Raw genomic sequence first — 115343 nt, forward strand, 5'->3', positions numbered from 1 at the left:
GCCAGAGCCAGAGCCAGAGCCAGAGCCAGAGCCAGAGCCAGAGCCAGAGCCAGAGCCAGAGCCAGAGCCAGAACTGAAGAAAACCGAATGGCAACCTACGCTTATCCCTGAAGTAGCGGAAGAAGAGATTGATTTTGAAAAACCTATCACTGTCCTTATGACAGAGATAGGAGATGAAACTAATTTGGATCACAAAGATGAGCATCAGGAACCGGATGCTTTCCCAGAGCTAGATTTAGCAGGTGTTGAGGATACAACGCCAGTTGATAGCGACTCTGGCGCACAAGCAACGCTGACATTTGAATTTCCCGAAGAGGAACCTGAAGCGCCAACTGATCCGTTTGCGGGTTTAACCTTGGGTTCTGCTTTAGATGATGGTTTGACAAAGTCTCCAGTGACTGAGGATAAATCCTTTAAACGTACCTCTGTTAAAGGTGAGCAGCCGGCTTCTATTGCTGATGCACCTCAAGCGGAATCTAAACAGGATAAAGCTGTTCCTATTGAAAAGAGCAGTGCTGAAGCATCCCAACGCGATAAGGATCTTGTGTCAGTAGATCTGCATGAAAAAGACGAACCTTGGGAGTCGGCTCCAGTGGTTGATGAGCCAGTTAAAGAGGCGCCTTCTAGACGCAAAGTATTAGAAAAAGAGCCAGATCCCGAAAATGTATTAATCATATCGGTTATTGCTAAATCGACAGATCAGTTTGATGGCGTTGTATTACAAAAGATCATCGATGCTTGTGGTATGAGTTTCGGTGATATGTCTATCTACCATCGTTTTGAAGATGAGGAAGGACTTAGTGCGGTTCAGTTCAGTATGGCTAATGCTTTACCGCCAGGTACCTTTGATCCCGATGATGCGCAGAGTTTAAGTACGAAAGCAGTTATGTTCTTTATGTCTATGGAAGAGCCTCGCGATGTTATGGATGCTTTTGAGTGTATGTTGGCAACAGCAGAGACAGTCGCTAAGCATTTAGGTGGGGAGATGCTCGATGAAAATCGATCGGTCTTGCGGACCCAAACTATGGAACATTATCGCCAGCGTGTACGTGATTTTGAAATGAAAAATCTTAAAAAACGCGGCCGATAAGCCGCGTTTCTTCTTTCTTGAGTCGAGTTTTCATCGTGTCTATTGAACAGCAGCTAAAGCAGTTGCGCGAGCAGCTAAATCATCATAACTATCGTTATTATGTTCTGGATGATCCAGAGGTTCCTGATGCGGAATATGATCGTTTGTTTCAGCAGCTCAAATCATTAGAAGCTGAAAATCCTAGTTTAATTACCCCTGAATCACCTACTCAAAGAGTGGGCGGTGCGCCTTTAGCTGCATTTAATCAAGTTAAGCATGAGTTACCTATGCTGTCTTTAGATAATGCGTTTAATGCTGAAGATATGGAGGAATTTAACCGTCGAATTGTTGAGCGATTAAATTACCCTGCTGATACAGAGATTGGCTATGCCTGTGAGCCTAAACTAGATGGAATCGCAATTAGTTTACTCTATGAAGAGGGTTTGCTTATTAGAGGTCTAACCCGTGGAGATGGTTCAACGGGAGAGGATATCACTCTCAATGTGCGGACTATACCTACAATTCCTCTTAAACTCTCAGGATCTGATTACCCTCAGCGACTAGAAGTACGTGGAGAAATCTACATGCCAAAGGCGGGTTTTAACGCTTTAAATACCCGTGCAGAGCAGCGAGGTGACAAGCCCTTTGTAAACCCTCGAAATGCAGCCGCTGGTAGTTTGCGTCAGTTGGATCCGAGAATAACCGCATCACGTCCTTTGGAGATGTGTAGTTATAGCGTAGGGGTTGTTGAAGGGGGTGAGCTTGCAGATGGCCATGCAGCTATCCTACGTCAGCTAAAAACTTGGGGGTTTAAGTTAAATCCGCTGCTTGAAGAAGTTAAAGGCGTTCAAGGTTGTCTTGATTACTACACTCGAGTAGCGGCGTTGCGAGACTCGCTTCCTTATGAGATCGATGGCGTTGTTTTTAAAGTCAATGATTTGGCATTACAGAAAACCTTAGGTTTTGTTTCTCGCGCGCCTCGTTGGGCGATAGCGCATAAGTTTCCTGCCCAAGAAGAGTTGACGGTTGTTCGAGCAATTGAGTTTCAGGTCGGTCGTACAGGTGCTGTAACACCTGTTGCTCGCCTTCAGCCCGTTTTTGTGGGTGGTGTTACGGTTTCTAATGCTACCTTGCACAATATGGATGAAGTTGAGCGTTTAGATGTGCGTGTAGGCGATAGTGTTATTATTCGTCGCGCCGGTGATGTTATTCCTCAAGTGGTGCGTGTAATCGAGGAAAGACGGCCTGATGACACCGTGCCTGTTGCTGCTCCAGAGGCTTGTCCTGTTTGTGGCTCTGATGTTGAACGTCTTGAAGGCGAAGCCGTAGTGCGTTGTACTGGTGGCCTTTACTGTGCCGCTCAGCGGAAGGAAGCGTTAAAGCATTTTGCCTCCCGTAAAGCGATGGATATAGACGGCTTAGGTGATAAATTGATTGAGATGTTAGTCGATCTGGATCTGCTCCATAATCCCGCAGGACTATATCAACTGAAGGTGGAGCAGTTATCAACACTTGAGCGGATGGGACCAAAGTCAGCTGAGAATTTAGTAAAAGCGATAAGTGCGAGTAAAGAGACAGAGTTTTCCCGTTTCCTTTACTCGTTAGGTATTCGTGAAGTTGGCGAGGCTACCGCTAGAGCATTAGCAATGCATTTTGGTGATTTAGATCCTTTGATGGCAGCAACTGAAGAGGCGCTATTGGAGGTCTCTGATGTAGGTCCTATTGTTGCGAAACATATTATCGGCTTTTTTGCTGAACCTCATAATAGAGAAGTGATCGCGGATCTACTGGATAAAGAAAAAGCGGGGGTTCATTGGGATGCTATTGAGCCGGTGGAACTGGAAGCGCTACCTTTAGCGGGTAAAACATGGGTATTAACTGGTAAGCTTGAGCAGATGGGACGCAGTGATGCTAAAAAATATCTACTGGCATTAGGCGCAAAAGTGGCGGGCAGTGTTTCTGCTAAAACGGATTGTGTTGTTGCGGGTCCTGGGGCTGGTTCTAAATTAAAGAAAGCATCTGAATTGGGTATTGAAACAATGGATGAAGAGCAGTTTGTAGCCTTTCTCCAACAACATGGAGTGGTTGAAGTATGATGATCTCTAAGAAGGCATTATTGGTTCTGCCTATTTTAGTGTTTCTATTGAGTGGTTGCTTTGGAGCTTCGACTCAACCTGCGTTACTGATTTGTGATGAGCTGGATGATAATGATGAGTGGGTCGAGCCTGCTGTACTGGCCGAGCAGAAATATGGCACGCCTATATCTCTCTCCTTGGCGCTGCTCGAATTGCCTTTGTCTGATCTTGATAAAAAACATGTAAGGCCTCGCAGTGCTGATTGGGAAGAGTATCGTATACGGAGTGAACGCTGGGATGCTTCGCCACAGATCCCTGATGATGCAGTTGATTTTATCGGTTGGTTCACTCAGCAAAGTGTTAAACGAAATCATATTGGCTGGCAAGACGCTGGTGAACACTATCTTGCATTGAGGTTAGGGCATGGTGGTTACCATCGTTTTGAAGCCGATAAATACCCAGAACTGGCGCAGCAAGCTAAAGGTATCCAGCTAAGAGCGCAACGTTGGTCAAATGAGTTACATGCATGTAAAGGGCAGTGGCAAGGTGAAAGCTGGTTTAACAAGTTAAAACTTTGGTAACTGTGGATAAGTCTTAATGATCATTCCTTATGAGCAGCTTGAACCCGATACGCTCAATGCATTAATTGAAGAGTTTGTTAGCCGTGATGGCACTGATTATGGTGATAATGAGATCTCTCTGTCAGCTAAAGTGGAGCAAGTTAGAGGTAAGTTACGTTCAGGTGATGCCGTGATTTTGTTCAGCGAGAGTAAAGGCCTTTGTAATATAGTTCATAAAGATATGTTATGAACTGGGCCGGCCTGTAATAGTTTTTTCTGCTGAGCCTAATCAAAAAGAGGTCGTCAAATGGATCAGCTTGAGCAAACTATTAGCCTTATTGCGCTGACAATGGGTGTTGGTTGGGCCAGTGGGATTAATCTTTATGCAACCATATTTATGTTGGGCATGCTCAATAATATGGGGCATATCGCACTGCCTGAAGAGCTTCAAGTTGTTGCTGATCCGTTAGTCTTAATGGCTGCGGGCTTTATGTATTTTGTCGAGTTTTTTGCCGATAAGATTCCTGGTGTTGATACTGGCTGGGATGGGCTGCATACCTTTATCCGAATACCTGCGGGGGCTGTGCTAGCAGCGGGTGCTGTAGGTGATATGTCTGTACCTGTCGAATTAGCCGCAGCTCTTGTCGGTGGGACGTTAGCGGCGGGAAGTCATGCCGCTAAGGCGGGAAGTCGTGTTTTGATAAATACCTCTCCCGAACCGGTGACTAATTGGACTGCGTCTATAAGTGAAGATTTATTAGTGCTGGGTGGTTTATGGGCAGCACTTAACCATCCTGTTTGGTTCTTGGTAGGGTTGGTCGTATTTATCATCTTATTGATTTGGTTGTTGCCAAAACTTTGGCGAGGTATCAAAAAAGTCTTCCGCTTTATAGCAGGGTTATTTGGCAGTGGTAAAGATAAGGAGCAACCGCCTTTAACGTCTTTTCCGACTAAACCCAGCGCTCCAAATGAGCTCCGCTGACAAGGAGTCTTAATAAATCTGTGCGGCAAACAATGCCCACTATCTCATCGTTATTATTTACAACAGGTATAGAGTTTATTTCGTTGTCGATAAAGTTAATGGCAACACTTTGAACTAAGGTTTCAGGTGTTGCAGCGATCAGTTGTTTAGAATAAATGTCACTAATAAGAGTGAGTGAATCGGTTCCCGCCTCGATTAAATCTGTCTTCGATATTAAGCCTAGTGGCCGTTTATCCTCTTCGGCAATGACTAAGTGGCTAATCTCTAAGCTCAGCATCCTTTTCCAAGCGGTACTGACGGTAACATTGGGCGATATTGTATGTACTGGGGATACCATGATCGTTGATACAGTAAGCTGAGCGCTTTCGTTCTGGGGTTCAGCTTCTTCAGCATTAGCTGTATATGCAAGGGTGGCTGGATCTTTGTTTTGATTGGGTTTTCCGGGGCCGGGGATAATGAACTTTTCACCATCGGAGTGTAGTCGATCTTCCTTGTCTGCAGTTCGATGTATATGGCGGCTTTTCGATAGAGAGTCGACACCTTGTTTAGGAAAGAGGGCTTCCTTTGGTGTTTGTATGCGATAGCCGTGGTCGTATACATAAAGTGTCATAACCGCTCCATATCTGTGTTTGTTCAAATACTAACCGATCTGTGCTTTTTAGCTTAACATACATGCTCTTTACTTATATCGCCCGTCTTATCAAGTTCTTGATAATAAACCGCGCTGGGTTCACTGCATCTATTAGAGTCTTGGGGAGAGGTAAAGGTTCATTACAGATCATAGACGCTAATAGTTCAGCTGAGATCGGACAAGTAATTAGCCCTTTGGATCCATGGCCTGTATTTACATATAGATTGGGGTAATGGCTAGGACAGATGCCATCAAAACGCCAATTTTTATCTTTTCTCAGACGTCCGAAGGCTTCAATATAATCCGAAAATACAGGGGCTGGACCGACAACGGGCATATAATCGGGTGTACTACAGCGAAAAGCGGTTCTTCCTGTGAGCGGCTCTTTTTTACGGATAAGCGCGTTATGAAATTCTGGTAGAGCATCCTCCAGTTTTTCTAGATTCTTATTATGGTCGTATTGAGTAACGTCACGTTGTTTGCCCTTCAGATCGAATGTAGCGCCAAAGCAATATTTTCCTCCCTGTGCTGGAGAGATATAGCCTTCGCCACAAACAACCGTCCTTAGTTGCGGTAAATCTGCACTATCTTCAGTAATCGATACTTGTCCGCGAATAGCTTTTAACGGCAGATGTTCAGTTTGTTTAAATTGATTAGCTAATTCCGCATTGCAGATAATTAAGTGAGAGCAATGTAAGTGCTTACTGTTGCTGGTGGTTAAATTCCATAGGTGATCGATCTGTTCGATATTTGTTATATCGTGTTGCTCAATAGAGATATTAGGGTGGGCGGCTAATAGATGACAGAAGTCTACAGGTGACACCCAGCCTGCTGTAGGAAAAAATAAACCGCTACTGGATACGACAGAACCACTAATCTCCGATAATTCGATATCTGATTTATGTTGTACTAGGGAATCAGGATAATGGCTGTTATCAATTAATTCCTGTTGTCGTTTTTTTTCGTTTTCTTTAGTCGCTAGCTGCGCTACGCCACACTGAGACCAAAAGGATTGCTCGGGGTCTTTCCGTTTAAGTAGATTAACGGTATGTAAAAAACCGGTCAGATGCAGTTCGCCTTGTTTCGTAGGGCTGACAGGTAGCTTGGCATAAAGTGCCCCTTGCCGATTACCTGATCCTGCTGTTGCTAAATGCTGTTCTTTCTCAATGAGCCTTACCTTAATCCCTCTCTGTGCAAGAGAGTAGGCCGTGGAGCAGCCAGAAAGCCCCCCGCCAATAATAGTAACTTCAGTAGGCTGTTCCGATTTTGGGATTGAAAACCAAGGTTTTGTATCTAGAGTTGGCGCTTTATTTTCGATGAATGTGCCTAAAGACATTTCGCGTTTTTTTCCGAAGCCGGGTTGTTTTCTAACCTCAAAACCTACAGCTTGCAATCCTCTTCTGACTACGCTAGCTGATGTGAATGTTGAGAAGGTTGTGCCGGGTTTGCTTAATCGAGCAATTTCGCGAAAAAGTTCAGGGCTCCACATCTCTGGGTTTTTGGACGGTGAAAAGCCGTCTAAGTACCAGGCATCAATAGAGGCTTTGAGTTGTTTATAGCTATCTAAAGCATCTCCAAAAATCAGAGTTAATGTGATTCGTTCATCAGGAAAGGAAAGTCGATGGAAGCCTTGGCATGCTAAGGGGTATTGGTTTAATAGCTTTGATGATAAAGGTTCGAAGTCTTTCCATTGATGAAGGGCGCGTTTTAAATCGTTATGGCTTAGTGGTTGCTTTTCCACGGAGATAAAATGAAGTTGTTGTCCATTAGAGCTTTTATTCAACCATTGCTGCGCAGTAAGTAGAAAATTTAGCCCCGTTCCAAACCCTGTTTCAGCGATGGTCAATCGTTTTGGTACAGCGTTGAGTCGTGAAGGTAGGTTGTTAGCGTTTATATAAACATACAAGCTATCTTCAAAACTTTGTTCTGTATTGAAGTAGAAATCATCAAAACCTGTTGAATAAGGGGTGTCGTTTTTCCAAAAGATGTCAGCGCAAGTAATCACAATCGTAAGTTTAGGCTATAGGTAGTTATTAGGTTTGGATGGCAGAATATGCTGTATTTGTACTGTAAGTCTAGAGGTTAGTAAGGCTATAAGCTACAATTTGCGCCCGGATAGTTACAGCGTGCTTTCTATAGAATTAAAGTAACGATTGTTTTAGTTAATTATCTATATTTACTTACTACTAAATAGATTGTTATTGAATTCTTTCCGTTTAAGGTCGAATTGCGAAATTCAAAAAAATGATTTTTCTTACTAATAGGTCGATAATGAAAGAGCTTAAAGATATCAAATTGGCGGTTATTGGACTTGGCTATGTTGGATTGCCCTTAGCTGTAGAATTCGGTAAATATCGAGATGTCATCGGTTTTGATATTAATAAAGCAAGAGTGAATGAGCTGAAAAATGGTCATGATTCTACGCTAGAGGTAGAGGATGATATGCTTAAATCAGCAAGTCGACTTTCATATTCGTCCGATGTATCCATATTGAAAGGGTGCAACACTTATATAGTTACTGTACCAACACCTATTGATGATACCAATGCACCAGACTTGACGCCTTTAGAAAAAGCTTCTGAGATGTTAGGGGGGGTGATTAAACCAGGAGACATTGTTATCTTCGAATCCACTGTCTATCCCGGTGCAACTGAAGAAGTCTGTGTGCCGATCATAGAGAGGCTCTCTAGCTTAATATTTAATCAAGATTTTTTTGTGGGCTATAGCCCAGAGCGTATAAATCCGGGTGATAAGGTTAATACCTTAACCAAAATTTTAAAGATAACTTCTGGTTCTACACCTGCTGTTGCTGATTTAGTGGATGAGTTGTACGCAAGTATAATTACCGCAGGGACCCATAAGGCGAGTTCTATTAAAGTAGCTGAAGCGGCTAAAGTGATTGAGAATACACAGAGAGATTTAAATATCGCAATCATTAATGAGTTCGCTAAAATATTTAATCGGCTGGGCATTGATACCCAGGAAGTACTTGATGCTGCAGGTACTAAGTGGAATTTTTTACCATTTAAACCGGGACTTGTCGGTGGGCATTGCATAAGTGTCGATCCCTATTATTTAACTTATAAGGCTAAAGAAGTGGGTTACCAGCCAGAAGTTATTTTAGCTGGGCGAAGAATTAATGACGGTATGGGAGCTTATGTTGCGACTGAGTTAGTTAAGGCCGTTAGTAAGAAAAAGATTCATATCGATGAAGCCAAAGTATTGGTGTTGGGTTTTACATTTAAAGGGGACTGTCCTGATGTCCGTAATACCAAAATTATAGATATGATTGATGAATTGAAAAGCTTCAATATGCAAGTGGATGTCTATGATGATTGGGCTGATGCGGATGAGGTTAAACATGAATACGGTGTGGAACTAACAGCCACACTGGATAACGGTGTATACGATGCAATCGTTTTAGCTGTCGATCATCAGGAATTTAAGTTGTGGGGTGAGGAGAAAATTCGAGCACTCGGCAAGAAAAATCATGTTCTTTATGATGTAAAATATGTACTACCAACAGGTTGTTCTGATTTACGTCTGTAATGACTGTTTTAGAGGTAAAAATGAAAAGATTCGGATTGATTGGTGCTGCAGGTTATATAGCTCCTCGCCATCTCAAGGCTATTAAAGAAACAGGCAATGAGCTTGTTGTAGCAATGGATATAAATGATTCAGTGGGAATTATGGATAGTCACTTTCCTAATGCTGAATTTTTTACTGAGTTTGAAAAGTTTTCTGGTTTCGTTGAGGACTTAAAGCTAAAGGGCGAAAGCTTAGATTATATCGCCGTTTGTTCCCCTAACTACCTTCATTTACCTCATATGAAGTTTGCATTGCAAAATGGCATTGATGTTATTTGTGAAAAACCACTGGTTTTAAATGCTTCAGATTTAGATGTGTTACATCGGTATGAACAAGAATACGGTGCAAAAGTAAATTCTATTCTTCAGCTTAGGTTGCACCCTTCCATCATAGCGCTTAGGGATAAAGTAAATGCTGCACCTGTTGATAAAGTATTTGATGTCGACCTTACTTACCTTACCTCCCGCGGTAAGTGGTACTTAAAATCTTGGAAAGGATTTGATGAAAAGTCGGGCGGTGTTGCAACAAATATAGGTGTGCACTTTTACGATATGCTGCATTTTGTTTTTGGAGATATTTTAAAAAATGAAGTGCATTATCGTGATGAGAAGACCGCTTCAGGCTATTTAGAGTATGAGCGGGCACGGGTTCGTTGGTTTTTGTCTATTGATGCTAATCACTTGCCGGAGAACGCGATTCAAGGAGAAAAGCTAACTTTCCGAAGTATTAATATTGAAGGTGATGAGTTGGAGTTTTCTGGAGGGTTTACGGATCTGCATACGCAGAGCTATTTGCGTGTTCTGAGTGGCGATGGTTACGGTATAGAGGATAATCGAGCAGCGATTGTGACGGTAGAGCATCTGCGAAAAGCCAGTCTAAGCACTTCAAATCTTCATAAGCACCCCTTATGTAGTAAGATGTAAATTTTTTTATAGTTTAATCGAAGATCTTATTTATGATTGTTGTTTTTGCATACGCCTTTCCGCACAGAAAAACTCATGATTTTCTTGTTGAATTAGCTTTGGCCGGGCTGCGCGATGTTATTGTTATTGCAGCCCCTTTTCAAAAGTTGGGGGCTGTTGATAGAAATACATATTTTCGTAAGCCTCTTGTTACTGTGGAACCTTTTGATACGTCGGTGCTTTGTGAAAGGTTAGGTTTCAAATATGTCGAGAAAAAGCACTCTCAAGTTGACGAGGTGGTTGGAATTGTTCGGGAATGTGGGGCAAGCCTTGGCATAGTCGCTGGTGCTAGAATTCTTAAGCAACCGATTGTTGAATCTTTTGAGGATGGGATTGTTAATTTCCATCCTGGGAAAATACCTGAAACATCAGGGTTGGATGCGCTTTTCTACACAATCGAAAAGGATATAGATCCAGGCGTCACTACGCATTTTATAGATGCTAAAGTTGATGCTGGGCATTTCGTTTCATTTGATGTTGTTAAAGTGGCAGCGGATGACTCAATAGAGGATCTGCAGGAAAATATATACAGAACTCAGTTGATTGCTCTACGTCGTTTTGTCACTGATTGGGCGTCGAATAATGTCCAATCCTATCCGATTGATAGACCATATAAAAATGATCCAATGGACTGCGAACATAAATTTAAATTATTAAATCGCTTCCCAATTTGGAGAAGCACGCGTGTATTGCAGCAATGTAAACGTCAGTTGTTTGAAGCTTGTATAGAAGGGAATGAAAAAGAGCTCGTATCTTTATTAAAGGATTTTCCTAGCTTAATTGAGAGCCGAACGATTGAAGGTTGGAGCCCTTTAATAGTAGCTGCTTTTAATCAGCAAAGGGAGTTGGTTCGTATATTGTTAGAGTTAGGTGCTGATCCTAATGCTACTGCTAACAAGGGAACGAGTGTGTTGATGTATGCTAAAACTGCTTTAGTGAATAAAGTTGATGCCGATTATGCTGTTTTGAATCTGCTGCTAGACGCTGGTGCAAAAGTTTCTCATCAAGATGTTTTTGGGAAAAATATATTTGATTATGTGAATGAGTTTGGCGATGACGTACTTGCTGCGTATTTGGATGGGTATAATTAAATGAATTTTATTGATTTGAACGCGCAGCAGATGTTAATCAAAGGTCAGCTAAATGAACGTATTGCGAAAGTTTTAGCGCATGGTCAATACATAAATGGACCAGAAGTTAAGGAGCTAGAGCAAGCGTTATCTGACTTTTCGGAAGCAAAATATTGTATTTCATGTGCGAATGGCACAGATGCTTTGCAGATTGCCTTGATGGCGATTGGTGTTGGTGCTGGTGATGAAGTAATCATGCCCGCATTTACCTATATAGCTACAGCTGAAACGGTAGTTCTGCTTGGTGCGAAGCCTATTTATGTTGATATAGACTTAGATACTTGTTTACTTAATATAGAATCAGTAGAAAAAGCAGTTACAGGAAAAACAAAAGCAATTATACCTGTTTCATTATATGGCCAGTGCTCTGATTTTTTAGCGTTAAATCAGTTGTCTGAAAAGTACAATATACCAATTATAGAAGATGCAGCACAAAGTTTTGGTGCGAGACGTAATGGTTATCGTTCTTGTAGCCAGACTACGATTGCATGTACGAGCTTTTTTCCAAGTAAGCCTCTAGGTTGTTATGGAGATGGCGGGGCAATTTTTACTTCTGACCCTGAGCTCGCTAAGGTTTTGAGGCAGATTGCCAATCATGGTCAAAAAGAGAGATATAATCACGTCAGAATAGGTGTAAATAGTAGGCTGGATACACTGCAAGCCGCTATCTTGTTGGCTAAGCTCCCTTTGCTGGATGCCGAGATCTTAAAGCGGGAAGAGTTGGCGAATATCTATAATGAATCGTTTTTAGATTTAAGTTCAGTGAATTTACTCAAGATCGAAAGTCCCAATAAGTCTGCGTGGGCTCAATATACGATCAGAGTGGAAAACCGGAAGCAGTTTGAAGGTAAGCTTCGAGATGAGGGGATACCTTATGCTATACATTATCCAAAGGCAGTTCATCAGCAATTAGCTACTAAGGATATGACTTGTAATGCAAAAAATGCAGAGAAAGCTGCATCTGAAGTTATAAGTTTACCTTTTCATGCTTATTTAGATCGCGAATCTGTTGAACGGGTGATATCAGCCGTATCTTTTTTTGGATAATATCTCTTTGCGCCGAATCAGGTGTGATTTTGTGAAAAAATTTAAAGGAATTTAGTATGAAAATGCTTACTGTACTGGGAGCAAGACCGCAGTTTGTGAAAGGCGCTGTGCTTTCAAGAGAACTTGTATCCTGTGATCATGGTATATCTGAGACTATTGTTCATACTGGGCAGCATTATGATTCAAGGATGTCTGATATCTTTTTTAATGAGCTTGGCATCCCAAAACCTAAATATAACCTTGATATTAATGGCGGAAGTCATGGTGCAATGACTGGGCGGATGATGGAATCTCTTGAATCTGTTGTTCTGGAAGAAAAGCCGGATGTGTTATTGGTCTATGGAGATACAAATTCCACGCTAGCAGGGGCTTTAGTGGCCGCTAAGTGTCATATTCCTATTGCGCATGTTGAGGCGGGTTTGCGCTCTTTTAATATGAATATGCCTGAAGAAGTAAATAGGATTATTACGGATAGACTCTCTCGATTTTTATTCTGCCCGACTGAACAAGCGGTGCTTAACCTCGAAGCAGAAGCTGTCCGAGATGGAGTACATAATGTGGGTGATATTATGTACGATGCTGCGCTGTTGTTTGGGAATGAATTAACTACTGATGATAGGCTACTGTCTTCATTGGGTTTGGTAAGTAAAAACTATGTGTTAGTTACATGTCACCGACAAGAAAATACCGATGATTTTGAAAGCTTAAAAGGTATTTTTGATGCATTGAACCATATTGCTAAATCTTCTCTTGTTGTATTTCCTATCCATCCTAGAACAAACTTAATTGCTAAAAAAGCAGGTTTACTAACGAGCCTTTCGAGTAAAGTGAAGTTAATTGAGCCAGTTTCATATATGGATATGGTTAGTTTGTTAAAAAATGCAGAAGTTATGATTACCGATTCTGGTGGAGTCCAAAAAGAAGCTTTTTTCTATCGTGTTCCTTGTATCACTATGCGAGAAGAAACAGAATGGGTTGAAACTGTCGAAATTGGAGCAAATAGCTTAGTTGGAGCAAGCAAAGAGCGAATCATTGCTTCCTTTGACGAAATTTTGAAGGGGATTGAGTGTGATTTTGATCAAAAACCATATGGCGATGGACGGTCTGCTAAATATATAGCGGAATATGTAGGTGCTCTTTGAAAACTATGGGGCTATTGGCCTTTGCAAGGGCTTCCTATAAAGCATATCGATACGATTTTATGTTGTTTTCGATGTTAAGTATTTCTTCTGTTTTCTTACAATACGTTAGTTTGGCTTGTGTTTTATTGTATCTAAAGGTGTTGTCGGGGAGTATTTTTCCTTTACTTGAGCGTATTGGAGTATCACTCGATCCGGAACAAAACTTCTTGTCCATTTTGTTTGTTGTTGCATTTATATTCGCATTTAGCTTAGCTACGTTCGTAGAGAACTTTGTGCGTTTGCGCGTATCAAAAGTTGCATTCTCGAAACGCGGTGAGGCCGATAGAAAAAATTGTGAAAATGTTCATGCTGGTAAGGCGTTACGAAGTCTATTTCTTGCGATAAGACCGTTTTGGGTAGTTGTATTTGGTTTTGTTGGTATTCTTATTTTGAATCCTTTTATTGCTGTTGTTGGGGTGGTGTTAATATCCTTCGGTGTGATTGTGTTTCGAAAAAAGAAAGTTGAAAACATTGAAGTGAAGTTAAGCAAGTACGATGTTGAAAAGGCTAGATATAAGGCTTTGAATTATAATAGGGCGGCCGGTGCAATAGTATTAGGTGTAGTTCTTATCTGGATGGCTGAACAGGGTACGGGTTTGTACACAGCAATGGGTATTGTTGTAATTGGACGCATTGTTTTGACGAGTGCAGGGCAGTTGCTCACTCTTCTGCGTGATGCAGAGGTTGCTCTTTTAATAAATGGAATAAAGAATTAAGGGAAATGTTGTGAAACGAATATGTATGTTTGTGAGAAACCCCGTAGTTAAGGATGCAAGGGTCCTTAAAGAAGCGGAAACCCTCGTTAATCAGGGGTATGAGGTTTCTGTTGTTGGTGTGCAGTCTGGAGAGTTTTCAACAGAGTATGAAAAACTCCCTTCGGGAGTTGATGTTTATCGTGTAGATTCAAAAGTGTATGCATATGGGTTAGAGTTTTTTGTTAAAGTTTGTTTTTTTGTTTTACTAGCATTTGTCGTTTTATTTAACGCTCCTCTTGCTACCCTTTCGGGGTATTTTGAGCGTTTATTGGATTATACTATATCCGATTTTGGCTATGTGATGGCTTGTGCTTTTTATTTTTTCTTAATATTTTGGGGGCTTAAGAGTACTCTAAAAGCGGCTAAAAGGTATTTAAGGTATAGGCAAAGATATCTTAAACTTGATGAAGATAAAAATAACAGCTCAGGGCTTTTGGTCCGATTTATAACAGCCACTAGATATCTGTTTAAAATTGTTAGCTACATTCGTTTATTTAAGCTAAGTGCTGTGGCATTGTTTTTAAGAAAAAATGGCGCAATTTATGGTCATTATGCGGGGAGCAAGCCTCTTCTACCAGCTTTAAAGCCTGATGTAATACATGCTCATGATATATCTACTTTACCTTTAGGGGTCGCGTTCTCCAAAAAGTATGGTATTCCACTTATATACGACGCTCATGAATTATATGAGGATGCTGTTGGTGTGATGCCGGTTACCAAATTACTGTATAAGTGTATTCATTGGTTTTCACAGAAACATGTTGATGGTTTTATTACTATTAGTGAGAGTTTTTCTGAAATCTATAAAAAAAGATACCCTTTACTACCTAATGCACTAGTAGTGATGAATGCAACCCGTTATGTAGGTGAAACTCAATACGACGGTCGTTTACATAAAGCAACCGGGTTGTCCAGTGAAACTAAAATTATTTTATTTCAAGGTGGCTTTACGGATCATCGAGGTATAAATAACTTACTTTTAGCATCAAAGTACCTTAAAAATAACTGGTGTTTAGTTTTTATGGGGTGGGGTAAGCTTCAAGATAAAATCGAAGAGCAGGCAAGAAAAACCCCTAATAAAGTTAAATGCATAGACGCTGCACCACAGAGCGAATTGGCTTGTTGGACATCTGGTGCAACTGTCGGTGTTATTCCATATGAAGATCATGGATTAAATCACAAGTATTGTACACCGAATAAACTGTGGGAATATCCTAATGCAGCAGTTCCTATAATGGCCTCGCCGAGGGTTGAACTCAGTAGGATAGTTACTAGTAATGGTATAGGTGAAATTTTTGAAGAACCTGTAATCCCAAGTGAATTTGCAATCCATTTAATGCTAAGTGATGAAAAAATTCAGTTGTATAAAAATAATTGTCGAGTGTTTGCAAAAGAACAGTCTTGGGGAAAATATGAAAAGGGCTTGGTCTCGCTTTATGATGATATATTGCGGAATAAAGCTTGAGGCTTGCTATAACTTTTCACAGATGAGATGTATTTTAAGGTGAGAATTCTTGTCATTAGTTTGTATTTTCGACCAGACCTTTCCGCCGGGTCTTTTCGCATGACTGCTTTCGTGGATGCATTATCATCTATGTTGCCTCAAGATTGTGTGATTGATGTGGTTACAACTGCGCCTAACCGTTATTCAAGCTATAGTGCTGATTTTTTAACGGTTGAGAAAGTAGGTAACGTGAATATTCATCGTATTGAAATCCCTCAACACAAAAGCGGTATGGTAGATCAGTCATTTGCTTATCTACGTTTTATGTATGGTGTATTTAAATACATAAAAGGTAAAAAATATGATTTGGTATTTGGAAGCTCGTCAAGATTGATGACTGCATTTAGTTCCGCTTTGATAGCTACATTCAAAGGGAGCATGCTTTGTTTAGATATAAGAGACCCCTTTGTTGATACCATTGTTGATGTTTTACCTAAGCGGTTTAAGTGGGCACTTAAATACCCTTTAAGCTGTATTGAACGATGGGCATTTAGTAGGGCTGGCTGGGTTAACTTGGTTTCGCCTGGTTTTGTTCCTTATTATTTGGACCAGTACCCTAGTGTTTTATTCAAAACTTATACTAATGGTATTGATGCGGAATTTATGACGCAAGGCTACTCCTCTGAAAGGAGCAGAACATTTAATAAAGGAAATATTTTAACGATTCTTTATGCAGGTAATATTGGTTATGGGCAGGGGTTAGATCATATTATTCCAGAGATGGCGATTAGGCTGAGAGGGAAAGCAGTCATTAAAATCATTGGCGATGGTGGCCGGTCAAATTGTTTGTTGGATGCGTTGCAGAGAAAGCAATGTGATAATGTACTAATGATAAAACCATTAAGTAGAACAGAGTTGCTTAAAGAGTATCAAGATGCAGATGTATTGTTTTTGCATTTAAATAATTTGCCTGTCTTTCTGAAGGCTTTGCCTTCAAAAATATTCGAGTATGCTGCCTTAGGTAAACCCATTTTGGCTGGTGTGGAAGGTTACCCTGCGGAGTTTATTAACAATAATATAACCAATGCTCAAGTTTTTGAGCCATGTAATTCGCAGGCTGCTCTGGATGGATTGGATTGTTTAGAGATTGCCAATATTCGAAGAGATGAATTTATTAATCAGTTTTCCAGAGAAAAGATTATGACAGAAATGGCCAAAGACGTGATGCTATTAGTAAATTCTAGGTCATGAAAACTATTTTATTAACTGGTGCTAATGGGTTCGTTGGATCTGCCATTTATGATGCATTAGCCTCATCAACTTTATATAACGTTATTCCTGTTGTTAGGAAAGGCTCTATTATAGATATTGACGGAGTTAAGTTTGTAGATGATTTTGATGCCAATAGTGATTGGAGGGGGCTATTAGAAGGTATCGATATTGTTATTCATACTGCAGGAAAAGCAGGTGATGGGACAACTGGAAGTCTTGAAAGTTATAGAGCTGTAAATACAGCAGCCACCTTAAATCTTGCTCAACAGGCAGCGATGGCAGGTGTAGATAGATTTGTATTTATTAGTTCATTAAAGGTTAATGGCGAAACGACAGCTATGAATGATCCAATTACCGAGCATACACCGGCAGAACCTGTTGGTGCGTATGCGGTATCAAAACATGAAGCTGAGATAGGGTTAAATCATATAGCAGCTAATTCTAGCTTAGATGTAGTAACGATTCGCCCCCCTATGGTCTATGGTCAGAATGCGAAAGGCAACTTTTCTGCTCTTGTTGCGCTTATTAAGAGACGGTACCCACTCCCGTTTGGCATGATTCATAACCTCCGCTCATTTGTGTCGATAGACAACCTTACTGACTTTATTCTTACTGCTCTTGAGCATCCTTCTGCTCCGAAGGGGGTGTTGTTTGTTTCAGATGGTGAAGATGTGTCTACTACGGATCTTATGTGTCGCCTAGCTGATGCTATCAAGTCTCCATTATGCCTTTTTCCAGTCCCAGTCCCTGTCATGTTATTAATAGCTGCAGCTTTTGGGAAAAAAAATGTGATGAGAAGTTTAACTGGTTCTTTTCAGGTTGATATTACGGGTACATGTGAAAGGTTGAATTGGAAGCCTACCATAAGTATGGAAAAGGGATTAGCCTATTTGGCAAGTAAGGAGTTACATAAATGATTCGCTTTTTAGATGTAATGATTTCTTTGATAGGTGTTTTTTTTCTATTTCCTCTATTTATACTACTTTTTATTATGGGCCTTTTTGATACAGGGTCCCCTTTGTTCTTTCAAGAACGTGTAGGTAAAAATGAGAAAGCATTTATCCTTGTTAAGTTTAGAACCATGAAAAAAAATTCTACATCTGTCGCTACTCATTTGATGAATATAAATGCGGTAACTAGATTTGGACATTTCCTGCGGAAAAGTAAATTAGATGAATTGCCACAGTTATGGAATGTGCTGAGAGGTGATATGAGTTTGGTAGGGCCGCGTCCAGGGCTTTTTAATCAACCTGAGTTGATATCTGAACGACGGGCTTGTGGTGTATATAGTGTGAGGCCAGGGATTACGGGGCTATCCCAAATTTCAGGTATTGATATGTCTACCCCATGCCTGATTGCTAAAACAGACAAAAGAATGATAGATGAATTAACACTCGTTAGCTACGTTGGAATTCTTTTTAAAACGCTCATGGGGGCGGGTAGCGGAGATCGTATAAAAGCCGACTAAAAATTCGAGTTAGAATTTTTTCTAGTTTATTGCTTATAGTAATAAAGAAAGTATTTACTAAAAAGTATAAATAGTGCTTTTATACTATTTATTGAATGATAGTTTACTATTTGCCATGTTCAGGCTAGGTATTGGTTTTTTTATGCTGCAGGATTTTAGTTTAAAGAGGTTGATGAGCGAAGTTAAGAGGCTGGAATGCTCTCTTAATATTAGTCGTTTTAGATTAGATGGATTGAATTATTGGCCGCTTATTCGCTTCCAAATGAATTATTATAGGAAGTACTCACAGTGGAGCTATAAGAGCGTATATAAAGTCGGTGCTGTTTCAGTAATTATGTTGGCGTCAATTATTGTATTGAATTTTCTTCGCTTTTACCTTTTATCTCTAACTAGTAGAAAGCCAAGGTTTGTGAAACCAGTCGATGATTGTACAAATGACTATTCGTGTTTGGAACAACGAGATGTATTGATAGTTGCTTTAAATAAAGAGCATCACGCAATTGTAGGAGGTAAACGAGCAGCCCCGTTGATGGATGGTATAGCTTTGTCACTGCCTGACCAGAGTTACTATAAGCTTGTTTTGGGGGCTTCAGAAGAAGAATTGAATTCTTTATTGATAGGAGGTGGTAGCCTCAGTTACCAGCGAGCAGTAAAAAGAAGGTTTGAAAACTCTTACCGCCAACCAAAAAGTTTAAGTAAGCTGTACGATACGTTAAAAGTCCTGATTAGGTGTTGGTTGGTAGAACGCAAGTTAGGTCAAACTGGATTGAAAGTTAATCCAGAAGAGCTTTTATATCGTTTAGATATGATTCAAGCTCAGAAGCAAGAATTTATGTCTTTTCTTCGGTCTTTGTCACCTAAAGTGGTATACCTGACGAGTTATACGGGTCGTACTTTTATTGTTGCAGCAGCTAAGGAACTTGGAATACCTGTTGTCGATGTTCAACATGGGGGAATGCATCGTTTTAATGTGGCATGTACACATTGGAATTATGTACCGGAGGAAGGGTATGAGCTTTTACCTGATTTTTTTTGGTGTTGGGATGGCAGTGTTGCACAGATGGTTAATGATACAATTAGTCACCATCATCAAGCCATAAGCGGGGGGAATCCTGGATATCATTTCTGGTGTTTTGGGCATGATATTGTTAAAGAAAACATGTCGGATGAGATTGTGGCAGGGATAGAGAAAGTGCAACTGCTTTCAGAGGAAAAGCCCATTGTTCTTGTTGCGTTGCAGTATGGAAAGGATGAGCTTTTAGATTCGCATGTTATTGAAGTATTCCGAGAAACACGTAACGACTATCAATGGCTATTTCGTATGCACCCTATGGGGCTTGATAGAAAAGATGAGCTATTAGATATTTTGGAAGGATCCGTGGATGTGGGGTTAGTAGATTGGGCAAGTAGTATACCTTTACCATATTTATTGATGGGTACTAGCTTTCTTCTAACAAAGTCATCTACTATCTCTAGGGAGGCTATCCCTTTCGGCATTAAATCGGTGTTTTGGTCTAAAAAAGGGGCTGAGATACATCATGATATAGTTGAGGATGGTGGTGCTGCAGTTGCTTTGAACTCCGGCGAGTTAAAAGAAATTTTATGTTCAAATGACTATATTTTAGAAAAACAGTTCGAATTATCTAATGTTGGCAAGCAGGTGTCATCGACATTGGAATATTTGAACAACTTATTCATGAATAATCGGGGTACAAAGTGAGATTTAACGCATCCGGACAGACTCCAGATCTTAGCTTTTTAAAAAATAAAGCAGTTCTTATTACTGGTGGTACAGGTACTTTTGGTAAAGCATTAGTGAAAATGCTTGTTACACAAACTAAAGTTTCTAGAATTGTGATTTACTCACGGGATGAGTTTAAACAATATAAAATGGAGCAAGAGTTTCCTCATGACAAATACCCTATGCTGCGTTTTTTTATAGGTGATGTTCGTGATGAAAAACGGTTAACTATGGCACTAGCCGGTGTCAATTATGTTTTTCACGCTGCAGCGATTAAACATGTGCCCATTGCTGAATATAACCCTTTTGAGTGTATTAAAACAAATGTGATAGGCGCTGAAAATGTTGTTACGGCCAGTATCGCCGCTGGAGTGGAAAAAGTAGTTGCTCTTTCCACCGATAAAGCGGTATCCCCTATCAATTTATATGGAGCATCGAAGTTAGCTTCAGATAAGATTTTTGTTGCAGCTAACCATATGGGAAAACCTCAGGGTACAATATTTTCAGTTGTTAGATATGGAAACGTTGTCGGTTCTAGAGGAAGTGTCATTCCATTCTTTCATGATTTAATTGCTAAAGGGGAAACAGCTCTTCCTATAACTGATGATAGGATGACACGTTTTTTTATCACAGCAGAAGAAGGTGTCAATTTTTCTCTTTCTAGTCTTGATATGATGAGGGGAGGGGAGGGGAGGTGTTTGTTCCTAAGTTGCCAAGTGCGAAAGTGATCGATATTGCCCGCTTGATGCTGCCTGATGGTGATCATAAAATAGTTGGGATGCGTCCAGGTGAAAAGTTGCATGAAGCCATGATTAGTGAGGGTGATGCTATGACTTCTGTTGAACTTGATGATCGATATGTAATTGAGTCTAATATTAGAAGTTCAGGGCATTATTCTTATAGAGAGAATGGTGCAAAGCCAGTTGATGAGTTGTTCTGTTATTCTAGCGATAATAATGATGATTGGTTCAGCGATACTGACTTGCTAGATTTAATTCAAGTTGCCACGAAGGGATGTGAGTGAATAGTTACTTGAATGCATATGGTCGACAATATATAGATGACGATGATATAGCGGCGGTTGAAAAAGTATTACGTGGTGACTTTCTTACTGGTGGACCTACTGCACTAGAGCTTGAAAGAGAAATAGCTGAAGAGCTGGGTGTTACATTTGTTTCTCTATGTAATAGTGGCACATCTGCGCTACATCTTGCGTTATTATCACTAAGTGTTGATAGTGCATGGACTGTATTTGTACCCGCTATCTCATTTGTTGCTACAGCAAATGCGGCCAGAATGTGTGGTGCTAATGTTGAGTTTGTTGATGTGGACCCTGATACGGGGTTGATGACACCGGAGACGTTAAGGTGCTGTGTTACTAATTGGATAGAACATGGAGGTAGTGGGCCCGTTGCAGTAGTTCCGGTTCACTTGGCAGGTCAAACGGTTTTACTTGAAGAAATCTATGATGAAGCTAAGGTCTATGATGCAAAGGTTATTATAGATGCTTGTCATGCTTTTGGTACAACTCAAAAAACAGTAGATGGCAGCTATGCTGTAGGTGATTGCCGATTTGCTGATGCAGAAGTTTTCTCTTTTCATCCTGTGAAAAATATTGCCATGGGAGAAGGAGGGGCTGTTACGACTAACACTCAAGAAATTGCAGAAAAAGTTAAATTATTATGTTCCCATGGCATAACGAAAGATAGTGATAAGTTTGAAAGTGAGTTTGAACAGGAAGGCATACCGCCTTGGTATTACGAAATGCAGGAGCTTGGTTTTAACTATCGAATTACCGATATTCAGGCTGCTTTGGGGATTTCACAGTTAAAAAAGTTACCGTTATTCAAAAATAAAAGAGCCGAACTAGTCGAGCGTTATCGTGTTTTACTGGGTAATAGGGTTGGTTCAACCATCAAGACTATGCCACATGTTTACGGCTGTGAAGCTATGTGGCATTTGATGGTGGTTTTGATTGATTTTTCTACAACGGTGAGAACTAAAACTGAATTAATGAAGGCCTTGCAAAAACAAGGTATCGGGAGTCAAGTTCATTACATCCCTATTTATCAGCATCCTTACTATCGTAAATTAAAAGGTTTTATTCGTCTTCCAGGGGCTGAGTTATATTATTCTCGGACGCTAAGCCTTCCTTTACATCCTAATATGAAGGTTAGAGATGTGGATCTTGTTGTGAGTGCGTTACTAAAAGAGTTGGAGTTGTAAATGGTTAATATAGAAGGAAAAACAATAGGTAATGGTAACCCTATATATATCGTTTTTGAAGTAGGTCCTACTCATAATGGGTTAGATTCAGCAAAGCGTTTGGTTAAAGCTGCAGCCGATGCAGGTGCCGATGCCGTTAAGTTCCAAATCCTTGATGCTAAACGCTTGGTGCGTGACCCAAGCATGATGGTCGAATACGGTTATCTGGCGTCAAAAAAACCTGATATTGTTGAACGCTATTCTGAACCATTGCGTGATGTATTGGTTCGTAGAGGTATGGAAAGGCATGAATGGATAGCGTTGAAAGCATATGCTGATGAACTAGGTATTACTTTCTTTGCCACGGCAAGTTATGTGGAAGAGTTAAATCTACTTGATGAGCTTGGCTGTAAGTCTGTAAAAGTTGCATCTTTGGATATTAATCATCACCCGTTCTTACGGGAAATTGCCAAACGCGATTTCTGTATTCAGCTTGATACAGGTAATGCAACATTAGGTGAAATTGAAGCGGCGATTGATATTTTAATTGATGAAGGTGCCGATAATTTTATTATCCACCATTGTCCATCTGGCTATCCAGCTCGGTTGCAAAGTATAAATTTAAGAACAATTACTACATTAAAGCAGATGTTTAATTGTCCTATTGCGTTTTCTGATCATACTTCTGGTTGGGATATGGATATTGCGGCTGCGGCTTTGGGCGTAAATTTATTGGAAAAAACGATTACTGAGGATAGATGTTGCCGTAGTCCAGAGCATGTGATGTCGCTGGAACCTCATGAATGTGAAGCGTTTGTTAATGCAATTCGAGATTTGGAAATTGCAATGGGGGGGACACGTCGTCGCCTTTCTAAAGAAGAAAGTGATCGTAGAGCGGGTCGCCGCCGCTCCGCATATATTATTGGTGGAGGGAAGTCTGGTCAGAGGGTTAGGGACTTGGAAATTGATTATTCTCGTCCAGGTAAGGGGTTACAGCCTGATGTGATCGAACAGTATTTGGATGCTAAGCTAAATAAGGATCTAGAAGATGGTCATGTTTTAAATTTACATGATCTTGAATGGTAATAAATAATGAAGCCACTGGCTATTATTCCTGCTAGAGGAGGTTCGGTAAGAATACCTAGAAAAAATGTAATGCAGCTTAATGGTAAAGCTGCGTTGGCTTATCCAATATCAGCTTGTATTTCGAGTGGTATTTTTGAAACGACTATTGTTTCTACTGATGATAAAGAAATAGCTTCTGTTGCTAAACTTAATGGGGCAGAGGTTGATATTCGTGGTCAAGGGTTGTCAGATGGGACAGCGACAATTCATAATGTAGTTGAAGATCTGCTAAATCGTTACTTGTTATCGGGTAGTGTCCCTGAATATTTCTGCATAGTTTATGCAACAGCGGTTTTAGTGGAAGCAAAGCATTTAAAGGAGAGCTTTGAATTACTGAAGGCTTCAGAAACAGATGCGGTACTCGCAGTAAAAGAGTTTGATCTTCATCCATACAAGGCTTTGGAGCTTAAAAATAAGGTTTTAAGTCCAGCCTTCCCAGATAAATTTGTTTTGAAGTCGCAAGAGTATCCTAAATATGTCGCACCTGCTGGTGCTTTTCATTGGATGCGTACAGCCTCGTTTTTACATAATCTACGTAGTATTTGGTCAATAAATAGGCTTCCTTATGTTTTAAACTCACATGAGGCAGTTGACCTAGATGAACCTTCTGATATTGAATTAGTAAAACGTTTGCTTTTTGCAAAAGAGCATATGTTTTGAATGCATATTTATGATTGTTTTTCGTGTAGATGCTGGTGAAAAGGTCGGTTATGGGCATCTCAATCGTTGTGTAAATATAGCCAAAGAGCTTAGAGCTCAAAGTGTAGATGTTATTTTTGCATTTCCTAAAGTGGATCCAAAAATAACTTATATTCTTGATGGTTTTCAGTGGGTTAGCCTTCATGCTCAGTGCTCTGAATCTGTTTCTCCATTAGGTGAGTTGAAATTTTTATCTAGTGCTGTTGGTCGCTCTGCACTGTTAATAGATAGCTTTTGTCTCGATTATGAATATGAAACACTAGCTAAGAGTTTTTTTACAGCGGTTATTGCTATTGATGGGATGGCAAGGCCGCATGCATGTGATCTGCTTATAGCTCCTTCTGAAAAAAAAATACATCCTACTTGTTATAAATTTAATGGTTTTAGAGTAAAACAAGGGTTGGATTTTATTCTAATTGATCCGGTGTTTTCAGCTAGGCAATGGATGAGAAAAACTCCAGATAAAGGAAAAGGAAATTTATTAATAAACTTGGGAGGAGGGGATAATATAATCGAGATAGAATATATTCTTGATAGCCTTGAAAGTATTGCTTTTCTGGGAAATATTTTTGTTGTTGGATGTGAATTATCAAAAGAAAAATACAGCAAGTTAACTTTAACTTGTATTGAGTGGTGTCGTGATTTAATTGGTCTGTTAATGAATATTGATGCGGTAATAGGGGCAGCAGGAGTTTCTGCTTGGGAGAGAGCTGCATTAGGCATTCCATCTTGTACTTTTGTTTTGGCGGCTAACCAAAAGCATGTTGCTCAAACGTTGGAACGTGAAAATGCTAGCACTATTTTTTCGGGACGCCCGAGTCAATTTGGAACGAAAACGTTACAATCCGGCATTATGGCTGTGTTATATGATGACGGTGTAAGACGACTTTATTCCGAAAACTCTAAGCGTTGCGTAGATGGAAAAGGTGTTGAACGTGTAAGTGAACAAATCATTAATCAATTAAAAGGGTTTTAGTACATCTATGCCGGGAATCTTTCTATTATCTTCTGAAAGAAGTGGTACGAATCTTTTAAAAAAAAGGTTGTGTGACTCTAATGGTAGTATTTGTAATGTGCCGCCGGTGCATCTGTTAAGAACATTAGGTTATTGGGAGTCCCAGTTTGGAGACTTAGCCGAAGAGTCGGTGTGGGAGAGCTTAATTTCTTTTGCTTTACGTTGTTGTTATGAAAGAGCTGTTCCATGGAAATATGTTTTTACATATGAGAGTGTGAAAAAAAACTACCAAAGGAAATATAAAGATCAACGTTCTTTAGTACGTTTAACTGATGTCTTTTACTCTATGTATGCTTCTGAAGAGGGTAAGAACTGGTACTTCTGTAAAGATTTATGGCTATTCGATTTTTCTAATAGAATTGCAAATGAAATTCCTGATAGTTACTTTATCCAGTTAGTCCGAGACCCTAGAGATTATGTAGTTAGTCAGTTAAAAAGACCTTATTCGCATTGCTCTGTAATCAAACATGCTGAGTGCTGGAATAGTGAAACTATCCGGAGTTCAAATGCATTAGTGTCCCTTGCTATTAAAGATAAGAGCTTCTTTGTCACTTACGAGTCTTTTTTGGAGGATGAGTTGGCTTGTATCAATGCTATAAATCAGTGGTTGAATATTGCAGAGCAAGGGCTCTTTACTACTGATTCAGGTAGTTATGACTTCCATGAGTGGAAAAACATTCATCTTCCAACAATGCGAGATAATTTCGATAAATATAAAAAAAACCTTTCAAATGTACAGATTAATACAGTTGAGTCTATTTGCTGGGTTGCTATGCGTAATATGGGTTACAAGACTGAAGCTGAATTTAGACCATCTATCAGTAAAATATTTAAAGTATGGGACACCATCTGTTTTTTTGTGTTAAGTCCAATAAAGCACAAGATAAACAAATTCAAGTTTAGGAATGAAAGCATTAATCGGTGGGCAGCAAGAGGGTTAATTGATGATCTTGAGAAAAGGTATAGATAATGGAACCCTTATATGCAAATGATTTTCAGTTGCTGGCTTTAAATAATTCACTATCTGATTTTAATCAGCAGCTGTTAACTAAGCAGATGCCTGAGTCAAATGTTCTGTTTTTGATTGGTGTACCGAGATCAGGAACCACGTTTTTAACACAGCTGCTGATTGATAAGCTGGATATTGGCTATATCTCAAATACGATAGCGCGGTTTTGGAAAGTACCAGCCGTAGGCGCACTTCTACAGAATACGTTACTAGATGGAAAAAATTATCAGATTGATGGTAAATCAAAATTCGGTGCGACCTCTGGGCCTTTGGGGCCTCATGAGTTTGGTTTCTTTTGGCAGCGCTGGTTTCCTTATGGTAAAACTCATTTTGTCACTACAGGTCAGAATGGAAAGCAATTATGTAGAGAGGTTGCAGCCTTAGAAAGTACATTAGGCAAGCCTATGATGTTCAAAAATCTTGCTGCTTGTTCTCTTCATGCGTATTGGTTATCTGAAGTGTTTCCATCTGCTCGGTTTCTTCTTATTAGGCGAAATCCTATCGACGTCGCTCGTTCAATATATAAGGCTCGGATTGTAAGAGAGGGGGGGGTTGAACATTGGTTTTCTGTTAAACCTCCTAGTTATTTGGAACTGCGTGATTTGTCAGTAGAGGAGCAGATAGCTCGGCAGATTTTAGATATAGAACTTCATATTTCTCAGCAGTTGAGTCGAATTGACTCTTCTAGATGGCGAGTTGTTGATTATGATCGTATGATTACTAACCCTAATGAGGTAGCCCGTGTTGCTGGTTCTTTGATGAATATGGGGGCAGAAAACATGTCGCCGGTTAAAAACATTTTGGCCTTATCTTCTAGTGAGAAAGTTAGTGATATTTTGGATGATATGGTAACTAAAATAGTTCTGGATAACGAATACTGGAAGCAGCTATATAGTGAGGTTGATAATGTCTCAAGAGATTAAGGTTGCGGTGATGCAACCTACCTATTTTCCATGGTGTGGTTATTTTGAGCTTATAAATAAAGTCGATAAATTTGTCTTTCTTGATGATGTCCCTCTCGCTATGCAGAGGCCTAATTGGCAAAAAGAAAATAGGATTCTCGGTCCGCAAGGAGCACGCTGGATTAGAGTTCCGGCTATCCGAACTAGAGGGGATGTGAGTTTCATAAATGATGTTATAGTCGATGATAGTAAGCATTGGCGATCCAAACATTTATCCTTGATGCTCGAGTTATATCAAAAATCAGATTTTTTTGGGCTTATTTATCCCTCTATCGCTTCGTTGTTAAATGAGGGTAATACTAATAACTTAGCTGAGATTAATATTGGGCTCATTGTGTTGTTATCTGAGTATCTAGAATTGGATGTTGAATTTTATCGATCTAGTGAGTTAGTTGGAGTGTCGGGAGTTAAGCAGGATCGCATCTTAAGTATCTGTGGATCTGTTAATGGAACTTCATACTATTCTCCACAAGGTGCAATGGATTATATTTCCTCTAGTGTATTTGAAGAGAATAATATTAAGCTTACGTTTCAAGAGTACACCCATCCTGAATATAACCAGTTTAATAACATAGGCCCATTTGTGAGTCATTTATCAGTTATTGATGTGATTAGTAATTACGGTAAGGCCGCTCGTGATATTATTGTTTCAGGGGCATAGGGGAATAAGCTTTGAAAGAAATATGTATAGGTGCTAAAAAACTAGGTCGTGATGAGCCTCCTTTTATTGTAGCGGAGCTTTCAGCAAATCATGCTGGAAGTATGGACAAGGTTCGAAGTATGATTGCCGCTGCAGCTGCGAGTGGTGTTGATGCTATTAAGCTGCAAACCTACACTGCTGATACAATTACGTTGGATTCAGATAGGCCGGAGTTCCAAATAACAAAAGGCCCTCGAGCTGGAATGTCATTGTATGAGCTTTATCAGAAAGCATCGACTCCTTGGGAATGGCATCAAGAAATATTTTCGATTGCGAGAGAGAGCGGTTTGGAGGTTTTTAGTAGTCCTTTTGACCTTACTGCAGTTGATTTTTTGGAAAGTTTAGAGGTTCCTGCATATAAAATAGCATCCTTTGAGTTGGTTGATATACCCCTGATTCGAAGGGTCGCTCGTACTGGAAAACCAGTAATTATGTCTACAGGTATGGCAACTCTGGCTGATATCCAAGGCGCGATTAGTGCATGCTATGCTGAAGGTAATCATCAAGTTATTGTTCTTCATTGTGTTTCAGGTTATCCAACACCAGTCGAGGAAATGAACCTACAGAATATACCCTATATGGCAGAGCAGTTTGATTGTTTAGTTGGTTTATCTGATCATACTTTAAGTGTAGATGTGGCTATATCTTCAGTCGCCCTTGGTGCGTGCTTTATTGAAAAGCATTTTACGTTGAATCGGGCTGATAATGACCTTGATAGTGCTTTCTCTTTAGAGCCTTTAGAGTTTCAGCACTTAGTTACTTCCTCAAAGGCCGTATGGTCTGCTATGGGCAGGAAAGGGTTTATAGCTAAAGAAAGTGAATCATATACTAAGCGTTTAAGGCGTTCCCTATATGTGGTGAAAGATATTGATGAAGGTGACGTTTTTACAAGTGAAAATGTTCGTTCTGTTCGTCCTTGTAATGGGTTGCCTCCAAAGTTTTATGATCAAATTATAGGAGCTGAGTGTATGCGTAAGGTGCAAAAGAATACACCTTTGTCTTCAGACATGATTAAGGGCTTTGATTGCTAAGCAGCATATAAATCAAGTTTATTGCCTAGTAGCTATATTATACTAAATTGTGAGAGCTCAATTGTTATCTTATTTTACGCAGCTATCGAGAACTCAGAAGCGCTTGGTTTTTCTGGTTTCTGATTCTTGTTCTTTAGTATTATGTAGCTGGCTTAGCTTTGCTTTGAGGTACGGTGAGTTTACGGCTAATGGTTTTATTCATTGGCCTGCTTATTTGTTAGCACCTTCCGTTGCGATACCTGTTTTTATTCGGTTCGGTCTTTATCGTGCTGTAATAAGATATATAGGTAATAAAGCGCTGTGGACTGTTGTTAAAGCGGTCACGCTGTCAGTGCTTATATGGGCTACATTTGTTCATCTTCTAGGGCTTCCACAAGCAGTTCCCCGTTCGGTTATTTTTATTTATTGGTTTGTTGCAATTGTGGCGGTAGGGGGGAGTCGTATGTTTGCTAGGTGGCTTATTTTACATAAGTTTCCGGGTGGGCAGCAAAAGGCGAAGGCTGAGTCACAGCGAGTAATTATCTACGGGGCTGGAGCTTCGGGAAGACAATTAGCTGAAGCGCTATACCATTCTAAAGAATTTAGCACTGTTGCTTATATAGATGATAATTCTGTGTTACATGGACTGGAAGTTAATTCTATTCGGGTTTTTCCAGCAAATAAAGTGGCATTATTAATCGAGCAATATGACGTTGATTCAATATTATTAGCAATTCCTTCGGCTTCTATACAGCGTAGAAAAGAGATAATTGATGAGCTCTCTCAGTATAAGTTGAAAGTATTAACTCTACCCGGCTTGTCAGATATTGCTGGTGGTAAAGTGAGTATTAGTGACGTTCGTGAAGTGGATATTGCTGATTTACTGGGGCGTGATGAGGTTGCGCCTAATAGAGAACTCTTAGGTTCTTGTATCAGAGATCAGTCCGTAATAGTCACTGGCGCGGGAGGATCAATCGGTTCTGAGTTGTGTCGGCAGATTCTTAAGCAGCAACCTAATGTGTTGGTTCTTTTCGAGTTGTCAGAGTTTTCGCTTTATAGTATAGAAAAAGAGTTGTTAGCCTTGGGGTCTGGGCAGACAGTAATTATCCCAGTTTTAGGCAGTGTGACAGATAAGGTTCACCTAGAAAAAATCCTTCAATCTTACCGCGTTGATACTGTATATCATGCGGCGGCTTACAAGCATGTACCTATAGTTGAGTCCAATAATATAGCTGGCTTACAAAATAATATTTTGGGTACTTGGCGGTGTGCCGAAGCTGCTATTTCTGCGGGTGTGAGAAATTTTGTTTTAATCTCGACAGACAAAGCGGTGCGACCCACTAATGTGATGGGGGCGAGTAAGCGTTTTGCTGAATTAGTGCTTCAAGGGCTTAGCAAGAGGGAGGAACATTGTTCTGATATCCGTTTTGCAATTGTTCGCTTTGGTAATGTGTTGGGCTCCTCAGGATCGGTTATTCCTTTGTTTAAGGAACAAATTAGTCAGGGAGGACCTGTAACCGTTACCGATCCTGAGATTACGCGCTATTTTATGACGATTCCTGAGGCGGCCTCTTTGGTGATACAAGCAGGTTCTATGGGCGCTTCAGGGGATGTTTTTGTGCTAGATATGGGTGAGCCAGTCAAAATTTTCGATTTAGCAAAACAGATGATTAATCTTACAGGATTGTCTGTTAGAAATGCTCAAAACCCATCAGGTGATATTGAGATTGATTTCACTGGGTTGAGAAACGGTGAAAAACTATATGAAGAGTTGTTGATCGGTGATGATGTGTTGGAAACCACTCATCCTATGATTATGCGTGCTCAGGAAGTGATGCTTCCTTGGGATCAGCTAGAACTTGTATTAGATAGTTTGCAAGTTGCATTAGAGTCATTTGATTATGATGCCATACGTGAGATTTTATTGCAGAATGTGAATGGCTATAATCCGCAGCATGAAATTCGTGATCTGTTGTATGATTTTAAGCTCGGTAAGTGAGAAGTTTAGGGGGCAATTTTTGATGGGCTCCTCTGCTGTTATTTTTCTACGTTATAGACCTGCTGATAGGATCAAAATATTATATTGAAGCGTTGCTTGTACCATGTTGGGTTAAAGGAATTAAGCTAACCATTGGAGTCAACTGTCGTGTTATTTGGACTATTTAAATTATTTGGTAGAAATAAAAAGATCGCTGCTGACAAGAGTGTTAAGCCGGTAAGACCGTCTAATGAATTGACTGGCAAGCCTTTGAAACCTCTCGGACAGCTCGTAAATGAAGCTTATCATGGACATGATCTTGAGTTGACAAAGGTAGAGTCGCATCCATTTCTTACCGAGTTTGATCTGTTTACTCTCTCTGAGATCGATGAGGAGCAAGTCACGCGAGCACAGCAGTTGTGCGAAAAACTACCCGATCCGCACCCGGTGCAATCAAAGTTAGCCGGTGGTCTTGATACACCACAGGAGTTGATTGAAACACTCGCGACAGATCCAGGCCTCACCGCTGGTGTTCTACAGACGGTGAACTCAGCCGCTTTTGCATTAACCTCACCTATTTCAAGTGTCCAGCACGCGGTTAATTACCTTGGTGTTAGTTTTGTTAAAAGTTTAATCTCCCAAGCGGCGATAGCGGATCAAACCAAAAGTTGTTCAGATGTAGAAAAAACCGCATTGCAGCGAGTCTGGTTATCCACAGCGGTTGGGAGTGCATTTGCGACCTTATTGGGTCAACATTCGGGCGATCCTCGCCCCTCGGTTCTAGCTACTAAAGCCCTGTTTTTTAATCTAGGCGACCTAGCTTTTATTCTTGGTGAAAAAGGCGCACACGCTTGGTATGCAGAAGGCATGACGTTGCTAGATAGAGTTAAAGCGCAGCAACAAACGTGTGGTGTAAATTCGTCTATCGTTGGCTCTGCGTTAGCAAGAAAGTGGGGCTTACCAGCGGAGATTGAGCGTGCCATTGGTAATTCGATGCTTCCACTCGTTAAAACACCTACGGAATTAGCGTTAAAAGACGATGAGCTGAAAGATAGCATACTACTTTATTTGGCTGGCCGTGTCGGTGATAGTGTCGCTTATGAAGGCCTACGCGACTTGGCCGAATTTACTATAGAAACAATAGATGAACCTAGCACCTTTCTTATGAAAAGCCATCTAGAGGCTTCTGAGCAAAAGCTGGTTATTAATCTGCTTTCAGATATTGGGTTTCGTAAGAAATTCAATCGCCTTTTATCTACATTGGCTATTTGAGCCGAGGGATTATCTAAGGGTGTATTACCTCTGCTGAGTTCAATAGGTTATTGATATTTATCTGGCTCGATTAATAGGGGATCGCTCTATCATAATCGCTGTTATCCTGTTGTTATTAAAGGAGCCCTTTTGATAGAAAGCGCCTTTATAGGTGCGCTTTTATAAGTGCTACTCCTTGATCCGTGTTAACGTTTTTCTAAGCTTAGTCTTTAAAGCTAAATAGAGCAGGGGCTTTTCGAATAACTAATTCCAGCGTTCACTCATCGAACAGCGAAAAATCAACGCTGACTTCAAAGCCATCTTCTCGTCCCGTCGCGGGGGAGTTAAATGTCATCGTTGCGCCCACGCCCGTAACGATGGCATCGACAATGGCTAAGCCAAGCCCTAAACCTTGCGCCTTAGTCGCGGATCTAACGAACCGGTGCTGCAGTCGCGCAAGAGTTTCGGCAGGAATAACCCGAGCACTATTAACAATATTTAATATCCCGTTGGCAGAAAAGCTAACCTCGATCGGCTGGTCTGAGTCGCCATGTTTTATCGCATTGTCGATTAAATTGCGCACCAAAATAGCAAAGGCATCGGGATCTATAGTCGATTTAAATTCGCTGGGCGGTAACGTTAACCTAATAGTTGCTGCGGGAGCCGATCGCTGGCTGTCATCAACAATCAGCTGCAATAGATTTATGAGATCACTCTGCTGCGTTGATAACAGACCGCCCCCTTCCACCTTGGCTAACTGCATCAGCTTTTCTGACAAAGCGGATAAGCCTCGGATGGTCGTTTCAACTTTCTGCATCTTCTCTTTAAGTGGGCTATCTGAAACCCCGTGTTGCAGGCGCTGAATCTGAGCCAATGCCGTTGCAATAGGCGTGCGCAACTCATGGGCACTATTGGCGGTAAAGGATCGTTCCGATTCTAAGGCTCGGCGTAAGCGTTCCAATAAGTCATTTACCGAGGTAGCGATCGTGTGAAGCTCGGTTGGCAGGTCTTTGGTTTCAATCGGTGAAAGATCACCACTACCACGGGATTCAATCGCTTTTCTATAAACCAGCACGTGACGCAAACTGTATCGTACAAAGGCCCAGGTCCCGATAAAGCAGAGCGGGATCAACAAGAGGAGTGGCCAGAGTAAGCTAGCGGCCATTGCAAAGATGGCTTTTCGCCTTTGAGTTAGAGGCTCGGCAACCTCGATGTGTAATGTATTTTGTACTGCCCACGCCCCATAAAATCGGTAATTTTCCGATGAACTAAAACCTTTTAATAACGTTTTATTGAACATCAGCGGATCCGCATTATGGGATTGCAATAAAATCGTGCCTGACGCATCACGTACAAGGTATACCAGCGGTTCATCGTGGGCTTCGAATGACATGATTTGTTGTAATTGCCCTGGCTCCTCTCGGTTGGTTATCTCAACTACCGCAAGGGGCATGATACGTTGAGCGGTTTCGGCCAATGCGCTATCGAAGAGGGTATTCAGCTTATTCTGTGAAACATAGACGGTGCTCAATAGCGCCAATAACCAGAGTAAAGTCACACCCAAGGTTAAGCCAATACCTAAGGTTTTTTGGAGACTTTTTGGTGCCTTTATCTGCGTTGATCTCATGAGGACCTCATGCGATAGCCTAGTCCGCGCACTGTTTCTAACTGGCCTTTATCCAGTTTTTTCCGTAGCCGACTGACATAAACTTCAATGGTATTACTTTCGATCTCGGCGCCAAAAGCATAAAGGTGATCTTCCAACTGTGACTTCGAGAGGACGTTGCCTGGATGTTGAACAAAGGCTTCAAACAGCGCCCACTCTCGGGCCGTTAAATTGATGGCCACACCCTCACGAGAAATAAAGTGTTTGTTGAGATCGACGTCTAATGTGCCAACCTTAATGATAGGGTTTGGGTTGCCACTGTAACGTCTAGAAACAGCAGCGATGCGCGCGGAAAGCTCTGATAGATCAAAGGGTTTTACCAGATAATCATCCGCGCCGGCATTTAATCCTTCGATACGATCAGACAGTTGATCTCTGGCGGTTAAAATAATCACGGGCGTTGCTTCACCGGACCTGCGTATCTTTTTCAACAGATCAATTCCGTTGCCGTCCGGCAGCATGAGATCAAGCAGAATCAGATCATAATGGGTGATCTGTAGGCTGGCGTCCGCATGGGACAGATTTTTAACCCAATCGACCGCGTGCCCTTCATCGCTGATCTGATCTCGTATGACTTCCCCTAAACCCTCGGCATCCTCTACCAGTAATAATCGCATCTCTTATCCTTAGATCTTCGCAGTCAGGCTGATCATAACCACAATTCCTGACAATAAACTGAAAGCGCCGTGATTAATAATATCAACACATAAGCTCTCTTACAGTTTACGCCTCACTGATTGATTAGGCTCGACTAATCCAGCTAATGCCTTCAGCTGATTGTCAGGAATAGGCGATAACATACGTACTAAATGCAGTACGGGATGACTAAGATGAAACCGAAAAAACTCAACATTACCCTGGCACTGATCACCGCCGGCATTCTGATTATCTGGGGCTGGAGCTACCAGATGAGCACGACGGTAAAGGCTTCACTACCTTGGGAGATTTATGACAACGGCCTCTATCTGAGCGGCTTGTTATCCATCGCATTTATGTCTGTGACTATGATGCTGGCTACTCGTCCAGTTTGGTTAGAAACATCCTTTAATGGTCTCGATCAAATTTATCGCCTGCATAAATGGGCCGGTATTCTAGCGGTTGTTTTTGCCCTATCTCACTGGTTAATTGAGATGGGTGATGATCTAGTTAAAGCGCTCTTTGGCCGAGCGGGACGTTTGCCTGAGCAAGACTTTTCAGGTTTTACCCATATGATGAGGGAGGCGGCAGAAGGGATTGGCGAATGGGGTGTCTATCTGGTATTTGCCATGCTGATACTGACTCTCTGGAAACGCTTTCCTTACAACCTCTGGCACTCTGTGCACCGTGCTATGCCGTTTATTTATCTAGCACTCGCTTTCCACGCGGTCTGGCTAGCGCCTTTGGTTTGGTGGCAACAGCCCATTGGCTGGCTGATGGGATTATTACTCGCAGGCGGTAGTTTCGCTAGCCTCTTATCGATCAAAGGGCTAATAGGGAGATCACGGCAGGTGCAGGGCTCCATCACCTCGATCGCAACATCAGCCATGGGTATCACCGAAGTGAAGTGTCAGTTGGAGCGCCCATGGAAAGGTCACCGTGCCGGCCAGTTTGCGTTTGTGACCTTTGAGCCTAGCGAGGGTGCCCACCCTTTTACCATTGCCAGTGCGGATCATGGTAATGGTCAGATCACCTTTCACATTAAAGGGTTAGGCGACTATACGCGGCAGTTGGGCTATCGGTTAGCAATCGGCCACCCCATTACCGTTGAGGGACCTTATGGAGAGTTCAACTTCAAACAGCGAAAACAGAATGCGGCACAAATTTGGATCGCCGGCGGGATTGGTGTCACCCCTTTCTTAGCATGGCTTGAAGCACTGCAAAATCAGCGGGAAGACTCTCTCGAAGCTGAACTGCATTATTCCACCCATGATGGCATGACAGATCCTTTTGTTAAGCGATTACAGACAGCCTGTAACGGTTTAAGCGGCATCCAGTTGCAGATACATGACAGCAGTCAGGGCCACAAACTCACGGCTGAACAACTCCTCACACAACACCCTAAGGCAAAAGCGATGGAGGTTTGGTTTTGTGGTCCCTCAAGCTGGGCCAATACCTTAGAAAAAGAGCTACGTGAAAATTTACAAGGGTCTCTGTCGTTCCGACAGGAAGCATTTGAACTGCGCTAAACCTATAACACTGACCGCCTTCAGCTGAATGTCAGCAAAGAGGTTTAGGATAAACAATGAAGTCATTAGGAGGTACAACATGAAAAACACACTAATTACTGCCTTTTTAAGCACCTGCTTGATCAGTGGTGCCGCGCTAGCCAGCGATGATTGCACCGATCCAACCGTTGATTGGCAACCTAAAGAGCGTCTTCGTCAGATGATGCTAGACAATGGCTGGGAGGTAAAGCGCATCAAAGTGGACGATGGCTGTTATGAGCTCAAAGGACGAGATCGCAAAGGTCATCGAGTTGAAGCGAAATTCTCACCCGCTTCACTAAGGATTATCGAACTTGAAATAAAATTTGATGATTCAGATGACGCATCCGACTACCTGAACTTAGGTAATCAAGCCCAACCATCATCAACTAGCGACTTAAACTTCGGTAGTAACACGCCAACAAACAAACCAAAAGTCACAATCGAATAAGGGAGATAAAACCATGAAACGTTTCGCAATAATCCTGTGTTTGATGGCTGCAGCTTTACTGTCCTCGCAATCTTATGCACGTGATGTCACCTTGACCACTCAGCTAAAAAACTATGGCGGTGATGGTGCTTATCTAGCCATCTATTTAACCAATGCCGACGGTCAGTATCAAAAAACGTTATGGGTGGCAGGGAAAAAATCAAAATATTACAAACACTTGAGCGGCTGGGCACGGGGGAGTGGTCAACGTAAAAGTGAATACGATGGACTGTCCGGTGCCAGCGTTACAGAGGGCAAGACATTAACGGTCACCCTTGATCTAGCCGACACCTATATTGATGCAGGATTTCAGCTCCACATTGATACCGCTGTCGAAGATATGCGAGATAACCGTAATGATGTTGTCGTGCCATTAACCAGTGAAGGGGTCGATAAACCCAATAATGGCCGCGGTTATATCAAAACGTTCACCTACTCGTTTTAAATGACTGCCTAGGAACCCCGTCATGTTACGTCAGTTTCACTCCCTGTCCGGCTTAATAGCAACACTGTTCGTTGTGCTGCTCACCATCTCCGGTGCTGTGCTTTCGCTTGATCCGATTTTAGAGCGCTCACAGGCTAAAATAGCGGGCACATCATCAATCAGCGTGGCGGAGCTAGCGGGTAAGCTTATCACTCGCTACCCTGGCATCGAGCAAATACAACGACATCCGTCAGGCAGTATCATTGTTTACTTTACTGACGGCGACCAAACAGGAGCGGACCTAATCAACCCGCTAACGGGGGCAACGATTGGCGCCTATTCCAGCTCACCCATTATGGTATGGATAAAAAACCTGCACCGTTCTTATCTGTTAGGGACTCCTGGACGAGTGATGGCTGGGGCTGCCGCTTTCTTTATGCTGCTGTTAACCTTTTCCGGTGCCGTCATGTTGAGCAATCGCCTCGGCGGTTGGCGCCATATTTTTCGACCGATCCAAGGGCCCGTTAAGCAACGACTACATACAGAGGTCGGTCGAGTGGCGGTACTGGGCCTGATATTATCGGCTTCCACCGGCCTGTATATGTCAGCCATGACTTTTGAGTTGATACCCGACTACTCATCGGCTGAGCCCGATTTTCCAACCCATGTCGATGGCGGTGTGCCTGCACCCATTGATACTCTGTCGGCATTAAAAGCGATTCCGGTTACCGAGTTCAGAGAGCTGGTTTATCCCTATCCAAACGACCCAATGGGCGTTTACTCAATTACCACCGATCAAGGGAGCGGCTTTGTTGATCAAGTAACCGGTCAGCTGCTCTCTTATCAAGCTTACGGTAATCCACAAAAGCTCTATGAGTTTATCTACATGTTACACACCGGCAAAGGGCTATGGTGGCTTGGCCTATTGCTTGGCTTGAGTGCGCTCACTGTGCCATTGATGGCATGGACCGGCATCCAGATCTGGTGGAAGCGTAAGCAATCCGCCACAACCATTAACCATAATAGCGCTGCTCGCGTTGCCGATACCATCATTCTGGTTGGCAGTGAAAGTAACAGTACTTGGGGCTTTGCCAAAACCCTGCATGACGCCCTTTATCGCTTAGGATTTCAGGTTCACACCGCATCCATGAATCAGGTTGGCCATCATTATCCACAGGCAAAACGGATGTTTATGCTGACCGCCACCTATGGGGATGGTGACGCACCGGCATCGGCGAATCATTTTCTGACACGACTGGCGAAAATGTCGAAGACACCCGATGTTCCTGTTGCCGTATTAGGTTTTGGTGATCGACAGTTCCCTGAGTTCTGCCAGTTTGCTAAAGAGGTTGAGGCCGCGCTCATCACCAAGGGCTGGCCGCAGCTACTGCCACTCGAAACCATCCATCGACAATCGCCACAGGAGTTTGCCCGCTGGGGCCATGCTGTGGGTTGCGTCATCAATAGGGAATTAACACTCGAGCATATCCCGGTTCATCCCGCTAGCACGACGTTAACGCTTGTCGAACGCGTCGATTACGGTGCAGCGGTGCAAGCACCAACGGCGGTCTTACGCTTCAAGTCATCGGTAGAGCGTAGTAACGGTCTGTTAAATCGTTTACTGAGACGCACCGGTTTACCGCATTTTGATGCGGGTGATCTTGTGGGTATCTTAGCCCCAGGCAGCAGTGTGCCGCGGTTTTATTCGTTAGCATCCGCATCGAAGAATGGCATGCTCGAGATCTGCGTTCGTCATCATCCTGACGGTTTATGCTCAGGTTTTCTTCATGGATTATCCGTTGGTGACACCATTGAGGCTTTCATTAAGCTTAATCCGAGCTTTCGCCCAGCATCGGGCAAAGCACCGATAATACTGATCGGCGCGGGCACCGGCATTGGGCCGTTAGTCGGTTTTATCCGCAACAATAAAGCACATCACCCGATACACCTTTATTGGGGCGGTCGTAGTCCACAGTCTGATTTTCTCTATGAGACAGAGCTTAAGCGCTACCTAAAAGATCAGCGGTTAACTAAATTGAATCCGGTTTTCTCCCGCATCAACCAAGGCGCATATGTGCAGAATAAGATTACTGAAGATGACGTGGTGCTACGTCAATTGATCGAGGAGGGGGCGCAGCTTTTAATATGTGGCGGTCGTAACATGGCGAGTAGCGTTGCGGCGGCACTGGACAAGGTAATTGCCCCGCTGGGGATCGATGTGGCGACACTGAAAGCTCAGTGGCGCTACCGTGAAGATGTTTATTAACTGATCCATTGGATGGGTCGCTAAGCCAAGTTGTTTTCTGATGAGATCCTTTTTCGGCGATTAAGCGGATGGAAAAAGAACATTTTTTTATATCTAGGGGAGCTGTATTAACTGTTAGGTACTGGTTATGTATCTAAATGAAAAAGGGGAAGTTCTGAATAGATAAGTAGATTAATCAGAACTCAGTTGAGTTGTTTTTGATCGCTACTTAGGCTATAACTAATTGATTTAATTGAATAAAGTGGTGGGCCTAGCAGGACTCGAACCTGCGACCGATCGATTATGAGTCGAGCGCTCTAACCAACTGAGCTATAGGCCCTCAGATGCAAGAATTCTCTTGCGAAACCAATACGATATTTATCAAAACTGAGTTAATATCATTTGGTTTGAGGTTCTCCTAAAAGGAGAGGGCGCCAATAATACCTAGTCAGAATCATTGGCGCAATAGTTTGATTTAAAAGAATTTACTAGTCGTCTATAAAGCCGCGTAGATGTTCTGATCGGCTTGGGTGACGAAGCTTACGTAGTGCTTTTGCTTCGATCTGACGAATGCGTTCGCGGGTTACATCAAACTGTTTACCAACCTCTTCTAGGGTGTGATCGGTATTCATCTCAATGCCGAAACGCATACGCAGTACTTTAGATTCGCGCACTGTCAGCCCTGCTAGTACTTCACGTGTTGCTTCGCGTAGGCCTTCGCCAGTTGCGGAGTCTACAGGTGAAGAGATGGTGATATCTTCAATGAAATCGCCGAGGCTTGAATCTTCATCGTCACCGATTGGTGTTTCCATTGAGATCGGTTCTTTGGCGATTTTTAATACTTTGCGTACTTTATCTTCAGGCATTTCCATGCGTTCAGCTAGCTCTTCCGGTGTCGCTTCACGACCCATCTCTTGTAGCATCTGGCGGGATATGCGGTTCAGCTTGTTGATCGTTTCGATCATATGAACTGGAATACGAATAGTGCGCGCTTGGTCGGCAATTGATCGCGTAATCGCCTGACGAATCCACCAAGTAGCATAAGTCGAGAACTTATAACCGCGGCGATATTCAAATTTATCAACTGCTTTCATAAGGCCGATGTTACCTTCTTGAATGAGATCCAAGAACTGTAAGCCACGGTTGGTGTATTTTTTAGCGATAGAGATCACAAGACGAAGGTTAGCTTCAACCATCTCTTTTTTCGCGCGGCGTGCACGTGCTTCGCCAATTGACATTGCGCGGTTGATCTCTTTGATCTCAGTTAAGCTGATGCCTGTTTCGTTTTCAGTTTGAATCAGTTTGCGTTGCGCGCGTTTAAGTTCAATCAAGTTTGTTTTGATTGCGCGTGCATAGTCATTTGATGATTCAATAACAGAGGTGAACCATTCAGGATTCGTCTCGTTACCTGGGAATTCTTTAATAAAAGTTTTGCGCGGCATTTTTGCGCGCTGTGTACAGATGCGCATAATGATGCGTTCTTGTCGGCGTACATTTTCTATTGTGGAGCGTACTCTATCAACAAGGGCTTCATAGTATCGAGGTGATAACTTGATAGGTGAAAAGACTTCACCTAATGCGTCTTGTGCTTTGCGGTATTCTTTAGTGCCGCGGCCATGTTTTTCTACGACATCTTTTAAGGCGATAAGGTGTTCGCGAACCAAGCCAAAGCGACGTGCAGCTTCTTCTGGATCTGGGCCTTTTTCTTTCTCTTCCTCATCGTCGTCATCGTCTTCGCTGGATGCAACAGGGCCAGGAGGCGGAATAACATCGTCATCATCAGCGTCGATGTAACCACTGAATATATCGCTTAGACGACCTTCTTCGGCAATAGTTAAGTCATAGGCTTCGATAATTGCATCAACGGTGCCAGGGAAGCATGCTACAGCAGACATGACTTCGCGTAGGCCTTCCTCTATGCGTTTTGCAATGCTTATTTCACCTTCTCGGGTCAGTAGCTCAACGGTGCCCATTTCGCGCATATACATACGAACGGGGTCTGTCGTTCGGCCGGCGTCTGATTCAACGGCAGCTAATGCTGCTACTGCTTCTTCATCGGCTTCTACTTCGGCGGAATCGCCTTCGGTCATGAGAAGTGTTTCAGCATCCGGAGCTTCTTCTGACACGGAAATACCCATGTCATTAATCATGCGGATGATATCTTCTACTTGATCCGGATCGGCAATGTCCTGGGGTAGATGGTCATTGACTTCAGAGTAGGTAAGGTAGCCTTGTTCCTTACCACGCGCGATCAATTCCTTGAGGCGAGACTGCTGTTGCTGAGAAGTATCGGACATAGGACCCTGTGACTTGAAAAAAATGGATGAAAATTTGAGCAGGCCATTATAACGATGAAGTACCTAATTTGCTAGGAAAAAGGCCGTGCTTGTTTTATAGAATTACCTGTTAAAAATAGACTATATTCAGCGACTTGCTGTAAAAATCCTGTAATTCGTTAACTTATATGGTGTCGGTGGGAGAATTTTTCAAGTGCGATAGAGTTAATCTTTTGCGATATCTTTAAGTTGGTGGAGTTTTTGCAGTTTCTGTGCGAGTGCTATTTTTTCGTCCTTGTTGAGTTGATGCTTTTTCTGAATAGCTGAGATCTCAAGTTCAAGTGCTTTTAATTCCAGCCCGTGTTGAGAGTCTTTGAGGTATAGGCGAGCATCGGTTTCTGAATGTATTTCTAGAGATGTTGATATTTCGTAAAGGTTGATGATCGTTTGTGATAGCTTTTCATCTTCTCGCCAGTCAACTGCTAGCTGTCCAAGTGTAGCGTTTGGGTTGGATGAGTAGTAATCAATGAGCTGAATAAGTAGCTTGATATCTTGCTCTTCAGATAGCTTTAACCCTTCAGGAAATTTGTGGGCGGTGGCTAACTGAGGATAATGCAGTAGTAGGGCGATTAGCTTTGCTGCAAATGAGAGCTCGGTGTTGCTGGGGCGTTGCTGATAGGGCCTTGAGCCTTTTTTAACGTTATTACTGCTGAATTTGTCCCTGCTGTAGGGTGAGTAAGTGTTTGCTGTATCGTAATCATGTCTTTCGCTATCGGAGTAGTGTACATGATCGTTTGGCTGATAATCATATTCACTGTATGTGCTTTCAGTCTGAACTGACGGGCTTGTTTGAGGGGTGCTGGGTGTGATGGCTTCATGGAAGTTGACGGTGGTTTGTAATTGTTCGAGGGATAGGTTGGTCAACTCGCATATTCGATCCAGCATCATCTGTTGCAGTAGACTAGGTCGCATTGAGTTTATGGTTGGTAATACTTCTGTGCTAAATCGAGCGCGCCCATCCATGCTATCTAAATCAGCATTTTCTGAGTAGCTTTTAAAGAAAAATTCCGACAAAGGTTGTGCTTTCGAGAGCCTCTCGCTAAATGCAGCTTCACCTTCCTGTCTAACTAAGCTATCAGGGTCTTCACCTTCAGGTAAAAAGAGGAAGCGGGCTTCTTTGCCATCTTCGATCACGGGCATGGTTGTTTTAAGTGCACGTACTGCTGCTTCACGTCCTGCGTTATCCCCATCAAAGCAAAAGATAATTTCGGGGACAATTTTAAAGAGTCGCTCTAGGTGTTGATCCGTTGTTGCTGTGCCGAGAGTTGCTACGGCATAGTGGATCCCATATTGTGCTAAGCCGACAACATCCATGTAACCTTCAACAATGATCAGTCTGTCTAGTTTGCTGTTATGTTTTCGAGCTTCATAAAGACCGTAAAGCTCTCGGCTTTTATGGAAGGTTGGTGTCTCGGGTGAGTTAAGGTATTTAGGTTTATCATCTCCGAGTACGCGTCCACCAAAACCGATTGTTCTTCCACGTTGATCTCTAATCGGGAACATGATGCGATTACGGAATCGATCGTAGCGGCTATCTCTCTCCTCATTGTGAATAAGCATGCCTGCTTCTTCTAGCCGCTTTGCTTTCTCTAAATCGCCACCGGTTAGGTGGGTAAGTAGATTATCCCAACCGGAAGGTGCGAAGCCGATAGAAAAGGCTTTGGCCGCTTGTCCGCTCAGTCCGCGAGATTTGAGGTAATTCACGGCATCTATGCGAGTGTCGTTAGTTCGAAGCTGATTTTCATAGTAAGTTGTCGCGGCTTCTAGGAGTTCGTAGAGCGTTTTGAGTTGCTGATCTTTTTCGCGTTGGTGAGGAGAGTCGTCGCGGGGGACTTCCATTCCGGCGCTTTTGGCGAGTTCTTCAACCGCTTCTGGAAAACTAATGTTCTCGTAATCCATAAGAAACCCAAGGGCGTTGCCGCCTGCACCACAGCCAAAACAGTAATAAAATTGTTTTTCTTGGTTGGCAGAAAATGAGGGGGTTTTTTCCTTATGGAACGGACAAAGTCCAGAGTAGTTTTTACCTGCTCGTTTTAGCTTTTGGACACGTCCATCTAGCACGTCAATGATGTTGACGCGTGCTAAAAGGTCATCAATAAAGCTTTGTGGGATGCGTCCGGCCATATTATCAGCTGCTGAATATATTCAGCGGCAGTTTAGCTGGATAATTGCGATTTGACGAGCTTGGAAATTATACCCATATCGGCGCGGCCTTGTACCTGAGGCTTGATTAGCCCCATGACTTTTCCCATGTCTTGCATGGATTGTGCGCCAGATTCTTCCGCAGCTTTTTTTACAATAGCTGCTACTTCTTCTTCGGTAAGCGGTTGCGGCAGGAAAGTTTTAATCACCTCCAACTCCCGTCGCTCAGCATCTGCAAGATCCATGCGTGCCGCTTCTTCAAATTGCGAGATAGAGTCGCGGCGCTGTTTAGACATTTTGTCTAGCACCGTAAGTACTCGTGTATCATCCAGCTCAATGCGCTCATCAATTTCGATGCGTTTGAGTTCGGCTAACATCATGCGAATAGTGCTTAAGCGTTCCTTATCTTTGGCACGCATTGCAGCTTTCATCTCGGTAGTGATTTGCTGCTTAAGCTCTGACATGACTCACCTCTAATTACCTGAATGGGATCTAATGTATATCTCGTGTATTAGTACAAGCGTACGCGACGTGCGTTTTCGCGAGATACTTTTTTAGCGTGACGTTTAACAGCTGCTGCTGCTTTACGTTTACGTACAGATGTTGGCTTCTCGTAGAATTCACGACGACGAACTTCAGCTAATACACCTGCTTTTTCGCAAGAACGTTTGAAGCGACGTAGAGCTACATCAAATGGCTCGTTTTCTTTAACTTTTACAGCTGGCATGTTTTAACAAACCCTATAATTGTTGAGTTAAATATAATAAAACTTGCCATAAAACAGACGGTTTTACGGCAAGGCGCAAAATTCTATTCCTTTCGCTAAGTTAAGTAAAGCAGTTAATGCTAGGGTTCGCTATTTTATGTGCAGGTATTGAAGGGCAAGGGTATAATGCGCGCAAACCTCTGATGAGTATGTAAGGTAGGTGGGTAAGAATGCGTGTATTGGGAATTGAAACATCTTGTGATGAAACGGGTGTTGCTATTTATGACAGTGAGCAGGGGTTGTTGGGAGATGTCTTATATAGCCAAGTAAAAATGCATGCTGAATATGGCGGAGTGGTGCCTGAATTGGCGTCACGTGATCATGTGCGTAAGCTGTTACCTCTACTTGATGAAGTGTTTCAAAAAGCGGGCCTAAAAAAAGGCGATGTTGATGCACTTGCGTATACGTCTGGGCCCGGTCTTATTGGTGCGTTAATGGTAGGCGCTTCAACGGGTCGAGCTTTGGCGTTGGCTTGGGGTATTCCTGCTATAGGCGTACACCATATGGAAGGGCACCTTTTGGCGCCTATGCTTGAAGACACGCCGCCATCTTTCCCTTTTGTTGCTTTACTTGTGTCAGGAGGCCATACCCAGCTAGTTCAAGTGGATGGTATAGGTCAATACTCGCTGCTTGGTGAATCTTTAGATGATGCTGCTGGTGAGGCGTTTGATAAGGCAGCTAAAATGCTTGGACTTGATTATCCTGGTGGTCCGTTGGTTGCCAAATATGCCCTGCAGGGTGACCGCACGCGTTTTCGTTTTCCCCGACCCATGGTTGATCGCCCCGGTATGGATATGAGTTTTTCAGGGCTTAAAACGTATACGTTGAATACGAGTAATGATCATCGTGATAAAAATGGGCGCATTGATGATCAAACGATCTGTGATATTGCGGCCGCGTTTGAGGAAGCTGTTGTTGATACTTTGGCAATTAAGTGTAAGCGTGCATTACAGCATACGGGCTTTAAACAGCTGATTATTGCTGGTGGGGTTAGTGCTAATAAGCGATTGCGTGAACGTTTGGAAGAGATGGTTCAGAAGGAACGAGCTAAATTGTTTTATGCGCGTCCTGAGTTTTGTACTGATAATGGCGCGATGATCGCTTATGCAGGCTGCCAGAGGTTAATGGCTGGACAGCAGAGTGGCTTGGAAATAATTACTAAACCTCGTTGGCCGTTAGATACTCTTGCTGCGTTATAGTTAGGATCTTGGCTTGCACCTAAAAACGAGGCTCTTTACCTTGTAGTAAGTTTCTTATATTTGTACGGTGACTGAGTAAAAGTAAGGCTGAGATCACTAATATCACGGGAAGGTAGGCTTGTGCGGCCAGCCAGACGAGTATAGGGGTGACTAGGACAGTAGCAATTGACCCCATTGAGGCTGTTCGGCTTAGAGCGAAAATGAGGCACCACACAAATGTTTGCAGTATGGCGATTGGCCAAAACAGGCTGACGCATACCCCAAGCGCTGTGGCTATGCCTTTTCCGCCCCGAAATGAAGAAAATAAAGGGAAGAGATGCCCTATTATAGCGGCTAGCGCACATAATGATTGTTCAGTGCTAGGTAGTTGTAAAATGGAACAAGGTAAAAGTGCTAAGATGCCCTTGCCTACGTCGCCTGCAAGAGTGGCGAGTGCTCCTTTACGTGAGCCTATACGGAGTACATTGGTTGTTCCAGGGTTTCCTGAACCCTGTTTTCGGGGGTCGGGAATATTTAATGCGTGACAAACAAGTACGGCTGTGGGGATAGAGCCCCAAAGATAAGCTAAAAAAACTAGTCCAATGGTGATTAAGCCAGTATCGGTCATTATCAGTCCAAGAGTAGAGTTATGGATTTAGTGTACATTCGAGAGTTAGAAGTGGAAACAGTTATAGGTATTTATGACTGGGAGCGCGAAATTCGTCAGCGAGTTAATCTCGATTTGGAGATGGGTACGGATATCCGTCAAGCGGCGAATACTGAGGATGTAGAGAATACGCTTAACTATAAATCGGTTTCTGACCGTTTGATTGAGTTTATTGAGCAAAGTGAATTTTTGCTGGTTGAAACTATGGCAGAGCAAATTGCAGAAATTGTGATCAATGAATTTTCTGTAAAATGGTTGCGTTTGCGCTTAGGTAAGCCGGGGGCTGTACCCAAAGCTGCTGATGTAGGTGTAATTATTGAGCGTGGAGAGCGGTTTTAATGGCTCAGGTTTTTGTGAGTGTTGGTAGTAATACTGATAGAGAGCGTTACACCCGTTCGGCGCTGGATGCGCTTCAACAGCATTTTGGATCATTGCTGATCTCCTCTGTTTATGAAAGTGAGGCGGTTGGTTTTGAAGGCGATAATTTTCTTAATCTTGTCGCTGAATTTGAAACAGAACTCTCTGTTTCTGAATTATCTAAGCGATTGAAGCGTATTGAAGATGATAATGGGCGCTGCCGAAAAGGTCCGAAGTTTAGTGGACGTACGTTGGATATTGATATTTTAACTTATGATCAATGTGTCGGAGTGTTTTCGGGTGTTCAGTTACCGAGAGATGAAGTGACAAAAAATGCATTTGTGTTGCAGCCGTTAGCAGAGATTGCGCCAGATATAAAACACCCAGAATTAGATATGACCTATGCTGAGTTGTGGGGATCTTCTCAAAACCAGCAAAAGCTTTGGACGGTCGAGTTTGAGTGGGCAGGGCATCAGCTTCCTTGTCGTACTTGAACTCAGAATTAATGGCTATAAAGTGATTTTCCACCGTCTACTGCGAGTATTTGGCCGGTAATATAGTCTGCGTTGGCTAAAAAGTAGACGGCTTCTGCTAAATCTTCTGCATCACCTGTTTTTCCTAGCAATGTTTTATCTAAAATAGCCGTTTGTTGCGCTTGAGATAAGCCTGCATCGGGCCACAAAATAGCCCCGGGTGATACGCCGTTAACGCGAACTTCTGGCCCCAGCTCCTTGGCAAGGCTTTTAGTCATCATCTCTAGTCCTGCTTTAGCAATTGAGTAAATAGGATGACCTGGTAGCCCTCGTTGTGCGTGTATATCAATCATATTGATAATGCAGCCGTTGTTTTGACGAAGGGTTTGGCTTAATGCGGCACTGAGAAAGTAGGGGGCGCGTAAATTGGAATTTACTAGATTGTCCCACTGCTCTTGCGTGCTGGTGTTCAGAGGTGTGGGATAGAAGGCTGAGGCGTTGTTAATTAGTAGATCAATACGTCCCCATTTATTAATACTGCTATTTGCTAATTGCTCTACCTCGTGCATTATATTTAGGTCAGCTTGACGTATATCAGCGCTATCGGGACGGATATTATTTAGCTTGTTTGCAAGAGACTCCGCTTCGCTAAGGGATGAGTTGTAGTGAATTAGAATTGAATAGCCTTGGGCATGAAGGTGTGTGGCGATAATGGCACCAACTCTTTTTGCTGCTCCTGTAATTAAGGCTACCCTGTTCATTATGCATCCTGATTGAATTGTTGGCAGATAGATAAGCGACGGTTGTTGATCGCTTCTCCTAAGTTTGCTCCCGTTAAACCTTCGGCCATAAGTTGCTTTGGTTGGATTTGAGCTATCTGGTCTAATATCGGGCCGAGTGTATCGAGGCTTACTGTGTTGTGTATGGCATCTAGACAGCGTTGTAATTGGGATAGACGCTGTGGTCTGCGTATTAAATCTAATTGAAGAATGATTTCTAGTTTTTCTTTTCCTGCTAGCTTATCAAAATGAGCAAGTTGCTTGTGATGTTGGCTGCACTGTAATGCGAGCTCTTTGTAATCGTTTGGGGTGCGTAATCGAGTGCACAGGTGATTTATATCAACTTGAGTCGTTAATGAAAGTAAGCATGCAAAGCGAGTAATAGAGCTGTCCGTTTTATTGCGAATGCTGATGAAGTCATCGATAAATGTTTGTTCGTCCAATGCCTTAGTTAACTCCGGAAGTACTTTAGGAATCGCATTGCATTGGTGTAGAACTTGTAAAAATACTTCAGGGGATTGTTCGGTTAAGGCGCGTTCGAACTCTTTCCATACTCGTTCAGCGGTTAAATGTTCTAATTCATCAGTTAAAGAAAGTTGCTGCATTAGCGCCATTGTTTCATCTGCGACACTAAAGCCTAGATGGGCATATCGAGCGGCAAAGCGGGCTACACGTAGTACTCTTAATGGATCTTCTGAAAATGCAGGTGATACATGGCGTAGTAACTTTTTTTGTAGATCGTCTTGGCCATTGTAGGGGTCAATCAGTTGCTTATCTGGGCCTAATGCCATTGCATTAATTGTTAAATCTCGCCTGAGTAGATCCTCTTCTAATGTGACAGAAGGGTCTGCGTGATAATTAAAGCCGGTATAGCCTTTGCCTGATTTTCTTTCTGTTCTAGCGAGTGCGTATTCTTCGCCTGTTGTTGGGTGGATAAAGACAGGAAAATCTTGGCCTACAGGCTGATAGCCCTGAGATATCATCTCTTCTGCCGTAGCGCCGACAACGACCCAGTCCTTATCAAATGCGGGATAGCCTAAAAGCTGATCTCTTACTGCACCACCGACTAGGTATATGTCCATTATGCATTCTCGCATAGACTGGGTTGTTCGATGCGCCAAGCTTCATAACCACCATTGATGCTATAAACCTCATCAAAACCTTGTTCGATAAGGAATTGTGCAGCAGATTGACTGCTAATGCCGTGATAGCAGCAAACTAACAAGGGTTTTTCCATATCAGCATCATGCATGAATTGATGCATATTCTCATTGCTTAGACTAACTGATCCAGATATGTGGCCTTGGGAGTAGCTTTGTGGGTCGCGTATATCAACGACGGCAGCACCCTCTTGGATTAAGGCTGCAGCTTGTGTTGAATCTATACATTTAAATTGGCTCATCAAATTATCCTTGTATATATGCTGGTTATAAGGGCTGTAATCTGGGTGTAATAGCGGGTGTGTGAAATAATTGTAGATCGTCCAAGCGTAATGCCGTTAACTCGCCTCCCCATACGCACCCTGTATCTAAGGCAAAGACATTCTCAGCTTTTGCCTCCCCTTCTAATGCAGCCCAGTGACCAAAAAGAATACGTATATCTTGCTCATTTGGATCTTTACGCGGAAATTGAAACCACGGTTTATGGTTTTGAGGTTGTGAGGCTAAATCGCCCTTAGCTGAAAAGTCTAGCTTGCCTTCAGGTGTGCAAAAACGCATGCGTGTTAGGTAATTAGTAATAAGTCTTAAACGATTCCAGCCTTGGTGGTGCGAGGACCAGATATCGGGTTGATTACCATACATATGATTAAAGAATTCGCCGGCTAGGGTGCTATTGAGTACCTTTTCGACCTCTTTTGCACGTTTTTGTGCTTTTTGAATGCTCCAGCATGGTGGAATGCCCGCATGTACCATGGCTACTTTTTGGTCTCTGTCGTAAACCATAAGTTTTTGCTTACGTAACCATGAGAGTAGCTCGTGTTTATCGGGCGCTTGAAGAATTGGGGTTAAGGTATCGCTACGTTTATGATGGGTTGCGCCAAAATATACAGCAAGTAGGTGTAGGTCATGATTACCGAGAACGCAGGTAGCGCGAGGTCCCAGGGACTTAATGAATCGTAAGGTTTCGAGTGAATGAGGACCGCGATTAACTAAGTCGCCAGCTATCCATAGTTGGTCATTTTCGGAAAATTCAATTTGTTGTAAGAGAAGCATTAGCTCCTCATAACAGCCTTGAATATCACCAACTACATATGTAGCCATAGGATGCGACTCTGTTCTTATTAATTAGTGTAATGCGTTTGGACTGGCTAAAGTAAATGGGGTGATGGCTGCCTTAAACAGTTCGCCTTCATCGGTGCTCATTTCATAATGTCCTTGCATACTTCCGACGCTGGTGGTGAGTACTGCGCCACTGGTATAAGTGTAGCTCGAGTCGGGTTCTATAATAGGCTGTTCACCCACAACACCTTCCCCTTGGACCTCTTGAATATGTTGATTTCCATCGGTAATTAACCAATGTCTATTTAAAAGCTGTACTGGAATAGGGTTGTGATTGGTAATTGTAATTTTGTAAGAAAACACATAACGCTTACTATCGGGATCAGATTGCTTATCCAGATAGGCAGTGTTGACATCTATAATTATTTTATCCCCAAGCGACATATTATCCATTAATTTTTTCTTTGCCTTTGTGTTGAGTAAGGTAGTTGCTTATGGTGACAAAATCAGCAACTGATAATCGTTCTGGACGTAGTGTTGGATCAATTCCAATGCTCTCGAGTGCTTCAGCACTAAGCAGAGGTTTTAGATTGTTACGTAATGTTTTACGGCGCATGTTAAACGCGGTTCTAACGACTGTTTTGAATTGTTCTACATCTTCTGCGACATAAGGTAAATCATGGTAAGGCGTTAACCTTATAATCGCTGAGTCTACTTTTGGTGCAGGGTTAAAAGCACCTGGCGGTACTTTAAATAGTGATTCTACATTGCAGTAATATTGCGCCATGATACCTAGCCTGCCGTAGTTGTTTTCACCAGGTCCGGCGGCCATTCTATCAACCACCTCTTTTTGCAGCATAAAATGCATATCTTCTACATTGTCTGAATGGCTGAGTAGGTGGAAGATTAATTGGGTTGATATGTTATAAGGTAGGTTTCCGACTATACGTAGGCGTTTTTCGCCTTTGCGGAGTTGTGAAAAATCAAATTTCATTGCATCCGCTTCATGAATGCGGAATTTGTCCCCGTACATAAAAAACTTAGTGCGTAAAATAGGGGGGAGGTCTCTATCGAGCTCTACTGCATCGAGCTCACCTGCTTCAGATAGCAGCTCTTCAGTTAAGGCACCTAATCCTGGCCCAATTTCAACCATTTGGTCTGATTCATGAGGCGATATTGCACGAATAATACGGCGAATAACCCCGTGATCATGCAGAAAGTTTTGCCCAAAACGTTTTCGGGCTTTATGTGCTACTGGTTTTTTGCTCATGAATTAGTTCGCGAGTTGGCTGCGATGGCGAGACATTTCGCCAGCATAATCTATTGCTGTTAATAGGCTTCCTGGATCTGCAGTTCCCGTGCCTGCTAAATCAAGTGCTGTACCATGATCGACCGATGTACGGATAATGGGCATGCCTAAGGTAATATTTACTGCTTTGCCGAAGCCTTTGTATTTTAGCACGGGTAGGCCTTGATCGTGGTACATAGCCAATACGGCATCAGCGGTTTGTAGGTATTTCTCTGTAAATAAAGTATCGGCGGGGAGGGGGCCAATTAGATTAATCCCTTTTGCTTTTAATTTTTCCAGAGTAGGTTCTATAACTTCAATCTCTTCCATACCTAAATGACCGCCTTCGCCTGCATGGGGATTGAGGCCTGTGACCAATATTTTAGGTGACTTAATTCCAAAACTGGATTTTAGATCTTGATTGAGGACTTCAATCACTTCGGTCAGTAAGGCGGGTGTGATCGCATCGGCTATTTCTCGAAGTGGTAAATGGGTGGTGGCTAAAGCAACACGCAGCCCTTCGGTTGCTAACATCATGACTACTTTTTTTGTCTTTGTTAATGCTTCGAGAAATTCTGTGTGGCCGCTAAAGGGAATGCCGGCGTCATTGATCACACCTTTATGAACTGGTGCTGTAATGAGTGCGGAGAAAGTGCCATCTAAGCAGCCGTTAGCTGCTAAGGATAATGTAGCTAAAACATATTCCGCATTTGCGGTATTGAGCTTTCCGGGGATAGCGTCTACTTTCAGCGGAACGGGAATTACTTTTAATGTTCTGGCTGGTGTTGGTGATGCGGGTTGAGCGGGGTCGAATTGCTCAATGTTGAGCGGAAGTTGCAATTGCTTCGCCCGTTGACGAAGAAGCTCTGGGTCAGCAATGACAACTAACTCATCAATGTGCCCTAACTGTGCAATTTGAATGCACAGGTCAGGGCCAATTCCCGAAGGTTCACCTGGTGTAATGACAAGGCGGTTCGTCCCCAAGCTGATTACTCCTTGATGTCTACATAAGCTTGTGAACGTATCTCGCGTAACCAATTAGTTAGTTCTTCATTGAACTTACGTTTTTGGATAACGGCTCGTGCACGGTTTTCTTGCATCTCTTCGCCTAGATCTTGGGTGCGTTTATCTAGGACGGTTAGGATATGCCAGCCAAAGCGTGATTCAAAAGGTGCTGATACTTGCCCTGTAGGTGTATTGTTCATCACCTCTTCAAATTCAGGGACCATTTGTCCATCTTGAGTCCAGCCGAGAGACCCGCCTTCTGAACCGCTAGCGGGATCATCACTAAACTCTTTTGCTAATGACGAAAATGATTCGCCGTTATCGATTCGTTTTTTGATGTCCATTATTTGTTGTTGTGCCTGAGCGGATGTTCTAATTTCACTCGGTTTAAGTAGTATGTGACTTACAAGGCGTTGCTCTACTAATTGTACTGAACCGCCGCGTTTATCCTTCATTAGAATGATATGGAAGCCGCTTGATGAGCGTATAGGTTTGCTGAATTCTGAGGGGGAAAGTTGGCGCGCTGCATTCCCTAAAGTTTCAGGTAATTCTGCGGCCTTTCTCCAGCCTAGATCGCCACCATTAAGTGCGTTAGGTGCGTTGGAAAATTCCACGGCGAGCTTGGAGAAGTCCTCTCCATTTTCGAGTTTAGTGTGAATATCTTTAGCAATTCTTTCTGCTCGTTGAATCATCTCTGGTGATGCTTGAGAGGGTGTAGCAATCAAGATATGCCCTAAGGAATATTCTGCAGACAGCTGGCTTTGGCCTGTTTCAGATTTCAAAAAGTTATCGAGTTCTTGTTCTGATACGCGAATACGTCGGTTGACCATATTTTGCTGGACACTGTTAAGTAGTAATTCGCCACGAATTTGCTCTCTGACTTGGGCGTAGTTCCGTCCTTCGGCGATCAATGCCTCGCGGAACTGTTCTAATGATAAGCCGTTTTGTGAGGCGATGCCGTTTAAGGTGTTGTTGAGCTGGCTATCAGAGATACGAATCCCTTGCTGTAGAGCAAGCTGTTTTTGGATGCTTTCTAATATTAAGCGATCTAGAACCTGCTTGCGGAAGATATTATCGGGAGGTAACTTTGTGTTGCGGGCGGATAGCTGTTCACGAGTTATCGCAACGCGTTGATCAAGCTCGCTTTGCATAACAATGCCGTCATTAACCACGGCGGCCACTCGGTCGAGCGGAACTGCGTCCGCAAGTGCAGAGTGAGTGGGAATTAGCAGAGTTAATGCTGCGATTGAAAATATTTTTCTGAGCTTAGTCTTCATTTTGCTCTTCACGCTCTTCATAGCCGATTATGTCATCCATGAAGCTGCTATCGCCGCTTCCGAATGAGCCGAGTCCTTTAAGGGTAAATTTAAGGAAAATGCCTGTATCAAATTCATCTGTGTCATCAAGCCAGCGGCGCCCTGCAAAGCTAACTTTCCAGCAGCAGCTTTCATACTCGACCCCCAGGGATGTTTCAAGACTGTCGCTGTCTTGGATGTCATATAACCAACGGCCCATACCTGTCCAGTTATTGGCAAGAGGCCAGATGAATGATAAATCAGTTTGTTCCCTTGTTGTATCTTTGAAACGATAACTAAAGTTGAATCGATGATTGGTGTCGTTTTTGTAACGTAATCTGGCGCTAGATTCTGAAACTTTGTAATCGCTGTTATCTAAAATGGTATCTAAGCTGACTCGAAAATTGGGTGATAAGTTCCAGGCGGCTTGTGTTGCTATATCGCTTTGACCGCTAGTTTCGTCGGGATCGGTGCTGTCGAGTTGGATTTTTCTGTCAGCAAAATAATAGGCTTGGCCTATGCTGAAACTAGCTTGTTCAAAGCCATCTTCTGTGAAACTTCTAGTGCTAACGCCTAGTGACAGTTGTTCGGCATCACCGATTCTATCTAAACCACTGAAACGATTAGTGCGGAACAGTGAGTTGTAGTCAAATGTGAGTTCAGATGTGTCGAAGTCAGGCATACTATCCTGATCTTCTTCGGGTACATATAAAGCAAAAAGCCGTGGCTCTAATGTTTGGGTACCACCATTAGACATGGCGCGTTCAAAATATATTCCGCTATCGATGCTGAGGATCGGAACGTTAATGCTTGGGTCTGAGTCATATCCTGAAACTTGATTTTCCAATGAATATGAAGAACTCCAAAGCCTTAGTTGAGGTTTTAAGTATCCCCAAGGGTTTTGCCATCTATAATTTAAAGTAGGTTGTATGAATCGTCGCTCACCTATTATCCGATCACTTCCAGTGAGTCCGGTTAAGTTACGATCAAACTGGGTGTATTCGGTGAAATACTTAAACTCCCCACCTGCCCCGAAGTTCTCTGTGCCAGTAAGTCTTAATTGAGGTAGGCGCTTGTAGGGTGATTTACTACTCTGATTTATTGTCTGGTAGTCATGCACTCTAGCTCTAACTTGCCAATTCTCCTTGATATAGGAGATGTCGGCGCGTTTATCTAAATGGTTCTGGCGAGATATTTCTAAATTGGTGTCTAGGTCATCGAAGTAATCCTCATCACTGACAGCCGTGTAATCTAGTCTTGTATGCCAATTATTTGCAAAACGTCCGCTGTGTTGTACGCCCAGTAGCCAGCGATTGTCGTCTAGCACTTTATCATTATTTATATAAGCGGTATTTAGAGTGTTTTCTGACCAGTCATTCATATATCGAAGCTCATTTTCTAGAATAAGCCCGCGATCCGTTATTAGTCTAGTCGTTAATGTGTCATCTAGATTTGGTGCAATGTTGAAATAATAAGGTACAGAAATATCGAAACCACTGTCGCCGCTATAGCCTAGACTGGGCGATAAGAAACCTGATTTGCGACGATCATCAATAGGGAAGGTAAAGTAGGGAGTGTAAAATATTGGGACACCAGCGATACGTAGTACAGCATCCTCCGCTTCACCGTACCCCTCTTTTTTGTTAATAACTATGCTATCTGCATGGAGTTGCCAAGCTTCGCTGTAAGGGGGGCAGTAAGTATAATCGCCATTTTCCATACGCAAGCGTTCATCTTCTAAACGGATGATCCGATCTGCGCTACCTCTTAAGCCTTCTTCATGCATAACATAGTGAGTATTACTGAAAATAGCTTCAGAAGTGACTGTATCAACTTGAGCATTGTCGCTGAGTAGTAGTAAGCCTGGCTCTCTATATTGTACGTTGCCATCAAAGCGGGCCTTATTGGTTACTTGATCGAGTTCAGCGTTACTTGAATTTAAGCGTCGCTGGCCCTGTCGCATTTGAACGCCGCCTGATAGTTGGCTTAGTCCACCAATAATTGTAGAGGATTTGTCAGCTTCAAAATATAACGGTGGATTATCAAGTTTTTCATCACCAGTGATTGGATATTCTGGTTCTAGATAACGTCCTGCACACTGTTGCCCAACAGGGTTTCTGTAATAGGCCCAATCTAAGTGTGAGTATGGGTTTTCTGTAATGTAAGCCGGAGTTGATGGGCCTTTATTTGTGTGTCCGCTAGGGACTGAAAGAGCGTGGATATTTACCTTGCTACAATCCCAATCGCCACTGGCGGATGTGCTACATTGCCACTCATTACCGATAACTTCAGCCGTTGTTATTGGTTGTGTGTTTACCGCAGCTGGTGCGGTTTGTACTGGTTTTGGTTGGGCGTTTTTAATTGCTGGTTGGGATGCGATCGCTTGAGTGCTTCCTTCTTCTCCATTACATACCCACTCACCCGCTTGGTTCGCTACGCAATCCCAAACACCATTTGATGTTGGCTTGACCGCAACAGCAGGTGGTTTTGTAATTGGTTCGTTCGTCTTATTCTGCGAGTTTGTTTGTTGAGGTTTCTCGGGACGGACTGTTGTAATGGGTGCAGCAATGGCTGTTGGTGCCGGCTGAATATCAACCGAATCTGCTGCTTTGCTGGTGTCTTGAGCTGTATTTGATGTTGTTTCAGATCTACTTTGTACAGGCTCTGTTTCTTCAACAGTGTTGACGGCTTCTTCGTCAGCGGAGCAATCCCATTCGCCATCATTTGTCATGTTACAGCTCCAAGCCATCTCTTGGTCTGGAGTCGTCGCTTCCGCAGCGGCATAGCTAGAAAGTAATGCTGCACTGATAGCAAGTGTTAGCGTATATGTTGAACGTTTGGCGAAGGGCATCTATTAACTAAATCCGTTTCAGCAGTTTCCGGAGAATCCGGTAATTGCCCGAACCTCTGTTAAACAAAGTATAAAGCGGAGAATGATAAATCATTCTCCGCGGCGAGTGTAGCATTCGCTTGTTTTTTATGTGGATTGTTCAGTTCTTTATACTTATGGCGAGTGATGTTGTACCCATTTAAGGGGTTGGAGTGTAATAATAGGCGAAAAATAAGCTTAAGATATAGGGCGAAACAGTTTAATGGATCAGAGATATACGCAGTTGAAACAATGGTTGGAGCGCGAGCTACTGGCGTTTAATCTGTTTGATATTAGTGATTGGCAGCTACTGCCGGTCTCTGGAGATGCGAGTTTTCGACGTTATTTTCGAGCAAAATCTAATGGGGCGAGCTGGATCGCTGTTGATGCGCCGCCGGAAAAAGAAGATAGTCAGCCTTTTGTTGCTATAGCTGCTGAGTTAGAAAAGATAGCCGTTTCAGTGCCGCATGTGCATAAATATGATTTACAGCAGGGCTTTATGCTGCTGGAAGATTTTGGTGATGATCTTTATTTAAGCAAATTAAATAAGTCTTCTGTTGAGCCGCTTTATGCTGATGCATTAGAAAGTTTATTGATTATACAAAGCTGTAAGCCTGCGGTACTTCCTCTTTATGACCGCGCCCTTTTGGATAGAGAAGTAGAGTTGTTTCGAGAGTGGTTTTTACAGAAGCTTTTAGAGATTAAATTAGATGCCGATGAGCAGCAGATGCTTAGGTTTCTATTTAATTATGTGATTGATTCTGCGCTAGAGCAGCCATTAGTGTTTGTGCATAGAGATTTTCATTCAAGGAACTTAATGTACCGGGAGGGCAAAGCACCGGGTGTGATTGATTTTCAAGATGCGGTTGAGGGGCCGGTGACTTATGATCTTGCCTCTATACTACGTGATTGCTATATCAGTTGGCCTGATGATCAGGTGTATCGTTGGGTAGAACAGTATCGCCTAAGTTTGATTGAGAACGGGCAGATCATGCCGGATCAGACTCATTTTGTTCGCTGGTTTGATCTTATGGGTGCTCAGCGTCATTTGAAAGCCATTGGGATTTTTGCGCGATTAAATATCCGTGATGGAAAATCAGGTTATTTAGCTGATATTCCTCGTACTATGAATTACTTGATTGCGGTAGCTGCAAAAACGGAAGAGTTGAAGCCTGTTGCAGGGTGGTTGGTGCAGAAGGTGGTGCCACGTATGCAGCAAGGTCAGTATTTTGATGCTGATGTCTTGAATGATTGGGTTGTTGAATGAAAGCAATGATTTTGGCTGCTGGCATAGGGAAGCGGATGAGACCGCTTACACTGACAACCCCAAAGCCTCTTTTGGAAATAGCTGGCGTCCCTTTGATTGAATACCATGTCCGGCGTTTAGTCGCGGCAGGGTTTAGTGATATTGTTGTTAACCACGCATGGTTAGGCGATCAGATCGAAGCTTATCTAGGTGATGGTAGGCGATTTGGTGCTAATATTGTCTTCTCTCGAGAAGTGGACCCATTAGAAACTGCGGGGGGGATTAGAAAGGCATTACCTCTGCTTGTGTCTGAAGGTGAAACCTCATTTATCTTAGTTAATGGTGATGTTTTTACGGATTTTCCTTACTCTTCTCTTAATAAGTGGGTTGATAAATCGCCTTATTTGGTGCTTGTGCCTAATCCGCCTCATAATCCAGAAGGAGATTTTTGTTTGAATAATGGTCGGCTATATGCGGATCGTGGGGAGAAGTATACTTTTAGTGGTGTTAGTGTCTTACCCCTAGAGATGTTTGCTGATTTGGTGGAGGGGGAAGCTGCTGCGTTAGGGCCGCTTTTGCGTGAAGCTATTGCTAAAGGCAAGGTTTATGGGGCTGTATATGACGGTTTTTGGGCCGATATTGGCACGCCTGAGCGTTTGCGGCAGATAGATGATTTAGTAAAGGAGCAAAAATAGATGGCCTTTGATCCACAGCAAAAAGGCGCAGAGCTGGGCTCAGTCTTTAAAAAGTATTCTACGTCAATCCTGTTGGGGGCGACGGTTGGTTTGTTTACCGGCGGACTGTGGGGGATAGTTTTTGGCGGTTTTGTAGGCTTTTTGGTTGGTCGAGCCCTTAAAGGTGCAGCGGCTGCAGTGAACCCTCAGGAGGCTTTTTTTAAAGCAACCTTTATCGTAATGGGGAGGATAGCGAAGGCAGATGGTCGAGTGACTGAAGATGAAATTCAGTACGCACGAAATGTAATGGTTCAGATGCGTTTGGATGAGTCTCGTAAATTGCAGGCGATGTCTTTCTTTTCAGAAGGGAAAGATCCTGAGTTCGATTTAAGTAAAGTCCTTAAGCCTCTATCTATTATGCTGAGATCTAGGCCCACCGTAAAACTCATGTTCGTAGAGATTCAGCTGCAAGCTGCTATGGCTGATGGCGAAGTGAGTGAAGCTGAGCTTAAGGTAATTGATGCTGTGTGTCAGTTGTTGGATTTTGGTGTTGATTCCGTAGAAGAAGTAATATCACGGGTTAAAGCAGAACGTGATTTCTATCGTCATGGGCATGATGGTGTCGATAGTGGTGTGATGCTTGAAGATGCTTACGCGGTTTTGGGTGTTCGTAGTGATGCAAGTGATGCGGAAGTGAAGAAGGCTTATCGCCGTCATATGAGTCAGCATCACCCAGATAAGCTAGTGTCTAAGGGCTTGCCTGAAGAGATGATTGAGATAGCTAAAGAAAAATGCCAAGAGATTCAGGCAGCTTATGAACGGATTAAAAATGCACGTGATTCGTAATACCTGATCTCTTGTTATGTTGATTGAGGCTTAAAGGAATTATTGCCCAGGAGCTTGTTCGTTGCTGGGTATTTTGTTATTGAGTTTTATGGCGCGTTCAGCTTCTTCAGCTTTTATTACATAAGTGTTTATTGTGCCGCGTACATGTTTTAGCAGCCAAGAGCTATTCCGTTTCCAGTTATCAGTCATAGCAGGCATTCTGCTCTGATGGAAATTATCCATTTTATTATGGCGAGCTAGCCGTAATCGGCTGTTCGGGGCGTTTTGTGTTAGGTTTGTCGCGGATGATCTGGGTGAGCTGTGATGCAGGTCAATAATTGTATCTTTGATCTCTGGAAGTATGTTGGAGAGATTGGGTAACGAGTTATCTGTCGGAGACTTAGCGTCAACCATTAGAAGCCTAAGGTCTTGTTCCTCTTGGTATTTATTTACGTATTGTGCGGCCCAAGTGGCTCCGGTTCCTATGCCTATAATGATGAATCGGTCTAAATTATCGCGGGCTTCCATGTAGCTAATAGCTGTTTTGCCTAGGCGGAAAATAGTCTCTTCGTAGGGCTCTTTCGGCGTATCTGCAGTAGGGGTGGAGGATGTCTCTTTGGTTGATGATGCATTATTGGCTGGTTCTGGGTCTTCACTTTCCGGCGAAGTGCTTGTTGGAGTGAGGTTGGATAATGTCGGTAGTGTTCTTTCTGGAATGGGTTGTATTGCCGGTTGCGGTAGATAGATCGCTAATGTATACCATCCAAATTCGGATAATCCTTCACTTAGGTATTTTAAGTCGTCTGGCCATGCCATATGAGTGTTCTGGTCAGGAAATATAATAATACCGCCTTGAGTGATACCGCTACCTTCAGTGCGGTAAAAACCAATAAGTTTTTCGTCGGCTTTGTCTGTATCTAATTGCAGCAGCTCTGTTTCTTCAGGTGTGTTCTTTACTAGTTCTTGAATTCTATTTTCATCTACGCTGGGTTCAATTCGAGGTTTTTGAACTGCGGGGGATAGCGGTGCTGAGGTCTCTGATGGGGCAGCGGTCGAATCCTCATTGTCAGCGGCGTAACTGAGTGAGGTGAATGTCAATATAGAGGCTAAAATAGGCAGTATAAGTTTCATATTTCTGATTATGAGTAAGATGTAGGCTGACAGCAAGATGCTTGCTCCGTTAAAATGGGCTAACTCTATACTTTTTGGATCAAAAATATGCCTGATTTTAAGATCGCTCCTTCGATATTGTCTGCTGATTTCGCACGTTTAGGTGAAGAGGTTGAGAATGTGTTAACTGCGGGGGCGGATATTGTTCATTTTGATGTTATGGATAATCACTACGTACCTAATCTTACAATTGGGCCAATGGTGTGTAGCGCATTACGTAAACACGGTATTAAAGCGCCTATAGATGTGCATTTGATGGTAAAGCCTGTTGACCGTCTTATTGGTGACTTTATTGAAGCGGGCGCGAGTTATATCACTTTTCATCCTGAAGGTTCAGAGCATGTGGATCGTTCTCTACAGATGATTAAAGATGCAGGCTGTAAGTCGGGCCTTGTATTTAATCCAGCGACACCATTGAGTCATTTGGAATATGTTCTGGACAAGGTTGATATGGTGTTGTTGATGTCAGTTAATCCGGGGTTTGGTGGGCAAAAGTTTATTCCAAGAACACTGGATAAGCTTCGTCAGGCACGTGAAATTATTGATAAAAGTGGTTTGGATATTCGTTTAGAGGTTGATGGGGGCGTTGGTGTGGGTAACATCAGAGAGATAGCGGAAGCGGGTGCTGACACCTTTGTTGCAGGGTCTGCCATCTTTAATACGGATGATTATGCGGCAACGATTCAGCAAATGCGTGAACAATTAGCATTGGTAGGTCGTTGATTGTGCGTCAGCTTTTTGGTGGGCAGTATCCGGATCTTGTTATGTTTGATTTGGATGGGACGCTAGTTGATAGTGTTCCCGATCTGGCTTGTGCTATTGATAAAATGCTACTTGCTCTAGGTTTGCCTGAAGCTGGTGTGGATAAAGTGATTGGTTGGGTAGGTAAGGGTGCTGCTGCGTTAGTGCGACGTGCTTTGCTTGATGCTTCTCATGCTGCGGTGGTTGATGAAAGCTTGTTTGAACAGGCTTATGCCTTCTTTTTGCGTTTTTACGGTGAAGCTACGGCGGACCAAAGTCAGCTCTATCCCGGTGCTCTGGAGTGTTTGGAAGGGTTAGTGGAGCAGGATATTAAGCTAGGCCTTGTGACGAATAAGCCAATAGATTTTACCCATTCGATGTTAGCTGGATTTGGGTTAGAGCGGTTTTTTAGTGTCGTATTAGGGGGTGATAGCTTAGCTAAGAAAAAACCTGATCCTTTACCGTTATTGGATGTTATGCGTCGATGTGATGTTGCAGCTGAAAATTCATTAATGGTGGGGGATTCTATTAATGATGTTCTTGCAGCTAGGGCCGCCGGCTGTCCTGTTGTATGTGTGCCTTATGGTTATAACCATGGTGAAGCTATATCCCTCTCTAAACCAGATTTGATTGTGGATAGATTAGATCTGCTGTTGTGAGTGTGTCTGCAGGAAATGTTTCGTGAAAAATGATCGTTTCCGGTATTAAAATCGACTTTTCTGTTATTTTTGATTGGGTAATATAGATGTGCTCACAGGCCGTAGGTTGTTTTGTTGGCTTGAAATTTTAGTTTTTATTGTTCGAGACTTAAGTTAGAAACAAGGCTAGATCTTATCACAGCACTTATTTATGCCTCGGTTATCCGAGGCTTTTTTTGGCTGCTTATTTAGTAAGCCTTGCCGATAATTCGCGTAGCTGCTGGTATAGAAAAACTGATTTAGTTATATTTCCTGCTGATGGTGGTTGATTCAAATTAGTTGCTGCTATATGGTTTATCTCTCTTTAACTTAAATCTAAGCCTGACGTAATGTTACTTACTACAGCTATGCTAATGAAAATTACGGTACGTGTTTATTTCGCTGCTCTTCGAGAGTCATGGCGATGGCGTGTCTGAAGTTTTTACATAAGCAGACGTTAGTTTAGGCAGGCTTGATATCCTTTAATCTCAACTTTATATATCAAACAGAGTTGTGGATTTCATATCCCAGTTTTATTACTGTACCTACCTCTATATTGTGCTGCTCAGTACGTCTTAAAATACAGTTTATCGGCATTGTGAGAGACCTATCATGACACCAGAACAGTTCGCGGAACTGTCCGCACAGAATTTTAATCGTATCCCAGTTACGCGTGAAGTATTGGCGGACTTAGATACACCTCTTTCTACCTACAAAAAATTAGCGAATGCGCCTTATAGCTATTTGTTGGAGTCTGTTGAGGGCGGTGAGACGTGGGGACGTTATTCTATTATTGGTCTGCCTAGTCGAACGGTTTTAAAGGTATTCGGTGAGAATGTTTCTATTTTTGAGGCAAATGAACTAAGCGAGAGTCATCAAGTAGATGATCCGCTCGATTTCGTAGAAAGCTTTCAGGCGCGTTATCGCGTTCCTCAAATAGAGGGTTTACCTCGCTTTAACGGTGGCCTAGTTGGGTACTTTGGTTATGACTGTGTTCGGTATGTGGAAAAACGTTTAAAAGAGAGTTGTCCTGAGGACGTTTTAGGTACGCCTGATATTCTTTTAATGCTTTCAGATGAGTTGGTTGTATTTGATAATCTTGCTGGGAAATTAGTGCTGATTTGTCATGCTGATCCTGCAGAAGCTAATGCATATGAGAAAGCGCAGAGTCGCCTTGATGAGCTTGTGCTCCAGCTAAGGTCCGCAACACCTTATGGTGATAAGTCGTCTGGGCAGCAACGAATTGTCAATGAATCCGAATTTAAATCTAGTTTCGGAGAGCAGGCATTTATCGAAGCTGTGGATAAGATTAAAGAATACGTTTTGGATGGTGACATTATGCAGTGTGTCATTTCCCAACGTATGTCCATTCCTTTTAGTAGTAAGCCGTTGGATCTATATCGAGCATTGCGCTGTTTAAATCCGTCTCCGTATATGTATGTCCTTAATCTGGATGATTTTCATGTTGTAGGGTCTTCACCAGAAATTCTTGCTCGAGTTGAAGATGGGCAGGTAAGTGTGCGTCCTATTGCTGGAACGCGTAAGAGGGGAGCGACTCCGGAAGAAGATCTTGCTATGGAGAAGGAGCTGCTTGCCGATCCTAAAGAGATTGCTGAACATCTAATGTTAATCGATTTAGGGCGCAATGATGTAGGTCGAGTTGCTGAGATCGGTGCGGTAGAGCTTACCGATAAGATGGTGATTGAACGTTACTCCCATGTTATGCATATAGTCTCCAATGTGAATGCAAGGTTGAAACCTGATGTGTCAGCGATGGATGTTTTGCGTGCAACGTTGCCTGCAGGTACGTTGAGTGGCGCGCCTAAAGTACGGGCTATGGAGATTATTGATGAGATGGAATCGGTTAAGCGCGGTGTTTATGGTGGTGCGGTAGGGTATCTATCTTGGAATGGCAATATGGATACGGCTATAGCGATCAGAACTGCTGTTATTAAAGATAATGTATTGCATATTCAGGCAGGCGCTGGAATTGTTGCTGATTCAGTTCCACGACTGGAGTGGAAAGAAACAATGAATAAGGGGCGGGCTATCTTTAGTGCCGTGGCTATGGTTGAGCGGGGTTTAGATAATCTGGCCAATTCCGAAACCTAGAAGCTAGGTATTGCTTATTGAAACACTCGATGAAAGTGTCGAGTGTTTTTTTATTTTTTGTTGAGAGGAAAATGTTTATAAGCTGTTATCCGTGTTTGATAAGCTCTTTGTTAAATACCTTTCTGTTCCATATTGCGCGATTCTTTGTTTAACCTTCCCTTATTTGGCTTTTTATAGCTAAAACCTCTATATCATCTCTACTTTTTTTGTCTAAAGTTTCCTTTAGGGAGCGTTATTTAATCTCTTTGATTTTTAATTGCGCCAGCTAAAGTTTTTTAACTTTAAGGGCTGTTGTATGGCGTGATATGAGTATTTTGCTCGTTTTTAGTGCAGTATTTGGACTGTAGTTCTGTCTCTTGAATGTCATACTTTTTCGTTAATATTTTTTTGCTGCGCTGCAAAAGGCTTATTGTGTATGTTTGTTGTTTTTATTAAACTGCAGGGAGCTATAATTTTTTGTTGTATATTTTGCCTTGTTTTTATTGATGTTTATCTTGATTGATTATAAAAACAGCGTTAGTAAAATTTCGATAAAATTTTAATAAAATTTAAGGTAGATGTGTTTGTTTGTGGGAATGCACTATCTTATAGATAGAACCTCTATTGTTGTATGGATTAATTGTAGTGCTTTGATGGCATTGATTTTGCTATTTGGTTTAGATTGCTAGCTTAAATTTGAGGCAGGGAAGATTGCATGAACGAATTCAAGAAATTTGTATACACTCCAGCGGGTTATAATGATGCTTCGTTGGCTATAGCTGCTTGTAGAGCTGGAGGTATAGGGATATTAAATGCTGAATTGAGTTCAGATGCTGACAAATTACTTGAACAGTTCGCACTACTGTCTGTACATGCTAAAAACCCATACGGTATCAAAGTTGATACCCCTCAGTCGGAACTTCTTGCGTTTGCGGCCACTAAAGTTGATCAAGGTTTTCGCTATCTTATAGTTGACGAACTATTGCTGGCTACGCTAGCGGCAGATATCAAAAAATTGCGAAAACTGGGGGTCACCGTTCTAGTTGAAGTGACGGATGCACATACGGATGCAGCGGCGCTTGAAAAACAGATCGATGGTTTGATGATTAAAGGTCATGAAGCTGGTGGTTTTGTTGGTGAAGGCAGTAGCTTTATTTTGTTACAAAAGTGGTCTTCAAAAACAAGCCTACCTATTTTTGTTCGAGGTGGTATTACTCCTCATGTTGCTGCTGCCTGTCATGCTGTTGGCGCAAAAGGTGGTGTGCTTGAAAGCCAAGTTTTATTGTTAAAAGACTCACCTTTATCGGATAGTTTGTCCTCATTTATAGGAAATTTGTCAGGTAATGAAACTGTAGCTGTTGGTGACGAAGAGCTGGGTTCTTATTTTAGAGTTTTAGTTCGCCCAGGTTACAGAGAAGCCCAAGCATTTAATTCTAAAGTGTCGGGTCAGTTGGTTAAGCCTGAAGATGTCTTAGGTAAGATCGATTGGGATGCGCCGCAAAAAGGGTTGTTGCCTTTAGGGCAGGATGTTTGTTTTGCCAAAGCTTGGCGTGAAAAATATGGTTATCTTTCTGATGTTTTTTCAGCCATTGATCAAACTATCCATGACTCGATTCAAGCTGCTATTCAACATAAACCTCTAGCTGAAAATGCTCCATTGGCTAAAGCGCTAGGTGTGCGTTTTCCATTGGTCCAAGGTCCGATGAGTCGTGTTTCTGACAGTGCTGAGTTCGCTGGAGCAGTGGCTGATGGTGGTGCGCTACCTATGCTGGCTTTTGCTTTATTAAAAGGCGCCGCGTTAGATAAATTGCTTGCTGATACAGATGAACGACTTGGTGATAAGCCTTGGGGGATTGGCTTATTGGGCTTTGCGCCGCAGTCGCTGTTGGATGAACAGATTACGTTGGCTCAAAAGTATAAGCCGCCTTATGCGATTATTGCCGGTGGGCGACCAGATCAGGCAGTTAAATTAGAGCAAGAAGGTATTAAGTCTTTCTTACATGTTCCTTCCGCCAACTTGATCCCGCTTTTTCTGCAAGAGGGGGCGCGTCGCTTTATTTTTGAAGGGCGTGAGTGCGGTGGTCATATAGGGCCGTTGAGTAGTTTTGTTTTATGGAGCTCAATGGTTGATCGACTCTTGGAAGAGCTCGATTCGGGGCAAGCTAAAGGCGAGGGTATCCAATTATTATTCGCAGGCGGGATACATGATGCGGCATCTGCAGCTATGGTTCAGGTGTTGGCTGCGCCTTTATTGGATAAAGGTGTTCAAGTCGGCGCATTGATGGGGAGTAGTTATCTCTTTACCAAGGAGATCGTTGAGTCAGGTGCTATTGTTCCAGCATTTCAGAAAGAAGTGGTTGAATGTGAACATACAGTGAGTTTGGAGTCAGGCCCAGGTCATGCGAGTCGTTGCGCTTATACGCCATTTGCGAAAATGTTTTTTAATAAACGTCGAGAGATGATAGAGCAGGGGGTGCCTGTTGATGAGGCTCGGGCTACCTTGGATGACCTTATTATGGGGCGACTTCGCATCGCTTCCAAAGGGTGTGCACGACTAGGTGAAAATGCAAAATTAACGGCACTAGATGAAGCAACACAGCATGCTGATGGTATGTATATGTTGGGCCAAGTTGCCACTTTGCGTACTGAGCTTATTGATGTTGAGACTCTGCATGCTCAAGTAACTGAAGATAGTCATGCTTTATTAATTGCGAATTCAATGGATTTAGCTCAAGAGGATGAAGCTGATTCCGCACCTGTTGATATAGCTATTGTTGGTATATCAGGTCTATTTCCTCAAGCGAATTCAACTGAAGAGTATTGGTCAAATATATTAGATAAAGTTGATGCGATTACTGAAATCCCATCCCATCGGTGGGACTGGCGTTTGTATTTTGATGAGGATCGTTACTCCAAAGATAAAATCTACTCCCGTTGGGGTGGCTTTATTGATGATTTAGCATTTGATCCAACGAAATATGGGATGCCGCCTAAGTCGGTAGAAGCTGTAGATCCAATGCAATTAATGGCCTTGGAAGTGGCATCAAGGACTTTGGCTGATGCGGGTTATGATAAACGTAATTTTGATCGTGAAAATGCTTCTGTAATCATTGGTGCCAGTGGTGGTGCGGGTGATGTAGGTATGCAGTATGGCTTGCGTGCAGAGATGCCGCGTTTTAAAGGTGACCTACCTGATCATATTGCTGATATTTTGCCTGAATGGACAGAAGATTCATTTGCCGGCATCTTGATCAATGTTATGGCCGGCCGTATCGCTAATAGATTGAATTTTGGTGGTGTGAACTTTACTACGGATGCGGCTTGTGCATCGTCTTTAGCGGCGATTTACCAAGGTATCTCTGAACTTACCGCTGGGCGCAGTAATATGGTGCTTGCGGGTGGTGTAGATACAGTTCAGGGGCCATTTGGTTATCTTTGTTTTAGTAAAACTCAGGCACTTTCTCCACGCGGGCGCTGTAGTACATTTGATGTGACAGGTGATGGTATCGTGATTTCGGAAGGGATTGCGATGGTTGCCATGAAGCGCCTTGCGGATGCGGAGCGAGATGGTGATCAGATCTATGCGGTCATTAAAGGTGTTGGTGGTAGTAGTGATGGTAAAGCGAAAGGCCTAACTGCTCCGTTGCCTCAAGGTCAGCTCAGAGCGATGCGTCGAGCTTACAAACAAGCCGGTTTTGGTCCTGAAACAGTAGGTCTATTTGAAGCGCACGGTACGGGTACCGTAGCGGGTGATACGGCTGAGCTGGAAAGTACAATTAGTTTATTGAAAGAAGCGGGTGCTGGAACGCATCAAGCAGTGGTTGGATCAGTAAAAACAATGATTGGCCACACTAAAGCTGCGGCGGGTGTGGCAGGTCTTATTAAAGCCTGTCTAGCGCTAAAACATCAGACGCTGCCGCCTCATCATGGTGTGACTCAGCCTAATAATGTGCTGATGGGCGAAGAATGTCCGCTATATTTGGTGGATGAGGCTCAGCCTTGGATTAAAAAGGATCAGCCTAGACGTGCAGCCTGTAGTGCGTTCGGCTTTGGTGGAACCAACTTCCATGTTGTTATGGAGGAGTATCAAGGTGAATACCGCCCTTGGATGAAAAAGGCGGTAAGAACAAGCGGCCCTGCGGAACTTCTGATCTGGAGTGAGGAAACGACAGAAAAGTTAATCGCTAAACTTTCGAGTACAGCCAAAGAGTTGGCGTCAGTTACAGATTTGGATCTTAAAAAGCTCTCTTTTAATCTGATTAATAAACGCAAAAAAGATATGGCGACAGTTGTTCTTGTTGTGCGAGATCAAGCTGATTTTGCTGAGAAACTTGTTGCTACGCTTGGTTATTTAAAAGATGAAATATCTGCTTTGCCTGAAGGTGCTTATTATGGTGATGGTCAGAAAGCAGAAGGTAAAGTGGCAGCTATCTTCCCAGGGCAGGGTGCACAATATACTCAAATGGCTCGAGAGTTAGCTTATACCTACCCTGTGGTAGGTGATGCTTTGGCAGAAGCTGATGGGTTATTAAAAGAGGCTTTTGGTAAGAGGTTTTCAGGCCGTAGGCTAAGTGATTTTATCTATCCGCGTGGTGCTTATACGCCGGAACAAAAAACAGAGGCAACCCGAGCGTTAACCAGTACTGATGTTACTCAGCCAGCATTAGGGGCTGTAGAAACCGGTTTGTGGCGTATGCTGAAAACGCTTGGTTTTAATGCGGATATGTTTGCAGGCCATAGCTACGGTGAGTTTGTTGCATTACATGCCGCTGGAGTATTTGATTATGAAACCTTAGTGTCTTTGTCAGAAGCGCGTGGCCGCTTTATTGTCGATGAGGCAAATAATGCCGGAGATGAGCTAGGTACAATGGCTGCGGTGCAAGCCACTCGCGATAAAGTTGAGGATGCTATTAAAAGTATCGATGGGGTTATCGTTGCAAATCATAATGCGCCAATGCAATGTATTATTTCAGGCTCTAAGGCTGGTATAGCGCAAGCGATTGAAGTGTTATCTAAGTCGGATATTATGGCAACTCCAATACCTGTTGCCGCTGCGTTCCACTCCGCTTTTGTTAAACCTGCACAGTCTCATTTGTCTAAACTGATTGATAGTACTCAATGGACATCTCCTGAATTACCTGTTTATTCCAATAGTGCCGGTGATGTGCATGATGCTGAAGTTGCTCAGCTTAAATCCTCTATGGCTGCTCATTTAGTTAAACCGGTCGAATTTGTTGCTGAAATTGAGGCAATGTATAGAGATGGCGCGCGGGTGTTTGTTGAAATTGGACCTAAATCAATTCTTTCTCGTTTAACTAAGCAGATTTTAGGCGACCGTCCGCACACAACAATTACTCTAGATAATGATCAAGAGGGCGTTTATGGCCTTTTAAGTGCTTTAGCTAACTTGGTTAGCGAAGGTGTGGAGCTTGATTTATTACCATTGCTGGCAGGTATTCAGAATGAAATAGTGTCGTCTGATGCGCTAACTAGTTACGAAAGTGCTGAGCCTATTTCAAAACATGCTTGGATTCTAAATGGTAGTGGTGCAAGACGCTCTTCTGAGCCTGTTCGACAGATTGGGGTCACGCTTGAGCAAGTGATCGCACAAAATAGTGTCACGACAACTGTATTGAAAGAGGAGGGAGTTATGACAACTCCTTCGTCGCAATTAAACACAAATATTTCTTATGATGGACATCATTTTAAGCATAACAAGGAGCGAAAGATGGATGGGCGCAGGCAAGCACCAAATGCTGGTGGTCCGGCAGTAATGGCAGAATACTTTGATATGATGCGTCAATTCCTGGAAAGTCAGGAAAATGTTATGTCAATGTATCTAGGTGGTACTTCGGTACCCCGTTCAGGTGAAACGCGACCACAGCGTCTCCCTAAAGCAGCCCCTCAAATGGCTGAACTATCAATGGAAGTTCCAGCCGTCGCCGCACCTGTTGCTGCGCCTGCTGTTGCTCCTGTTTCGGTCTCAGCACCAGCACCTGCTCCCGTAGCTGCTGTTGCTCCAGTAGCGGCGCCAGCACCTACTGCGCCAGCCGCACTGGTTGCTGCGGTTGAATCTGCCGCAAGTGATACGCTTGATCGCGACAAAATTACGCAGATGTTGCTGGAGATTGTCGAAGATAAAACAGGTTATCCGAGTGATATGGTTGGCCTTGATCAAAAACTTGAGGCTGATTTGGGTATCGATTCCATTAAGCGTATCGAGATTGTTGGTTCGTTATTAAAAACGCTTCCTGCAGCTTATGGTGATGCTTTAGGTGAAAACCGTGGTGAGCTGAATACACAGGAAAATCTGACGGGTATGTTAGATCTTTTATGTGATTTGCCGGTGGGAGCGGCGACAAGCCCTTTTAAAGTAGCCGGGATGGGAACTGAGGTTTCGAACAAGTTTTCGGACTCCTCATTCCGGCATATAGTTGTACCTTCACCTGCTTCGATTGAGGTGAATGCTAAACGTGCTCTAAATATTGGGCATTATGTTATTACTCGAGATGCAGCAGATATAGCAGGGCAATTGGCTACACTGCTGACAGATCGAGGTTGCACTGTGCAGATTGTTGAGCCATCCATTCTGGAAAGCGAAGAACAGATACTCAATTTTTCTGCAAAAGTGTGTGCAGAAAAAACCGATCTAGCGGGTGTGATTCACTTAGCTGAGATCGGTAGTCCTGCCTTAATGAGTGAGAGTTCTGTTGTTGATTTTAAAGCTGTATTAAACAGTAATGAAAAGTCATTTTTTCTCTTGCTTAAAGGATTAAGTCCTGTGTTTTCTGAAGCGGCACATATAGTTGCTGCCAGTGGACTAGGTGGAACTTTTGGCCGTACGAATGCAGTTTTTAATGGTTTGTCTTTACAATCTGGCTTTGTTGGTTGCTTAAAATCGGTATCTGAAGAACGCCCTGCGCTACGCGTTAAGGCAATTGATCTGGATGCTGAGCAATCAGTAGCCGATCTGGCAAGTATTCTGCTGGATGAAATGATGCTTTGCGGTGGTCGTCAAGAGGTAGGCTATCCAGCAGGTAAGCGAACAATATTTAAAACGGTTGCGGAGTTGTCTCCTCAGTCGTCTGAGGATGCTACGTTAGAAGGTTTAACCGTCTTGGCTACAGGCGGCTTGCGTGGGATTACAGCTGAAGTTTTACGCGAAGTTGCGTTACCCGGTAATACCTTATTGTTAACTGGGCGTAGTCCTTTGCCTGAAGCTGAAACGGCTGATACTGCGACATTGAAAACTGAGGCAGAACTAAGACAGTTCTTTATAACTCAGGTGCGTGATGGCGTCCTTTCTCTGACTCCAGCTGAGGTTATGAAAAAAGTTGCTGGCGTTGTTGGTGCTCGAGAGATGTTGAGTAATCTTCAGGATTTCCAGCAGCGTGGTGCCAAGGTTGAATATTTTGCTGTTGATGTAACCGATGAAAGCTCAATGAAGGGGCTTTTAGATACAATTTACGATAAATATGGTGCGCTGCATGGCGTAGTTCATGGCGCAGGAATTATTGAAGATAAGCTCTTACAAGACAAAACAAGTGAAAGCTGGTCACGTGTTGTGGAAACTAAAGTCCTTGGCTTGTTCCATATCCAAAAATATCTAAGACCTGAATCCTTGCGTTTTCTAACAGTTTTCAGTTCGGTAGCTGGTCGATACGGTAATAGTGGTCAGTTAGATTACGCTACAGCTAATGAATTGCTAAACCGTCTATGTAGTCAGTTAAATCAGCTATGGAAAAATAAAGTAGTTGTCCGCTCTCTTTGCTGGGGGCCTTGGGGGCCTACAGCGTTTGGTGAAGGCATGGTGACTGCTGAAACTGAGGCTAAATTTGCCGAAAAAGGCGTGGCTTTGGTAACCGCTGAAGCAGGCCGAAAGGTGTTCCGTGAGGAGATTCTACAGCAGCCATCGGAAAACGTTGAGGTGATCTGCGGTGTTGGTCCTTGGGAAAAGCATGAGGCAACGATTGGTCGTGTTGAGTTTGATGAGAGTATCCCTCGTGTAACGGGTGCTTTGTTAGATAATGCGAGCGTTACTGCGATGCCTAAAGGGGATCAGGTGGTCGAATTCTATCTTAGTGATCGCCATGAATACCTACAGCAACACCGTATCGATAATATTCCCGTGTTGCCTGCTGCAGTTGCTTTGGAAATTATGTCGGAAACTGCAACCGCGCTATGGCCAGGATGGCATGTAGTAGAAGCTCGTGACAGTCGTTTACTGAAAGGATTGCAATTAGATGATCTTAATCAGAAGTTGAAAGTGGTTGTAAATCCACCACCTTATGGCAGTAGTGATGGCTTTGACGTGACGGTAAGTCTTCAATCGGAGAAACGGATGCACTACAAGGCTGTTTTGCGTTTGGAGCAAACTTATCCGGATAGCTTTACCTATGAACCTGAGAAGCATTCAGATAAGCAGCTGTCAGTAGAGACTGCTTATAACGAATGGTTGTTTCATGGTCCCTGTTTTCAAGTAATCAAGAATATCTCTGGTTTGTCTCAGCAAGGTTCAGTCTCTGATGTTGAAACGAGTAACCCTGCAGGGTGGTTAAGTACGACAGAGGTAGGTGATGGCTGGATTTTTGATCCTGCTATGACCGATGCAGCAGCTCAAATGGCTCTTCTCTGGGGGCGTACGTTTAATGATCAATCTGCTTTGCCTGCGCGTTTTGGTAAGGTGATGAGGTTTCAAGAGAAACTACCTGAAAAACTCAAAATGTGTTTTGCACGTAAAGACAGTGAGCAGCCAAATATGATTGTCTCTGATGTTTATTTTATTGATGAACAAAATAATGTTGTGTTGTTAATTGAAGACCTTGAGTGTATTTCTAGTATGGAATTGAACCGTCTTGGTGGAACAGAAAAGCTGGCTAATTAAGTGATAGTTGTGGGCGGAAATAGCAGCGGGGATTCGCTGTTGTTGAAGGCTGAAAATCTATTTCTAGTATGGAACTGGACCGTTTAGGCGGAACAGAAAAACTTGCCCTTTGAGTGGTAGTTAAGGACGGAATCAGTAGTGAAGAGTAAAAGAGAAAGCTCAGAACCTATTGCTATAATAGGTATGGCCTGTGTGTTTCCTGAAGCACCTGATCTTAAAACGTTTTGGCAGAATATTATTCAGTGTGTAGATGCTGTTGGTGAGCCGCAAGCAGCATGGGAAGCCGAGCGTTATTTGGAATCGGGTCGTATCAATACTCCTTATGGTGGTTACTTAAATGATCTGTTCCGTTTTGACCCTCGTGAGTTTGGCATAATGCCAAACTCGGTGGATGGCGGAGAGCCTGACCAATTTCTAGCGTTACGTGTTGCTCGTGATGCGCTGCTTGATGCTGGCTATTTAGATGATGGATATGATCATACTAATACCGGCATTATTCTAGGTCATAGTACTTATCTTCATAGAGGTCAGGGTAACCATGTACAGCACCATATAGTGCTGGATCAGACCATGGAGATCCTTGCTGCGGTTTCACCCTCTTTATCGGATGATAAGCTCGCTCAAATACGCAAACTACTGACAGATAAACTACCTCAATCTAATGCAGATATAGCTGCTGGCTTAGTACCTAATGTTATGACGGGGCGTATTGCGAACCGTCTTAATTTGAAAGGTCCAAACTATATTCTTGATGCTGCGTGTTCATCCTCTTTGCTTGCGGTTGGTGCTGCGATGGATGAACTGCGTAATCATCGCAGTAATTTAATGTTAGCAGGGGGTGTAAATGCGTCACTGCCTGCTGAAGTATCGGTCATTTTTACCCAGCTTGGTGCTTTAAGTGAGCGAGGTAAAGTACGTCCATTCTCTAAAGGCAGCGATGGAACATTATTAGGTGAAGGTTTAGGTACGGTTGTGCTTAAACGATTATCTGATGCTGAAGCTGACGGTGATAAGATTTATGCGGTGATCCGCGGAATCGGCCAAGCGAGTGATGGTCGTGGGCATGGTTTATTAGCGCCAAGCTCTGAGGGTGAAGCCTTAGCTATTCAACGTGCTTATGAGGATAGTGGTGTTGATCCATCGACTATTGGGTTGATCGAAGCTCATGGTACAGGTATCCCACTGGGTGATCAGACCGAAGTTTCTGCTTTAGGATCGGTACTTGGTGAGCGACAAGGACAGCTAGGGAATGTGGCTTTAGGCTCTGTGAAGTCAATGATAAGTCATTGTATTCCAGCTGCTGGTATAGCGGGTTTAATAAAAACGTCACTGGCGTTGCACCATAAAGTATTACCGCCAACTTTATGTGATGAAGTTAATCCAGATTTAGCAATTGAAAAAACACCGCTTTATGTTAACACCGCTTTACGGCCTTGGTTTACATCAAAAGATGTGCCACGTCGTGCGGGTGTTAACTCTTTTGGTTTTGGTGGTATCAATACCCATGCGATTTTAGAAGAAGCTCCCTCCCAAGCTAAAAAACCGTTGTATTACAGTAATCGTCCAGCAGAGCTTTTTGTACTTTCGGCAGATTCTAAAACTGCATTAGCCGATAAAATTCGCCAACTACAACCATTGGCTGAAGCTGGAAATTACAGTATCGCTGAGATCGCGGCTGAAGTGTGCCGTCAAGATAAAGCTGAAGAGCAACGCATAGCGTTTGTTGTAAAAGATCATGGGGATTTGGCGAAGAAGTTAGCACAGTCGCTTAAAAAATTAGAAGCAGATAAAAAAGGCCGTTGGTCTACACGTAATGGCGTTGCTTTTAGTGATGAGCCTCTGCCGGGTAAATTAGCGTTTATCTTCCCTGGAGAAGGGTCGCAATATCTTAGTATGCTTGAAGAGTTGTCTTTAAACTTCCCTGAAGTGCGTGGTTGGTTTGATTTTTGGCGAGGTTTGTATGGTGATGATCAGCAGGGTAGCAGTCGAACTGATTTAGTTTTTCCGCCAGAAATAGAGTTAACACCAGAGATTAAAAAGTCTTTAGAACTACGTTTACATGATATGGATATAGGCTCTGAAGCCGTATTTGTTGGTAGTCAGGCAATGAACGGCTTATTAAAAGCCTTTGGCGTTGAGCCGGATGCGATGTTAGGTCATAGCACAGGTGAATCGTCTGCATTAGTGGCCTCAGGAGCTATTGATAATACAGATTTGGATCAGTTAGCTAAGTTTATTCGTGAACTGAATTTAGTTTATCAGCAGGTATTAGAGAGTGGTGGTATTCATACCGGCGCCCTACTGACCGTTGGTGCTTTAGATCCTGCTGTTATTGATCAGCATATTGCTGAACTTTCATCCACTGTGTATGTGGCAATGGATAATTGCGCTAATCAGAAAGTTCTCTTTGGTGATAAAGAGGCGATCGCTAGTCTGCAAAAATCCTTAAGCGAGGCGGGTGGTATTTGTGTGCCATTGCCTTTTGACCGTGGCTATCACACACCTTTGTTCTCTGCTGTGACAACGGCTTTCCAGAAGTACTACGCGGATGTAGGTGTTAAAAAGCCTCAGCTGCCACTTTATTCCTGTGCCTCTGCGGGGCTTTTCCCAGCTAAGCAAGCGGACGTTGTTGACTTGGCTGCAAGTCAGTGGTCAAAAACAGTTCGTTTTGCCGATACCATCACAGCTATGCACGACGATGGCATTCAATACTTTATTGAAGTTGGGCCTTCAGGCAATCTTACTGCGTTTGTAAATGAGATCTTGTCGGATAAAGAGTACTTATCCATCGCAAGTAATATCCGTAAAAAGAGCAGCGTAGAACAATTTTTGATATTACTTGGTCAGTTATATGTCAATCAGAAAACGGTAGATATAGGACGATTGTTTGCCGGTAGAGCTCTAGACTCGGTTGATTTGAGTAGTTCTGCACCCCGTCGAGTTTCGGGTATGTTGCTTGATAATACGATGCCCGTATTACATTTAACGGATGATGATCGAACAGTATTGCAAGCAATGGCTCCGATTCATACAGATGCCGCACCGGTAATAAAAAATGAGCCAATTCAAGCACAACCTGAGCCTACTGACTCAGAAGGGATTGCGCTTTATGCTGAGGTCGAACAGCATGAAGCCGTGAGTGATGGAGTCATGGCTGACTATTTTGATTTGATGCGCGGATTTTTGTCACAGCAAGAAACTTTATTCTCATCGACAGCTCTTGCTGAATCTCAGGTGGAGGGGGCAAATGAATATACTGAAGCAGCCCCTTTTCCGTTTCTGAGTGAAATCCTTGAGCGTACGGAACAGTCTTTACGCGCCCGTTGTGATTTGAATGTATATCAAGATAGATTTTTACAAGATCACATCTTATCAGGTACGGTCTCAGAACAAGATTCAGAACGTGTGGGCTTGTCTTGCGTACCTATGATGGTTAGCTTGGAAATTATGGCTGAAGCCGTTGCTGCACTGGCCGGTAATGTTTCGATAACCACTATTGAAAATGTTAAGTCATATGATTGGATTGCTCTGGATGATATGTCTATTGAACTGGATGTATCTGCGAAAGCTCTAGAAGGATATAGCGGACGCTTTAGTGCAGCTATCCACAGTAAGGGGGCGCTAATTGTTGAAGCTGAACTTACGTTAGCGGCAGCAATGACTCAGTCTCGTCTACCTGATTTGGAAGCTGTGAATGCGTATCGCTGGGGTAATGATGAACTCTACAGTACAGGTATGTTCCATGGTCCCATTTTCCAAAGTATGCGTGGCATTGATGGTTGGAACGAGCAAGGGATTGATGCGGTACTTAGTGATGTTAGCTTGCAAGGCTTTTTTACTGAGGGGGAGCGTGCCAATTTAGTTCTCAACCCTGTTTTATTGGATGCTTTAGGTCAGTTGGCCGCTTATTGGATTGCACAGCAAGTAGGTACTGATTTTAATAGCTTCCCTTCATCTATAGAAAAAATTGAGTTCCCTGTTACCTGCCCAGAAGGATTGCCTGAATTACGATTACGTGGGCGTCAGCATCCAGTGGACCCGAAAGCGAGCTCTGTTGAGAGTCCTCGTGCTTGGCAGTTTGAGTGTGTTGATGCAGCAGGGCAAGTTTTGTTAAGTGCTCGTAACTTAGTGAACATTTTTTTCCCAGTCCCGAACCGTTTTTATAATGTTAGACGGGATCCTTTGAATGGGTGGTTAGGATCGGGATCCGTTATCTCTGATACGAATGTGCTTCTATGGCATCTCCCTCATTTTGATGAAGCTTTCTGCGCTCAGTCCGGTGGTGTCTTCATGCGGATATTGGCTCATATATTACTGAGTTATGATGAGCTGAATGAGTGGCGCGCATTGACTGGAAATGTTCGATATAAACGTCAATGGCTGTTGGGTCGTGGGGCTTTGAAAGAGGTCGTGCGGTACTGGGTTTACCAGCAAACGTCAACGCTATTATATCCTGCTGATATTGATGTTGTACACGATGCACTAGGTGCGCCTTATGTGACAGGTTGGTGGGTTGATAGTTTGATTCCTGCTCCAGCAGTATCGTTGAGTCATGATAATCAGCAGAGTGTTGCTGCGGTTTCAGCAGAGTACCCATCCATTGGTCTAGATATAGAACAGCAAGTTAGTAATAAAGATTATGACTTTTTGCTTGCTGTGTTATCTCCGGCAGAAAAGGCCGTATTGGAACAGTTTCCAGAACAGACTAAACATGATTATTTACTTCGCACTTGGTGCGCTAAAGAAGCGGCTGCTAAATGTTTGCGTGTAGGTCTACAAGGCCAGCCTGAACTGTTTGAAGTTTCCTTCTTAGATCAATCTTTAGCGCAGGCACATGTTCGCTATCAGGGGCATAGGGTAGAGATTAAGTTATTAAATAATAACGACCTCATTACGGCACTGGCTATTTAAGGCGTATGGGTAGAATGGTGGTTTTATTGAGTAGTATGGAGATCGGCAATGCCTGCAGTTGAGGTAAATGGCACTAAGATAAATTACCTGCAATTAGATAGTGATGCAGGACCTGATGCAGAGCATCTGGTGATGGTGCACGGTCTCGCCACAAATATGGCTTTTTGGTATATCCGTCATGCGCCAGAATTTGCAAAGCGGTATAAGGTGACTTTATTCGATTTGCGGGGGCATGGTCGTTCTCGCGTGACCGAAAACGGTTATACACCAGCCAATATGGCGACAGATATGCTGGGGCTGCTCGATCATTTGGAGATCCCTAAAGCGCATGTTATTGCACATAGTTTTGGTGGTGTAGTTGCGTTAAATTTTGCTTGTAGTGCACCAGAAAGAGTTGAGAGCTTGATGTTAATTGACTCGCATATCAGCGCAATTCGTAAACTCGAGAAAGTTGAGGGCTGGGATTACGGTGATAAATTACAAGTGCTTCTACATGATCAAGGTATAGATATTAATGTTAGGGAACCCTATTTTGGCTATCGTCTTTTAGCTGAAGTCGCTCTATTGCAAGAACAAAAGGTTGATATATCACCTGAACTGAAAGAGATTGTTACACCTATTGTAGGTAACTACGGTAATCGTACCGCTAAATTGTGGTTGAAATTACTTAATACGACAGCAGCAGAGAAAGAGTTGATGGGGGATGATGGTTTAGCACTGGATATGCTAAAGCAACTTAAATTTCCTATTTTGGCCGTGTACGGCGAGTATTCTCAATCGATGCTGACGGGTAGGCATTTACTTGAAGTATGGCCTCATGCTGATTTCAGGAAAATGTTGCGCGCAGGGCATTTTTTTCCAACTACACGCCCTGAAGAGCTTATATCGACGTGTGAACAATTTTGGCATGGTGCTATGGTGTCGGGTGTTAGTACTCGGGATGGGGATAAAAAGCGTCATTTCCGTAGTGAACGGTTTTCGCAGCGGGATGATGGTTGGTATTTTTCTACAAGGGATGGTGAAGAGGGGCCTTTTGAAACAGTTGAAGAAGCTCAAGATATGTTGTCTTTTTATATTACCCAAGCAAAAGACAGCAAGGTGGCTCAAGCGTGAGTGCTAACCGGTTGGGAATCCATAAAGGTCATAATGCGACCGATTTTAAATTGATTGCCAAGGGCGGCTTTGGAGATGGTGTAAACGCCTATGCTCATTCTATGGCATGGTTTAATGGTTATTTATATGTGGCGACTACACGGGGTAACTTCCCACTAATGAAGGCTCGTCTGCCAATTGGTTTAAACCCTTGGCCGGTTGAGTGCCCTGAAAACCCATTTGACCTTGATCTTCATGCCGAAATTTGGCGCTTTGATCCTAGAGAAGAGAGCTGGGAGCGCGTATTTAAAGCGCCCAGTATTATTGGTAGTCATGGTAAACCTATCCCGCGCGAATTAGGTTATCGAGGCATGTTGGTTTATCGACCAGAAAATGGTGATGATCCTGTTTTATTGGTTAGTACATGGTCTCCAGCTAAAGGACCAGGTCCTCTTATCTTAATGTCTCGTGATGGTCGAACATTTGAACCCTCTTGTGAGCCTGGTTTGATCGGGCTACCTGTGACGACAATCAGAACCATGGCGCAGTTTAAGGGGCGTTTATACACAACACCCGCGGGTTCTCGTGGTGGTAACCCTAACGTATCAGCCCACTCTATTGTGTATGAAAGTAAAGATCCAACAAAGGGAGGCTGGGAGCCTGTTAGTGATTTTGGTTTTGGCGATCCAGGCAATAAAACTGTTTTTGAAATGGCCGCTTTTGGCGATCATCTATATGTGGGGACCTTCAATTTAGAAGGATTTCAAATTTGGCGTACAGATGCTGAAGGTGAAGCTCCCTATCATTGGGAACGAGTGATTGAGAAGGGCGCTTATCGTGGCGCCTTTAATCAGAGCGTATTGAGCATGTACCCTTTCAAAGGGGCGCTGTATGTAGGTGGTGCGATTCAAGGTGGTGGTATTGATAGGCAAAATAAAATAGGCCCAGCGCCACCAGAGCTTATTCGTATTTTCCCCGACGGTGATTGGGATCTACTTGTGGGTGAAGCAAGGGATACACCGGATGGTTTTAAGGCACCTTTGTCAGGTTATTTACCCGGCTTTGATAACTTTTTTAATGGTTACTTTTGGCGCATGTGTGAACATGATGGCTGGTTATATGTCTCCACGTTTGATTGGAGCACCATCATTGGATACGCACAGCAGAGTACCTGGCCCGAAGCGTTTAAAAATATTGTGGGTGAGTTGGGTGCACAATTTGTAATGGACAATCATGGCGGTTGTGACTTGTATCGCAGCTATGATGGTGAGAACTGGGTACCTGTTACAACCAGTGGAATGGGTAACCCATACAATATTGGTATGCGTACTATGGCGTCTACGCCTTATGGTTTTTTTATCGGTACTGCTAACCCATTTGGTCCAAAAGTAATACCAATCGGTGGGGATCGTTATATCCCTAACCCCAGAGGCGGCTGTGAAGTCTTTTTCGCGCCTGATGTTTAACAGTTTTTCGTTTGTATAGCATTAGCTAAATTAAACGAACATTAGAATACTATGGATGGAGAAGACCACAGTGAGTAATGAGGCCCAGAAAGTTGCGCTACCTGCATTTTTAAAGAAGAGGCTGCATGCATTTCGTATTGGGCAGGGCGCGGAGCAGTCATATTTGATTAAAGATCCTCAGGAGGATCAAGTTCATCAGTTGGAAACATGGCAGTTTTTCCTGCTTGAAGTGCTTCCAGGCTGCGAAGATATGCCAAAGCTTAAAGGTGTGTTTGAAGATCGCTTTGGTCATGCTATTACGGATGAGCAGATTGAAGAGTTATTCACGTTAATTGCCGATAAAAGCTTATTTGGCATTACGGCGCTCTCTAATCCGATTCTTAAAGCGTTTCAGAAAAAACGTGCTGCTGAAGGCAAAGGACGCGCAGCGCCAAATGCTAAGGCTGAAGCTGCCGCACCGGTTGAAGACGCTAAAGTTAAAGAGCCTTTGCCTCCAGGTATTGAGGATGTTATTGGGCTTGATACGTCCATTAAACAGGCTGGCTTGAAGCTGTTTAATCCTAAGAAACTAATTAAATTAACAAGCCCTATAGTTAAGCCTATTAGTTATTTGATGTATGCGATACCGCTGATGCTTATCGCTGCTCTATTTCTTTTAGGTCGCTATTTTTCTGTAATGGAAGAAGATATTACCCTTCTATTATCAGGGGTGAGCATTATTGAGCATGCGTTGTTCAGTATGTTAACCGTTAACTTATCGGTTACATTCCTTATTATGTATGTGGCCCATTCGTTTAGGGCCAGCGTTAATGGATTAGGTATTGTTTTTTATCTAGGATTTTTCCCTAGATTTTGCCCTTTCATTGGTAATTTAGATCAGCTATCCCGTCGTGAGCGGATGTGGCTGCATGCAGCGCCACTCATCTTTAGATTAGGCTTGTTTAGTACAGCGATTCTCATGTGGTTTAACACACGTGATATGGACGGGGTGATTGCTCCGTTCTCTCTTGTGGTGGCTGTAGCGAGTGCTCTATCGTTCCTGATAACAGTTAACCCATTAGTCAAAAGTAGTGGTTATCACCTAGTTGCTACTATTTTAGATGAACCTCAGCTACGTAAGAAAGCTTACGGTGCGCTGATGAACAAGCTGAAAGGGGATAGATACAAAGAAGCCAACGGTCGTTTGTTAGCCGCATATGCATTAGCTTCAACTGTTTTCATGATTGTTCTTTTTGGATTAATTTTACTGCTATTAGGCAAGTTCTTGAAAATCCATCTAGGTGGTGCGGGTGTTATTCTGACATTCTTTGTCGCTGCAATTTTTGCGTATCGAATGTTCGTTAGTTTTGCTCGTATTAATCAATCTTATGATCGTGCATCTCAGTTCAAAAAATGGCGCGACCGTACGTTGGTTTCAAAAGAGACTGAGGAACAGGGATCAGAGGCTGCCCCTAAAAAAGGAAGCTATGTTCGTCGTGCTCTTTTAATCATACTTGTGGGTGGTCTATTTTTGCCTTATGCCTATGAACCCGGTGGTTCGTTTGTCTTGCTGCCAAACCAGCAGCAGGAGATTACCTCTGATCTATCAGGGCTGGTTGATTGGGTTAAATATGATGGCGGCGAAGAACTTAAAAAAGGTGAAGCGATTGCTGCTTTATGGCAGGGTGATTACAGCGCTAAAGTAAAAGTCTATGAAGCTTTAATGAAAGAGCAGCAAGCGGTTATTGATGAGCTTAAATCTAGGCCGAGAAAGGAAGATGTAATACTGGCTGAACGTGCACTTGAGACTGAAGAAACGCGTACGCAATTTAGTTTGTCTAAGTTGAATCGTTTAGAAAAACTCTACAAGTCACGTACTGTTTCTTATGAAGAGTTAGATGATGCTCGCCGTGAGTACCGTATTGATCTTGCTCAAGTAGCAGAGAGTAAAGCTGATCTTGAAGTGACTAAGTTGGGTGCGACGCCAGATCAGATCGCTGCTGCGCAAGCGAAGCTTGAAGGTTATGAAGAAGAGTATAAGTACTATAGCGAGAAGGTGAAATTATCAACCTTACATATGCCATTTGATGGTCGCTTAGTCTCTATGCACTTAGGACAGAAAGTAGGCAGTTACCTTGCGCCAGGTGAGCCATTCGCGATCGCAGAAAATACATCAAAGGTACTCGCAGAGATAGAGATCCCTGAAGCGGATATTCCTTATGTTAAAAAAGGAGCGTCAGTCAGGGTTCGTCCGCAAGCGTATCACTCAGCCGATTTTATAGGCACAGTGTTATCGATTGATTCCAATGTGACGGAAGAGCGTTACGGACGTGTTATCAAAGTAATCACTATTTTAGATAACGGTGACCAGCGTTTGAAAACAGGCATGACGGGCTATGCAAAAATTGAAAGTGAAACTTTACCTGTATGGGAAGTGCTTTCAATGGCAATAGTGCGTTTTGTGGAAGTCGAAGTGTGGTCATGGTTGCCTTAATTTGTTAATGCTTTATTAGCCTGATGTGAGATTTGTTGTGGTCAGGTCGGGCTGATAAAGATACGAATTAAAGTGTATTTTCTTGAAATATTGAAAATCAGATAGTGATATATGGCAGCTCCACTGTTCTTATTAGCACCACCGAGATCGTATACATCACTGATCAACGCAATGATTGGTCAGCACCCCGAAGCATTCGGTTTGCCAGAATTGAATTTGTTCAATGTTCAGCAGACTAAGGATCTTTGGCGAAATGTATCTGATGATATCGGAGACGATAACAACCGCAGACAAGGCTTGCTTCGTGCTGTAGCAGAGATATATGCCGGCGAGCAAACCCGTGACGCAGTTGTTATGGCCCAGCACTGGGCATCCGCCCGTGAAAACATGATGACGGGTGACGTGTTTGTTGAGCTTGTGAATAAAATCGACCCATTGATCGCCGTGGAAAAAAGCCCCGCTTATACGATCTCTGTTGATCGTATGAAGCGTATTTATGAGGCATTTCCTGATGCTAAGTTTATCCACTTAGTAAGGCATCCAATACCGCAAAGTAAATCGGTTATGGGATTGAATGATGGAATTTTTGCACTGTTTGTTAATGCGATTGATTTTCAGGCGGACAAAGCCATTCTTGATCCACAGATTGCATGGCATGATATTAATATCAATATTTTGAATTTTTTGGATATTGTGCCTGCTGAAAATCAAATGCGTATTCGTGGTGAATTGATAATGGAGAATCCCCGCGAAGAGTTAGCAGGCATTTGCCGTTGGCTAGGTATACGTGATGATGAAGAGGCGGTGGATGATATGATGCATCCAGAAGCTTCTCCGTTTGCCTGTTTTGGCCCAGTTAATGCCTTGTTTGGAAATGACCCTAATTTCCTTCGTGGTTCTAAGTTTCGTCCACATAAACCAAGACTTCCAGCAATGGATGCGGAGTTGCCTTGGCGAGATGATGGTGTGAGATTACGACCTGAAGTTGTAGCGCTTGCTAGAGAGTTTGGATACGAATGAGTATGAACATAATTGAGGTACTTCTGTGAGCCAGGATAGCGAAAAGAATAAACCGGGAAGCAGAAAAGGTATTGGCCAAGTTACGACCGAGCCGAAAAGTATCAAATCTGAACCGCCAGAACTAACGCCTCAGCAACAGGCGTTACGCCAAGCGGTTATTACTGAATTCAGATCTAAAAAAATTAAAGCATTTGTTGCGAAACAAGTGAAGCATATCAATGCGAATCGACAAGTCGCTGATGGTATCCGGTTTCTGTTTGATGAAAATGGTTTGCCTCCTGCGAATGCGCCCTTAGAGGATATTATTTCAGAGCGTAAAAAAATAGAGTCTGAAATTCGTTGGTTCGAGGCGATGGCAAACGAGATGCGAGGTCGTTTAGTGCAGATCAAAGAGATTGAAGAACTTGCGTTAGAGATGATTGAAAATCCGCCGGTCGATGAATAGGTAAGTTAATGAACATAGCTAAGTATCTTAAAAAACGGTTATTTTGGGCTATGTTTCCAGTTGCCTTTTCAACGCTGTTGTTTGCAAGTAATGAAGAGGTTGAGCATCAAATCCTTATAAGTGGTGATGAGCGTACGGCCTTAATTCACTTTCCTTTGATGCATGACACTGACAAGTTACCTGCTCTGATTGTGTTACACGGTGGATTAGGCAATGCTGAACATGTTCAAGACACAACAGGCTTAGATGCTTTAGGGGAAACCGAAGGGTTTTTAACGGTATACCCTAATGGTACAGGTTTACGCTTTTTTAAAAATCGTAGAACTTGGAATGCAGGGCGTTGTTGCGGACCCGCGGCTAAAAAGGCTGTAGATGATGTCGGCTTTCTAAGTCAATTGATTGATGATCTTGTATCGGATTATCAGGCGGACCCTAAAAAGATTTATATAACAGGTTTTTCGAATGGAGCCATGATGGCATACCGCTTAGCCTGTGAAATACCTGAAAAAATAGCAGCTATTGTGCCTGTTTCAGGCACTTTAGCTGTGGATAATTGCCAATCTGCTACAGCGGTACCTGTGCTGCATATACATGGTGAAACGGATGATAATGTTCCCGTTCTAGGGGGGGAAGGTTCACGTAGTGTTGCCGGTGTTAAACACCGATCAGTACAAGATTCACTCAATATTATGATGAGGGAACGTAACTGTGGCACCGCTCAGAAAGAGCAGTTTGCTAATTATGAAAGGGTAAGTTATGACTGCACTAAAGGTGCAAACGTACAGCTCATAATGATTAAGAACAGCGGGCATGTTTGGCCTGAAAAGATTCAAGCTAATCGAACTGTTTGGAGTTTCGTTAGCCAGTTTGTAAAGAAATAAGGGGATGGAGATTAAGCTTCGGCGGGAACTCCAATTAAATTTTTAAAATCACAGGTCAATGGATGTGATAGCTTCTAAACGAAAAATTCAGTATACAGCCGGTTTACGAAAAGTATCCCAAAAGGCAACACTTGTGGCTTGTTTGCTTAGCTTAGCGGGGTGTTCTTCTGTTGAAATTTTTCAGCCACCCGAGGTTGAAATTAAGCAGAGCTGGCGAGTGGATTATGAATCATCCGTAGAGCTTGCAAATACGGCATGGTGGGAATCGTTCAATGACCCTGTATTGAATAGCCTTATTGAAACCGCTCTTCAGAATAATAATGACCTGATGTTAGCTGCTGCACGAATTGATGAAGTTGCAGGCCGGTATAAAATTCAGCGCTCTAATCTTTACCCTCAAATTGGTTATGGTGCGAATGCGGGTGGATCTCAGCGTAGTTATGAGCAGCCTTTATCATTTCCTAATTTGGGCGAACGAACCAATGAAGAGTATAGCGTTGGATTGAATATTGGTTGGGAATTAGATCTTTGGGGGCGTTTGGCTCAAGCAAACGAAGCCGCTAGGGCAGATCTCATGGCTGCAGAAGAGAATCGGCAGGCTGTAATTATGTCGTTGGTGTCTGCGGTTGCTGTGGAATACATAGAGTTACTTAATATAGATAAAAAGTTACATATAGCTAAATTAACTTTGGAAGAGCGAAGAGATTCGGTTGATCTGTTTGAAAAGAAATTTAAAGGTGGGCAGATATCTGAATTAGAACTGGCTCAGGTTCGTTCTGCCTATCAGCAGGCGGCCTCACAAATACCTGTCATTGAGCTGGATGCGCTCTTACAAGAAAATAGATTGTCTTTATTGTTGGGTAAAAATCCAGGTCCAATTGAGCGTAGTGCAAACATAGAGTCTTTAACTATGTTGCAGCTGCCCTCAGGTTTGCCTTCGGATCTTCTTGTGCGAAGGCCTGATATTCGTCAAGCAGTACAGAAGCTAGCATCTGCTAATGCTAAGGTTAATATAGCTGAAACAGCATATTTACCTAGTATTTCTTTGACGGGCTTACTTGGGTATGCAAGTGATAATATCTCCAATCTGTTTGATGGCTCTGCTGGGTTATGGGAAGCCGCGCTCGGTGCTGCAGGCCCCATTTTCACAGGTGGTCGAATTGAAGGTAATGAACAGCAGGCTGAAGCGATTAGGCAGCAGTTGATTTTTGAGTATAAAGATACTGTTCAACGAGCCCTTAAAGAAGTTGATGATGGCTTAGTTACTCTAGAAAAATTAAGAGTTTTGCAGAAGATTCAAGAGCGGCATGTCGTTGTATTAGAGGACTATGTTGAATATGCAATCAGTAGACATGATGCAGGCTACTCCCGTTATATGGAAGTACTGGATGCGCAACGTAATTTGTATGCTACTCAGATTAATCTAGCTACAACAGAGAAAAGTATTTTTACCACCTTGGTTGATATATACAAAGCAATGGGCGGTGGTTGGGTCCAGTTAGCTGATGAAAAATATGCTAAGCCTCTTATTCAGATAGAGCCGGCAAAACCATCAGCTGTAGTAGATGAATCATAACTATTCGTTAAAAATTTAAATTGTAATCCGGTCATGGAATATTGAAGGTTTTTCAGATGCCTATAGAACAAACGGAAGTCCAAGCTAAGATTATGCAGGTTTTAGACACCATCACTGAAGAGTGGGATGACGACCTGGATGAAGAAGTAACGTTAACATCTAAGCTAGTTGAAGATGTTGGCTTTGCCTCCATAGACTTTGTACAGTTTGCAGTGGCAATTGAATCTGAATTTAAACAAAAACTGGGTTTCCAGGCTTTGTTAATGCAGGATGGCGCCTACGTAGATGATCTAAGTTTGCAGCAAGTTGTTGATTTTGTTTTTGCTCGCCTTAATGCTGATCCTGTTGCGGAAGCACCAGTACCAAACGCAGCGCCAAAAGAGAGTAATGTTCAGCGTATTGAATCTGTTGAGGATCCAGTCACTGCTGAAATGGTCGAAGAGTTTCGTAAAATTATTCGTCCTTGCGCGCCTCACAGCGTACCGAGTAAGAAGAATAAGCCGGCTGTTTTTATTCTCTCTCCTCCACGTTCTGGTTCAACACTGTTGCGTATAATGTTAGCGGGCTGCCCTGAACTGTTTGTGCCGCCAGAGTTACATCTGTTGTCATATGTAGATATGAAAGAGCGTTTGGCTGCATTGGATGATGAGCATAACCGTCACCTCCTGGAAGGCACTATCCGTGCGCTTATGCAGTTGAAAAACTGGTCAGGTGAGGAAGCACGAAAATTTTCCAAAGCCTGTGAAGAAAATGGCATGAGCTGTCAGGCATTTTATAATATTTTACAAATTGCAGCGGGTGACCGTTTATTAGTTGATAAAACACCCACCTATGCAGTGAATTTAGATATTCTTAAAAATGCAGAAAACGATTTTGAGAATGCTAAGTATATCCACTTACAGCGTCACCCTTGTGGCACTATTCGTTCATACGAAGAGTCAAAGTTGACGCGCATGATGCCGTTGATGAAAGATAGTGAGTTTTCTAGCCGCGCCTTGGCGGAGATGACGTGGCTCACTTGTCATCAAAACACATTGAAATTTGCTGAACAGGTGCCTTCAGATCGAATCCTTGCGGTTCAATATGAAAACTTAGTCAAGCAGCCTGAAGTTGAGATGCGTCGGGTTTGTGAATTTTTGGGCGTGGAGTTCAACCCAGAGATGCTAAATCCTTATAAAGATCAGGATCAGCGTATGACGGATGGGGTGGATGTAGCATCTAAAATGAGTGGCGATCTTAAATTCCATCTACATCAGAATATTGATCCAACAGCTGCAGATCGTTGGCGTCAGTTTTATTCTGAAGAAATTTTAGGTGATGTGACTAAAGACGTTGCTAAGCGTTGTGGTTACGATATCTAATTTTTGAAACGCGGCTTTACAAAACGGAGGTTGTGTTTCACGCCTCCGTTTTTTTATATCTAAACGGTTTTAAACCGAATGTAGATGTTAGACGTTTACTTAGTCTGCGGAATATTTCTTCTCGTCTATGGATCTCAGCTATGGGGTGGGTTTAGAAAAGTATGATAGGATCACAACCTGATATTATTATGCTATTCCGGTATGCGCAGGGCACATTTTCGGTAAAAACATCAAGAATGGAACGGACATTTTATGTTACTAATGATCGATAACTACGACTCTTTTACCTACAACGTAGTGCAGTACTTCGGTGAGCTGGGTGCAGATGTCCAAGTCTATCGTAATGATGAAATTACGGTGGAGGAGATTGAAGCATTGACCCCTGACCATCTTGTGATCTCACCAGGTCCTTGTACACCGAATGAAGCAGGTGTGTCGGTTGCTGCCATTAACTACTTTAAAGGCAAGTTACCTATTTTGGGTATTTGTTTAGGGCATCAAAGTATTGGTCAAGCGTTTGGCGGTAGCATAGTGCGCGCTAAGCAAGTGATGCATGGAAAAACTTCACCTGTTTATCATAATGATAATGGTGTATTTGCAGGATTAAATAACCCAGTCGAGGTGACTCGTTATCATTCCTTGGTTATTGATCAAAAAACATTGCCAGATTGTTTAGAAGTAACCTCATGGACCCAAGATGAAGAAGGTCATTTGGATGAAATTATGGGTGTTCGTCATAAAGAGTTTGATATTGAAGGCGTACAATTTCACCCAGAATCAATTTTGACCGATCAGGGTCATGACTTATTGGCTAACTTTTTAAAACGAACTAAATAACTGGTGCTATTAAGGATACTTCTATGGATATAAAACAAGCACTGGCTGTAACTGTTGAGCGCCAGAATCTATTAGAATCAGAAATGCAGTCAGTGATGAAGCAGATCATGACAGGCAATGCGACAGATGCACAAATTGGTGGTTTATTGATCGCGCTGCGAATGAAAGGCGAAAGTGTTGCTGAGATTATTGGCGCAGCCAATGTAATGCGTGAATTAATGGTCCCTGTTTCTATATCAATGCCCAATGCTGTAGATATTGTTGGAACCGGTGGTGACAGTGCCAACCTTTTTAATGTTTCAAGTGCCTGTTCTTTTGTTGTGGCAGCTGCTGGTGGAACTGTAGCTAAACACGGTAACCGTTCGGTTTCTTCTAATACAGGCTCTGCTGATCTATTAGAAACGGCAGGTATTAATTTAGAGCTAAATCCAGAGCAGATTGCACAGTGTATTGAGCAGATTGGACTTGGTTTTATGTTTGCCCCGCAGCACCACACCGCGATGAAATATGCAGTTGGGCCTCGTAAAGAGATGGGATTGCGCACGTTGTTTAACATCGTGGGGCCACTCACAAATCCCGCGGGCGTAAAACATTATTTGCTCGGTGTATTTGATAAAACGTTATGTAAACCGATGGTTGAGGCGTTGAAATCTTTAGGTGCTGTACACGCCATGGTTGTTCATGCCGCGGAAGGTTTAGATGAAATTAGCTTGGCAGGTGACACTTTTGTCGCTGAGCTGAAAGATGGTGAAATTTCAGAATATATAATTACAGCGGAAGATGCAGGTTTAAATATCCAATCCCTTGATGGCCTGCAAGTGGCTAATTCGACGGAAAGCTTAGCATTAATTCAATCTGCCTTTAGTGGTCAGAATGAGAAAGCCATTGATATGATCTCCCTTAATGCAGGTGCAGCACTCTACGTTGCGGAACAGGCGCCAGATCTTAAAGCGGGCGTTGCTATGGCTAAGCAGGCTATTTTAAATGGTGGTGCTGCTGCTAAAGTTAAAGAGTTGGCCGATTTTAGCCAAGCATTTAAGGGATAACTGATGTCTGATACTCCAACAGTTTTAAAGAAAATTCTGGCTCGTAAAGTCGAAGAGGTGGCGGAGCGCCAGCCTAAGGTTTCCATTAGCGATTTGCAAAGTAAAATTGCGGATCAAAAAGGTTCTGACTTTGATCCTCGAGGTTTTGCCGACAGTATGGCAAAGAGTATTGCTGCTGGTCGTTCAGCGGTTATTGCGGAAGCTAAAAAACATAGTCCCTCTAAAGGTCTGTTACGTGATCCTTTCGTGCCATCGGAGATTGCCGCGTCTTATGAAATTGGCGGAGCGAGTTGTTTATCCGTCTTAACAGATAAAGACTATTTTCATGGTTGTGAAGACTATTTAATGCAAGCTAGAGCTGCGTGTTCATTGCCTGTTATCCGTAAGGATTTCATTGTAGATCCATACCAAGTTTATGAAGCAAGAGCTATAGGCGCCGATTGTATTTTATTGATTGCGGCTGCATTGAACGATCAACAGATAGCTGATCTCAATGGGTTGGCGCATGAATTAGGTATGGATGTCCTTATTGAGGTTCATGGTGAAGAGGAGTTGCACAGAGTATTGCCTTTAAATACTCGATTGATTGGTATCAATAATCGTAATTTGCATACTTTTGAAGTGACGTTGAATAATACCTATGATCTTTTAGATGCTATTCCTGATGATAGAATCGTCGTTACTGAAAGTGGTATTCATTGCATTGACGATGTACACGCCATGCGTGAGCATAATGTACATGCTTTTCTCGTGGGGGAGGCATTTATGCGTGCTGAAAACCCAGGTCAAAAGCTTAAAGAATTGTTTGTATAAGGTAGCGGCTGAATGAGTATGAGCGCCAAGGTTAAGTGGGATGGTGATGTACGTTTTAAAGGTACAACGGGTTCCGGTTTTGATGTAATGATTGATGGTGAGCTTCAGCAAGGACCTCGCCCTATGGAATTGATTCTATTGGGGTTAGGTGGTTGTACTAGCTATGATGTTGTTGGCATATTGAAGAAAACACGCCAAGACGTTATTGATTGTGTGGCTGAAATTGAGGCAGAAAGGGCTGAAACGGTTCCCTCTGTATTTACCAAGATTCATGTTAAATTTGTGGTGAGTGGACGTGGCCTCAATGCTAAAAAAGTAGAGCGTGCCGTAAGTTTGTCCGCTGAACAGTACTGCTCAGCTTCTATTATGCTGGAAAAGGGTGGGGTTGAGATAACCCACAGTTTTGAAATTGTTGAAGTAACAGAGTGATGAACGGTTTTGTTGCATGATGGATAACGGGCGCTTCCAAAGGTGCTCGTTTTTTTGTTTAAAGCTGGAGTAAAATTAAATATAAGATATAGTGTACGGCAATTAGTTACTGCTTACTTATTGATTTTATTGTGTGTTTTTTCAGTATTTTGTGGGTTTTATGATAGAGATTAAAGAATAAGGATGATGGAATAGATGCGCTTATCAATATCAAAAGCATTGGCACTAGGGATTGTTGCACTACAAGTGATCACTGTTTGCGTTATTTTAGCCTCCTCATACTTAAGCACTGAACAAGTTCTAATCGGACATGCCCAGCAACTGATGAGAAACCTCTCTCGAGAAGTGATTGATCGATCAGAAGAGTTTTTAGCCCCTGCCCGTTCAGCGGTTAGCTTGACTGGGCGTCTGGCTCATCATCAGGTTGTTAGTTCTGAAAAGCCAGATGAAATGGAGCAATATTTCTTTGATCAGTTGATTTTACACCCCCATATCGCTGGTATTTACTATGGTAATTTAGAGGGTGGTTTCCATTTTGTTCGTCGTTCTACAGGTGAGGCTGCATACCAGATTAAGAGGGTGCTGGAAGGCCCTCAAGGGCGTTTAGTTTCAAATCGCTGGTTTGGGGATGATCACCGTTTAATAAAAGAAGAGGTAGATCCTAGTGATCTTTACGACCCTCGTACCCGCCCTTGGTTTAGGAAGGCGATTGCTGAGGAGCATCAAATTTGGACAGACCCTTATCTCTTTTTTACGTCGAATACCCCTGGAATTACAGTAGCGAGTCCCGTTATTGCAAAAAGTGGCGATGTGCTCGGCGTCGTGGGTGTTGATATAGACCTTTCTTCTCTATCCGACTTTTTAGGCTTCCTAGAGTTAAGTGAGCATGCGTCGGCATTAATCTTAAATAATAATGGTGATGTGATTGCGCATCGGCGTAATGGGCAGCTTTATATAGAGGATCCTCATTCGGGTGTGAGACGGCTCATACATATAGATGAGGTAAAAAGTGATGCAGCGCGTGCAGCGGTCAAGTCGTTAGGAAAACAGCCGGGATGGTATGTTTTAAATACGGCTATGAATACAAGTTTTGAGCATGATGACAAGGTATATCAGGCAGTGTTTACACCGTTCTCGGATAATTGGCCTTGGTTGCTGGGTATCTATGTACCAGAGGATGATTTTTTAACTGAGATAAAAGAAAACCGAAAACTCAATATATTGCTAGCCTTAGCTATTACATTAGTCAGTGTCATTATAGGGGTGATGTTTGCTCGCTCGCTGTCCAGACCGATTCTATCCCTACAGAAAAGTGTTAATGCGGTAAGAAATGGTGAGTTGCAAGTTGATATAGACAAGCCCAATAGTATGTTTAGTGATATTGAGGAAACGACTACCGCTTTCTCAAATATGATTGCGTTTCTGAAAGATAACCAAGAGAAAAACCATCAATTAACGAAACAGTTGTCACAGCAAGGGCATTTTATGGAGGCTGTGTTGGCTGCCATTGATGATGGTGTGGTTGTGTGTGATGTTGATGGAAAACTGATCTATTCAAGTAGAGTCGTAATGCGCTTGAGAGGTTTGTCAGAGGATGAAAGGTTAGAACGGTTTGATGATGTACCTTTTAAGTTGTTTGCTGCTGACGGTAAAACTTTATTGTCAAAAGATGAATGGCCTATTTATAGGGCTTTAGCGGAAGAGATTATTAGCCAAGAGGAAGTAATCATTGAATCAGCTTTAGGTGTCCGCAAGCATTTATTGATTAGTGGTAAAGCTATATTTGATAAAAATGGTGAGAAATTGGGTGCTTATATCTCTATGCATCCACACAGGTAATTCGTCTGATCCGCGATCTTTTTATTCTGTTTTTAGGGTAATAAAAGGGGGCGATATTCAGTAGATTCATTTCCCTTAATCTAGTGCTTGCATAAGGCTTTCGAGGTGCGTAATATTACGCGTCCTTTGGAGAACTATTTCCAATCTCCTTGCTGCCGGTCCACATGGTGTGTTCCGGGGGCTATTAACCCGAAAGGAGCTAAAATGCGTCATTATGAAATCGTATTTCTGGTTCATCCGAATCAGAGTGAGCAGGTTTCTGCGATGGTTGAGCGTTACACCTCTCTTATTGAAGGTGCAGAAGGCACAATTCATCGTCTAGAAGATTGGGGTCGTCGTCAGTTGGCTTACCCAATCAACAATGCTCACAAAGCACACTACATCCTGATGAACATCGAATGTAATCAGGAAACACTAGACGAGCTGGAAAATCTATTCCGTTACAACGATGCAGTTCTGCGTAACATGATTATCCGTCGTAAAGAAGCGATCACTGAGATCTCTCCAATCAAAGCTGCAGAATCTCGCGAAGAGCGTAAGCCTCGTCGTGAAGAAAAACCAGCTGAAAAGCCAGCTGAAGAAGCTGCTCCGGCACCAGCACCTGCTGTTGAAGCTGAAGCATCTGAAGAAGCAGCTGAGTAATTTAATTTCTGAGGAGAGATACAATGGCTCGTTTTTTCCGCCGTCGTAAATTCTGCCGTTTTACGGCTGAAGGTGTTCAAGAGATCGATTATAAAGATCTGGACACATTAAAAGGTTATGTAACCGAAACTGGTAAGATCGTACCTAGCCGCATCACAGGTACTAAAGCTCGTTACCAGCGTCAGTTGGCAACTGCTATTAAGCGCGCACGTTTTGTTGCGTTACTGCCTTACACTGATAGTCATCAGTAAGAGGTAGGAGAGTCGCATGCGAGCCTTGGCCGAATTGGTCATGAAGGGCCGTAAACAAGCGGCTTTAGTGGCAGTTATTGCCGCCTTGCTACCACTGCTCTATTGGGCAAGTGCAGCAGTCATCGCTTTGGTTACTTTAAGACAGGGACCAAAAGATGGAGCCGGAGTTCTGGTTTGGGCTTTTTTGCCTGCCGGAGCTTGGGCATACAGTGGAGATCCGACACCACTGACGGTGATACTAGGAGTTTTTCTTCTTGCTATCGCATTAAGAACAACAACAAGCTGGCCGCAAGTGCTTATGTTAGCGCTTCCTGTTGGTGCTGTTGTTGGTTTAGCATTGGAAACAGTGTTAGACGGTCTTTTAGGTCAAGTAATAGAAGCAACAGAACAGTTTCTATTGCAGTCGGCGAGTCAATCGACCGAGAGTTTAACGCTCGATAAGGAGCGCTTAAAACTACTTATGTTAGGTGGATTGGCATCAGTGCATACAGCAACGATGTTGTTGTGTCTGATACTGGCGCGTTCGTGGCAATCAGGGTTGTATAATCCTGGGGGCTTTCAGCAGGAGTTTCATCAATTGAGACTGCCGCTGAAATATACGGGTGTGCTTGTGGCAGTGTTATTAGTTTTAGCTCAGTTCGATCTAGACTTTATGCGCTGGTTACCATTGTTATTGCTTCCTTGGATCTTTGCGGGTTTCGCATTGGTGCATGGTAGTTTGGCTAAACGTGATTTAGGCAGGTCTTGGCTGATAGTGTTTTATCTGTCAGTTATTTTTATGGGACCTTATGTGATTACGCTGCTGGTTTTTGCGGCTGCTATCGATTCTTTAGTCGATATCAGATCACGCATACCAGCCACGAACTAGACTGCATTTATTTGCAGAACAGAAGAGGTTTACGAGATGGAAGTTATTCTGCTCGAGAAAATTGGTAAGCTAGGTAACCTCGGTGACAAAGTTTCCGTAAAAAGCGGTTTCGGTCGCAACTACCTAGTACCGCAGGGCAAAGCTGTTCCTGCAACTACAGCTAACGTTGCTAAATTTGAAGAGCGTCGTGCTGAATTAGAAGCGGCTGCTGCAGAAAAATTAGCGGCTGCTACAGCGCGTGCTGAAGCACTGAACGCGCTGCAAGTTACTATCGCTTCTAAGTGTGGTGATGAAGGTAAGTTGTTCGGTTCTATCGGTACACGTGATATTGCTGATGCTATTATCGCTGCAGGCGCAGAAGTAGATAAAAGTGAAGTTCGTCTACCTGAAGGTGCTTTACGCGCTATCGGCGAATACGAAATCGCTATTCAGCTTCACGCTGAAGTAACAGCTATTGTTAACTTGGCTGTTGTTGGCGAGTAATCGTCTTTAGCTAAGTACAACTGTACTGTAATATAAAGCACTGCATGGTTAACCCTGCAGTGCTTTTTTGTTTTTAGGCCGTTGTTAAATTATGGAAATGAGTCAACTTACAGACGAAGATCTAGCAAAGATTAAAGTCCCCCCCCATTCAATGGAAGCAGAGCAATCTGTTTTGGGCGGCCTTATGCTGGATAATAACGCATGGGATACGGTTTCAGAGGTAGTGCTGGAGGATAATTTTTATCGTCAGGAGCACCGCCAGATCTATCGTACTATGCAAAAGCTGGTGAACGATGGTAATCCTATCGATGTTGTTACCCTGTCTGAAGAATTAGATCGCACTGCTGAGCTGGAAAGTGCCGGTGGTTTGGATTATCTAATTGAGCTGGCTAAAAACACACCGAGTGCTTCCAATATACGGGCTTATTCTGAAATTGTTCGGGACCGTGCATTATTACGCCAGATGATCTCGGCCGCTAATGAAATTGCTGACCAAGCTTTTCACCCTGAGGGAAGAAGCTCGGAAGAGATTCTCAATGAGGCGGAACAGAAAATTTTCCGTATCGCTGAAAATCGCCCTAATCAGGGTGGCCCTGAAAATGTAAACACTCTACTTAAAAAAGCTGTTGATCGCATAGATACACTGTTTAACAGCGATGGTGACCTTACTGGGGTGACGACTGGCTTTGATGATCTTGATGCGAAGACGGCAGGTATGCAGCCGTCAGATCTGATTATTGTAGCGGCGCGTCCATCTATGGGTAAAACCACGTTTGCTATGAACTTGGTTGAAAATGCTTTGATGGCTTCGAATAAGCCAGTATTAGTGTTTAGTCTTGAGATGCCGGCGGATCAGCTAGTGACGCGTATGTTGTCTTCATTAGGTCGAATAGATCAAACCCGTGTACGTACGGGGACCTTGGAAGAAGAGGATTGGCCTAAGCTAACAACCGCCGTCAATATGATGCGTGATAAGCCGTTGTTTATTGACGATCAGGCCGGTATCAGCCCTAATGAGATGAGAACTCGTGCACGCCGTATAGTGCGTGAACATGGGGAGCTTTCACTGATTATGATCGATTATCTGCAATTGATGCAGATGAAAACCAAGAATATAGAGAGTCGTACGCAAGAGATATCTGAGATATCCCGGTCATTAAAGGCGTTAGCCAAAGAGTTAGAGTGCCCTGTTGTGGCTCTATCCCAGCTAAACCGCTCACTTGAGCAGCGGCCCAATAAGCGTCCTGTAAACTCGGACTTACGTGAGTCAGGTGCGATAGAGCAGGATGCGGATGTCATTATGTTTATCTATCGTGATGAGGTTTATAACGAGGATTCAGAGCATAAAGGAATCGCTGAAATTATTATCGGTAAGCAACGTAATGGTCCGATTGGCACATCAAGACTAGCCTTTATTGGTAAATATACGAAGTTTGAAAATCTGGCGCCTGATGTTTATGCGCAGTATGCCGGTATGGACGACTAACATCGCCGTAATAGGTCAGTGTGTTTGATTAAGAGCAGGCCGCTAAATCAGCGGCCTTTTTACTGGATGCTTTGTTCTTAGGTGTCTTTGATAACCTTGTTCATAAACTCTTCAGGCACTGCCGCAACTTTGCGGGTTTCATAATTAAAAAAGACGACTCCTGTCTTTGCGTGAGCTAACTCTACGGCTGTCTTTTTATTTGATATTAAGTAGTAGATATCGCAGCCATATGCATTTAGATCAGCAAGAGCTATATCAATCTGCAAATGGTCGCCATGAAAGCCTTCTGCTTTATAGACAATTGCCGAATCAGTCATGATCAGGCCAAGACCTTCAATATCAAGTTCTCCATAATGGTAGTGATTTAGAAAACGAATTCTCGCTTCATGGATAATTGATAACATTGCGTCATTGCTAAGGTGGCCGCCATAATTTATATCACTGATACGAATAGGCAGTTCAGTAGAAAAGATATAATTCTCAGGCATATCTAGTTTGATTCTTGCCATTGTTCTTACCCTATGTAATTAGCGATGGCATCGACCATGCCGGTTGTTAGTTGGTTTAGATCGTCATCCTGCATAATATAAGGCGGCATCACATAAACCAATTTTCCAAATGGACGAATCCATAGCCCACGTTCTATAAATAGTTTTTGAATTTTAACGGTGTTTACCGCTTCTTTCATCTCAATAACACCTATAGCCCCTAAACATCTCACTTCGGCAACACCTTTCAAGGTACTTGCTTCGCTTAAACCTAGTTTTAGGGACTGTTCTATACGTGCCACATCCTGTTTCCAGTCGTTACGTTGTAAGAGCTCTAAGCTTTTGTTAGCCACGGCGCAGGCTAGAGGGTTACCCATAAATGTTGGGCCATGCATAAAGCAGCCGGCGCCACCTGCTGAAATCGTCTCGCCTATATGTTGAGTAGTGAGTGTGGCTGCTAAGGTCATGTAGCCACCGGTTAACGCTTTGCCTACACAAAGAATGTCAGGCTGTATTTCTGCATGTTCACAAGCAAATAGTTTACCGCTACGGCCAAAGCCAGTGGCTATTTCGTCAGCAATCAGTAAAACATTATATTTATTACAGAGTTCCCGTGCTTCTTTAAGGTAGTGAGGAGAATAGAAACGCATTCCCCCTGCGCCTTGCACTATAGGCTCCAAAATTAGGGCCGCAATATTTTGATGCTGTTCATCTAATATTTTGTGCAGAGGAGCAATATCACGACTGTCCCACTCATCGTGAAATTTTGTTTGAGGGGCCGGTGCGAAAAAGTGCTGAGGAAGCTGTCCAGTGAAAATTTCATGCATACCTGTAACAGGGTCGCAAACGGACATGGCGCCGAATGTATCCCCGTGATAACCCTGCTTAATAGTAACTAGCTTGCTTTTTTCTGGGAGTCCTTGGGCATGGAAGTATTGGATGGCCATTTTTATAGCGACTTCAACGGCAACAGAGCCTGAATCGGCTAGAAATACTTTATCTAAGTTAGCAGGGGTCATAGATACTAACTTTTCACAAAGCTCTATTGCTGGTTCATGGGTTAGTCCGCCAAACATAACATGAGACATTTTATCGATTTGTTCATGTGCCGCTTGATTGAGTTCAGGGTGCCCGTAACCATGTATTGCTGACCACCAAGAGGCCATACCATCAATTAGCTCGCGCCCGTCAGCTAGTTTTATTCTTACGCCAGACGTTGATTCTACTGGATATATAGGTGGAGGATTGATCATCGATGAATAGGGGTGCCATATATGTTGTTGGTCGAAAGTGATCTGTTCAGGGCTAATCATCGTAAAGGTCCTAGAGAACGGAAAATAATAAATAGTGTATAGATAAGCTATTGTTTAATGATGGGTTCTGTTCCTAGTAAATTCAGTAAACTAAAGTGTAAGGAACTAAACGCAGTAATAGTGTTCTATTTAAACACGTACTTACTACGATAATAAATTTTTGAATTTATTTATATTATTTGAAACTTTATTAGTTATGTTAAGTCATAAAGTGCAAGAGCTAATGAGCTTGTGAATGAATAAGTCTGAATCAGTTTTTTTAAAATTATTATATTAAATTATCATCAATTGGGGTGAATGAAAAATGACGAATAATACTTCTGTAAAACCTATGGTAGCGGCTGTCGGCGCAGTTTTTCTTACAGGCATGGCAACTGTATCTGTTGCAACTGCTGCTGAGAATCCTTTTGCTGCAAAAGAGTTATCTTCAGGTTATAGCCAGCAAGTTGCTATGAATGAAGGCAAATGTGGCGAAGGTAAATGTGGCGGCGATAAAGCTAAAAAAGCTGAAGGCAAATGCGGCGAAGGTAAATGCGGCGGCGATAAAGCTAAAAAAGCTGAAGGCAAATGTGGCGAAGGTAAATGCGGCGGCGATAAAGCTAAAAAAGCTGAAGGTAAATGCGGCGAAGGTAAATGTGGCGGCGATAAAGCTGAAAAAGCTGAAGGTAAATGTGGCGAAGGTAAATGCGGTGGTTCTAAGTAATCACGGTTAAGCTTTTATTGTAGCTTCTGGAGGCCCTGCAATGCGGGGCCTTTTGATTTAAGTTTTGAGGTGAGTCTATGGGCAGAGTAAATTATCCAGTACAAGGAGCGGGCTTTGGTTTTCGACGTTGTATGTCGGAAACATTAAAAGAGGTTGAACCTAGTGCGTTTGATTTTCTTGAAATTGCTCCAGAAAATTGGATGGGGTTAGGTGGACGATTTGGTAAAGCGTTTCGTCAATACACTGAGCAACATGCTTTTATGGCTCATGGTTTATCTTTATCTATCGGCGGTCCAACGCCTTTGGATATGGACTTCTTATCTAATTTAAAACAGTTTTTAAAAGATCATAATATTCGTGGTTATTCTGAGCATTTAAGTTACTGCTCTGATGATGGTCACCTATACGATCTAATGCCTATACCTTTCACTGAAGAGGCGGTTAAATATGTCGCTGGGCGAATACGCCAAGTGCAGGATGTTCTAGAGCAGAAAATCGCTATGGAGAATGTCTCATATTATGCTGCACCTGGATCAGAGATGACGGAGCAAGCGTTTCTTTTAGCTGTATTAGAAGAGGCAGATTGTGATCTGTTATTGGATGTGAATAACATCTATGTGAACAGTATTAATCACGGTTACGATGCAGTTGATTTTCTCAAGGCGATGCCATCTGAGCGGATTATGTATGTACATATCGCAGGGCATTATACCGAAGCAGAAGATCTCCTCGTTGATACTCATGGCGCACCAGTAATTGACCCTGTCTGGTCGTTGTTGCAATTGGCTTATGAACAGTTTGGTGTACTGCCTACACTCTTGGAAAGGGATTTTAATATTCCTGAACTACCTGAGTTGCTACAGGAAGTTGAACAAGTTCGTTTCTATCAACACCAGTGGAAAATGAGCCATGCACAAATCCTCGCCTGATCTACCTAGTTTTCAGAAACTGCAGTATCAATTTTCTGCGCATATTAGAAATCCAAAAGATAACCTAGCGCCTCAAGATATTGAAGATCGCAGAATGGCGATCTACAGAGATCTTTTTTTTAATAATGTTGAAGGTTTCCTTTCGGGCAACTTCCCCGTTTTAAAGTTGATTAGCTCTGAGCAATATTGGCTAAATTTAGCGCGTGACTTTTTTGATAAGCACCGCTGTCATACGCCTTATTTTTTGGAGATTGGGCAGGAGTTTATCGAGTATGTGGCGAATGAACGCGAGCAGAGTCTAGATGATCCAGTTTTTCTCCAAGAGTTGATCCATTATGAATGGGTTGAGTTAGCTTTAGATGCTTCAACAGTAGAGTTGCCGTTGGCTGATGTAAATGCAAATGGGGATTTATTGCTGCAACATCCGGTGCAATCACCTTTAGCTTGGCTGCTTTCATATCAGTTCCCTGTGCACTGTATTCGCATCGACTTTCAACCCGAAACACCGTCTGATACATCCACCTTTCTTATTGCTTACCGTAATCGTGAAGATGAAGTGAACTTTATGGAGGTGAACTCAGTTACCGCTAGGTTGCTTTACTTGCTGTCTGAAGATGACCTTTTATCGGGTCAAGATGCATTAATGCAGATAGCTAAAGAGATGCAGCACCCTAATCCTGAAGCGGTAGTCGAAGGTGGGTTGGAAACCATGGAACATTTACGTGCCAAAGGAATCATATTAGGTACAACTATCAAATGTAATGGTGCCGTAGATTAAGGCTCTTCGGCATTATACGTATAATAAAGGATGTAATTATGACCAATGCTGTCATTAATGTAGCGAACCGTTTGCAAGACCTATTAAATAGTACCAAATGTGCTGATGGCCTAGCGCCTCTCTTATTACGTTTGTACCTAGCGCCAGTTTTTATGCAGGCAGGCTGGAATAAACTCTCTCATTTTGAAGATACCGCTGCATGGTTTGGTAATCCAGATTGGGGTCTTGGATTACCTATGCCTGAGGTGATGGCTGCTTTAGCTGCTGGCACAGAACTTTTTGGCGGCGCTTTGTTAATTGTTGGTTTAGCCGTACGTTGGATCAGTATTCCATTAATGGTGACAATGCTGGTGGCTGCCTTTGCGGTGCATTGGGATAATGGGTGGTTGGCTATTGCTGATGGCGGAAGCTGGCTTGCTAATGAGCGGGTTATGGAAGCTCAAGAACGCTTAGCTGCGGCAAAAGGTATATTACAAGAGAGTGGTAATTATGAATGGTTAACCGGACGGGGTTCTGTTGTTATTTTAAATAATGGAATTGAGTTTTCTATAACTTATCTGATTATGTTACTTAGTTTGTTTTTTACCGGCGCTGGACGATTTTTTAGTGTCGATTATTGGCTTGCTAGATGTTTTAGAGACGATATCAAAAGCTAAATAATTATTTAATAAAAAAGGCCGTATACGGCCTTTTTTATTATCATAAGCTGATGAGGTTAACGTTGTTGAGATTGAGATAACAAACCGATAAAAGCATCAGCATACCAGTGAGATGCACTGATGAGATCATTCACTGATTCTGATTCGAAAACCCGCTCAAGATAGTATTCATACAGTGCGCTGGATTCTTCGAAAAAATTTTCTACATGGCCAATATCGTAATTCATAGTCACCTCAATTGTTAATTAGCTTAGCTCCTTAAATCATTCCGTGGTAAGAAGGTATGGGGTAAAGCGATCCTCTATTTTACTTTTCTCTTATACTTTAGTCAAAATTGATCTAGATCAATGTTTGTTAAAGGCTTTTTTCTAGTAAGTGCTTTTTTTGTTCTTCACTAAGGGAGTCTATAGGCTGGTCGGTAAGTGATTCCAACATTTCATTCAATAATGGCGCGCATTGATCGCCTGAGTTGAGCGCATTGTCGATGAGCTCCCCAATTGTCATTTCAGGCTCGTGACCAAGTGCTTGTTGGTCATCCATGCACTGTAGATAATTTTTGATGTAAGCACTGCTTATCTCACCTTTCTCATCAACGATACTCGGAAGCTGGAAGAGCCATTCCTGAAGTTGCTCCGTGAGTTCTTTTCCTTCCTCATTCGCTGTCGCATACTGGCATGTGATAAGTAGTAAACCTGTTATAAATAGCTGATATAGGTATTTCATCGTTACTCCTTTAAAGCATAAGTATATCTTAGTATGGGGGAGCTGAAGCCGGTCTGAATATTAGGCTTGCCGTGTGACTTCAATTAGATCAACGTAGATATGCTCATCCGTGATTCTGAAACGGATATTAAGGTCATGTAGTTTTACACCATAGGATTTGTCAGGGTCATTTTTTTTATAGGCAGGGCGGGGATCACAGCGGAGTAACTCTGTTATTTGGTTCTTGATAGGCTGAGCTAGACGCCTTTCCTCTGTTGCGAGAGTAGAGAGTGCGCTTTCGGAGAAGAAAATGGTCTGTTGTAAAAGTTTTATATTCTCGGCAAACGGAAAACTTGCTTCAGGTAAGCTATCCGAATAGGGGAGGTAAGGTTTTATATCAAGAATAGGTGTTCCATCGAGGAGATCGGCTCCACTAATGAAAAGTGTGGTACAACCCTCTGTAATTTCAATATTAATTAATTTTACCGGAGATAATCCGATTGGATTAGGTCGAAAAGGAGAGCGGCTAGAAAAAACGCCTATACGTTTATTGCCGCCTAATCTAGGTGGGCGAACGGTGGGTTTCCAGCCTTTCTCTAGGCATTCGCTAAAAACGAATAAAAGCCAAATATGGCTACAGTTTTCTAGTCCTCTAACTATTTCTTGAGTACTAAATTCCGGAAGAAGAGTAATGCTTGATGTTACTGTTTCTGCAAGTCCGGGTTGCCTTGGGATCCCAAACTTCTCTTTATAAGGACTATTTACAACGGCAATGGGTTGGAATATATAAGTATCTTGCATCGATGGTTATGTCTTTTATGGGTTAATAACTGAGTCACGGGATTGCATAGGCGTTAAGCTACTCCAAAATCTGGCGGCTTTTTCTACCTGTTCTGACAATCTGTGAATATGACTTAAAGCGTCTAGAAGTAAGATACTCTCTTGAGGGTCTAATTTTCCTGCGATATTACTTTCTAGAATATGGGATTTAATGATTTGATATTTTTTTTCCAAGTTCTGGATAAGCTCACGGCTTTCTGTACCGGATATACATGAGTTATCTTTGATTTCGCAGTTCTCGATTAATTCAATAGTGCTCTGCTGATAATCATGTATGAGTTCACGAATAGAGCGATCGGATAGCTGTTCGAGAACTTCGTAATACCTTGGGATTAGGACTGATAAACGAGCGATTTCGCTATAATAGCGCGTGATGCGCATAGCTGAAGGGAGAATTTCACTGATCTCTTTAGTTAAATTGCTCTGTGCTATTTTTTGGTTATATTCGCCGATTTTATCATTAAGTTGTTGGGCGCTGTTCATCAGTGCAGCCAGCTTAGATGTTTCTGATGTTTCGGCACTAATAGCGGCTTTTGCCATTTTTGCTGTTAGTACGCTTACACGGCTTAATTCATTTTTCATGGCCTCCACGGCTAAGGCTGGGGAGGATAGAATCGTTTTATCAAGGAATCTAGGTTGACCAAAGCTTTCCTCTTGTGAGCAAAAGCGTTTATTGAGAAAACGTTCTAAATGGTCGGTCATTGGCCATAAAGCAGCAACGCCTATGAGGTTAAATAGGGTATGAAAGCCTGCTAACAGGATTACTAGGTTAAGGTTTTTTAAATCATTATTAATAATGCCGGCCAAGAGTACTAATAAGATAACACCAATAAACCCCGTTATAAGATTAAAAATAACATGTGCGGCGGCAATTCTTTTTGCATTAGACGTCGCGCCAATCACTGATAACATCGCAGTTGAAGTTGTACCTAAGTTTGCGCCAATAACGAGGGCGCCGGCTGAGGCTATAGGAATAGATCCCGCGGCGGTTAAAGAGAGGGTTATCGCCATGGCGGCGGAAGATGATTGCATAAGCAAAGTTAAAAAGAAGCCTGCTAATACACACATTATTAGGCCCGTTGCTGAATTGCTCATCTGATCAAGAGGCAGATAACTATCTAAGCCATCAAAAGCATTTTTAAGATAATCTAGGCCAATAAAGAACAGACCGAAACCTGCTATAGCCATACCGAAATGACTGCTTTTACGGTCGCCACCTGTTAATTTTAAAAACATGCCTATAGCGACCATGGGAAGAGCAAACGCGCTGATCTTTACTTTGAAACCGATCAGAGCGACCAGCCAACCTGTCATAGTTGTGCCAATATTACAGCCATAGATTAGAGTGATGGATTGCCTTAACTTTAGAAGTCCTGCATTTACAAAACCAATTGTGGCTACTGTAACGGCACTTGATGACTGCACTATAGCGGTGATAAGAATGCCGGAAGCTAACCCCCTAAGAGGGGACTCGGTTGCTGCTTGTAGGGCTTTTTTCAGACCTTGGCCGGCGGCTTGCTGCATTCCAGTAGTCATTAAATGCATACCGAGAAGGAACAAGCCAATTCCTCCAGCTAAATCACCTAACAGTCCGAGCATCATAAGTAGCAACACCTCAAGTGAATAAGCTTAATTGTTGTTCTAAAGAAGAAAATAATCAATGGAGCATGGCCGTTGTTTATTGATCTGCTGAGTTATTTAGGTGTTCGTGCTATCACGAGCACATCAATGCGCTCTGTGCCGGCTTTTATTAATGTTTGTGCTGCGGCTTCTAATGTAGCACCAGTGGTCATTACATCATCGATCAACATTACATGTTTATAATGGTTATCTTTAGCTTGAAAAACATTACGTTGGTTTTTTAATCGTTCACTTCTTTTTAGCTCCATCTGCCGGCGGGTTGATTTTTTCTTCTTTAATAAGTGAGTATCAACTTTAATCTTTAGTTTTTTTCCCAATTCAAATGCTAAAAGCTCGGCCTGGTTAAAGCCCCGTTTATAAAGGCTGACTTTATGCATAGGGATAGGAATCAGAGCTTCGACACTGCTAGGTAGTGAGCAATGCTCTAATAAGAGTTGTGCTAAATGGCCTATATACTGTGTTTTGCTGGTATATTTTATTTTTCCTATGAAGTGGTCGATGGGAAATTGATAAAGGAAAAGAGCATTTACTTGAGTAAATGATGGTTTTTTCTTAAGGCATTGGCCACAGATTGCATTTTCTGGGGCGTTGGTGAGAGGAAGGGCGCAGATACTACATTGAGCGTTGAGCCAAGGAAGATCTTTTTTGCATGATCTGCAGATTCCGGATCGACTATTACAGGGCTTTAAACATAGAATGCATAGATTAAATAATGATCTATAGTTGACTTTAGTTAATTTCATAGGTTGACAGTTCCTTCTGTCAGGATAGAATTACGCTATTAAGCAGGCAATAGCCTGTCGAGCGTTGAAGCATCTTGCTTCATGATCGTTATTTTCCGGGGGATACTTCTAAGATGCAACAGTTAGGTGCAATTCGTCATAATTGGACAGAGGCAGAGGTAAAATCACTGTTTGAGCTGCCTTTTAATGATTTGATGTTTAAAGCGCATACCGTACATCGGGAGAACTTTGATCCGAATGAAGTGCAGGTGAGCACGCTTCTTTCAATAAAAACAGGCGCTTGTCCTGAAGACTGTAAATATTGTCCTCAGAGCGGTCATTACAATACCGGGCTTGAGAAAGAGCGCTTGATGCAAGTTGAACAAGTGATTGAAAAAGCGAAAAAAGCGAAAGAGACAGGCTCGACACGTTTCTGTATGGGAGCGGCCTGGAAGCACCCTGCAGATAAAGATATGCCTTATGTGATTGAGATGGTTAAAAAGGTTAAAGAACTTGGTTTGGAAACCTGTATGACTTTAGGCATGTTGGACGAAGGTAAAGCAGAGCAGCTTGCTGATGCGGGTTTGGATTACTACAACCACAACCTTGACACCTCTCCAGAATTTTACGACAAGATTATTACCACACGTACCTACCAAGATCGCTTAGATACACTGCAAAATGTGCGTGATTCAGGCATGAAGATTTGTAGTGGTGGTATTCTAGGTATGGGTGAAACCGCAAGAGATCGTTATGGTCTGTTGATGCAGCTGGCTAATATGCCGGTACAGCCAGAAAGTGTGCCTATTAATATGCTGGTAAAGGTCGCTGGTACGCCCTTAGAGAACGTAGATGATCTTGATCACCTTGATTTCATCCGCACCATCGCTGTTGCTCGTATTATGATGCCAGCGTCTCATGTGCGATTGTCTGCAGGGCGTGAACAGATGAGTGATGAAACTCAAGCGATGACCTTCTTCGCTGGGGCTAATTCCATCTTCTATGGTGAGTGTTTGTTGACGACGCCAAACCCTGAAACCCATCGCGATCTTCAGCTATTCCGTAAATTGGGTATTAACCCTGAACAGCGTATTTCTGATGCGGATGATACACAGGAAGCTGTTATTCTGAATGATCTGCAGAAGCAGAGTGATAGTCAGCACTTCTACGAAGCCTAAACCCTTATAGAGATTAAATTAAGAGCAGAGCCTTCTGCTCTTAATTCACTTTTCAGATCTATTCCTACTAGAGATCGACTATGTCTTTCGATGATTTATCTGCTGAGCTTGAGTTAAGAAAGCAACAATCCCTTTATCGCAGCCGCCGTACACTACAAACAGCTCAGCAACCTGTAGTGCAAGTGGATGGGCGTGAGTTTTTGGCTTTCTGCTCTAATGATTATCTAGGGTTAGCGAATCATCCTGAAGTGATCAAAAGTTTTCAGCAGGCGGCTAATAAGTACGGCGTAGGTGGTGGTGCCTCCCATCTAGTGAATGGTCATAGCCAAGCGCATCATGATCTGGAAGAAGCGTTGGCTGAATTTACAGGTCGCCCAAAAGTGTTGCTGTTTTCAACGGGTTATATGGCCAATATTGGTGCGGTCAATGCGTTGCTTGATAAACGTGATGCTGTTTTGCAGGATAGATTAAATCACGCCTCTTTACTGGATGCTGGCTTATTAAGTGGAGCCCGCTTTCAGCGTTATCTACACAATGATGCGAATAGCCTCGATAGTAAATTAGCTAAAACTGAGGCGCGGCGTAAATTAGTAGTAACGGATGGTGTCTTTAGCATGGATGGCGATGTTGCTGATCTGCCAGCTATCTCCTCTGTTTGTAAAAAACACCAAGCTTGGTTGATGGTGGATGATGCCCATGGTTTTGGCTGTTTAGGTCAGCAGGGCGGTGGCTGTGCTGAATACTTTTCGATGGCTGAAGATAGTTTGCAGGTATTAGTGGGGACTTTAGGTAAAGGGTTTGGTACCGCAGGTGCTTTTGTTGCTGGCTCTGAAGAACTGATTGAAACCCTTGTGCAGCATGCTCGAACTTATATTTATACAACCAGTATGCCGCCCGCAGTGGCTGCCGCTACGCTGACCAGTTTGCGATTACTTAAGCAGGAGACTTGGCGCCGGGAAAAACTAACAGCGTTGATCAAACAGTTTAGAGCGGGCTGCTCAGAACTAGGGTTAACACTGATTGATTCTCCAACACCGATTCAACCAATCATGATAGGTGAGTCGGCTAAGGCGATGCAGATAAGCAAAGCCTTAGAAGAAGATGGGATCTTTATTGGTGCTATTCGTCCGCCAACAGTGCCTCAAGGTAGTGCTCGTTTACGCGTAACGCTAAGTGCTGCACATACGGAAGAACAGGTAAATCGCTTACTACATGCCTTAGAGAAGGTAAGCTAATGAGCCTTTATGTCGAGCGTTATGAAAATAACGGTAAACCTGAGTTGGTCTTGTTGCATGGCTGGGGTATGGATAGCCAAGTCTGGGGTGCTTTTGCGGAGCTGCTTTCTAGCTCTTTCTCCCTAACGTTAATTGATCTGCCAGGGTTGGGGCGTTCAACCGCTTTTCCTGAGCCTTATACAGCTGATGCCGTTGTTGAGCTATTGCGTGAACATGCGCCAAAGGCTGCTGCGTGGTTAGGTTGGTCTATGGGTGGGCAATTGGCTATTGAATTTGCCGCTAGGTATCCCGAGCGAGTTACGTGCTTAATTACGGTAGCTTCATCCCCTTGTTTTGTGCAGCGTAGTGATTGGTCTTGCGCAATGGATGAAGAAACTCATGGTCAGTTTGAACAAGCGCTAGAGGTCAATGTAAGTAAAACGCTTCAGCGCTTTATTATGTTGCAAACTAAGGGGGCTGAGGCGGGGCGCGATACCTTGAAAAGCTTAAAGCTTATTCTTAAAAATCTAGACCATGCAGGAGCAAGAGAAAGTCTTCAGCTATTAAGGGATGATGTGCGAGATCAACTGTCGAACCTATCTATGCCGATCATGCAGTTATTTGGTGAAAAAGATCTTCTGGTTCCATCCGAAGCTGCGCAGGCGTGTGAGCGGTTATCAAAGGGCCTAGTTAAAGTATATGAAGGTGCAGGTCATCTGCCTTTTTATTCGCATCAAGCTGAAGTCGCTGCCGATGTTACTCAATTTGTGCAGGAGTCGATAGCTTAGTGGATATGCTGATCGACAAACAAAAAGTAGCTAATTCCTTTAGCCGTGCGGCCATGACTTACGATAGTGTTGCTGAACTGCAGCGTGATGTAGGGCATGCACTGATGGCACATCTACCCAAAACATTAGGAACCGCTTCCGTACAACGTGTTATGGATCTTGGTTGTGGGACGGGATTTTTCTCACCAAAGCTAAAGCAGGTATATCCTGAAGCAGAGCTGTTGAATGTAGATTTAGCATTTGGGATGTTGCGTTATGCCCGTGAAGAAAGAGCGATTCCTGATGCTAACTGGGTATGTGCTGATGCGGAACATCTCCCTTTTGCTAATAATAGTATGAACCTTGTTTTTTCAAGCTTAGCGATTCAATGGTGTGCGGATTTCTCAGCATTAATGAAAGAGATTGAGCGGGTGTTAGCGCCTGGCGGGCAGTTTGTGTTTGCAACTTTAGGGCCTTCCACACTTTGTGAATTACGTCGTGCATGGGGCGAAGCAGATTCTTATACTCATGTTAATCAATTTCTTTCTTCAGATGAACATCTTGTTGTAGTGCCTGAAAACCTCAAGGTTAAGGTTTTTGATGAGGAGTTGCGCGTATTACGTTATCCGCAATTGAAAGGCTTAACCGATGAACTAAAAAGATTGGGTGCGCATAACATGAATGCGGGCCAGCAGGTTGGTTTAACCGGTAGAGAGCGGGTGAGACGTTTTAAAGCGGCTTATGAAGCGCAACGTTTAGCGGATGGTTCTATCCCAGCAACCTATCAAGTTTACTATGCGGTGTTTGAAAAAATTTTAGTGGAGCAATATTCATAAATGGCTAAGCAAACCTATTTTGTTGCAGGTACAGATACAGATGTTGGGAAAACAGTAGCTGCGGCAGGATTGTTAGCAGCGGCTAATAATCAAGGGTTATCCACTATAGGGTTGAAGCCTATAGCGGCCGGTTGTGAGCGTACAGAGGAAGGGCTTAGGAATAGTGATGCGTTGTTATTACAAAATACGGCATCTATTAACTTACCTTATGAACAAGTGAATCCTTTCTCTTTTGAGCCGCCTATTGCCCCGCATATAGCTGCGATTGAAGAAAAGAGAATGTTAAGCGCTGACAGAATCGCTGCGCTGTGCCGTGGTGCGTTAATGCAGCCTGCGGATTTTGCTATTGTTGAAGGAGCTGGTGGTTGGCGGGTTCCGCTAAGCGACCGAGAAACAATGGCCAATATACCTAAACAGCTCAAGATTCCTGTGATAATGGTGGTGGGTATTAAGCTGGGTTGCATCAATCATGCTCTATTAACTGCTGAGAGTATTGCGAGAGATGGTCTACGGTTGGCAGGATGGATTGCCAATGCCGTCAGTCCTGAAATGTCATGTTATAAAGAGAATGTTGCCACTATAGCGACGATGTTGCGTGCTCCTTTAATTGCAGAAATTCCTTTTTTAGAGAACCCTTCTCCAGAGAATGTGGCTCAATATATTGAGATTGATAAATTACAGACTCTATAATTTGATCAAAAAGTGACCATTGGCTTTCTATGATCTATAATGTTTCTTGATATGTAGATTTGAACAAGCGGAGGTGTCAGCATGAATGTAACTAATGCGATGCAATCTGGTTTTATAGGACTTAATCGCGGTTTAGATAATGCGCCAAGGGCCGCGAGTGATGTAACCGGCTCAGGTAAGCCTGATGAGGTGGAACAGGCATCAGGTCGAAAACAGGACGAAGCGGTTGTTGAGTCGGCTGGGGGCGCATCTGTAGAGGCTGCTGCCACTAAAGTGGTGGGTGAGGTTGAAGAGTTAGGTCAACCGGGATCAATAATTAATATACGTGTGTAATGAAGTGATTCATGGAAGGAATCAGAACTAACGTGAAGTGTTCTATGCTTTGCTTAATCGAGGATAAGGGGGCTGCTTATGCAAATTATCAGTTCTAGTAATTCTCAGGCATTGAATGCCCCATCCACATCTATTGAGCTTCGCTCCCAAGAAGCTCAAAAGGTTCTGTCGTCAGTGGCAAACCTATCTTCTCAGGAGGAGTTGTCCTCTAGTCGTTCTGCTATTAATCGTGATCGAGTTACTTTATCCGCTGAAGCGAGTGCTTTATCTCGTCTTGCCGGCTCTACAGGATTGAATTCCGGTGATGGGGAATTGGTTGGTCTAGAGTCAAATGTTGCTACTAAGGCTGCGGGTACTTCCCAAGAGCAAAAAGAGGTAGAGGAACAAGAGTTAGAAATTAGCCGTGAACTTGCTGAACGTGATCGTGAAGTAAAGGCTCATGAGCAGACCCATGCTTCAATTGGTGGGGTGTATGCTTCAGCCCCAAGTTACACCTATGAGCGAGGTCCTGATGGTCGAATGTATGCAGTTGAAGGTGAAGTTAAAATTGATACTTCACCTATCCCGAATGACCCAGAAGCTACGCTAGAAAAAGCAGAAGTGATTCAGCGAGCAGCGTTGAGTGTTTCCGAGCCTTCATCTGCTGATCGTGCTGCAGCGGCTGATGCGCGAGCTATGGCTATAGATGCAAGGATGGAAATACTTCAGCAAGAGCGAGAGGCTGAAGTGGCAAGAACAGAGCAAAGATCAGAGGCTAACGAGGGCAATAGCGAAGATACTAAGTCTGCAGGTGATGTTCTTCGCGAGTTAAGGGATGAAAGCTTGGCACGCTCTGAAAGCTCAGCGGAAGTGTTGAGTGACTACAATGACCGGATTAATGAGATTAATAAACAGCTAGCAGAGATTAACAAAAAGTTAGTGGATGCGGGTGTGTTCCAGAAATTATTCCCCGAAGGCTCTCTGCTTGATAACCAAGTTTAATGAGATCTACCTATCTATTGCTTGTATCTATTAGCATTTCACAATTTATTCTTTAGAAATTGCCCCCCTTTTTGGCAATGTTAGTCGTTAGTTTGTATGCAGGTTACTCATATGTCTGGTCTAGTTAAATAAGTTAGAGCAAGCTTTGAAAATTCAGCAGGTTTTTCTGCGTGGGGGTTATGTCCAGATCCCATAACTACTTTGTAGTTTGCGTGAGGAAAGAGTTTAAGTACCGCATCTCTATGGGCGGGTAACATATAGTCTGATAATTCCCCTTTGATAAATAGCACTTCAGACTCAAATGGTTTTCCATCAGGTGCTGCGCAGATATTATTGTATTGATTATGCAGTGCATCCAGATTCATTAACCATGCAAATTTATTATCTTCAGTGCGATACAGATTTTTAAGTAAAAATGCGCGAGTGCCAGGATCATCCACATGTTGTGCTAACTGTTTGTTTGCATCACTTCTTGATGCCAAGTTAGCCAAGTCAATTGCATACAAACCTTCAAATACATTTGCATGATGGGGAGGGTATTGTATGGGCGATATATCAACAATAATGAGTTTATCAATAAGCTTTGGATAGTTTAGAGCCAGTTGCATAGCTGTTTTTCCACCCATAGAGTGGCCAATTACACTGACTTTGCTGAATCCAAGATGATCAATTAGCTCTACAATATCTTCAGCCATTAGGGCATAGCTCATCTCATCTGAATGGGGAGAGCGTCCATGATTACGAAGATCGACAGAGATGACCTGAAAGTGCTGTGATAGGCGTTTGATCTGACCGCCCCAGTTATCCATCGTGCCGAGTAAGCCATGAAGAATAATTAAGGGAGCACCTTCGCCGTACAACTTATAATTTAAAATCATTATTTAATCTCGCGCATTAAAAAAAAGCGGCCGAAGCCGCCTTTTATGATAATGGAAATTACAGGATTTCTAATAGTTCCACATCAAATACAAGAGCAGAATAAGGTGGGATTCCACCTGGAGAGCCTTGTTCGCCGTAGGCAAGGTTATAAGGGATGTATAATTTCCACTTAGCACCTTTGTTCATTAGCTGAAGTGCTTCAGTCCAGCCAGCGATAACGCCGCCAACAGGGAATTCAGCAGGCTGACCACGATCGTAAGAGCTATCGAAGACTTTGCCATCGATGAATGTGCCGTGGTAGTGCGTGCGTACTTTAGATTCACGAGTAGGTTTTTCACTACCTTCTTCGCCGGCCTCAAGAATTTCATATTGAAGGCCTGATTCAAGAACAACTACACCATCGCGTTTAGCATTGTCTGTTAGGAAGGCTTCGCCTACTGCAGAAGCTGCTTTTGCTTGTTCTTCTTGCTGAGCGCGCATACGTTCATTAAGTACGTTAAATGCTTCTTGGATTTCGCTGACTTCAACTCGCATACCTTCGCCATGAACAGCATCAGCAATACCTGCTGAAATGGCTGCAATGTCCATGCCTTCAAAGGGTTGCTGTGCTAATTGATCGCCCATCTGGCGACCAATGCCGTAACTTGCTTTTTGTTCTAGTGTTTCTAGTTGTACATCAGACATGAATTAAGTCCTACTAGGTTCTAAAAAAAACGAGCCTTCAGGCTCGTCCTAAAAATGTGTATTAAAAATTATGGTGCTAAAAATAATGTGGGGTCGACCCGTGTATTATTCAAGCTTACGCTCCAATGAAGATGAGGTCCGGTTACACGTCCTGTCTTTCCAATCTCACCTAGCTTGTCGCCAGTGGATACTTTATCGCCAATTTCTACATCAATTTTACTCATATGGCAGTACATAGTGGTTAAGCCTAAACCATGATCAATAATTACAGTATTACCATTAAAGAAATAACTGCCAGTATCTACCACTGTACCGGCACTAGGGGCTGTTATTGGATCCCCTTGAGGTGCTGCGATATCTAAACCGCTATGGGGGTTTCTGGGTTGTTTGTTAAAAAAACGCTTCAAACCGAATGGGCTGCTATAAGGGCCTTTGGCCGGAAGGGCAAATTGAGTAATGGGACTGGAAGGCTCGCTCCAGTTTTTAAATGCAGCAACCATTTTTGCTTTTTCTGTGCGCCAGCGCTTAATATCTTCTGGGTTAGGCTCAACGTGACGTTTGTTTTTTACCGTTAAGTATTGCGCTTTGTATTCTTTATCTTCTATTTGAAAATAGAACGACGTTGCATTCGCTCTGAGGTGCTGCTTTTGATCATGTTTAGCGCTCAGAGGTATGCCTGCTATAGCGAGCCAATCACTTTTTTGTTCATATTTTGTACCTTGGCTAGGGATAACCATAACGCGATTTCCTTTATACCAAGCGGAAGGTGCATTGGTACTCTCAAGGCCAGTAAGGGGGATAATAGCTACACCCCCAGGGACTCGGCTTTCTTGTGGAAGTGGTTGTGCATAAGTCGCAAGGCTTATAAAGCAAAGGCTAATAAATAGTATTATTTTTTGCATGATCATTATTCCGTAATTACTTCATCTACGCGGCAGCGTAAACGTCCTTTATAGAGTTGGCTTTCAATAACATCGCCTTTTTGGGTGGTGGATGCATCCTGTATGACGGTGCCATGTTCATCTTTAACAATAGCGTAACCTCGCTCTAATGTAGCGAGAGGACTGACTGTATTCAGCTGTGAAGATAGCGAGCCTAGCTTAAAGCTCTTTTGTTGCAAAAGCGTGTGGATCGATTGGGTTAGGCGCTGCTGTAATGAATGGATCTGCTCCTCTTTTAGAGGCAGTAGTTTAGTTGGTGATAGGGCTTTTACTCTAGATAAAAGCTGCTGTTGTTGATGTTTTGCATTAATGATTTTAGCGTTAATCCCGTTGAGTAATTTTGCTTCTAAATGATCTAGGCGTTGTGCTTGCTCGTTTAGTTTCTGTCCTGGGTGGCGTAAACGTGTTTTTGAGTGCTGAATGTTGAGTGCGGTTGCCTTGAGTTTTTGCTCAATATGACGAATCAAACGCTGCTCTAATAACGCTAATCTTTGTTTAAGTTGATGTTGATCAGGGCTCAGCATCTCAGCCGCTGCTGAAGGGGTAGGAGCCCGTGTATCAGCTATGAAATCTGTAATAACCACATCAACTTCATGGCCGACTGCGCTAATGATCGGTATATCACAGTCAAATACGGTTCTTGCAACGTCTTCTGTATTAAATGCCCATAAATCTTCGAGTGATCCACCGCCTCGGCCAAGGATTAATACATCACAGGTTTGGTGGACTTCAGCTAGAATGATCGCTTTGCAAATCTGCGCCGGTGCTTCATCCCCTTGAACTGAGGTCGGGTAAATCGTTATTGGGAGTCCGGGAAAACGACGTTTTAAAACGGTCAAAATATCGTGAACAGCAGCCCCAGTTTTTGAAGTGATAATACCTATATGGGATGGATGTGCTGGGATAGGTTTCTTATGTTTGCTATCAAATAACCCTTCAGCTTGTAATTTAAGTTTTAATTCTTCAAACGCTGCTTGTAAAGAGCCACTACCACTCGATTCCATAAAATCGCAGATCAGCTGATAGTCGCCTCTGCCTTCATATAAGCTGACTTTCGCTCTTACAACGACCTTATCACCTTGCTTCGGCGCGGGTTTGATAAGTTGGTTGCGATTCTTAAACATAGCGCAGCGGACTTGAGCTTTGTCATCCTTGAGCGTGAAATACCAGTGCCCCGAACTAGGGCGGACGAAATTCGATATTTCTCCCTCAACTTGGATCGTAAGGAATGAGCGCTCGAGTAAAGTGCGTGCTTGCCTATTGAGTTCTGAAACACTAATGGCATGTATACGACGCGTATTTGTTGGGTTTGTTTCAGTAAACATGAGCCTATAGTAAACGAAGTTGAAGGCAGGATGCAGTAGCTAATAATAAGTTGTTTGGAAATAGATTGTTTTTTATTGCATTAATTGGTGCGAAAAAAATAATTCGATCTATAGTTGTGCTCATTAGCCCTGTTTTTAGCGATAGAGTGCAACTTTTCGATTGAGACAAAAGGCTAATTTCTGTATAATTTCGCGTTTAAATTTATTCACTACACAGGCTGGCAAATAATGTTGCGAATCGCTGAGGAAGCTCTCACTTTTGACGATGTCTT

General features: G+C 42.9%; 103 protein-coding genes and 1 tRNA gene (1 of these 104 running past the window's edge). 73 read left to right on the forward strand and 31 right to left on the reverse strand.

What is annotated here, in order from left to right; genetic code table 11:
* The 5 genes from zipA to Q4492_RS02795 all read left to right on the forward strand — a co-directional run.
* The coding region (gene zipA, locus Q4492_RS02775) for a cell division protein ZipA (protein WP_303415731.1) at positions 1–1090 on the forward strand (1090 nt) is incomplete at its 5' end.
* Positions 1091–1125: 35 nt separating this feature from the next.
* Positions 1126–3165 carry an NAD-dependent DNA ligase LigA gene (gene ligA, locus Q4492_RS02780; protein ID WP_303415732.1) on the forward strand — a complete coding sequence of 680 codons (2040 nt, stop codon included), beginning with the start codon at positions 1126–1128 and terminating at the stop codon, positions 3163–3165.
* On the forward strand, positions 3162–3725 hold the full coding sequence (locus Q4492_RS02785) for a hypothetical protein (RefSeq protein ID WP_303415733.1): 564 nt from the start codon (positions 3162–3164) through the stop codon (positions 3723–3725). Before ligA ends, Q4492_RS02785 begins: the two co-directional genes overlap by 4 nt.
* Positions 3726–3741: 16 nt before the next feature.
* Entirely contained in the window at positions 3742–3954 is a 213-nt protein-coding gene (locus tag Q4492_RS02790; RefSeq protein WP_067865067.1) for a YheU family protein, read from the forward strand.
* A 57-nt stretch (positions 3955–4011) separates the two neighbouring features.
* A complete protein-coding gene (locus tag Q4492_RS02795) occupies positions 4012–4686 on the forward strand; it encodes a DUF4126 domain-containing protein (RefSeq protein WP_303415734.1) in 675 nt (224 codons plus the stop codon).
* Here the strand turns inward: Q4492_RS02795 and Q4492_RS02800 are convergent.
* Both Q4492_RS02800 and mnmC read right to left on the reverse strand, forming a co-directional pair.
* A complete protein-coding gene (locus tag Q4492_RS02800) occupies positions 4655–5296 on the reverse strand; it encodes an HPP family protein (protein ID WP_303415735.1) in 642 nt (213 codons plus the stop codon). The genes Q4492_RS02795 and Q4492_RS02800 overlap by 32 nt on opposite strands.
* 73 nt (positions 5297–5369) lie before the next feature.
* A complete protein-coding gene (gene mnmC, locus Q4492_RS02805) occupies positions 5370–7322 on the reverse strand; it encodes a bifunctional tRNA (5-methylaminomethyl-2-thiouridine)(34)-methyltransferase MnmD/FAD-dependent 5-carboxymethylaminomethyl-2-thiouridine(34) oxidoreductase MnmC (RefSeq protein ID WP_303415736.1) in 1953 nt (650 codons plus the stop codon).
* 266 nt (positions 7323–7588) lie between these two features.
* Here mnmC and tviB point away from each other — a divergent pair, with 266 nt between their 5' ends.
* From tviB to Q4492_RS02920, 23 genes are all read left to right on the forward strand, one after another.
* Entirely contained in the window at positions 7589–8866 is a 1278-nt protein-coding gene (gene tviB, locus Q4492_RS02810; protein ID WP_303415737.1) for a Vi polysaccharide biosynthesis UDP-N-acetylglucosamine C-6 dehydrogenase TviB, read from the forward strand.
* A gap of 20 nt (positions 8867–8886) precedes the next feature.
* A complete protein-coding gene (locus Q4492_RS02815) occupies positions 8887–9828 on the forward strand; it encodes a Gfo/Idh/MocA family protein (RefSeq protein ID WP_303415738.1) in 942 nt (313 codons plus the stop codon).
* 32 nt (positions 9829–9860) lie between these two features.
* Entirely contained in the window at positions 9861–10958 is a 1098-nt protein-coding gene (locus tag Q4492_RS02820; RefSeq protein ID WP_303415739.1) for a formyltransferase family protein, read from the forward strand.
* A complete protein-coding gene (locus Q4492_RS02825) occupies positions 10959–12044 on the forward strand; it encodes a DegT/DnrJ/EryC1/StrS aminotransferase family protein (RefSeq protein WP_303415740.1) in 1086 nt (361 codons plus the stop codon).
* Between the two features lie 56 nt (positions 12045–12100).
* Positions 12101–13186 (forward strand): non-hydrolyzing UDP-N-acetylglucosamine 2-epimerase, encoded by a 1086-nt coding sequence (gene wecB / locus Q4492_RS02830; RefSeq protein WP_303415741.1) that lies wholly within the window; start codon positions 12101–12103, stop codon positions 13184–13186.
* Entirely contained in the window at positions 13183–13941 is a 759-nt protein-coding gene (locus Q4492_RS02835; protein ID WP_303415742.1) for a hypothetical protein, read from the forward strand. The genes wecB and Q4492_RS02835 overlap by 4 nt, the downstream gene beginning before the upstream one ends.
* Positions 13942–13951: 10 nt before the next feature.
* On the forward strand, positions 13952–15445 hold the full coding sequence (locus tag Q4492_RS02840; protein ID WP_303415743.1) for a glycosyltransferase: 1494 nt from the start codon (positions 13952–13954) through the stop codon (positions 15443–15445).
* 99 nt (positions 15446–15544) lie between these two features.
* A complete protein-coding gene (locus tag Q4492_RS02845) occupies positions 15545–16675 on the forward strand; it encodes a glycosyltransferase family 4 protein (RefSeq protein ID WP_303415744.1) in 1131 nt (376 codons plus the stop codon).
* A complete protein-coding gene (locus Q4492_RS02850) occupies positions 16672–17613 on the forward strand; it encodes an NAD-dependent epimerase/dehydratase family protein (RefSeq protein ID WP_303415745.1) in 942 nt (313 codons plus the stop codon). The genes Q4492_RS02845 and Q4492_RS02850 overlap by 4 nt, the downstream gene beginning before the upstream one ends.
* Positions 17610–18164, forward strand: coding sequence for a sugar transferase (locus tag Q4492_RS02855; RefSeq protein ID WP_303415746.1), 555 nt, complete (start codon positions 17610–17612; stop codon positions 18162–18164). The genes Q4492_RS02850 and Q4492_RS02855 overlap by 4 nt, the downstream gene beginning before the upstream one ends.
* 172 nt (positions 18165–18336) lie before the next feature.
* Positions 18337–19884, forward strand: coding sequence for a hypothetical protein (locus Q4492_RS02860; RefSeq protein WP_303415747.1), 1548 nt, complete (start codon positions 18337–18339; stop codon positions 19882–19884).
* Positions 19881–20633, forward strand: coding sequence for an SDR family NAD(P)-dependent oxidoreductase (locus tag Q4492_RS02865; RefSeq protein WP_303415748.1), 753 nt, complete (start codon positions 19881–19883; stop codon positions 20631–20633). The genes Q4492_RS02860 and Q4492_RS02865 overlap by 4 nt, the downstream gene beginning before the upstream one ends.
* Entirely contained in the window at positions 20600–20929 is a 330-nt protein-coding gene (locus Q4492_RS02870; protein ID WP_303415749.1) for a polysaccharide biosynthesis protein, read from the forward strand. The genes Q4492_RS02865 and Q4492_RS02870 overlap by 34 nt, the downstream gene beginning before the upstream one ends.
* Positions 20926–22131: a UDP-4-amino-4,6-dideoxy-N-acetyl-beta-L-altrosamine transaminase gene (gene pseC, locus Q4492_RS02875; RefSeq protein ID WP_303415750.1), complete on the forward strand. Its 1206-nt coding sequence runs from the start codon at positions 20926–20928 to the stop codon at positions 22129–22131. The genes Q4492_RS02870 and pseC overlap by 4 nt, the downstream gene beginning before the upstream one ends.
* Positions 22132–23196, forward strand: a complete 1065-nt coding sequence (locus Q4492_RS02880) for an N-acetylneuraminate synthase family protein (protein ID WP_303415751.1) — start codon at positions 22132–22134, stop codon at positions 23194–23196. It begins immediately after the preceding gene.
* 6 nt (positions 23197–23202) lie between these two features.
* Entirely contained in the window at positions 23203–23895 is a 693-nt protein-coding gene (locus Q4492_RS02885; protein WP_303415752.1) for an acylneuraminate cytidylyltransferase family protein, read from the forward strand.
* Between the two features lie 10 nt (positions 23896–23905).
* Entirely contained in the window at positions 23906–24910 is a 1005-nt protein-coding gene (locus Q4492_RS02890) for a hypothetical protein (protein WP_303415753.1), read from the forward strand.
* A 7-nt stretch (positions 24911–24917) separates the two neighbouring features.
* Positions 24918–25919 (forward strand): sulfotransferase, encoded by a 1002-nt coding sequence (locus tag Q4492_RS02895; RefSeq protein WP_303415754.1) that lies wholly within the window; start codon positions 24918–24920, stop codon positions 25917–25919.
* The gene (locus Q4492_RS02900) at positions 25919–26881 is read left to right on the forward strand and encodes a sulfotransferase (protein WP_303415755.1); all 963 of its coding nucleotides are present in this window, start codon (positions 25919–25921) and stop codon (positions 26879–26881) included. The genes Q4492_RS02895 and Q4492_RS02900 overlap by 1 nt, the downstream gene beginning before the upstream one ends.
* Positions 26865–27581, forward strand: coding sequence for a WbqC family protein (locus tag Q4492_RS02905; protein WP_303415756.1), 717 nt, complete (start codon positions 26865–26867; stop codon positions 27579–27581). Before Q4492_RS02900 ends, Q4492_RS02905 begins: the two co-directional genes overlap by 17 nt.
* Positions 27582–27592: 11 nt before the next feature.
* The gene (pseI, locus tag Q4492_RS02910) at positions 27593–28651 is read left to right on the forward strand and encodes a pseudaminic acid synthase (RefSeq protein WP_303415757.1); all 1059 of its coding nucleotides are present in this window, start codon (positions 27593–27595) and stop codon (positions 28649–28651) included.
* Between the two features lie 163 nt (positions 28652–28814).
* Complete coding sequence (locus Q4492_RS02915) at positions 28815–30629, forward strand: nucleoside-diphosphate sugar epimerase/dehydratase (RefSeq protein ID WP_303415758.1); 1815 nt, start codon at positions 28815–28817, stop codon at positions 30627–30629.
* Positions 30630–30776: 147 nt separating this feature from the next.
* Positions 30777–31880, forward strand: a complete 1104-nt coding sequence (locus Q4492_RS02920) for an HDOD domain-containing protein (protein WP_303415759.1) — start codon at positions 30777–30779, stop codon at positions 31878–31880.
* A gap of 256 nt (positions 31881–32136) precedes the next feature.
* Here Q4492_RS02920 and Q4492_RS02925 read toward each other — a convergent pair whose 3' ends face one another.
* Positions 32137–33486: a HAMP domain-containing sensor histidine kinase gene (locus tag Q4492_RS02925; RefSeq protein ID WP_303415760.1), complete on the reverse strand. Its 1350-nt coding sequence runs from the start codon at positions 33484–33486 to the stop codon at positions 32137–32139.
* Entirely contained in the window at positions 33483–34142 is a 660-nt protein-coding gene (locus Q4492_RS02930; RefSeq protein ID WP_215952194.1) for a response regulator transcription factor, read from the reverse strand. The genes Q4492_RS02925 and Q4492_RS02930 overlap by 4 nt, the downstream gene beginning before the upstream one ends.
* Positions 34143–34355: 213 nt before the next feature.
* On the opposite strand from Q4492_RS02930, the gene Q4492_RS02935 reads away from it, so the two are divergent.
* The 4 genes from Q4492_RS02935 (at position 34356) to Q4492_RS02950 (ending at position 38888) form a co-directional block, all read left to right on the forward strand.
* A complete protein-coding gene (locus tag Q4492_RS02935; RefSeq protein WP_303415762.1) occupies positions 34356–35690 on the forward strand; it encodes a ferric reductase-like transmembrane domain-containing protein in 1335 nt (444 codons plus the stop codon).
* A gap of 79 nt (positions 35691–35769) precedes the next feature.
* Positions 35770–36159 carry a PepSY domain-containing protein gene (locus Q4492_RS02940; RefSeq protein ID WP_303415763.1) on the forward strand — a complete coding sequence of 130 codons (390 nt, stop codon included), beginning with the start codon at positions 35770–35772 and terminating at the stop codon, positions 36157–36159.
* A gap of 13 nt (positions 36160–36172) precedes the next feature.
* On the forward strand, positions 36173–36643 hold the full coding sequence (locus tag Q4492_RS02945) for a DUF2271 domain-containing protein (RefSeq protein ID WP_303415764.1): 471 nt from the start codon (positions 36173–36175) through the stop codon (positions 36641–36643).
* A gap of 22 nt (positions 36644–36665) precedes the next feature.
* Positions 36666–38888: a PepSY domain-containing protein gene (locus tag Q4492_RS02950; protein ID WP_303415765.1), complete on the forward strand. Its 2223-nt coding sequence runs from the start codon at positions 36666–36668 to the stop codon at positions 38886–38888.
* A 242-nt stretch (positions 38889–39130) separates the two neighbouring features.
* Here the strand turns inward: Q4492_RS02950 and Q4492_RS02955 are convergent.
* The 5 genes from Q4492_RS02955 to rpsU form a co-directional block, all read right to left on the reverse strand.
* Positions 39131–39207, reverse strand: a tRNA-Ile gene (locus Q4492_RS02955).
* A gap of 148 nt (positions 39208–39355) precedes the next feature.
* Positions 39356–41164 (reverse strand): RNA polymerase sigma factor RpoD, encoded by a 1809-nt coding sequence (gene rpoD, locus Q4492_RS02960; RefSeq protein ID WP_303415766.1) that lies wholly within the window; start codon positions 41162–41164, stop codon positions 39356–39358.
* A 204-nt stretch (positions 41165–41368) separates the two neighbouring features.
* Positions 41369–43327 (reverse strand): DNA primase, encoded by a 1959-nt coding sequence (gene dnaG, locus Q4492_RS02965; RefSeq protein WP_303415767.1) that lies wholly within the window; start codon positions 43325–43327, stop codon positions 41369–41371.
* Between the two features lie 32 nt (positions 43328–43359).
* Positions 43360–43809, reverse strand: coding sequence for a GatB/YqeY domain-containing protein (locus tag Q4492_RS02970; protein ID WP_303415768.1), 450 nt, complete (start codon positions 43807–43809; stop codon positions 43360–43362).
* A gap of 47 nt (positions 43810–43856) precedes the next feature.
* Entirely contained in the window at positions 43857–44072 is a 216-nt protein-coding gene (gene rpsU, locus Q4492_RS02975) for a 30S ribosomal protein S21 (protein WP_067865199.1), read from the reverse strand.
* Positions 44073–44281: 209 nt separating this feature from the next.
* On the opposite strand from rpsU, the gene tsaD reads away from it, so the two are divergent.
* Positions 44282–45310, forward strand: a complete 1029-nt coding sequence (gene tsaD / locus Q4492_RS02980) for a tRNA (adenosine(37)-N6)-threonylcarbamoyltransferase complex transferase subunit TsaD (RefSeq protein ID WP_303415770.1) — start codon at positions 44282–44284, stop codon at positions 45308–45310.
* A 19-nt stretch (positions 45311–45329) separates the two neighbouring features.
* On the opposite strand, the gene plsY is transcribed toward tsaD, so the two are convergent.
* Positions 45330–45917, reverse strand: a complete 588-nt coding sequence (gene plsY, locus Q4492_RS02985; protein WP_303415771.1) for a glycerol-3-phosphate 1-O-acyltransferase PlsY — start codon at positions 45915–45917, stop codon at positions 45330–45332.
* A 21-nt stretch (positions 45918–45938) separates the two neighbouring features.
* Between plsY and folB the strand changes: the two genes are divergently transcribed.
* Positions 45939–46295: a dihydroneopterin aldolase gene (folB, locus tag Q4492_RS02990; protein ID WP_303415772.1), complete on the forward strand. Its 357-nt coding sequence runs from the start codon at positions 45939–45941 to the stop codon at positions 46293–46295.
* Positions 46295–46807 (forward strand): 2-amino-4-hydroxy-6-hydroxymethyldihydropteridine diphosphokinase, encoded by a 513-nt coding sequence (folK, locus tag Q4492_RS02995; protein WP_303415773.1) that lies wholly within the window; start codon positions 46295–46297, stop codon positions 46805–46807. Before folB ends, folK begins: the two co-directional genes overlap by 1 nt.
* 8 nt (positions 46808–46815) lie before the next feature.
* Here the strand turns inward: folK and Q4492_RS03000 are convergent, their stop codons facing one another.
* The 9 genes from Q4492_RS03000 to lptD are packed head-to-tail and all read right to left on the reverse strand — an operon-like array spanning position 46816 to position 56223.
* Positions 46816–47547: a pteridine reductase gene (locus tag Q4492_RS03000; RefSeq protein ID WP_303415774.1), complete on the reverse strand. Its 732-nt coding sequence runs from the start codon at positions 47545–47547 to the stop codon at positions 46816–46818.
* Entirely contained in the window at positions 47547–48647 is a 1101-nt protein-coding gene (locus Q4492_RS03005) for a hypothetical protein (RefSeq protein ID WP_303415775.1), read from the reverse strand. Before Q4492_RS03005 ends, Q4492_RS03000 begins: the two co-directional genes overlap by 1 nt.
* Positions 48647–48967, reverse strand: a complete 321-nt coding sequence (gene glpE / locus Q4492_RS03010) for a thiosulfate sulfurtransferase GlpE (protein WP_303415776.1) — start codon at positions 48965–48967, stop codon at positions 48647–48649. The genes Q4492_RS03005 and glpE overlap by 1 nt, the downstream gene beginning before the upstream one ends.
* Positions 48968–48992: 25 nt before the next feature.
* Positions 48993–49826, reverse strand: coding sequence for a symmetrical bis(5'-nucleosyl)-tetraphosphatase (locus Q4492_RS03015; protein WP_303415777.1), 834 nt, complete (start codon positions 49824–49826; stop codon positions 48993–48995).
* 24 nt (positions 49827–49850) lie between these two features.
* A complete protein-coding gene (apaG, locus tag Q4492_RS03020; protein ID WP_303415778.1) occupies positions 49851–50237 on the reverse strand; it encodes a Co2+/Mg2+ efflux protein ApaG in 387 nt (128 codons plus the stop codon).
* Positions 50230–51054 carry a 16S rRNA (adenine(1518)-N(6)/adenine(1519)-N(6))-dimethyltransferase RsmA gene (rsmA, locus tag Q4492_RS03025; protein ID WP_303415779.1) on the reverse strand — a complete coding sequence of 275 codons (825 nt, stop codon included), beginning with the start codon at positions 51052–51054 and terminating at the stop codon, positions 50230–50232. The genes apaG and rsmA overlap by 8 nt, the downstream gene beginning before the upstream one ends.
* 3 nt (positions 51055–51057) lie before the next feature.
* Positions 51058–52056, reverse strand: a complete 999-nt coding sequence (pdxA, locus tag Q4492_RS03030; RefSeq protein ID WP_303415780.1) for a 4-hydroxythreonine-4-phosphate dehydrogenase PdxA — start codon at positions 52054–52056, stop codon at positions 51058–51060.
* 5 nt (positions 52057–52061) lie between these two features.
* On the reverse strand, positions 52062–53354 hold the full coding sequence (locus Q4492_RS03035) for a peptidylprolyl isomerase (protein WP_303415781.1): 1293 nt from the start codon (positions 53352–53354) through the stop codon (positions 52062–52064).
* The gene (gene lptD, locus Q4492_RS03040) at positions 53344–56223 is read right to left on the reverse strand and encodes an LPS-assembly protein LptD (RefSeq protein WP_303415783.1); all 2880 of its coding nucleotides are present in this window, start codon (positions 56221–56223) and stop codon (positions 53344–53346) included. Before lptD ends, Q4492_RS03035 begins: the two co-directional genes overlap by 11 nt.
* A gap of 241 nt (positions 56224–56464) precedes the next feature.
* Here lptD and Q4492_RS03045 point away from each other — a divergent pair, with 241 nt between their 5' ends.
* Genes Q4492_RS03045 through djlA form a run of 3 tightly spaced genes read left to right on the forward strand, consistent with a single transcriptional unit; the run spans position 56465 to position 59007 of the window.
* Positions 56465–57508, forward strand: a complete 1044-nt coding sequence (locus Q4492_RS03045) for an aminoglycoside phosphotransferase family protein (protein ID WP_303415784.1) — start codon at positions 56465–56467, stop codon at positions 57506–57508.
* Positions 57505–58182 carry an N-acetylmuramate alpha-1-phosphate uridylyltransferase MurU gene (gene murU / locus Q4492_RS03050; RefSeq protein WP_303415786.1) on the forward strand — a complete coding sequence of 226 codons (678 nt, stop codon included), beginning with the start codon at positions 57505–57507 and terminating at the stop codon, positions 58180–58182. The genes Q4492_RS03045 and murU overlap by 4 nt, the downstream gene beginning before the upstream one ends.
* Complete coding sequence (djlA, locus tag Q4492_RS03055) at positions 58183–59007, forward strand: co-chaperone DjlA (protein WP_303415787.1); 825 nt, start codon at positions 58183–58185, stop codon at positions 59005–59007.
* A gap of 39 nt (positions 59008–59046) precedes the next feature.
* Here the strand turns inward: djlA and Q4492_RS03060 are convergent, their stop codons facing one another.
* On the reverse strand, positions 59047–60117 hold the full coding sequence (locus Q4492_RS03060) for a DUF3530 family protein (RefSeq protein WP_303415788.1): 1071 nt from the start codon (positions 60115–60117) through the stop codon (positions 59047–59049).
* An 87-nt stretch (positions 60118–60204) separates the two neighbouring features.
* Here Q4492_RS03060 and rpe point away from each other — a divergent pair, with 87 nt between their 5' ends.
* The 23 genes from rpe to dnaB all read left to right on the forward strand — a co-directional run bounded on the left by rpe (position 60205) and on the right by dnaB (position 96468).
* Positions 60205–60879 (forward strand): ribulose-phosphate 3-epimerase, encoded by a 675-nt coding sequence (gene rpe, locus Q4492_RS03065; protein ID WP_067865268.1) that lies wholly within the window; start codon positions 60205–60207, stop codon positions 60877–60879.
* Between the two features lie 2 nt (positions 60880–60881).
* Positions 60882–61556, forward strand: coding sequence for a phosphoglycolate phosphatase (locus Q4492_RS03070; protein WP_303415790.1), 675 nt, complete (start codon positions 60882–60884; stop codon positions 61554–61556).
* 630 nt (positions 61557–62186) lie between these two features.
* Entirely contained in the window at positions 62187–63686 is a 1500-nt protein-coding gene (trpE, locus tag Q4492_RS03075) for an anthranilate synthase component I (RefSeq protein WP_303415791.1), read from the forward strand.
* 694 nt (positions 63687–64380) lie between these two features.
* Positions 64381–72549, forward strand: a complete 8169-nt coding sequence (locus Q4492_RS03080; protein ID WP_303415792.1) for a type I polyketide synthase — start codon at positions 64381–64383, stop codon at positions 72547–72549.
* A gap of 138 nt (positions 72550–72687) precedes the next feature.
* Positions 72688–77460: a type I polyketide synthase gene (locus Q4492_RS03085; RefSeq protein ID WP_303415794.1), complete on the forward strand. Its 4773-nt coding sequence runs from the start codon at positions 72688–72690 to the stop codon at positions 77458–77460.
* A 48-nt stretch (positions 77461–77508) separates the two neighbouring features.
* On the forward strand, positions 77509–78573 hold the full coding sequence (locus Q4492_RS03090; RefSeq protein WP_303415795.1) for an alpha/beta fold hydrolase: 1065 nt from the start codon (positions 77509–77511) through the stop codon (positions 78571–78573).
* Positions 78570–80018, forward strand: coding sequence for a hypothetical protein (locus Q4492_RS03095; RefSeq protein WP_303415796.1), 1449 nt, complete (start codon positions 78570–78572; stop codon positions 80016–80018). Before Q4492_RS03090 ends, Q4492_RS03095 begins: the two co-directional genes overlap by 4 nt.
* Before the next feature lie 70 nt (positions 80019–80088).
* Positions 80089–82491, forward strand: coding sequence for an HlyD family secretion protein (locus tag Q4492_RS03100; RefSeq protein ID WP_303415797.1), 2403 nt, complete (start codon positions 80089–80091; stop codon positions 82489–82491).
* Positions 82492–82602: 111 nt separating this feature from the next.
* Positions 82603–83511, forward strand: coding sequence for a sulfotransferase (locus Q4492_RS03105; RefSeq protein WP_303415799.1), 909 nt, complete (start codon positions 82603–82605; stop codon positions 83509–83511).
* A 25-nt stretch (positions 83512–83536) separates the two neighbouring features.
* Positions 83537–83956: a hypothetical protein gene (locus tag Q4492_RS03110; protein WP_067865308.1), complete on the forward strand. Its 420-nt coding sequence runs from the start codon at positions 83537–83539 to the stop codon at positions 83954–83956.
* A gap of 8 nt (positions 83957–83964) precedes the next feature.
* A complete protein-coding gene (locus tag Q4492_RS03115) occupies positions 83965–84837 on the forward strand; it encodes a PHB depolymerase family esterase (protein ID WP_303415801.1) in 873 nt (290 codons plus the stop codon).
* Positions 84838–84901: 64 nt separating this feature from the next.
* On the forward strand, positions 84902–86413 hold the full coding sequence (locus Q4492_RS03120) for an efflux transporter outer membrane subunit (protein ID WP_303415802.1): 1512 nt from the start codon (positions 84902–84904) through the stop codon (positions 86411–86413).
* Positions 86414–86469: 56 nt separating this feature from the next.
* Positions 86470–87774 (forward strand): sulfotransferase, encoded by a 1305-nt coding sequence (locus tag Q4492_RS03125; RefSeq protein ID WP_303415803.1) that lies wholly within the window; start codon positions 86470–86472, stop codon positions 87772–87774.
* 252 nt (positions 87775–88026) lie between these two features.
* Complete coding sequence (locus tag Q4492_RS03130) at positions 88027–88611, forward strand: aminodeoxychorismate/anthranilate synthase component II (RefSeq protein WP_303415804.1); 585 nt, start codon at positions 88027–88029, stop codon at positions 88609–88611.
* Positions 88612–88634: 23 nt separating this feature from the next.
* Positions 88635–89657: an anthranilate phosphoribosyltransferase gene (trpD, locus tag Q4492_RS03135; protein ID WP_303415805.1), complete on the forward strand. Its 1023-nt coding sequence runs from the start codon at positions 88635–88637 to the stop codon at positions 89655–89657.
* A 3-nt stretch (positions 89658–89660) separates the two neighbouring features.
* Entirely contained in the window at positions 89661–90470 is an 810-nt protein-coding gene (gene trpC / locus Q4492_RS03140; protein ID WP_303415806.1) for an indole-3-glycerol phosphate synthase TrpC, read from the forward strand.
* Between the two features lie 12 nt (positions 90471–90482).
* On the forward strand, positions 90483–90899 hold the full coding sequence (locus tag Q4492_RS03145; RefSeq protein WP_303415807.1) for an OsmC family protein: 417 nt from the start codon (positions 90483–90485) through the stop codon (positions 90897–90899).
* Positions 90900–91094: 195 nt separating this feature from the next.
* Positions 91095–92738 carry a cache domain-containing protein gene (locus Q4492_RS03150; protein ID WP_303415808.1) on the forward strand — a complete coding sequence of 548 codons (1644 nt, stop codon included), beginning with the start codon at positions 91095–91097 and terminating at the stop codon, positions 92736–92738.
* A 204-nt stretch (positions 92739–92942) separates the two neighbouring features.
* Positions 92943–93380 carry a 30S ribosomal protein S6 gene (rpsF, locus tag Q4492_RS03155; protein WP_303415809.1) on the forward strand — a complete coding sequence of 146 codons (438 nt, stop codon included), beginning with the start codon at positions 92943–92945 and terminating at the stop codon, positions 93378–93380.
* A gap of 23 nt (positions 93381–93403) precedes the next feature.
* Complete coding sequence (gene rpsR / locus Q4492_RS03160; RefSeq protein ID WP_067865336.1) at positions 93404–93631, forward strand: 30S ribosomal protein S18; 228 nt, start codon at positions 93404–93406, stop codon at positions 93629–93631.
* A 16-nt stretch (positions 93632–93647) separates the two neighbouring features.
* Positions 93648–94499: a hypothetical protein gene (locus Q4492_RS03165; RefSeq protein WP_303415810.1), complete on the forward strand. Its 852-nt coding sequence runs from the start codon at positions 93648–93650 to the stop codon at positions 94497–94499.
* Between the two features lie 36 nt (positions 94500–94535).
* Positions 94536–94982, forward strand: coding sequence for a 50S ribosomal protein L9 (gene rplI, locus Q4492_RS03170; protein ID WP_303415811.1), 447 nt, complete (start codon positions 94536–94538; stop codon positions 94980–94982).
* A 91-nt stretch (positions 94983–95073) separates the two neighbouring features.
* Entirely contained in the window at positions 95074–96468 is a 1395-nt protein-coding gene (dnaB, locus tag Q4492_RS03175) for a replicative DNA helicase (RefSeq protein WP_303415812.1), read from the forward strand.
* 77 nt (positions 96469–96545) lie between these two features.
* Here dnaB and Q4492_RS03180 read toward each other — a convergent pair whose 3' ends face one another.
* Entirely contained in the window at positions 96546–96977 is a 432-nt protein-coding gene (locus Q4492_RS03180) for a thioesterase family protein (RefSeq protein WP_067865349.1), read from the reverse strand.
* Positions 96978–96982: 5 nt separating this feature from the next.
* The gene (gene bioA / locus Q4492_RS03185) at positions 96983–98269 is read right to left on the reverse strand and encodes an adenosylmethionine--8-amino-7-oxononanoate transaminase (protein WP_303415814.1); all 1287 of its coding nucleotides are present in this window, start codon (positions 98267–98269) and stop codon (positions 96983–96985) included.
* A gap of 304 nt (positions 98270–98573) precedes the next feature.
* Here bioA and Q4492_RS03190 point away from each other — a divergent pair, with 304 nt between their 5' ends.
* The 4 genes from Q4492_RS03190 to Q4492_RS03205 all read left to right on the forward strand — a co-directional run bounded on the left by Q4492_RS03190 (position 98574) and on the right by Q4492_RS03205 (position 101335).
* Positions 98574–98972: a hypothetical protein gene (locus tag Q4492_RS03190; protein WP_303415815.1), complete on the forward strand. Its 399-nt coding sequence runs from the start codon at positions 98574–98576 to the stop codon at positions 98970–98972.
* Positions 98973–99049: 77 nt separating this feature from the next.
* Positions 99050–99901 carry a DUF692 domain-containing protein gene (locus tag Q4492_RS03195; protein WP_303415817.1) on the forward strand — a complete coding sequence of 284 codons (852 nt, stop codon included), beginning with the start codon at positions 99050–99052 and terminating at the stop codon, positions 99899–99901.
* Positions 99882–100679, forward strand: coding sequence for a DUF2063 domain-containing protein (locus Q4492_RS03200; RefSeq protein ID WP_303415818.1), 798 nt, complete (start codon positions 99882–99884; stop codon positions 100677–100679). Before Q4492_RS03195 ends, Q4492_RS03200 begins: the two co-directional genes overlap by 20 nt.
* Before the next feature lie 38 nt (positions 100680–100717).
* The gene (locus Q4492_RS03205; RefSeq protein ID WP_303415819.1) at positions 100718–101335 is read left to right on the forward strand and encodes a DoxX family protein; all 618 of its coding nucleotides are present in this window, start codon (positions 100718–100720) and stop codon (positions 101333–101335) included.
* A 59-nt stretch (positions 101336–101394) separates the two neighbouring features.
* Here the strand turns inward: Q4492_RS03205 and Q4492_RS03210 are convergent, their stop codons facing one another.
* From Q4492_RS03210 to Q4492_RS03230, 5 genes are all read right to left on the reverse strand, one after another.
* A complete protein-coding gene (locus tag Q4492_RS03210; RefSeq protein WP_303415820.1) occupies positions 101395–101565 on the reverse strand; it encodes a hypothetical protein in 171 nt (56 codons plus the stop codon).
* A 127-nt stretch (positions 101566–101692) separates the two neighbouring features.
* Positions 101693–102061 carry a hypothetical protein gene (locus Q4492_RS03215; protein ID WP_303415821.1) on the reverse strand — a complete coding sequence of 123 codons (369 nt, stop codon included), beginning with the start codon at positions 102059–102061 and terminating at the stop codon, positions 101693–101695.
* A 60-nt stretch (positions 102062–102121) separates the two neighbouring features.
* The gene (gene tsaA, locus Q4492_RS03220; protein WP_303415822.1) at positions 102122–102841 is read right to left on the reverse strand and encodes a tRNA (N6-threonylcarbamoyladenosine(37)-N6)-methyltransferase TrmO; all 720 of its coding nucleotides are present in this window, start codon (positions 102839–102841) and stop codon (positions 102122–102124) included.
* Between the two features lie 15 nt (positions 102842–102856).
* Positions 102857–104482, reverse strand: a complete 1626-nt coding sequence (locus Q4492_RS03225; protein ID WP_303415823.1) for a Na/Pi cotransporter family protein — start codon at positions 104480–104482, stop codon at positions 102857–102859.
* A gap of 92 nt (positions 104483–104574) precedes the next feature.
* Positions 104575–105264, reverse strand: a complete 690-nt coding sequence (locus tag Q4492_RS03230) for a ComF family protein (RefSeq protein WP_303415824.1) — start codon at positions 105262–105264, stop codon at positions 104575–104577.
* Between the two features lie 113 nt (positions 105265–105377).
* Between Q4492_RS03230 and bioB the strand changes: the two genes are divergently transcribed.
* The 7 genes from bioB (at position 105378) to Q4492_RS03265 (ending at position 111242) form a co-directional block, all read left to right on the forward strand.
* Positions 105378–106421, forward strand: a complete 1044-nt coding sequence (gene bioB, locus Q4492_RS03235) for a biotin synthase BioB (protein WP_303415825.1) — start codon at positions 105378–105380, stop codon at positions 106419–106421.
* A gap of 80 nt (positions 106422–106501) precedes the next feature.
* Positions 106502–107656: an 8-amino-7-oxononanoate synthase gene (gene bioF / locus Q4492_RS03240; RefSeq protein WP_067867684.1), complete on the forward strand. Its 1155-nt coding sequence runs from the start codon at positions 106502–106504 to the stop codon at positions 107654–107656.
* Entirely contained in the window at positions 107656–108423 is a 768-nt protein-coding gene (locus Q4492_RS03245) for an alpha/beta fold hydrolase (RefSeq protein ID WP_303415826.1), read from the forward strand. Before bioF ends, Q4492_RS03245 begins: the two co-directional genes overlap by 1 nt.
* A 5-nt stretch (positions 108424–108428) precedes the next feature.
* Positions 108429–109238: a malonyl-ACP O-methyltransferase BioC gene (gene bioC, locus Q4492_RS03250; RefSeq protein WP_303416063.1), complete on the forward strand. Its 810-nt coding sequence runs from the start codon at positions 108429–108431 to the stop codon at positions 109236–109238.
* Entirely contained in the window at positions 109239–109928 is a 690-nt protein-coding gene (gene bioD / locus Q4492_RS03255; protein WP_303415827.1) for a dethiobiotin synthase, read from the forward strand.
* Positions 109929–110009: 81 nt separating this feature from the next.
* Complete coding sequence (locus Q4492_RS03260) at positions 110010–110261, forward strand: hypothetical protein (protein WP_067867694.1); 252 nt, start codon at positions 110010–110012, stop codon at positions 110259–110261.
* A 78-nt stretch (positions 110262–110339) separates the two neighbouring features.
* A complete protein-coding gene (locus Q4492_RS03265; RefSeq protein WP_303415829.1) occupies positions 110340–111242 on the forward strand; it encodes a putative metalloprotease CJM1_0395 family protein in 903 nt (300 codons plus the stop codon).
* Between the two features lie 107 nt (positions 111243–111349).
* On the opposite strand, the gene Q4492_RS03270 is transcribed toward Q4492_RS03265, so the two are convergent.
* The 4 genes from Q4492_RS03270 to xseA form a co-directional block, all read right to left on the reverse strand.
* On the reverse strand, positions 111350–112120 hold the full coding sequence (locus Q4492_RS03270; RefSeq protein WP_303415831.1) for an alpha/beta fold hydrolase: 771 nt from the start codon (positions 112118–112120) through the stop codon (positions 111350–111352).
* A gap of 58 nt (positions 112121–112178) precedes the next feature.
* Positions 112179–112805: an FKBP-type peptidyl-prolyl cis-trans isomerase gene (locus tag Q4492_RS03275; RefSeq protein ID WP_067867704.1), complete on the reverse strand. Its 627-nt coding sequence runs from the start codon at positions 112803–112805 to the stop codon at positions 112179–112181.
* 68 nt (positions 112806–112873) lie between these two features.
* Entirely contained in the window at positions 112874–113707 is an 834-nt protein-coding gene (locus Q4492_RS03280) for a M23 family metallopeptidase (protein WP_303415832.1), read from the reverse strand.
* A gap of 5 nt (positions 113708–113712) precedes the next feature.
* A complete protein-coding gene (gene xseA, locus Q4492_RS03285; protein WP_303415833.1) occupies positions 113713–115071 on the reverse strand; it encodes an exodeoxyribonuclease VII large subunit in 1359 nt (452 codons plus the stop codon).
* Positions 115072–115299: 228 nt separating this feature from the next.
* Here xseA and guaB point away from each other — a divergent pair, with 228 nt between their 5' ends.
* Positions 115300–115343, forward strand: partial view of an IMP dehydrogenase gene (guaB, locus tag Q4492_RS03290; RefSeq protein WP_303415834.1) — the beginning only. The gene runs 1426 nt beyond the window's last position; 44 of the gene's 1470 nt are visible here — the first part of the coding sequence; its start codon is at positions 115300–115302; its stop codon lies off the right edge, out of view.

It is taken from the genome of Neptuniibacter sp. 1_MG-2023 (assembly GCF_030547185.1).
Lineage (GTDB): Bacteria > Pseudomonadota > Gammaproteobacteria > Pseudomonadales > Balneatricaceae > Neptuniibacter.

Coding starts and splice junctions, on each gene's coding strand:
- Q4492_RS03260 (WP_067867694.1), top strand. CDS start 110,010: ATGAATGTAACTAATGCGATGCAATCTGGTTTTATAGGACTTAATCGC.
- trpD (WP_303415805.1), top strand. CDS start 88,635: ATGGATATAAAACAAGCACTGGCTGTAACTGTTGAGCGCCAGAATCTA.
- rpe (WP_067865268.1), top strand. CDS start 60,205: ATGCCTGATTTTAAGATCGCTCCTTCGATATTGTCTGCTGATTTCGCA.
- trpC (WP_303415806.1), top strand. CDS start 89,661: ATGTCTGATACTCCAACAGTTTTAAAGAAAATTCTGGCTCGTAAAGTC.
- Q4492_RS03125 (WP_303415803.1), top strand. CDS start 86,470: ATGCCTATAGAACAAACGGAAGTCCAAGCTAAGATTATGCAGGTTTTA.
- Q4492_RS03080 (WP_303415792.1), top strand. CDS start 64,381: ATGAACGAATTCAAGAAATTTGTATACACTCCAGCGGGTTATAATGAT.
- Q4492_RS02850 (WP_303415745.1), top strand. CDS start 16,672: ATGAAAACTATTTTATTAACTGGTGCTAATGGGTTCGTTGGATCTGCC.
- Q4492_RS03115 (WP_303415801.1), top strand. CDS start 83,965: ATGAACATAGCTAAGTATCTTAAAAAACGGTTATTTTGGGCTATGTTT.
- Q4492_RS03105 (WP_303415799.1), top strand. CDS start 82,603: ATGGCAGCTCCACTGTTCTTATTAGCACCACCGAGATCGTATACATCA.
- Q4492_RS03060 (WP_303415788.1), bottom strand. CDS start 60,117: ATGAAACTTATACTGCCTATTTTAGCCTCTATATTGACATTCACCTCA.
- Q4492_RS02800 (WP_303415735.1), bottom strand. CDS start 5,296: ATGACACTTTATGTATACGACCACGGCTATCGCATACAAACACCAAAG.
- wecB (WP_303415741.1), top strand. CDS start 12,101: ATGAAAATGCTTACTGTACTGGGAGCAAGACCGCAGTTTGTGAAAGGC.
- folK (WP_303415773.1), top strand. CDS start 46,295: ATGGCTCAGGTTTTTGTGAGTGTTGGTAGTAATACTGATAGAGAGCGT.
- Q4492_RS03015 (WP_303415777.1), bottom strand. CDS start 49,826: ATGGCTACATATGTAGTTGGTGATATTCAAGGCTGTTATGAGGAGCTA.
- Q4492_RS03190 (WP_303415815.1), top strand. CDS start 98,574: ATGACGAATAATACTTCTGTAAAACCTATGGTAGCGGCTGTCGGCGCA.
- murU (WP_303415786.1), top strand. CDS start 57,505: ATGAAAGCAATGATTTTGGCTGCTGGCATAGGGAAGCGGATGAGACCG.
- bioD (WP_303415827.1), top strand. CDS start 109,239: ATGGCTAAGCAAACCTATTTTGTTGCAGGTACAGATACAGATGTTGGG.
- rpsR (WP_067865336.1), top strand. CDS start 93,404: ATGGCTCGTTTTTTCCGCCGTCGTAAATTCTGCCGTTTTACGGCTGAA.
- plsY (WP_303415771.1), bottom strand. CDS start 45,917: ATGACCGATACTGGCTTAATCACCATTGGACTAGTTTTTTTAGCTTAT.
- Q4492_RS02925 (WP_303415760.1), bottom strand. CDS start 33,486: ATGAGATCAACGCAGATAAAGGCACCAAAAAGTCTCCAAAAAACCTTA.
- Q4492_RS03225 (WP_303415823.1), bottom strand. CDS start 104,482: ATGATGCTCGGACTGTTAGGTGATTTAGCTGGAGGAATTGGCTTGTTC.
- Q4492_RS02790 (WP_067865067.1), top strand. CDS start 3,742: ATGATCATTCCTTATGAGCAGCTTGAACCCGATACGCTCAATGCATTA.
- xseA (WP_303415833.1), bottom strand. CDS start 115,071: ATGTTTACTGAAACAAACCCAACAAATACGCGTCGTATACATGCCATT.
- tviB (WP_303415737.1), top strand. CDS start 7,589: ATGAAAGAGCTTAAAGATATCAAATTGGCGGTTATTGGACTTGGCTAT.
- Q4492_RS02890 (WP_303415753.1), top strand. CDS start 23,906: ATGATTGTTTTTCGTGTAGATGCTGGTGAAAAGGTCGGTTATGGGCAT.
- folB (WP_303415772.1), top strand. CDS start 45,939: ATGGATTTAGTGTACATTCGAGAGTTAGAAGTGGAAACAGTTATAGGT.
- Q4492_RS03180 (WP_067865349.1), bottom strand. CDS start 96,977: ATGGCAAGAATCAAACTAGATATGCCTGAGAATTATATCTTTTCTACT.
- Q4492_RS03145 (WP_303415807.1), top strand. CDS start 90,483: ATGAGTATGAGCGCCAAGGTTAAGTGGGATGGTGATGTACGTTTTAAA.
- dnaG (WP_303415767.1), bottom strand. CDS start 43,327: ATGGCCGGACGCATCCCACAAAGCTTTATTGATGACCTTTTAGCACGC.
- Q4492_RS02950 (WP_303415765.1), top strand. CDS start 36,666: ATGTTACGTCAGTTTCACTCCCTGTCCGGCTTAATAGCAACACTGTTC.
- Q4492_RS02930 (WP_215952194.1), bottom strand. CDS start 34,142: ATGCGATTATTACTGGTAGAGGATGCCGAGGGTTTAGGGGAAGTCATA.
- rsmA (WP_303415779.1), bottom strand. CDS start 51,054: ATGAGCAAAAAACCAGTAGCACATAAAGCCCGAAAACGTTTTGGGCAA.
- Q4492_RS03005 (WP_303415775.1), bottom strand. CDS start 48,647: ATGGACATATACCTAGTCGGTGGTGCAGTAAGAGATCAGCTTTTAGGC.
- Q4492_RS02885 (WP_303415752.1), top strand. CDS start 23,203: ATGAAGCCACTGGCTATTATTCCTGCTAGAGGAGGTTCGGTAAGAATA.
- bioC (WP_303416063.1), top strand. CDS start 108,429: ATGCTGATCGACAAACAAAAAGTAGCTAATTCCTTTAGCCGTGCGGCC.
- lptD (WP_303415783.1), bottom strand. CDS start 56,223: ATGCCCTTCGCCAAACGTTCAACATATACGCTAACACTTGCTATCAGT.
- Q4492_RS03230 (WP_303415824.1), bottom strand. CDS start 105,264: ATGAAATTAACTAAAGTCAACTATAGATCATTATTTAATCTATGCATT.
- tsaA (WP_303415822.1), bottom strand. CDS start 102,841: ATGCAAGATACTTATATATTCCAACCCATTGCCGTTGTAAATAGTCCT.
- bioB (WP_303415825.1), top strand. CDS start 105,378: ATGCAACAGTTAGGTGCAATTCGTCATAATTGGACAGAGGCAGAGGTA.
- rpsF (WP_303415809.1), top strand. CDS start 92,943: ATGCGTCATTATGAAATCGTATTTCTGGTTCATCCGAATCAGAGTGAG.
- rplI (WP_303415811.1), top strand. CDS start 94,536: ATGGAAGTTATTCTGCTCGAGAAAATTGGTAAGCTAGGTAACCTCGGT.
- Q4492_RS02785 (WP_303415733.1), top strand. CDS start 3,162: ATGATGATCTCTAAGAAGGCATTATTGGTTCTGCCTATTTTAGTGTTT.
- Q4492_RS02970 (WP_303415768.1), bottom strand. CDS start 43,809: ATGTCAGAGCTTAAGCAGCAAATCACTACCGAGATGAAAGCTGCAATG.
- rpoD (WP_303415766.1), bottom strand. CDS start 41,164: ATGTCCGATACTTCTCAGCAACAGCAGTCTCGCCTCAAGGAATTGATC.
- Q4492_RS02860 (WP_303415747.1), top strand. CDS start 18,337: ATGAGCGAAGTTAAGAGGCTGGAATGCTCTCTTAATATTAGTCGTTTT.
- Q4492_RS02935 (WP_303415762.1), top strand. CDS start 34,356: ATGAAACCGAAAAAACTCAACATTACCCTGGCACTGATCACCGCCGGC.
- Q4492_RS02815 (WP_303415738.1), top strand. CDS start 8,887: ATGAAAAGATTCGGATTGATTGGTGCTGCAGGTTATATAGCTCCTCGC.
- Q4492_RS02905 (WP_303415756.1), top strand. CDS start 26,865: ATGTCTCAAGAGATTAAGGTTGCGGTGATGCAACCTACCTATTTTCCA.
- Q4492_RS02940 (WP_303415763.1), top strand. CDS start 35,770: ATGAAAAACACACTAATTACTGCCTTTTTAAGCACCTGCTTGATCAGT.
- Q4492_RS03130 (WP_303415804.1), top strand. CDS start 88,027: ATGTTACTAATGATCGATAACTACGACTCTTTTACCTACAACGTAGTG.
- Q4492_RS03280 (WP_303415832.1), bottom strand. CDS start 113,707: ATGCAAAAAATAATACTATTTATTAGCCTTTGCTTTATAAGCCTTGCG.
- Q4492_RS03210 (WP_303415820.1), bottom strand. CDS start 101,565: ATGAATTACGATATTGGCCATGTAGAAAATTTTTTCGAAGAATCCAGC.
- Q4492_RS03200 (WP_303415818.1), top strand. CDS start 99,882: ATGCACAAATCCTCGCCTGATCTACCTAGTTTTCAGAAACTGCAGTAT.
- Q4492_RS03275 (WP_067867704.1), bottom strand. CDS start 112,805: ATGTCTGATGTACAACTAGAAACACTAGAACAAAAAGCAAGTTACGGC.
- Q4492_RS02880 (WP_303415751.1), top strand. CDS start 22,132: ATGGTTAATATAGAAGGAAAAACAATAGGTAATGGTAACCCTATATAT.
- Q4492_RS02795 (WP_303415734.1), top strand. CDS start 4,012: ATGGATCAGCTTGAGCAAACTATTAGCCTTATTGCGCTGACAATGGGT.
- Q4492_RS03165 (WP_303415810.1), top strand. CDS start 93,648: ATGCGAGCCTTGGCCGAATTGGTCATGAAGGGCCGTAAACAAGCGGCT.
- Q4492_RS02820 (WP_303415739.1), top strand. CDS start 9,861: ATGATTGTTGTTTTTGCATACGCCTTTCCGCACAGAAAAACTCATGAT.
- Q4492_RS02895 (WP_303415754.1), top strand. CDS start 24,918: ATGCCGGGAATCTTTCTATTATCTTCTGAAAGAAGTGGTACGAATCTT.
- Q4492_RS03215 (WP_303415821.1), bottom strand. CDS start 102,061: ATGAAATACCTATATCAGCTATTTATAACAGGTTTACTACTTATCACA.
- apaG (WP_303415778.1), bottom strand. CDS start 50,237: ATGGATAATATGTCGCTTGGGGATAAAATAATTATAGATGTCAACACT.
- glpE (WP_303415776.1), bottom strand. CDS start 48,967: ATGAGCCAATTTAAATGTATAGATTCAACACAAGCTGCAGCCTTAATC.
- Q4492_RS03090 (WP_303415795.1), top strand. CDS start 77,509: ATGCCTGCAGTTGAGGTAAATGGCACTAAGATAAATTACCTGCAATTA.
- trpE (WP_303415791.1), top strand. CDS start 62,187: ATGACACCAGAACAGTTCGCGGAACTGTCCGCACAGAATTTTAATCGT.
- Q4492_RS02945 (WP_303415764.1), top strand. CDS start 36,173: ATGAAACGTTTCGCAATAATCCTGTGTTTGATGGCTGCAGCTTTACTG.
- bioA (WP_303415814.1), bottom strand. CDS start 98,269: ATGATTAGCCCTGAACAGATCACTTTCGACCAACAACATATATGGCAC.
- tsaD (WP_303415770.1), top strand. CDS start 44,282: ATGCGTGTATTGGGAATTGAAACATCTTGTGATGAAACGGGTGTTGCT.
- rpsU (WP_067865199.1), bottom strand. CDS start 44,072: ATGCCAGCTGTAAAAGTTAAAGAAAACGAGCCATTTGATGTAGCTCTA.
- Q4492_RS03195 (WP_303415817.1), top strand. CDS start 99,050: ATGGGCAGAGTAAATTATCCAGTACAAGGAGCGGGCTTTGGTTTTCGA.
- Q4492_RS02900 (WP_303415755.1), top strand. CDS start 25,919: ATGGAACCCTTATATGCAAATGATTTTCAGTTGCTGGCTTTAAATAAT.
- Q4492_RS02825 (WP_303415740.1), top strand. CDS start 10,959: ATGAATTTTATTGATTTGAACGCGCAGCAGATGTTAATCAAAGGTCAG.
- Q4492_RS03045 (WP_303415784.1), top strand. CDS start 56,465: ATGGATCAGAGATATACGCAGTTGAAACAATGGTTGGAGCGCGAGCTA.
- Q4492_RS03270 (WP_303415831.1), bottom strand. CDS start 112,120: ATGATTTTAAATTATAAGTTGTACGGCGAAGGTGCTCCCTTAATTATT.
- Q4492_RS03150 (WP_303415808.1), top strand. CDS start 91,095: ATGCGCTTATCAATATCAAAAGCATTGGCACTAGGGATTGTTGCACTA.
- Q4492_RS03205 (WP_303415819.1), top strand. CDS start 100,718: ATGACCAATGCTGTCATTAATGTAGCGAACCGTTTGCAAGACCTATTA.
- djlA (WP_303415787.1), top strand. CDS start 58,183: ATGGCCTTTGATCCACAGCAAAAAGGCGCAGAGCTGGGCTCAGTCTTT.
- Q4492_RS03000 (WP_303415774.1), bottom strand. CDS start 47,547: ATGAACAGGGTAGCCTTAATTACAGGAGCAGCAAAAAGAGTTGGTGCC.
- Q4492_RS03035 (WP_303415781.1), bottom strand. CDS start 53,354: ATGAAGACTAAGCTCAGAAAAATATTTTCAATCGCAGCATTAACTCTG.
- bioF (WP_067867684.1), top strand. CDS start 106,502: ATGTCTTTCGATGATTTATCTGCTGAGCTTGAGTTAAGAAAGCAACAA.
- Q4492_RS02845 (WP_303415744.1), top strand. CDS start 15,545: ATGACTGCTTTCGTGGATGCATTATCATCTATGTTGCCTCAAGATTGT.
- dnaB (WP_303415812.1), top strand. CDS start 95,074: ATGGAAATGAGTCAACTTACAGACGAAGATCTAGCAAAGATTAAAGTC.
- Q4492_RS03245 (WP_303415826.1), top strand. CDS start 107,656: ATGAGCCTTTATGTCGAGCGTTATGAAAATAACGGTAAACCTGAGTTG.
- Q4492_RS03265 (WP_303415829.1), top strand. CDS start 110,340: ATGCAAATTATCAGTTCTAGTAATTCTCAGGCATTGAATGCCCCATCC.
- Q4492_RS02855 (WP_303415746.1), top strand. CDS start 17,610: ATGATTCGCTTTTTAGATGTAATGATTTCTTTGATAGGTGTTTTTTTT.